This is a genomic window from Faecalibacterium prausnitzii (assembly GCF_003287405.1).
Taxonomy (GTDB): Bacteria; Bacillota; Clostridia; order Oscillospirales; family Ruminococcaceae; genus Faecalibacterium; species Faecalibacterium intestinale.
Window position 1 is genome coordinate 1 of the sequence record NZ_PRLD01000006.1, and the last position, 113046, is coordinate 113046.

The 113046-nt window shown below is 58.6% G+C and carries 113 protein-coding genes and 1 tRNA gene (1 of these 114 only partly in view); 20 read left to right on the forward strand and 94 right to left on the reverse strand.

Annotation, left to right across the window (positions count from 1 at the left end; genetic code table 11):
• Positions 1-1477: 1477 nt before the first annotated feature.
• The 5 genes from C4N24_RS07120 to C4N24_RS07140 are packed head-to-tail and all read right to left on the reverse strand — an operon-like array spanning position 1478 to position 8554.
• Positions 1478-2881 (reverse strand): hypothetical protein, encoded by a 1404-nt coding sequence (locus C4N24_RS07120; protein ID WP_112090877.1) that lies wholly within the window; start codon positions 2879-2881, stop codon positions 1478-1480.
• A gap of 1 nt (position 2882) precedes the next feature.
• Positions 2883-3677 carry a hypothetical protein gene (locus tag C4N24_RS07125; RefSeq protein WP_015565850.1) on the reverse strand — a complete coding sequence of 265 codons (795 nt, stop codon included), beginning with the start codon at positions 3675-3677 and terminating at the stop codon, positions 2883-2885.
• Between the two features lie 11 nt (positions 3678-3688).
• Positions 3689-5485 (reverse strand): heparinase II/III domain-containing protein, encoded by a 1797-nt coding sequence (locus C4N24_RS07130; RefSeq protein ID WP_112090878.1) that lies wholly within the window; start codon positions 5483-5485, stop codon positions 3689-3691.
• 14 nt (positions 5486-5499) lie between these two features.
• A complete protein-coding gene (locus tag C4N24_RS07135) occupies positions 5500-6762 on the reverse strand; it encodes a response regulator transcription factor (protein WP_015565852.1) in 1263 nt (420 codons plus the stop codon).
• Complete coding sequence (locus C4N24_RS07140; protein WP_112090879.1) at positions 6737-8554, reverse strand: sensor histidine kinase; 1818 nt, start codon at positions 8552-8554, stop codon at positions 6737-6739. Before C4N24_RS07140 ends, C4N24_RS07135 begins: the two co-directional genes overlap by 26 nt.
• Before the next feature lie 344 nt (positions 8555-8898).
• Here C4N24_RS07140 and C4N24_RS07150 point away from each other — a divergent pair, with 344 nt between their 5' ends.
• The 8 genes from C4N24_RS07150 to C4N24_RS07185 all read left to right on the forward strand — a co-directional run bounded on the left by C4N24_RS07150 (position 8899) and on the right by C4N24_RS07185 (position 21990).
• Positions 8899-10218, forward strand: a complete 1320-nt coding sequence (locus C4N24_RS07150) for an ABC transporter substrate-binding protein (RefSeq protein ID WP_044959464.1) — start codon at positions 8899-8901, stop codon at positions 10216-10218.
• A gap of 176 nt (positions 10219-10394) precedes the next feature.
• Positions 10395-11321, forward strand: coding sequence for a carbohydrate ABC transporter permease (locus tag C4N24_RS07155; RefSeq protein WP_112090881.1), 927 nt, complete (start codon positions 10395-10397; stop codon positions 11319-11321).
• Positions 11322-11338: 17 nt separating this feature from the next.
• Positions 11339-12199 carry a carbohydrate ABC transporter permease gene (locus tag C4N24_RS07160; protein WP_112090882.1) on the forward strand — a complete coding sequence of 287 codons (861 nt, stop codon included), beginning with the start codon at positions 11339-11341 and terminating at the stop codon, positions 12197-12199.
• A gap of 73 nt (positions 12200-12272) precedes the next feature.
• Positions 12273-14069 (forward strand): beta-glucuronidase, encoded by a 1797-nt coding sequence (gene uidA / locus C4N24_RS07165; protein WP_005943354.1) that lies wholly within the window; start codon positions 12273-12275, stop codon positions 14067-14069.
• Between the two features lie 2 nt (positions 14070-14071).
• The gene (locus C4N24_RS07170; RefSeq protein ID WP_112090883.1) at positions 14072-15235 is read left to right on the forward strand and encodes a glycoside hydrolase family 88 protein; all 1164 of its coding nucleotides are present in this window, start codon (positions 14072-14074) and stop codon (positions 15233-15235) included.
• On the forward strand, positions 15235-16923 hold the full coding sequence (locus C4N24_RS07175; protein ID WP_015538154.1) for a DUF2264 domain-containing protein: 1689 nt from the start codon (positions 15235-15237) through the stop codon (positions 16921-16923). The genes C4N24_RS07170 and C4N24_RS07175 overlap by 1 nt, the downstream gene beginning before the upstream one ends.
• Positions 16924-17018: 95 nt before the next feature.
• Positions 17019-20033 carry a glycoside hydrolase family 2 TIM barrel-domain containing protein gene (locus tag C4N24_RS07180; RefSeq protein ID WP_112090990.1) on the forward strand — a complete coding sequence of 1005 codons (3015 nt, stop codon included), beginning with the start codon at positions 17019-17021 and terminating at the stop codon, positions 20031-20033.
• Between the two features lie 397 nt (positions 20034-20430).
• The gene (locus C4N24_RS07185; RefSeq protein WP_112090884.1) at positions 20431-21990 is read left to right on the forward strand and encodes a recombinase family protein; all 1560 of its coding nucleotides are present in this window, start codon (positions 20431-20433) and stop codon (positions 21988-21990) included.
• Positions 21991-22114: 124 nt separating this feature from the next.
• Here the strand turns inward: C4N24_RS07185 and C4N24_RS07190 are convergent, their stop codons facing one another.
• Positions 22115-22339, reverse strand: a complete 225-nt coding sequence (locus C4N24_RS07190) for a DUF896 domain-containing protein (RefSeq protein ID WP_112090885.1) — start codon at positions 22337-22339, stop codon at positions 22115-22117.
• Positions 22340-22404: 65 nt separating this feature from the next.
• On the opposite strand from C4N24_RS07190, the gene C4N24_RS07195 reads away from it, so the two are divergent.
• Positions 22405-23034, forward strand: coding sequence for an epoxyqueuosine reductase QueH (locus C4N24_RS07195; protein WP_112090886.1), 630 nt, complete (start codon positions 22405-22407; stop codon positions 23032-23034).
• Between the two features lie 49 nt (positions 23035-23083).
• On the opposite strand, the gene C4N24_RS07200 is transcribed toward C4N24_RS07195, so the two are convergent.
• From C4N24_RS07200 to rsxC, 7 genes are all read right to left on the reverse strand, one after another.
• Entirely contained in the window at positions 23084-24223 is a 1140-nt protein-coding gene (locus C4N24_RS07200; protein WP_112090887.1) for an MFS transporter, read from the reverse strand.
• Between the two features lie 424 nt (positions 24224-24647).
• Positions 24648-25547, reverse strand: coding sequence for an RnfABCDGE type electron transport complex subunit B (locus C4N24_RS07205; protein ID WP_112090888.1), 900 nt, complete (start codon positions 25545-25547; stop codon positions 24648-24650).
• 15 nt (positions 25548-25562) lie between these two features.
• The gene (locus tag C4N24_RS07210; protein ID WP_112090889.1) at positions 25563-26195 is read right to left on the reverse strand and encodes an electron transport complex protein RnfA; all 633 of its coding nucleotides are present in this window, start codon (positions 26193-26195) and stop codon (positions 25563-25565) included.
• Between the two features lies 1 nt (position 26196).
• Positions 26197-26862 (reverse strand): electron transport complex subunit RsxE, encoded by a 666-nt coding sequence (gene rsxE, locus C4N24_RS07215; protein ID WP_005923040.1) that lies wholly within the window; start codon positions 26860-26862, stop codon positions 26197-26199.
• Between the two features lie 17 nt (positions 26863-26879).
• Positions 26880-27434, reverse strand: coding sequence for an FMN-binding protein (locus C4N24_RS07220; protein WP_005923037.1), 555 nt, complete (start codon positions 27432-27434; stop codon positions 26880-26882).
• The gene (locus C4N24_RS07225) at positions 27431-28390 is read right to left on the reverse strand and encodes an RnfABCDGE type electron transport complex subunit D (protein WP_097782996.1); all 960 of its coding nucleotides are present in this window, start codon (positions 28388-28390) and stop codon (positions 27431-27433) included. The genes C4N24_RS07220 and C4N24_RS07225 overlap by 4 nt, the downstream gene beginning before the upstream one ends.
• Positions 28390-29724 (reverse strand): electron transport complex subunit RsxC, encoded by a 1335-nt coding sequence (gene rsxC, locus C4N24_RS07230; RefSeq protein ID WP_112090890.1) that lies wholly within the window; start codon positions 29722-29724, stop codon positions 28390-28392. Before rsxC ends, C4N24_RS07225 begins: the two co-directional genes overlap by 1 nt.
• Positions 29725-30026: 302 nt before the next feature.
• Between rsxC and C4N24_RS15770 the strand changes: the two genes are divergently transcribed.
• Complete coding sequence (locus C4N24_RS15770; RefSeq protein ID WP_256466526.1) at positions 30027-30152, forward strand: hypothetical protein; 126 nt, start codon at positions 30027-30029, stop codon at positions 30150-30152.
• Positions 30153-30280: 128 nt separating this feature from the next.
• Here C4N24_RS15770 and C4N24_RS07235 read toward each other — a convergent pair whose 3' ends face one another.
• The 11 genes from C4N24_RS07235 to C4N24_RS07285 form a co-directional block, all read right to left on the reverse strand.
• A complete protein-coding gene (locus tag C4N24_RS07235) occupies positions 30281-30817 on the reverse strand; it encodes a DUF5662 family protein (RefSeq protein ID WP_097782994.1) in 537 nt (178 codons plus the stop codon).
• A gap of 4 nt (positions 30818-30821) precedes the next feature.
• Complete coding sequence (locus C4N24_RS07240; protein ID WP_112090891.1) at positions 30822-32699, reverse strand: glycosyltransferase family 2 protein; 1878 nt, start codon at positions 32697-32699, stop codon at positions 30822-30824.
• Between the two features lies 1 nt (position 32700).
• Positions 32701-33444: an ABC transporter ATP-binding protein gene (locus C4N24_RS07245; protein ID WP_097782992.1), complete on the reverse strand. Its 744-nt coding sequence runs from the start codon at positions 33442-33444 to the stop codon at positions 32701-32703.
• Between the two features lie 12 nt (positions 33445-33456).
• Positions 33457-34266: an ABC transporter permease gene (locus C4N24_RS07250; protein WP_242983212.1), complete on the reverse strand. Its 810-nt coding sequence runs from the start codon at positions 34264-34266 to the stop codon at positions 33457-33459.
• Positions 34267-34272: 6 nt separating this feature from the next.
• Complete coding sequence (gene rfbC / locus C4N24_RS07255) at positions 34273-34839, reverse strand: dTDP-4-dehydrorhamnose 3,5-epimerase (RefSeq protein WP_005923016.1); 567 nt, start codon at positions 34837-34839, stop codon at positions 34273-34275.
• Between the two features lie 67 nt (positions 34840-34906).
• Positions 34907-36238, reverse strand: a complete 1332-nt coding sequence (locus C4N24_RS07260) for a D-alanyl-D-alanine carboxypeptidase family protein (protein WP_112090893.1) — start codon at positions 36236-36238, stop codon at positions 34907-34909.
• 81 nt (positions 36239-36319) lie between these two features.
• On the reverse strand, positions 36320-36913 hold the full coding sequence (locus C4N24_RS07265; protein WP_112090894.1) for a dipicolinate synthase subunit B: 594 nt from the start codon (positions 36911-36913) through the stop codon (positions 36320-36322).
• On the reverse strand, positions 36910-37707 hold the full coding sequence (locus C4N24_RS07270) for an NAD(P)-dependent oxidoreductase (RefSeq protein ID WP_112090895.1): 798 nt from the start codon (positions 37705-37707) through the stop codon (positions 36910-36912). Before C4N24_RS07270 ends, C4N24_RS07265 begins: the two co-directional genes overlap by 4 nt.
• 249 nt (positions 37708-37956) lie before the next feature.
• Positions 37957-38556, reverse strand: coding sequence for an ECF transporter S component (locus tag C4N24_RS07275; protein ID WP_112090896.1), 600 nt, complete (start codon positions 38554-38556; stop codon positions 37957-37959).
• Between the two features lie 142 nt (positions 38557-38698).
• Entirely contained in the window at positions 38699-39682 is a 984-nt protein-coding gene (locus tag C4N24_RS07280) for a Gfo/Idh/MocA family protein (protein WP_112090897.1), read from the reverse strand.
• Between the two features lie 27 nt (positions 39683-39709).
• Positions 39710-40600, reverse strand: a complete 891-nt coding sequence (locus C4N24_RS07285; protein ID WP_112090898.1) for a type III pantothenate kinase — start codon at positions 40598-40600, stop codon at positions 39710-39712.
• A 184-nt stretch (positions 40601-40784) separates the two neighbouring features.
• Here C4N24_RS07285 and coaBC point away from each other — a divergent pair, with 184 nt between their 5' ends.
• Positions 40785-41984, forward strand: a complete 1200-nt coding sequence (gene coaBC, locus C4N24_RS07290; RefSeq protein WP_112090899.1) for a bifunctional phosphopantothenoylcysteine decarboxylase/phosphopantothenate--cysteine ligase CoaBC — start codon at positions 40785-40787, stop codon at positions 41982-41984.
• Positions 41985-42165: 181 nt separating this feature from the next.
• On the forward strand, positions 42166-43551 hold the full coding sequence (murC, locus tag C4N24_RS07295) for a UDP-N-acetylmuramate--L-alanine ligase (protein WP_112090900.1): 1386 nt from the start codon (positions 42166-42168) through the stop codon (positions 43549-43551).
• Between the two features lie 72 nt (positions 43552-43623).
• Here the strand turns inward: murC and C4N24_RS07300 are convergent, their stop codons facing one another.
• From C4N24_RS07300 to C4N24_RS07315, 4 genes are all read right to left on the reverse strand, one after another.
• A complete protein-coding gene (locus C4N24_RS07300) occupies positions 43624-43887 on the reverse strand; it encodes a Txe/YoeB family addiction module toxin (RefSeq protein ID WP_097778442.1) in 264 nt (87 codons plus the stop codon).
• Positions 43887-44144: a type II toxin-antitoxin system RelB/DinJ family antitoxin gene (locus C4N24_RS07305; protein WP_112090901.1), complete on the reverse strand. Its 258-nt coding sequence runs from the start codon at positions 44142-44144 to the stop codon at positions 43887-43889. The genes C4N24_RS07300 and C4N24_RS07305 overlap by 1 nt, the downstream gene beginning before the upstream one ends.
• 187 nt (positions 44145-44331) lie before the next feature.
• A complete protein-coding gene (locus C4N24_RS07310; RefSeq protein WP_112090902.1) occupies positions 44332-46242 on the reverse strand; it encodes a hypothetical protein in 1911 nt (636 codons plus the stop codon).
• 6 nt (positions 46243-46248) lie between these two features.
• Positions 46249-48348, reverse strand: a complete 2100-nt coding sequence (locus C4N24_RS07315; protein ID WP_112090903.1) for an efflux RND transporter permease subunit — start codon at positions 48346-48348, stop codon at positions 46249-46251.
• A 265-nt stretch (positions 48349-48613) separates the two neighbouring features.
• Between C4N24_RS07315 and C4N24_RS07320 the strand changes: the two genes are divergently transcribed.
• From C4N24_RS07320 to C4N24_RS07335, 4 genes are all read left to right on the forward strand, one after another.
• Complete coding sequence (locus C4N24_RS07320; RefSeq protein WP_112090904.1) at positions 48614-49216, forward strand: TetR/AcrR family transcriptional regulator; 603 nt, start codon at positions 48614-48616, stop codon at positions 49214-49216.
• 78 nt (positions 49217-49294) lie between these two features.
• Positions 49295-49370 (forward strand) — tRNA-Val (locus C4N24_RS07325).
• A gap of 443 nt (positions 49371-49813) precedes the next feature.
• On the forward strand, positions 49814-50431 hold the full coding sequence (locus tag C4N24_RS07330) for a Type 1 glutamine amidotransferase-like domain-containing protein (protein ID WP_005930833.1): 618 nt from the start codon (positions 49814-49816) through the stop codon (positions 50429-50431).
• A 263-nt stretch (positions 50432-50694) separates the two neighbouring features.
• Complete coding sequence (locus C4N24_RS07335; protein ID WP_242983213.1) at positions 50695-52287, forward strand: recombinase family protein; 1593 nt, start codon at positions 50695-50697, stop codon at positions 52285-52287.
• Between the two features lie 172 nt (positions 52288-52459).
• On the opposite strand, the gene C4N24_RS07340 is transcribed toward C4N24_RS07335, so the two are convergent.
• Positions 52460-52813 (reverse strand): cupin domain-containing protein, encoded by a 354-nt coding sequence (locus C4N24_RS07340; protein WP_112090905.1) that lies wholly within the window; start codon positions 52811-52813, stop codon positions 52460-52462.
• Between the two features lie 142 nt (positions 52814-52955).
• Between C4N24_RS07340 and C4N24_RS07345 the strand changes: the two genes are divergently transcribed.
• Both C4N24_RS07345 and C4N24_RS07355 read left to right on the forward strand, forming a co-directional pair.
• Positions 52956-53288 (forward strand): winged helix-turn-helix transcriptional regulator, encoded by a 333-nt coding sequence (locus tag C4N24_RS07345; protein WP_005943481.1) that lies wholly within the window; start codon positions 52956-52958, stop codon positions 53286-53288.
• Between the two features lie 342 nt (positions 53289-53630).
• Positions 53631-54974: an MATE family efflux transporter gene (locus C4N24_RS07355; protein WP_112090907.1), complete on the forward strand. Its 1344-nt coding sequence runs from the start codon at positions 53631-53633 to the stop codon at positions 54972-54974.
• A gap of 193 nt (positions 54975-55167) precedes the next feature.
• Here the strand turns inward: C4N24_RS07355 and glpK are convergent, their stop codons facing one another.
• The 5 genes from glpK to C4N24_RS07380 all read right to left on the reverse strand — a co-directional run bounded on the left by glpK (position 55168) and on the right by C4N24_RS07380 (position 60538).
• Positions 55168-56670, reverse strand: a complete 1503-nt coding sequence (glpK, locus tag C4N24_RS07360) for a glycerol kinase GlpK (protein ID WP_112090908.1) — start codon at positions 56668-56670, stop codon at positions 55168-55170.
• A gap of 295 nt (positions 56671-56965) precedes the next feature.
• Positions 56966-58339, reverse strand: a complete 1374-nt coding sequence (locus tag C4N24_RS07365) for a sigma-70 family RNA polymerase sigma factor (protein WP_112090909.1) — start codon at positions 58337-58339, stop codon at positions 56966-56968.
• Positions 58340-58390: 51 nt separating this feature from the next.
• On the reverse strand, positions 58391-59392 hold the full coding sequence (ymfI, locus tag C4N24_RS07370; protein ID WP_242983214.1) for an elongation factor P 5-aminopentanone reductase: 1002 nt from the start codon (positions 59390-59392) through the stop codon (positions 58391-58393).
• Positions 59393-59634: 242 nt separating this feature from the next.
• A complete protein-coding gene (locus C4N24_RS07375) occupies positions 59635-60135 on the reverse strand; it encodes a nucleoside deaminase (protein ID WP_112090910.1) in 501 nt (166 codons plus the stop codon).
• Positions 60136-60148: 13 nt separating this feature from the next.
• On the reverse strand, positions 60149-60538 hold the full coding sequence (locus C4N24_RS07380) for a CPBP family intramembrane glutamic endopeptidase (protein ID WP_112090911.1): 390 nt from the start codon (positions 60536-60538) through the stop codon (positions 60149-60151).
• 200 nt (positions 60539-60738) lie between these two features.
• Here C4N24_RS07380 and C4N24_RS07385 point away from each other — a divergent pair, with 200 nt between their 5' ends.
• Positions 60739-61596 (forward strand): DegV family protein, encoded by an 858-nt coding sequence (locus C4N24_RS07385; protein ID WP_112090912.1) that lies wholly within the window; start codon positions 60739-60741, stop codon positions 61594-61596.
• Between the two features lie 514 nt (positions 61597-62110).
• Here C4N24_RS07385 and C4N24_RS07390 read toward each other — a convergent pair.
• From C4N24_RS07390 to C4N24_RS07425, 8 genes are all read right to left on the reverse strand, one after another.
• On the reverse strand, positions 62111-62884 hold the full coding sequence (locus tag C4N24_RS07390; protein ID WP_112090913.1) for a TSUP family transporter: 774 nt from the start codon (positions 62882-62884) through the stop codon (positions 62111-62113).
• A gap of 159 nt (positions 62885-63043) precedes the next feature.
• Entirely contained in the window at positions 63044-64033 is a 990-nt protein-coding gene (locus tag C4N24_RS07395; protein WP_112090914.1) for a dipeptidase, read from the reverse strand.
• A 15-nt stretch (positions 64034-64048) separates the two neighbouring features.
• Positions 64049-67345 (reverse strand): DEAD/DEAH box helicase, encoded by a 3297-nt coding sequence (locus tag C4N24_RS07400; protein ID WP_112090915.1) that lies wholly within the window; start codon positions 67343-67345, stop codon positions 64049-64051.
• 374 nt (positions 67346-67719) lie between these two features.
• Positions 67720-68898 (reverse strand): GGDEF domain-containing protein, encoded by a 1179-nt coding sequence (locus tag C4N24_RS07405; protein ID WP_112090916.1) that lies wholly within the window; start codon positions 68896-68898, stop codon positions 67720-67722.
• Between the two features lie 185 nt (positions 68899-69083).
• On the reverse strand, positions 69084-69473 hold the full coding sequence (locus tag C4N24_RS07410; protein WP_015537258.1) for a metal-dependent transcriptional regulator: 390 nt from the start codon (positions 69471-69473) through the stop codon (positions 69084-69086).
• 206 nt (positions 69474-69679) lie between these two features.
• Positions 69680-70234, reverse strand: a complete 555-nt coding sequence (locus C4N24_RS07415) for a Fe-S-containing hydro-lyase (RefSeq protein ID WP_112090917.1) — start codon at positions 70232-70234, stop codon at positions 69680-69682.
• A 162-nt stretch (positions 70235-70396) separates the two neighbouring features.
• Positions 70397-71236 (reverse strand): fumarate hydratase, encoded by an 840-nt coding sequence (locus C4N24_RS07420; RefSeq protein ID WP_112090918.1) that lies wholly within the window; start codon positions 71234-71236, stop codon positions 70397-70399.
• Between the two features lie 15 nt (positions 71237-71251).
• Positions 71252-72424, reverse strand: a complete 1173-nt coding sequence (locus tag C4N24_RS07425) for an NAD(P)-dependent malic enzyme (protein ID WP_112090919.1) — start codon at positions 72422-72424, stop codon at positions 71252-71254.
• Between the two features lie 433 nt (positions 72425-72857).
• Between C4N24_RS07425 and C4N24_RS07430 the strand changes: the two genes are divergently transcribed.
• Positions 72858-74021 carry a trigger factor gene (locus C4N24_RS07430; protein ID WP_242983215.1) on the forward strand — a complete coding sequence of 388 codons (1164 nt, stop codon included), beginning with the start codon at positions 72858-72860 and terminating at the stop codon, positions 74019-74021.
• 591 nt (positions 74022-74612) lie between these two features.
• Here C4N24_RS07430 and pgsA read toward each other — a convergent pair.
• The 52 genes from pgsA to C4N24_RS07710 form a co-directional block, all read right to left on the reverse strand.
• Entirely contained in the window at positions 74613-75212 is a 600-nt protein-coding gene (gene pgsA / locus C4N24_RS07440) for a CDP-diacylglycerol--glycerol-3-phosphate 3-phosphatidyltransferase (protein ID WP_112090921.1), read from the reverse strand.
• 20 nt (positions 75213-75232) lie between these two features.
• Complete coding sequence (gene rimO / locus C4N24_RS07445) at positions 75233-76558, reverse strand: 30S ribosomal protein S12 methylthiotransferase RimO (RefSeq protein ID WP_112090922.1); 1326 nt, start codon at positions 76556-76558, stop codon at positions 75233-75235.
• Between the two features lie 382 nt (positions 76559-76940).
• Positions 76941-77090, reverse strand: coding sequence for a hypothetical protein (locus C4N24_RS15345; protein WP_179859740.1), 150 nt, complete (start codon positions 77088-77090; stop codon positions 76941-76943).
• 26 nt (positions 77091-77116) lie between these two features.
• Positions 77117-77626 (reverse strand): regulatory protein RecX, encoded by a 510-nt coding sequence (locus C4N24_RS07455; protein ID WP_112090924.1) that lies wholly within the window; start codon positions 77624-77626, stop codon positions 77117-77119.
• Entirely contained in the window at positions 77627-78805 is a 1179-nt protein-coding gene (gene recA, locus C4N24_RS07460) for a recombinase RecA (RefSeq protein WP_112090925.1), read from the reverse strand. It lies immediately after the preceding gene.
• Between the two features lie 116 nt (positions 78806-78921).
• Entirely contained in the window at positions 78922-79893 is a 972-nt protein-coding gene (locus tag C4N24_RS07465; protein WP_112090926.1) for a N5-glutamine methyltransferase family protein, read from the reverse strand.
• Positions 79887-80834, reverse strand: a complete 948-nt coding sequence (locus C4N24_RS07470) for a DUF1385 domain-containing protein (RefSeq protein ID WP_112090927.1) — start codon at positions 80832-80834, stop codon at positions 79887-79889. Before C4N24_RS07470 ends, C4N24_RS07465 begins: the two co-directional genes overlap by 7 nt.
• A gap of 229 nt (positions 80835-81063) precedes the next feature.
• The gene (locus tag C4N24_RS07475; RefSeq protein ID WP_112090928.1) at positions 81064-82488 is read right to left on the reverse strand and encodes a sensor histidine kinase; all 1425 of its coding nucleotides are present in this window, start codon (positions 82486-82488) and stop codon (positions 81064-81066) included.
• A gap of 222 nt (positions 82489-82710) precedes the next feature.
• Positions 82711-83415, reverse strand: a complete 705-nt coding sequence (locus C4N24_RS07480; protein WP_112090929.1) for a response regulator transcription factor — start codon at positions 83413-83415, stop codon at positions 82711-82713.
• Positions 83416-83432: 17 nt separating this feature from the next.
• Entirely contained in the window at positions 83433-84746 is a 1314-nt protein-coding gene (locus C4N24_RS07485; protein WP_112090930.1) for a hypothetical protein, read from the reverse strand.
• Positions 84747-85572: 826 nt separating this feature from the next.
• The gene (rplQ, locus tag C4N24_RS07495; RefSeq protein WP_005921819.1) at positions 85573-85914 is read right to left on the reverse strand and encodes a 50S ribosomal protein L17; all 342 of its coding nucleotides are present in this window, start codon (positions 85912-85914) and stop codon (positions 85573-85575) included.
• 27 nt (positions 85915-85941) lie between these two features.
• Positions 85942-86898 carry a DNA-directed RNA polymerase subunit alpha gene (locus C4N24_RS07500; protein ID WP_015537248.1) on the reverse strand — a complete coding sequence of 319 codons (957 nt, stop codon included), beginning with the start codon at positions 86896-86898 and terminating at the stop codon, positions 85942-85944.
• Between the two features lie 111 nt (positions 86899-87009).
• Positions 87010-87612 (reverse strand): 30S ribosomal protein S4, encoded by a 603-nt coding sequence (gene rpsD / locus C4N24_RS07505; RefSeq protein WP_005921823.1) that lies wholly within the window; start codon positions 87610-87612, stop codon positions 87010-87012.
• A gap of 20 nt (positions 87613-87632) precedes the next feature.
• A complete protein-coding gene (rpsK, locus tag C4N24_RS07510) occupies positions 87633-88043 on the reverse strand; it encodes a 30S ribosomal protein S11 (protein ID WP_005921825.1) in 411 nt (136 codons plus the stop codon).
• 14 nt (positions 88044-88057) lie between these two features.
• Positions 88058-88429: a 30S ribosomal protein S13 gene (rpsM, locus tag C4N24_RS07515; RefSeq protein ID WP_005921827.1), complete on the reverse strand. Its 372-nt coding sequence runs from the start codon at positions 88427-88429 to the stop codon at positions 88058-88060.
• 82 nt (positions 88430-88511) lie between these two features.
• Positions 88512-88625: a 50S ribosomal protein L36 gene (gene rpmJ / locus C4N24_RS07520; protein WP_005921832.1), complete on the reverse strand. Its 114-nt coding sequence runs from the start codon at positions 88623-88625 to the stop codon at positions 88512-88514.
• A gap of 35 nt (positions 88626-88660) precedes the next feature.
• Entirely contained in the window at positions 88661-88912 is a 252-nt protein-coding gene (gene infA, locus C4N24_RS07525) for a translation initiation factor IF-1 (protein WP_005937979.1), read from the reverse strand.
• A gap of 711 nt (positions 88913-89623) precedes the next feature.
• Positions 89624-90415, reverse strand: coding sequence for a type I methionyl aminopeptidase (gene map, locus C4N24_RS07530; protein ID WP_097782922.1), 792 nt, complete (start codon positions 90413-90415; stop codon positions 89624-89626).
• A gap of 2 nt (positions 90416-90417) precedes the next feature.
• Positions 90418-91050, reverse strand: coding sequence for an adenylate kinase (locus C4N24_RS07535; protein ID WP_005921841.1), 633 nt, complete (start codon positions 91048-91050; stop codon positions 90418-90420).
• A 120-nt stretch (positions 91051-91170) separates the two neighbouring features.
• Positions 91171-92466 (reverse strand): preprotein translocase subunit SecY, encoded by a 1296-nt coding sequence (gene secY / locus C4N24_RS07540; RefSeq protein WP_112090931.1) that lies wholly within the window; start codon positions 92464-92466, stop codon positions 91171-91173.
• A 1-nt stretch (position 92467) separates the two neighbouring features.
• Positions 92468-92908 carry a 50S ribosomal protein L15 gene (gene rplO, locus C4N24_RS07545; protein ID WP_097779113.1) on the reverse strand — a complete coding sequence of 147 codons (441 nt, stop codon included), beginning with the start codon at positions 92906-92908 and terminating at the stop codon, positions 92468-92470.
• 20 nt (positions 92909-92928) lie between these two features.
• Entirely contained in the window at positions 92929-93114 is a 186-nt protein-coding gene (gene rpmD / locus C4N24_RS07550) for a 50S ribosomal protein L30 (protein ID WP_005921851.1), read from the reverse strand.
• Between the two features lie 14 nt (positions 93115-93128).
• Complete coding sequence (rpsE, locus tag C4N24_RS07555; RefSeq protein ID WP_005921854.1) at positions 93129-93629, reverse strand: 30S ribosomal protein S5; 501 nt, start codon at positions 93627-93629, stop codon at positions 93129-93131.
• A gap of 19 nt (positions 93630-93648) precedes the next feature.
• Complete coding sequence (gene rplR / locus C4N24_RS07560) at positions 93649-94008, reverse strand: 50S ribosomal protein L18 (protein WP_005921856.1); 360 nt, start codon at positions 94006-94008, stop codon at positions 93649-93651.
• A gap of 18 nt (positions 94009-94026) precedes the next feature.
• On the reverse strand, positions 94027-94578 hold the full coding sequence (gene rplF, locus C4N24_RS07565; RefSeq protein ID WP_112090932.1) for a 50S ribosomal protein L6: 552 nt from the start codon (positions 94576-94578) through the stop codon (positions 94027-94029).
• A gap of 17 nt (positions 94579-94595) precedes the next feature.
• Entirely contained in the window at positions 94596-94994 is a 399-nt protein-coding gene (gene rpsH, locus C4N24_RS07570) for a 30S ribosomal protein S8 (protein ID WP_005921861.1), read from the reverse strand.
• Positions 94995-95106: 112 nt separating this feature from the next.
• Positions 95107-95292 (reverse strand): type Z 30S ribosomal protein S14, encoded by a 186-nt coding sequence (locus C4N24_RS07575; RefSeq protein WP_005921866.1) that lies wholly within the window; start codon positions 95290-95292, stop codon positions 95107-95109.
• A 17-nt stretch (positions 95293-95309) separates the two neighbouring features.
• On the reverse strand, positions 95310-95855 hold the full coding sequence (gene rplE / locus C4N24_RS07580) for a 50S ribosomal protein L5 (protein ID WP_112090933.1): 546 nt from the start codon (positions 95853-95855) through the stop codon (positions 95310-95312).
• Positions 95856-95872: 17 nt separating this feature from the next.
• Positions 95873-96187, reverse strand: a complete 315-nt coding sequence (gene rplX / locus C4N24_RS07585) for a 50S ribosomal protein L24 (RefSeq protein WP_112090934.1) — start codon at positions 96185-96187, stop codon at positions 95873-95875.
• Between the two features lie 13 nt (positions 96188-96200).
• Entirely contained in the window at positions 96201-96569 is a 369-nt protein-coding gene (gene rplN, locus C4N24_RS07590; RefSeq protein WP_005921875.1) for a 50S ribosomal protein L14, read from the reverse strand.
• 43 nt (positions 96570-96612) lie between these two features.
• Positions 96613-96870 (reverse strand): 30S ribosomal protein S17, encoded by a 258-nt coding sequence (gene rpsQ / locus C4N24_RS07595; protein ID WP_005921877.1) that lies wholly within the window; start codon positions 96868-96870, stop codon positions 96613-96615.
• 12 nt (positions 96871-96882) lie between these two features.
• A complete protein-coding gene (gene rpmC / locus C4N24_RS07600; protein WP_005921879.1) occupies positions 96883-97068 on the reverse strand; it encodes a 50S ribosomal protein L29 in 186 nt (61 codons plus the stop codon).
• On the reverse strand, positions 97058-97498 hold the full coding sequence (gene rplP, locus C4N24_RS07605) for a 50S ribosomal protein L16 (protein ID WP_005921880.1): 441 nt from the start codon (positions 97496-97498) through the stop codon (positions 97058-97060). Before rplP ends, rpmC begins: the two co-directional genes overlap by 11 nt.
• Positions 97498-98202, reverse strand: a complete 705-nt coding sequence (gene rpsC, locus C4N24_RS07610) for a 30S ribosomal protein S3 (protein WP_005921881.1) — start codon at positions 98200-98202, stop codon at positions 97498-97500. The genes rplP and rpsC overlap by 1 nt, the downstream gene beginning before the upstream one ends.
• 12 nt (positions 98203-98214) lie before the next feature.
• Positions 98215-98550: a 50S ribosomal protein L22 gene (gene rplV, locus C4N24_RS07615; RefSeq protein ID WP_005921882.1), complete on the reverse strand. Its 336-nt coding sequence runs from the start codon at positions 98548-98550 to the stop codon at positions 98215-98217.
• 18 nt (positions 98551-98568) lie between these two features.
• Positions 98569-98835, reverse strand: a complete 267-nt coding sequence (gene rpsS / locus C4N24_RS07620) for a 30S ribosomal protein S19 (RefSeq protein ID WP_005921883.1) — start codon at positions 98833-98835, stop codon at positions 98569-98571.
• 17 nt (positions 98836-98852) lie between these two features.
• Entirely contained in the window at positions 98853-99683 is an 831-nt protein-coding gene (gene rplB, locus C4N24_RS07625) for a 50S ribosomal protein L2 (protein ID WP_112090935.1), read from the reverse strand.
• A 77-nt stretch (positions 99684-99760) separates the two neighbouring features.
• On the reverse strand, positions 99761-100057 hold the full coding sequence (rplW, locus tag C4N24_RS07630) for a 50S ribosomal protein L23 (protein WP_112090936.1): 297 nt from the start codon (positions 100055-100057) through the stop codon (positions 99761-99763).
• Complete coding sequence (gene rplD / locus C4N24_RS07635; protein ID WP_005921886.1) at positions 100057-100680, reverse strand: 50S ribosomal protein L4; 624 nt, start codon at positions 100678-100680, stop codon at positions 100057-100059. The genes rplW and rplD overlap by 1 nt, the downstream gene beginning before the upstream one ends.
• Before the next feature lie 14 nt (positions 100681-100694).
• On the reverse strand, positions 100695-101327 hold the full coding sequence (gene rplC / locus C4N24_RS07640) for a 50S ribosomal protein L3 (RefSeq protein ID WP_005921887.1): 633 nt from the start codon (positions 101325-101327) through the stop codon (positions 100695-100697).
• Between the two features lie 97 nt (positions 101328-101424).
• Positions 101425-101736, reverse strand: coding sequence for a 30S ribosomal protein S10 (gene rpsJ, locus C4N24_RS07645; protein ID WP_005921888.1), 312 nt, complete (start codon positions 101734-101736; stop codon positions 101425-101427).
• 1106 nt (positions 101737-102842) lie between these two features.
• Entirely contained in the window at positions 102843-104597 is a 1755-nt protein-coding gene (locus C4N24_RS07655) for an Rqc2 family fibronectin-binding protein (RefSeq protein ID WP_097785325.1), read from the reverse strand.
• A gap of 131 nt (positions 104598-104728) precedes the next feature.
• Entirely contained in the window at positions 104729-105505 is a 777-nt protein-coding gene (locus C4N24_RS07660; protein WP_112090937.1) for a Nif3-like dinuclear metal center hexameric protein, read from the reverse strand.
• Position 105506: 1 nt separating this feature from the next.
• Entirely contained in the window at positions 105507-106166 is a 660-nt protein-coding gene (locus C4N24_RS07665; RefSeq protein WP_112090938.1) for a class I SAM-dependent methyltransferase, read from the reverse strand.
• The gene (locus C4N24_RS07670; RefSeq protein WP_097782918.1) at positions 106167-106421 is read right to left on the reverse strand and encodes a DUF1858 domain-containing protein; all 255 of its coding nucleotides are present in this window, start codon (positions 106419-106421) and stop codon (positions 106167-106169) included.
• A 105-nt stretch (positions 106422-106526) separates the two neighbouring features.
• Positions 106527-107405 (reverse strand): YitT family protein, encoded by an 879-nt coding sequence (locus tag C4N24_RS07675; protein ID WP_207657271.1) that lies wholly within the window; start codon positions 107403-107405, stop codon positions 106527-106529.
• Between the two features lie 112 nt (positions 107406-107517).
• Positions 107518-108198, reverse strand: a complete 681-nt coding sequence (locus tag C4N24_RS07680) for a P-II family nitrogen regulator (RefSeq protein WP_181573064.1) — start codon at positions 108196-108198, stop codon at positions 107518-107520.
• A gap of 30 nt (positions 108199-108228) precedes the next feature.
• On the reverse strand, positions 108229-109779 hold the full coding sequence (locus C4N24_RS07685) for a DUF1538 domain-containing protein (RefSeq protein WP_112090941.1): 1551 nt from the start codon (positions 109777-109779) through the stop codon (positions 108229-108231).
• A 266-nt stretch (positions 109780-110045) separates the two neighbouring features.
• Positions 110046-111536, reverse strand: coding sequence for a lipopolysaccharide biosynthesis protein (locus C4N24_RS07695; protein ID WP_112090943.1), 1491 nt, complete (start codon positions 111534-111536; stop codon positions 110046-110048).
• 28 nt (positions 111537-111564) lie between these two features.
• The gene (locus C4N24_RS07700) at positions 111565-112119 is read right to left on the reverse strand and encodes a M48 family metallopeptidase (protein ID WP_112090944.1); all 555 of its coding nucleotides are present in this window, start codon (positions 112117-112119) and stop codon (positions 111565-111567) included.
• A 1-nt stretch (position 112120) separates the two neighbouring features.
• Entirely contained in the window at positions 112121-113038 is a 918-nt protein-coding gene (locus tag C4N24_RS07705; protein WP_112090945.1) for a DMT family transporter, read from the reverse strand.
• Positions 113035-113046: the final stretch of a hypothetical protein gene (locus tag C4N24_RS07710; protein ID WP_242983216.1), read on the reverse strand. Its footprint extends 531 nt past the window's final position; only the last 12 of its 543 coding nucleotides appear in the window; its start codon lies beyond the right edge, outside the window; it ends in the stop codon at positions 113035-113037. The genes C4N24_RS07705 and C4N24_RS07710 overlap by 4 nt, the downstream gene beginning before the upstream one ends.

A 113046-nucleotide genomic window follows, 5' to 3' on the forward strand; every position in this document is an offset into this window, starting at 1 on the left:
GTATTATCTCGCATGGTTTGACCTCCTTATTACGGTTACTGTAATAAATATATCACTAACCGTAATATTCGTCAAGCGGATTCAGAAAAATTATTTGAGGGATGTGTGAAAGAAGAACGGTCTACTCTATTCTTGTTTTGTTGTTCGGCGTGTCGTGGCGCTGGGAATTGCTAGGGGTCGATTGAACATTCGTTTTGGCCATTGTACCTCCTGTCTGTTCGATAACTCCTCGGTGAAGTTATGTAAAGCACGACACGCCGTTGCTATTCGCACCGTCAGGTGCGAACCATGAGCAGGGTTTGGGGTGGGGCCGCGTTTGCGAAGCGCAGCGGAGCAATGAAAGCCCCAGTGGGGCTTTTAAGCGGCAGCGCGGTCTGCGACAGCAGATGGAGGGGCGTTGCCCCGACAAGCGCTACCCCAACAAGATCACTTCGGAAATGCAGACGCATTGTAGAAGTGAAGTCCCGGATGGACAGGAAATTTTCAAGAATTGAAAATTTGTGGCCACGGGACGGTTCTTGCCCTCTACCGCTGCGCTCAAAACTCATTTTCAACAAATGTTTCCGAATTGTTAAGGCGCAAAAATAAGTAGAAGCTGTGCTGCTCATGTAAGGGGGTCGCCGTTTGCTCCGAACGAAGTTCCTGCCCCTGTTTGCGCAGCGGCGTTGTCCGGCTCGCTCACGGAAGGTGTGAGGTCATGGCACGGTATCACGTTCAGACGGCTTATGCAAGATTCAAGGTACAATATGAAGAAAGCTGAGCGCAGTGCGGACACTACGTTCTGCTTCTTTCAAGCGCAAGAATAACACTTTACAGTTGTACAGTCAACAACAAAAAACAAATTTTGGAAGATTGAACAACTACATAAGATTTTATTTGTGAAAAAGAAAAATACCGCCCATGCAGCGCAGCGATGGATTTTGTCGGGTGAATCGGCGGCAAAATGAATCGGGTGTGTTGCGGGGCGGTAAATTCTTCATGGACTTTTCCTCACGGAAGTGGTGGGTCTCACGGTGATAACCAACCACTTTCTGTGGCTGTGTTCAAAATGAACACGACCACATCTTGTGGATGGTTTCAAACCAATCCACAAAATCAGTGAGATTTGTGACAGAGAATATCATGTTTCGCAAGGTGCGTCAAGATGATTTTGAAAAATTTATGACGGTAAAACATAAGAAGTCTTACTATTTGGCTCAAATTGAAGTCTACTTGACTTTTTTATTGAAGAAATGTCCGTTTTATGCTGCTGCATCTGTAACAGCCTGACGATAAGCACTTGCAGCGTTTTTATTCAACTGGCTGGGGGATAGTCCTCTGCATCGGGCGAAGTATTCCTCAGTACGGTTTCCACCGCGCACAGAGCAATCTTGGCAAGATTCAGCGTGGTATGGGGATTCATGGCGGTATGCCTCCGTCTATTTTTCTGTGTATAGAATACCACATAAACAAAAAGAGAACGGACGGTCGTTTCTGTTTACGAATTGAGCGCCTGCCACAACGCATCTGAAGCATCAAACACTGCCACGCTGTACCCGGCAAAGCGGCTCTGGATATCAACAGTCTGGCTGCCATCGGCGGCAGTGTTGTAGCTGCCCAGTTCCAGCCCGGAAAGGGCGGGCTGGCTGCGCCACGGGATAAGCTTTGTCTGCCATTCCGCGCCCAGCTTTTCGCTCAGTGCCCCATAGGCCTGTTCGAAGCCCTCCGGGTCATCCAAGATCCAGATTTTGCTCTCGCCGTTGGCAAGGTCGGTGTTCATCTGGGTGGCACCGGCCATCTGACCGTTCATGTCGGTCAGGGCGGCATCGGCGCTCCATGTGTAGTTGTTCACCTGCACCACCACAGCCCCGTCGCCGTTGGCGTCCTCCGCATAGTCTGCCAGCGCAGTCTGCAGGCGCTGCACGGCCTCGTCCGGCAGGGCCTCCGCCGTGACTACCGCCACGGTGTAGTCCGGGTCTACGGTAGTCAGCAGGCCGTGCGCCACATACGCTACGCCCACAATGACCATTGCCGCCACCGCCACGATGCCCCAGTTGTAATACCACCAGTTGGCGCGGGAGCGCTTTTTCTGCTCCTGTGCGGTCAGGGGCTTATCCGGCGCTGCCGGGCGCGGGATGCTGCGCACCTCTACGCCGTATTCCTGCCGCAAAACCGGGAACAGGGTCTGCATCGCTGCCAGCCCCGGCAGCCAGAAGCCGAACAGCACCGCCCAGAACACGCTGACCGGGAACAGCAAGATCATGCCGCCGATGCCCGCCAGCATGAGAACGCCTGCCAGGACGCAGCGCGCCGGGGCGACAGCCAGCAGCCTGCCCGCCCGGCGCAGCAAGCTGTCCGGGGCGGGCAGTTGCAGCGGCAGAACGGCAGCGCAAAGCGTAGCCAGAACCGCCAGCACCAGAAAATCCAGCGCCAGAAAAACGAGAATGGCAAGCCCGGGGTAATACCCCTGCTGCGCGGCGGCTTCAAACACAAAGGCCGATACAAAGCACAGCAGCCCCAGCACCAGCGTGCCAATGCAGCCAAAGCCGCAGGCGGCTTTCCAATGGGCGGCTAGGGTCTGCTTTGCCCGGGGCAGCCACTGGGAGGGGTCGTTCTGCAAGCTGCGCAGAGCGCAGTCTGCCAGCAGCACCATGGCAGGGCCGGTCAGCAGACCGGTGACCGCACTGCACACCACCGTCAGCGGCAGGGAGAGCAGGGTCACGCCCAGCGAGACCCCCAGTGCGGCAGGCAGGCAGAGCACGCAGACCATCAGGTTCGTGCCCAGCAGCTGGCCGAGGTCGCGGCCGACCATCTGGCAAAAGCGTGCAAAGCCTTTTTTCTCCGGCTCGTTTGGGCCTACGCCGTGGCCGTCCCGCCCATAAAGGGCATTGTAGATGCTCATTTTACTTCACCTCGGTGCCAAAGGCTTCGATTTGGGTCAGCGCCGGGAAGGGGGAAGTCCCCTCGGCCTGAATCAGATCCTTCAGCACAAGGCTGCGCACCCGCTTGGGCTCAAAGGCCACGCTCTGGGGTTTGGCGCTTTTCACCAGCGGGATGTCCAGCTGGCTGCCATCAGAAAATTCCACCGTGGCCTTTACCCAGTAGTTGTCGTGGGGGAAATCTGCCCGCTCGGTGATGCGCAGCTCATCCAGCAGTACTTCCCGGCCAAAATCCAGCGTCAGGGCTGCGTTCGGGTCGCGGTTGATGCCCCAGCTCTGGTAGGGATACTCGCCGTGGGCGCTGTTCTCAAAAATGCCGTCGATGGCGTTGCGGGCGGCAAACACCGCCTCGCCGCGCGTTTCTACGTTGGCGCTGGCGTGGGGATAAAAACCGGTGTCGCCATGCTCGTCATAGCAGTTGAAGGCCAGATTCCGCCGGGCGGCAATCTCTTCCGGCAGTGCCAGCCGTGCCCGGATAACGTGACGGCTGCCCGCAAAGCTCTTGGGCGAGTAGGTGATGGCCTGCTCCCCGAAGGGAATGTGGAAGTTGATCTCCCGCTTGACCACATACACAAGGGCTTCGGGCATGGTGTCCTCGAACTGGATGACGCAGTACTGCCCGGGATGGTCGATCTCCAGCGCCACCCGGTCGCCGGGCTTGTAGCAGTTGGTGTAAACAAGGGATACGGCGGTGTCAGCGTCACAGGTCATCAGGGTGTGGCCGGCTTCGTCCAGAATTTTCAGCTTGATGGTTTCCATGGCAGTTCTCCTTAGTACAGTTCGAGCTTCAGCATTTTTTTGAAATGCAGGGTGATCTTATAGATCGTTTCCGGCCATGCGGTGCGCAGGCGCGGGTCGGTGATAGGCACCGCCGTAACAGCAGCCGTTGCGGCGTCCGGGTCAAAGCGGATGCCGCCCAGTGTGCCCACCGCAAAGCCGTCCGCAGTGGGGACGGGTTGCTGCTCGGTGAGCAGGGTCAGGTCTACTGTGCCGGGATAGTCTGTTTCGTCCCGCAGGGTGATGCCCTGTTCGCTGACAGATACGCTGCGGCGGTAGGTGGTAAGCCCCGGGATGGGCGGGTACGCGCCCGCCAGTTCGCCGGTGATGCTATTTTCCTCGGTGCACACCTCCCGGGCAGCGTATTCCGCGCCGGGCAGCTGCTGCACGCCGTCAAAGGTGGGCAGGTTGTGCCATGCGCTCTGCATCGTCCAGATCTCATACCGCTGAGGGCTGAAGGTCTTTTTGGTGTAGCTCTCCACTCCGATATCGATGAGAAACGGTCTTCCGTCCTTGTACACGGTAATGCTGCCGGTATCGTTGTGGTTGTGGCTGTCGCCGTTGGAGCCAAACTTTGCACCCAGCACCCAGCTGCCCTGCCATGCGGCATAAATGCCTACACTGGGGTACCATACTGCAGAACGATGCTGGGGAACTGCGGCGTATTCCATCAGTTCCTGCTCGGCAAAGGCGGTGGTCAGCCGGTACCACAGGTTGATGTGGGTGCTGCCGTCCGGGTTCTGCAAATGGTCGGGGTCGGCATCGGCGCGGAAATCTGCCGCCGCAAGGGCCTGCAAAGCATCGCTGCCTACGGCCTGTCCAAAGCGGTATTCCCGTGCACCGCAGCGCCCGGCCAGGGGGCTGCAATCGCCAAAGTTCAGATAGTAAGGTCCTTCCACATGGACATTGCAGATGTACTCCGCGATATTTTTGATCTTTGTTTCTCTGAATAGCGGGCGGAAGGCCTCCGGCGCAACGTTGGATAAAATTTCAAGACAGCCCCACAGGGTCAGTCCGGCGTGGCGATAATACTGCGCACCCTCGTTGCAGCAGCCGTCCGCGCCGTAGTCCTTCAAAAAGCAGTCGAGGCTGTAGGCTGCCTGCTTGACGGCAGCTTTTCGCTGCTGCTGGGTGGTGGGCAGCAGAAAAACGGTGAGCAGCACATTCTGAGTGCACCAGCTCGTCCAGTTACACATAGGCTCTTCGCCGTTGCCCATCCACCAGAAGTGGCTTGTAAAATAAGGCGTCAGGATGCGGGCGTCCAGCTCCCGCTCCATCCTCGCCGTGATGCCCGGCGCGGCAGTATCCAGCTCATCGGGCAGTAAGTACCGGGTCAGCGCCAGAAGCGCGCCGGTCTCGGCGGCAAATAAATCCACGATGGGGCGGGTGGTGTCCGGCAGGGGCAGCTGCGGGGTGTCCCGCACATAACTGTTGTGGGCGGGCAGCTGCCATGCACTTTCCTCGCAGATCGCCCATACGGTATCGGCAATTTCATCCAGAAAGCGCCCTTTGTGCTCCACACACTCGGCACTTACCAGCGCGCACAGCCGCGCCCGGCGGGAAAAGTAAGCCGTCTCCCATGGGGTGCGCCGCCCAGTGTGGGTGAAATCCAGCCAGAGCGAGAGCGGCAGGGGCGCAATGGGCGTTTGCAGCGCGGCTTCCCCCGCCTGCAAAAAGCGCTGCTTTGCCCGCAGGGGCAGCCCCTGCCATGCGGTGTGCTCTTTGACAGGGGGAAAGGGCCGGTAATCGGGAAGAAATTCCGGCAGATGAGCAAGCTGTTCCTGTATCATAAAAGCCTCCGATTTTAAATACTTTGCTGGTATTCCCGCGGGCTGAGCCCCGTGACCTTTTTGAATACCTTGGAAAAATAGAAAGCGCTCTCGTACCCCAGTTTCTCAGCGATCTCGTATACTTTCAAATCGCCCTGTTCCAGCATCTCTTTTGCCGCAGCGATGCGGGTCTCGGTGATGTACTCCACAAAGCCGCTGTCGCCGTATTTGCCGAACAGCTGGCTGAGGTAGTTGGGCGAAAAATTGAATACAGCCGCCACATCGGCCAGCGTCAGTTTTTCCGAAAGATGATTCTTAACATACTCCTGCACCTGTGCCACCACCTGCATCTTCCCGGCGGTGGCGTCGCCCTCGTTGACCTCCACGAACTGGATGGGCTGCTCCACCGTGAGCAGGGGCTGTAGGTGGGCGTTTTCCCGGCAGCGGCGCGCCAGCCCCAGCAGGGAGCCGGTGGGGCGTCCTACCGCCCAGAGCAGCCGTACCGTGAAATAGTTGTATAGAATTTGGCTGGCGCGTTCCAGCAGCGGGCGCAGTACCGTCCGGTATTTTTGGCACTGGGCATCGGTCAGGCAGAAAAGCACATTGCAGCGCATGGCATCCGCCCCGGTCACATAGCAGGGCAGGTAGTTTTGCAGGGTGGTCTCCAGCATCCGCCCGCAGGAAAAACTCAGCTTCAGCTGCTGGGCGGGGGTAAGGGCGGTGTTGGCGATGATCTCGCAGCTGGCTACAAGGTAGGCGTCGCTTGCAAGGTTCAGCTCCATGTGCTGCAAAGGCTGCTCCAATGCGGCTTCGTCCGGGAACAGCCCGGCGTACAACCGCACGAAAAAACGCTCCTGATAGCTGCGCACACTCTCGGCAAGATTTTCCTGTGCTGACAATTCGCCCAGCAAAGCACGCTCCTTTTTTACCTTTTCGGCGGCCTTGGCAAGGGCGGTTTGCAGGTTTTCGGGGGTCAGGTCCAGCTTGACCAGATAATCCACCACTCCGGCACCCATGGCCTGCTTGATGTAATCAAATTCTTCAAAGCTGGTCAGCATGATAAAGGCGGGCAGGGCGTTGCGCTCCCGGCAGGTGCGGGCAAGGGTAAGCCCGTCCATCACCGGCATTTTTACGTCGGCAATGACGATATCCGGCTTCTCCCGCTCAATGAGTTCCAGCGCCAGCTTTCCGTTGCGGGCGGTGCCGCAGACGGTATAGCCCAGCTTTTCCCATTCCAGCATCCCCTGCAGGCCGATGAGCACCAGCGGCTCATCATCCACCAGTAATATCCGCAGCATGGGTGTCTCCTTTCTGTTGATAGGGCAGCCGGATGGTGACCTCGGTGCCCACGTCCTCTTCACTTTCAATGGTCAGGCCGTAACCCTCGCCAAAGGAATACCGGATGCGGCGGTTCACGTTCCACAGGCCGACATGACGGAACTTTTCAGCCTTTTCGGCACCCTCGGCGGGCTCGTCCAGAAGGTGAGCTACCTGCTCCGGCGGCATGCCCACGCCGTCATCGGTAATGCGCAGCAATACGTCCCCGGTATCCGGGTCGGTGGAGATATCCAGCAGCACGCTGCCGTGGCCGCCCTTGGGTTCCAGCCCGTGGAAGATGGCGTTTTCCACTAGCGGCTGCAAGGTGAACCGGGGAATCATGCAGTCCCGGCAAAGGGTCTCGCTTTCAATGCGGGAGACCTCAATCTCCAGGTCGCCGCCGTAGCGGTACTGCTGGATGGTAAAGTAATCGTTGAGCAATGCCAGCTCCTCCTGCAAAGGCACCAGCTTCTGGGTGCCTTTGGAGATGCTTTTGGTCAGCCGTGCAAAGGCGGTGACCATCTCGGCAATGCCGGGCGCGTGCTGGATGGTAGCCATCCAGCGGATGCTGTTGAGGGTGTTGTAGATAAAGTGCGGGTTCACCTCGTTTTGCAGCATCCGGTATTCCAGCTCCTGCTTGCGACGTTCGTCCTCCACCCGGCGGGTCATCAGGCTGTCCACGTTTTCAGCCAGCTGGTTGATGCCCCGGCCGATGTCGCCCAGCTCGTTGTTCCACTCCACCGTGCGGTCGGGGGCAAAGTTGCCGCTGCCCACGGTTTCGATGCGCTTTTGCAGCGCCTCCACCGGGCGGGTGATGACCCGCTCCAGCCAGTACTGCATCAAAAAGCTCAGTCCCCAGATGATGGCAGTGCCAAGGGCGACCAGCCACAGGTACACGCCGTAGTGCAGCAAAAAGGTATTTGCGGGCAAAAGCTGTACCAGTGCCGCGCTGCGGCCGTTCAGTGTTACCTTGACTACATAATACTTCTGGCCGTCCAGCTGCACCTTGCCCTGCCATGCGGTCTGCTCTGTCACGCCGTTATTGCTGCCGGTGCGCAGGGTGTAGTCCACCTCCCGCAGCGGATTTTCAATCTCGGTCAGGCTGCCGTTTTCGATCTGCCACAGGCGGCTGCCCATCTCCCAGTACAACGCGCTGCCGTCGGTCAGGCTGTAACCTGCTGCCGGGTCGGTGATAATGGCGGTATCCAGCGCAAGGTAGGTGCTGCCCCGGTGCAAGGTGCCCTTGCCGCAGCGGACAGGCTGGCTGATGGCGATGCAGCTCGGACTGCCGGGCAGCAGCGGGTCGGTGGCGAACTGCATCCCGTACCCCTTGGTGAGAAACTGCTTTACGCTGGTGCGGTTGAGCGCCGCCGAGGAGTTCAGCGGGCCGAACTGCAAATGCCGGTCGTTCTCATTGGTAACAAAAAAGCGGAGGATATGGCTGTACAGGGTGCTGGAATAGTATTTTTCCTGCATGGCTTCGTAGGCGGCAATGGTCTGGGTGCCGTTGATATTTTCCTGCGAGATGTACCGCCGCACGGTGCTGTCAATGGAAGCCCAGTTCAAAAGAGCATCGGCGCTTTCCAGACTGGTCTCGATGGAGGTAGCCACCAGCCGCAGGTTGAACTCTGCCGCCTGCAGGGAGTTGGCGCGCACATATTGGTTGGAGAGGGTGAACAGCGCCGCGCCCACAGCCAGCGAGGTAAGGATGGTAAAAAAGCGCATCCCCCACACGATCTGCCGCCGCAGCGGGAAACGATGGCTGCTCTTCATAGCGGAGCCTCCTTTCCGGTAATATTTTGCATTCTTTCCTTTATACAGTACTGATTCCGGCGCGGTTTGTCAACGGCTTTTTTCATGGAAATTGTGTACTTTATACGCTTTTTTCTTGTGCCATGGATGTAAACTGTGCAAGAGAACAAGAAAGTGCAGACTCCAGTGTAAGAAAGTGCATCTTTTTTTAAAAGATACAGAAAAACTGCAACTCTTCCCGGAATTTTTCCATTCCGGTTTTTGCGTTTGTGCGGTATCCTAGTGTCAACAAAAGCGAGCGGCTCCCCGGCACGGGGGAGAACGCTGCACGAAATACACACACTGCCCTGAAGGAGGACACACTTATGAAAAAGATCTCTCGTCGTTCGTTCCTTACCGCTGCCGCAGCCTGCGGCGCTGCTGTTGCCCTGAGCGCCTGCGGCGGCTCTTCCGCAAGCTCCACCGCTGCTTCCTCCACTGCCGGCTCCACCGCTGCATCCGCAGCCGCAGGCCCTGTTACCCTGCAGTGGTCGGTGTGGGATAAGGAGTCCACCCCCTACTGGCAGGCCATGGCCGACGGCTACATGGCAAGCCACAAGGACGTGACCATCGAGATGGTGGATCTGGGCTCCAGCGATTACATGACCGTTCTGGCCACCCAGCTGGCTGGCAGCGCCGATCTGGATATCGTGACCATCAAGGATATCCCCGGCTACGCAAACCTGATCAATTTGGACTACCTCAAGCCCCTGAACGAGGTACTGACCCGCGACACTGGCGATTTCAACGGCACCATCGAGCAGCTGACCACCGACGACGGCAACTTCTACGCCGTGCCCTTCCGCAGCGACTTCTGGGTGCTGTACTACAACAAGGATCTGTTCGATAAGGCCGGTGTGGAGTATCCCTCCAATGACCTGACGATGGAAGATTACGATGCTCTGGCACGCAAGATGACCAGCGGCTCCGGCGACACCAAGGTCTATGGCTGCCACTACCACACCTGGCGCTCCGCCGCTTCTCTGTTCTCCATTCTGGACGGCAAGAACACCATCATCGACGGCAAATACGACTTCATGAAGCCCACCTACGATATGGTCATTGCCCAGCAGAAGGACGGCATCTGCATGGACTACGGCTACCTCAAGACCTCTTCTCTGCACTACTCCGCAGCCTTTGAGAACCAGCAGTGCGCAATGGTCAACATGGGCAGCTGGTTCATTTCCACGCTGGAAGCTTACATGAAGGATGCTGAGACCAAGTTCAACTGGGGCATCGTCAAGTATCCGCACCCCGCTGGTGCAGAGGCTGGTTCTACGCTGGGCACTGTGACCAGCCTGGCCATCAACGCCGATTCTCCCAAGGCAGAGGCCGCTGCCGACTTCATCAACTGGTGTGTCTCTGAAGAGGGCGCACAGGCCATTGCCAAGACCGGCACCTTCCCGGCCTGCGGCTCCGCTGCTACCGCCGAGATCATCAAGTCCACCGAAGGCTTCCCCGAGGACAGCAACTCTGTGGATGCACTGACCACCAGCAACGTTTATCTGGAGATGCCCTACACCCAGTACGCATCTGATATCGAGACCATTCTGAACGCCGAGCACGATGCCATTATGACCATGAGCGAGACCGTGGACGAGGGCATCCAGAACATGAACGATCAGGTTCCCGCAGTTCTCGGCTGATAAAGCGTTTTCCGCAATGGTTTGCGGTTCTCCTTCTTCATTGTTTTCAATCCCCATTCATTTTCCGATGACGAGCATCGGAAAAAAGCCCTGTCCGAGCGGGGCGGGTATGCACAGCGCCCGCCCCGCTCATTTTTTGGAAAAACTGTTATACTTCCGGGAAAGGAGGCTCTTTTATGGCGAGTGCTGCTGTCCAGAATAAAACTCCCCGTAAAGTGCTAAAAAAATCGACCCGCGATTCCCTGATCGCGTATTCCTTCATTGCGCCAAACTTCATTGGCTTCTGCGTGTTTACGCTGGTGCCCATGGTGTTTGCCATTGCGCTGGCTTTCTGCGCATGGGACGGCCGCCACGCCATCGAGTTTATCGGTCTGAAGAACTTTGTAAAACTCTTTACCACCGATAAAATTTTTCAGGCGGCGCTGAAAAATACCATCGTCTACGTCATTGGCACGGTGCCGCTGACGCTGGCCTGCTCGCTGGCCATGGCTGTGCTGCTGAACCAGAACGTGAAGCTGCGCAACTTCTTCCGCACCGTGGCGTTCTTCCCTTACGTTGCTTCGCTGGTGGCGGTGGCAGCGGTGTGGAACATGATCTTCAACCCCTCCATGGGCCCCATCAACATGATCCTGAACCAGTTCTTTGGCGTGGCGGTGGAAAACCTGCCCCGCTGGGCTGCCGGTAAGGACACCGCTATGATCACGGTCATCCTGTTCAGCGTGTGGAAGAACATGGGTTACTACATGGTCATCTATCTGGCAGGCTTGCAGGGCTGCAACCCGGACCTGAACGAAGCCGCCGAGCTGGACGGTGCAAATCGCTGGCAGCAGTTCTGGCACATCACCCTGCCGCAGCTGCGCCCCACTACCTTCTTTGTGGTCATCATGCTCACCATCTCCGGCTTCAAGGTCTACGACCAGATGTACATGATCACGCAGGGCGGCCCCGGCACTGCTACCATGACGCTGGTGTACTACATCTATAATGTGGCCTTCGTCAATACTCCGAAATACGGCTACGCAAGTGCCATTGCCATGGTGCTGTTCGTACTGGTGCTGATCGTTACCATCATCCAGTTCCGCGGCTCCAAGGGCGATAACTGAGAAAGGAGGAAGAAACCATGGCAACCGCTGTTATTAAAGACCACGCTTCCCAGAAGCGCCGCAATTTCATCTCCAAGTTCCTGATCTATTTCTTCCTCATCGTCATCACAGCTTGTATGCTGCTGCCCTTTTTGTGGATGCTGTCCTCCTCCTTTAAGCTGAATAAGGACGTGTTCGGCTTCCCCATCCAGTGGATCCCCAAAAATCCCCGCTGGCAGAACTATGTGGACATCTGGACCCAGATCCCGCTGCTGACCTTTGTGAAAAACACGGTCAAGATCACCGTGGTGGTCACCCTGTTGCAGCTGTTCACCTCCTCCTTTGCAGCCTACGCCTTTGCCAAGATGCAGTTCAAGGGCAAAAACGCGCTCTTCCTCGGCTACATTGCCACCATCGCAGTGCCTTGGCAGGCCTACATGGTGCCCCAGTTCATGATGATGAGCTCGTGGCATTTGAACAACACCCATCTGGCCATTATGTGTTTGCAGGCTTTCAGCGCCTTCGGCGTGTTCCTGATGAAGCAGTTCTACGAGGGCGTGCCCACCGAGCTGTGTGAGGCTGCCCGCATTGATGGCCTGAGCGAGTACGGCATCTGGTGGCACATCATGCTGCCCCTCAGCCTGCCCGCCCTGTCCACCCTGACCATCTTCACCTTCGTGAACACATGGAACGACTTCCTTGGCCCCCTGATCTACCTGACCAAGACCGAACTCAAGACCATCCAGATCGGTCTGCGTATGTTCATCACCCAGTATTCTGCAGAGTACGGCCTGATCATGGCGGCCTCTGTGGTGGCACTGATCCCGGTGCTGATCGTGTTCCTCTCCCTGCAAAAGTACTTTGTGCAGGGCGTGGCATCCACCGGCATCAAGGGCTAAACAAATCACCCGTAAGCGGGGCGTGGGCAGTACCCGCGCCCCGCATTTTTTGCAGAAATAGAGGGAAAGCGTTATGTTATATCCTGAACAGAATGAAGCGCGCTTGAAGCTGAGCCTTGACGGCACATGGGCGTTTGCGCTGGGCAGCTGCGCGGAAACCCAGTTCGACCCCGCAAAGCCCCTGCCGGACGCCCAGCCCATCGCGGTACCTGCCAGCTACAACGACCAGAACGACCAGACCACCGCCCTGCGCCGCCACTACGGCTGGGTGTGGTATCAGCGCAAGGTCACCCTGCCCGCCTTCTGCGCCGGGCAGCGGGTGGTGCTGCGGTTCGGCTCGGTGACCCACACGGCCAAGGTCTGGCTGAACGGCCAGCTCATTGCACAGCACAAGGGCGGCTTTACCCCCTTTGAAGCGGACGTCACCGCTCTGCTGCAACCCGGCGAGACCGCACTGCTGACCGTAGCCTGTGACAACCGGGTGAACCACAGCACCCTGCCTGTGGGCAACGAGGACGGGCAGCTGGCCTTCTTTGGCTCGGACAACGCGGGTATCCCCAGTGTGGAGGCTGCCAAGCGTGCCGCCGCACCCCAGAACCGCCCCAACTTTGACTTTTTCAACTATGCGGGCATCCATCGCCCGGTGGTGCTCTACACCACCCCTAAAGAGTACATCGAGGATGTGACCATAGTGCCCGCCGTGGACGGCACGGTGCAGTACGCGGTAAAAACCACCGGCAGCGCGCCTGTCCGTGTCACGGTGCTGGATGCTGACGGCAACGCCGTTGCAAGCGCCGAGAGTGCAGAAGGCACGATCACCATCCCGGAAGTGCATCTCTGGGAGCCCAGACCCGGCACGCCCTACCTGTACACCCTGCATGCCACCTGCGGGGCAGATGTCTACGACCAGACCTTTGGTGTGCGCAGCATTGAGGTGCGGGGCACACAGGTGCTTTTGAACGGCAAGCCGCTCTATTTCAAGGGCTTTTGCAAGCACGAGGACTTTACCGCCCATGGCCGAGGCTTTGACCCGGTGCTGAACGTGAAGGATGTGAACCTGATCCACTGGGCAAACGCCAATGCCGTGCGCACCAGCCACTATCCCTACGCCGAGGAGTTCTACGACCTGTGCGACCGGGAGGGCATTCTGGTCATGGACGAGACCCCGGCGGTGGGCATCGGCGGCGGGGCAGCGGTGAACCCCTATAAGGAATACCCCCTTGCGGAGCATCACCGGCAGGTGCTTGCCGAGATGATCCATCGGGACAAAAACCACCCCTGCGTGGTGCTGTGGAGCCTTGGCAACGAGCCGGATCTGGAGCACTTCCCGCAGGATGCCTACGACTACTGGCACCCGCTGTATGAGCTGGCGCACCAGCTGGACCCGCAGGACCGCCCGGTCACCCTCGTCTGCTGCCAGAACGACTACACCAAGGATATCACCACCCGCACCATGGATATCGTCTGCATCAACCGCTACTACGGCTGGTACAACCTTTCCGGTGACATGGACGCCGCTTGCTACGGCCTGAATCAGGAGCTGGATTTCTGGGCAGAGCAGCACAAGCCCGTGATGATGAGCGAGTACGGTGCGGACACCGTGGCAGGGCTGCACACCGCCGGAGCCGAGATGTTCAGTGAGGAGTTTCAGGTGGAGTTCTACCGCCGTCTGGATGCAGAGTTTGACAAGCGCCCGTGGTTTGTGGGAGAATTTGTCTGGAACTTTGCAGACTACGACACTGTGCAGGGCCCCATGCGGGTGGATGGCAACAAAAAAGGTCTGTTCACCCGGGATCGCCGCCCCAAGCTGGGCATGCACTTTCTGCGCCAGCGGTGGGCAGAGATACCTACGTTTGGATTTAAGGAGTAATCATGATGAAAACCTACCAGAACCACGCTATGACCGACGCCGAGGCACGGCAGGCACTGGCCGATGCCTGCAAACAGGTGGAGACCAATCTGCCCCTGTACACCTACCAGTGCCAGAATCATTCCAGTGTGAACGATATCTACCCCGGCTGCGCCAATAACCAGTGGACCTGCGGCTTTTGGCCCGGTGAGATCTGGCTGGCCTACGAGGCCACCGGGGACGAAAAATTCAAGACAGCCGCCCTCATTCAGGTGGACAGCTTTGCGGACCGCATTGCCCGCAAGGTGGAGGTGGACCACCACGATATGGGCTTTTTGTACAGCCCCACCTGCGTGGCAGCGTGGAAGCTGGTGGGCAGCGAAACCGGCAAAAACGCCGCCATTGCCGCCGCCGACCAGCTGCTGACCCGCTACCAACCCAGCGGCCGCTTCTTGCAGGCATGGGGCACTATGGACGACCCCGGCAACTACCGCTATATCATTGACTGCATGCTCAATGTGCCGCTGCTGTACTGGGCAGCGCAGGTGACCGGTATCGACCACTACCGCGAGATCGCCGCTGCCCACACCGCCACCACGCTGGCAAACTCCTTCCGGCCGGACGGCAGCACCTACCACACCTTCTTTATGAACCCGGACGGCACCCCCAAGGGCGGACGCACCTGTCAGGGCTATAAGGACGACAGCTTCTGGGCACGGGGACAGGCGTGGGGCGTGTACGGCAGCGCCATTGGCTACACCTACACCCACGACGAAAAGTTTTTGGATGTGTTCCGCAAGGCGCTGGAATTTTACCTTTCCCGCCTGCCGGAGGATATGATCCCCTGCTGGGATATGCTCTTTGCCCCGGAAAGCGGCGAACCCCGGGATTCCTCCTCCGCTGCCATCGTGGCTTGTGGATTGCTGGAAGCAGCCAAGTATGTGGATGAAACAGAAGCTGCCCAGTGGCGCACGCTGGCGCGGCAGATGCTGGCCAGCCTTGCCGCAAATTATGCGGTAAAGCCTGGTACCCTCGGCTCCGGCCAGCTGCTGCACGGCACTTACAGCAAAAAAAGCCCCTACAACACCTGCACCCCGGAGGGCGTGGATGAATGCACGAGCTGGGGCGATTATTTTTACATGGAGGCGCTGACCCGCCTGACCAAAGATTGGGAGATGTACTGGTGATGAACTTGCAGACCAAAGCGGATTTTACCGCACTGATGCACAAATTTCTCGACCCGCTCAAGCCTTATTATTCCGCAGGCTGCGCCCGGCTGCATCTGGGCGAGACGGGCGTGACCTACAACCAAAATGCTATTGAGCTGGAAGCCTTCAGCCGCCCGCTGTGGGCGCTGGTGCCCTTCTGGGTGGGCGGCGGCTCTGAGCCGGAATTTGAAACCATCTACCGCAAGGGTCTTGCCGCCGGCGCCGACCCGGAAAACCCCGAATACTGGGGCACCACCGGGGAATACGACCAGTGTTATGTGGAGATGGCTGCCATTGCCTGCGGCATCCTCACCGCACCGGAAAAGTTGTGGACCCCGCTTTCTGACACCGAAAAACAGAACCTTGCTGCATGGCTGGGGCAGATCAACGCCCACACCATCCCGGACTGCAACTGGCAGTTTTTCCGCATCCTTGTAAACCTTGCCCTGAAAAGCGTGGGGATGCCTTTCAGCCCGGAACTGCTGGAGGACGGTCTTTGCAAAATTGACAGCTATTACAGCGGCGACGGCTGGTCCACCGATGGCGCCTCCGTACAAAAGGATTACTACATCCCGTGGGCCATCCAGTATTACGGGCTGCTCTACTCTAAATTTGCCGCCGACACCGACCCCCGGCGTGCTGCACTCTACCGCCAGCGCGCCCAGCTGTTCGCGCAGCAGTTCGTCTACTGGTTCGATGCCAACGGCGCAGCGCTGCCCTTTGGCCGCAGCCTGACCTACCGCTTTGCTCAGAACAGCTTCTGGGCGGCCTGCATCTGGGCAGGGCTGGAGCCGCTGCCCCTGCCGGTGATGAAAGGGCTCATCGTCCGCAACTTCAACTGGTGGCTGGGGCAGAAAATGTTCGACCGGGACGGTATCCTGACCATCGGCTACTGCTACCCGCAGATGTACATGGCCGAGCGGTACAACGCCCCCGGCAGTCCCTACTGGGGCATGAAGAGCTTTTTGCTGCTTGCTTTGCCGGATGACCATCCCTTCTGGTCTGCCGAAGCCGCGCCCATGCCCGCATTGGAGCGGCTCAAGCCAATGCCCTACGCCAATATGCTGGTGCAGCGCCGGGCGGGGCGGGTAACGGCCTATGCTGCCGGTGTCAACGAGGGGCACGGCCACGGACAGTTCCCGGAAAAGTATGCAAAATTTGCCTACGATACCCGCTTTGGCTTCTGCGCCTCCCGCAGCCGGGAGGTGCTCAATCAGGCGGCTCCCGACAGTATGCTGGCCTTTGTCATCGACGATAACGTGTTTGTGCGCAAGGTGAGCAAAACGTGGGAAATTGAAGCCGGGGCTGTGACTGCGCAGTGGTCGCCCTTCCCCGGCATTGAGGTGACCACTACCATCACCCCCACGGCCACCGGCCACTGCCGCCATCACGAGATTGACAGCAGTTTCGACTGCGAAGCCTACGACTGCGGTTTTGCCGTGCCCAATTTTGCACCGGGCTATGCCGAAAGCGTGGAAAATGACACCGCCGAAGCCCATTGCGACACCCTGCGCTGCACCGTGCGCGGCAGGGGAGAAGCAGTGGTCATCGGCTGCGACCCCAACACCAGCCTGTACTTCACTAACGTCCATCTGCCCGCCGTGAAGTACCACATCCCCAAGGGGCACACAGGACTGGACACCGAGGTCTTTGACGAAGCGGACTGATGCCGCTTCTTTCCAGAAAAACAGTCGTTTTGTGCGGCTGTTTTTCTTATATCCTGTGCTATAATAAAAGCAGAAAATGCTGCGAGGTGACATTTATGCCGTTAAATCATCCCATTACCTCGGCGCTTCTGGCCGACCCGGAAATTTTCCAGCAGAACCGTCTGCCCTTCCATGCCCATTTTACCGACCAGACCAGCCTGGAACTGCCCCTGACCGTCAGCTTGGACGGCGAGTGGAACTTCTGCTATGCGGAAAACCTGACTGCACCCTTTACGGACTGGGACACCCTGACCGTGCCGGGCTTCATCCAGATGCAGAGCCTGCAAAAGCCCGGCCAGCCCTACGGCGCGCCCCATTATGTCAACACCCAGTACCCGTGGGATGGCCACGAAAAGCTGCACCCCGGTCAGATTCCGCAGGACTATAACCCCATCGGGGAATACCAGCGCAGTTTCACCCTGCCGGAAAGCTGGGCAAGCTGTTACTTGCGCCTGAACGGTGCCGACAGTGCCGCCGCCGTCTGGTGCAACGGCGTTTACATCGGCTACACCGAGGATACCTTCACTCCCGCTGAATTTGACATGACTGCTGCCGTCCACCCCGGCGAAAATACCCTGACGGTACAGGTGTACCGTTTCTCCTCCGGCAGCTGGCTGGAGGATCAGGATTTCTGGCGCATGAGCGGCTTATTCCGCTCCGTGGAGCTGTTCACAAAGCCGGAAATTCACCTCGAGGATGTCTTTGTGAAGCAGGATTTTGCCCCGGACTTTTCCAGTGCCACCGTCACCTTTGATTGCAAGGTCAGCGGCGCGGGAACGGTGTCGGTGGTGTTTGACGGCGAGGAGCAGTCCGCTGAGGTGGGGGAGCCTGCCGAATACGACAGCGGCGTGGTGTTTGGCAAAGGCGAGTCCGACCCGGATGTGGAGGAGGACGTACAGGACGTTTCCTTCACTTTTACGGTGGAGCATCCCGCCCTGTGGAGCGCCGAGCAGCCGAACCTGTACGAGGCCGAGATTGCTCTGCTGCGCGAGGGCGCTCTCGTGGAGCGCACCGGGTTGAAAGTCGGTCTGCGCAAATTTGAACTGAAAGACCGCCAGATGCTTTTGAACGGCCAGCGCATCGTGTTCAAGGGTGTCAACCGCCACGAGTGGAGCTGCCGGACCGGCCGCACCGTCAGCCGGGAAGAGATGCTGTGGGATGTAAAGAACCTGAAGGCCCACAACGTCAACGCCGTGCGCACTAGCCACTACCCGGACGACCCCTATTTTCTGCAGCTCTGCGATGAATACGGTCTGTATGTCATCGGGGAGACCAATCTGGAGACCCACGGCACATGGCAGAAGCTGGGTGCGGACGGCTCGGACGAGTGGACGCTGCCCGGTGCCCGCCCGGAGTGGCGGGAGAATGTGCTTGCCCGCGCCGAAGCCATGCTGGAACGGGACAAAAACCACCCGGCCATCCTCATTTGGTCTTGCGGCAACGAGAGCCACGGCGGCAAGACCCTGTGGGAGATGAGCGAGTATTTCCGCCGCACCGACCCCAGCCGCCTTGTGCATTACGAGGGCATTTTCTGGAACCGGGAATACCCCGCCACCTCCGATATGGAAAGCCAGATGTACACCCCGGTGGCAGACATTAAAAAGTTTTTGGCAGAGCACCCGGAAAAGCCTTTCATCATGTGCGAATACAGCCACGCTATGGGCAACAGCTGCGGCGGCATCGCAGATTATACCGAGTATGCCTACGAAGAGCCGCTGTATCAGGGCGGGTTTATCTGGGAGTACATGGACCACGGCATTGCAGTGATAAGCCCGGACGGAAAGCCCGGCTTTGCCTACGGCGGCGACTTTGGCGACCGCCCCACCGACCGGGAATTCTGCGTGGACGGCCTTGTGCTGCCCGACCGCCGTAACACCCCCAAAATGGACGCCGTCAAGGCGGCCTACGCACCGCTGAAAATCACCCTGACCGACACCGAAGTCGTGATTGAAAACCGGAACCTCTTTACCGACCTGAGCGCCTACGACCTTGTGTTTGCATCTTCGGTCAACGGCAAGCCGGAACGCCGCGCGGTGCTGCGGGCAGACTGCGCACCCGGCAAGACTGCGCACATCGCGTTCCCGTTCCCTCTGCCGGAGACAGGGCTTGCCTGCATGACCGTTACCGCAGTGCAGCGGGCTGCAAAGCCCGGCATCCCGACGGGCTATGAAGCTGCCTTTGGGCAGGTATGGCACAACTACGCCGCCGCCCGGCTGACCGTTGCCGCGCCGGAATTGGTGGAGATGGACTGCAACATCGGCGTAAAGGGCGATGGCTTCGAGTACATCTTTGGTCGCGGCAAGGGGCTGGTGTCCATCCGCTACAACGGTGTGCAGCTGTTGGACGATACCGTGCGCCCCAACTTCTGGCGTGCGCCCACCAACAACGACGAGGGCTGCGCAGAGCCGTTTGCATTTGCCTTCTGGAAAACCGCCGGTCTCTACGCCCGGTGCGATAACCTGACTGCCGAAGCAAAGGATGAGTTCGTCATCGTCCGCGCAAACTACACCCTACCAGATGGGCAGACGCTGCCCATTGATTTTGCCATCGACGGCGCAGGCCGCTGCGATATCACCATGACATGGCAGGGCGAAAAGACTGAGCTGCCGGAGTTCGGGCTGCTCTTCCCGATGCGCCGGGAGCTGACCAAGGTATCCTATCTGGGTCTTGGCCCCCGGGAGACCACCGCCGACCGCACCGCAGGCGGCAAGATGGGCGCTTGGAGCTACAATGTCCGGCAGGATTTTGCCCAGAACAGCCCGGTCTACCCGCAGGAATGCGGCAGCCGTACCGGCGTGTACAGCGCAGCACTCACCGGCAGCGGATTGAATATAGGCATCGGCTTTGCAGGGGACGGCATGACCTTCTCGGCGCTGCCCTACACGCCCCATGAACTGGAAAACGCCCGCCACCTTTACGAGCTGCCCCGGGACGACAATAAGACGGTCGTCCGCTGCGCTGCTTTCCAGCGCGGCGTGGGCGGCGACAACAGCTGGGGCGCAAAGCCCCATGCAGACGCCTGCTTTGCGGTGGAGAAGGGAACCTCGTTCCGTTTTACGATTCAAAAATAAAAATTTACTTGGCTAAAGTGGTGGGTATCATCGTGATACCCACCACTTTGGTCTTATTGCGAAACCGTAACAAGACAAAAATCAGCGCAATATTCAAATAGTATATTTGCGATATGCAATCCAACGTTGTAGCTGCTGCATTAAAAAGTTGAATTTTTATGGTTTATGGAGAAATAAGGAATTGTGTCAAAATGACACAATTGCTCCGGACACCTTCATAGAACCATGGAATGTGAATATTTTGCTTTCATAGGAGTTCATGTTTTTTTTACTGAATCTCGTGAAAAGCGTATAAAAAGCTTGCAATCATCTGTAAAATGTGGTATATCCATTATACGAAACATTGCTTTAAAAGAACACTCCACCGTTCAATGATGTGTAAAGTGAGGTGCCTGCCATGACCGCTGTGATCTACGCCCGCTATTCCAGTGACAACCAGCGTGAAGAATCCATCGAAGGCCAGATCCGGGAGTGCACGGCCTATGCGGAAAAGAACGGCATCACCATCGTCAAGCACTACATTGACCGTGCCATCTCTGCCAAGACAGACAACCGCCCGGAGTTTCAGCAGATGATAAAAGACAGCGACAAAAAGCTGTTTGATATCGTGCTGGTCTGGAAACTGGACCGCTTTGCCCGAAACCGCTACGACAGTGCCCGGTACAAGACCCAGCTGAAGAAGAACGGTGTCAAGCTCATGTCTGCCACCGAGATCATCTCCGAGGGGCCGGAAGGCATCATTCTGGAGTCGGTGCTGGAAGGTTATGCCGAGTATTATTCCGCTGACCTTGCCGAGAAGGTCGTGCGTGGACAGACCGAGAACATCCTGAAAGGCCGCTGCAACGGTGGTCGTGGAACCTTTGGCTACACGCTGGATTCGGAGCGGAAGTTCCACATCGACCCTCTCACCTCTCCTTTTGTGCTGGAATCGTTCAAGAAGTACAATGAAGGCTCCACTATGAAGGAGATTCGGGACTGGCTGAACGAAAACGGCATCAAGAACCCGGTGGGCGGTGCATTTACTTATAACAGCGTTGAACATATGCTCAAGAACCGGCGGTACATCGGAGAACTGAAATTCCGGGATGTGGTCGTGCCGGATGCTATCCCGCCCATCATTCCACTGGAACTGTTTGAGGATGTGCAGAAGAAAATCGCCAAAAACAAAAAAGCCCCTGCCCGTAGAAAGGCAGAGGATGACTACCTGCTCACCACCAAGCTGTTCTGCGGCTACTGTGGGGCATTGATGTTTGGCGAAAGCGGCACAAGCCGGACGGGTGAAGTCCACCGCTACTATAAATGTGCCACTGCCAAAAAGCACAAGGGCTGCAAGAAAAAGACCGTCCGTAAACAGTGGCTGGAAGATCTGGTGGTCAACCAGACGATGCAGCTTGTCAAAGACGATGCCGCCATGGAATCTATCATCGCCAAGGTGATGGAACTGCAAAACAAGGAGAACACCAACATTCCCCTCTATGAGAAACAGCTTCGGGATGCGGAATCCGGTATCCAGAATATGCTGAACGCGATACAGGCTGGTATTCTGACCAGCTCCACCAAGGAGCGGCTGGAGCAGCTGGAAGAAACCAAGCGTGAGCTTGAAACCCGCATTGCGGAAGAGAAGCTGGCAAAGCCCAAGGTCACGGAGGAGTTCATCCGGTTCTGGCTGCTGCGGTTCCGTAAGCTGGATATGAGCCTGAAAGACCAGCGGCAGGCGCTGGTGGATACCTTCATCAATGCGATTTACCTGTATGATGATAAGGTTTTGATAACCTTCAACTATAAAGAAGGAACACAGACCGTCACCTTTGGAGAAGCGACAGAAGTTGCATCCGAGGGAAATGGTTCGGATTTGGATTGCTTTACTGCACCACAAGAGAGACAGCTTTTGATAGCTGTCTTTTTTGTTTTATACGGCAATTTCTCTTTAACAGCAACAGCGGATAAGAGGACTTGAACAGCAACAACGACCCCTGCTGTGAAAATAGGGTCCAGAAATGCCCGCAGGCGTTCCCGAACCCCGAAATCAAAATAATCTTTCTGCTGAGCATACGCAGAGCGCACTCTAAATCGTCCTGCTTTCAGCTGCGTTCCCCGGTCAGGTCGGTGCGGCGGGTCACCTTATGGATGGTGCCGTCCGGCTCCTGAATGGACGTGCGCTCCAGCTGGCTGCGCAGGCTGGCCTTGATGTCGGCCAAATACTCCTGCCGCAGTGCCTGCTGTTCAGCCTTTTCGGTCTCGGTCAGACCGGTGGTCTTGCTTTTTTTGGCCAGCGCATTGATGCGGGCGATCTTTTCTTCCGTCATAAGGGAACCTCCTGTATTTCATCGTAAAATATGTTATAATGTAGGCAAGACCATTATAGCAAAGGATGATACCAATGGCAACACAACGCAACTATGCCCAGCAGATGGACGCCGTGCTGGCGGGTCTTGGCGATGCCCGCCCGCGCCTTTTGCTCCACGCCTGCTGCGGCCCCTGCTCCAGTGCCGTGCTGGAGCAGCTGTGCCGGTATTTTGAGATCACGGTGCTGTACTACAACCCCAACACATGGCCGGCAGCAGAATACCACCGCCGGGGCGAGGAACTGCAGAAGTTCGTGGCGGCAGCACACCCGCTTGGCGTGACCGTGGTGGAGGATACTTACGACCCGCAGCAGTTCTACACCGCTGTCGCCGGGCTGGAAAATGAGCCGGAGCGCGGCAGCCGCTGCACCGTCTGCTACCGGCTGCGGATGCGCCGTGCAGCGCAGTACGCCCGGGACAACGGCTTTGACTGGTTCACCACTACCCTGTCCATCAGCCCCCACAAGGACGCTGCACGCATCAACGCCATCGGGCAGGAACTGGAGACAGAATTCGGGGTCAAGCATTTGCCCTCGGACTTCAAAAAGCACAACGGCTATCTGCGCAGCCTGCAGCTTTCGGAGCAGTACGGTCTGTACCGGCAGGACTACTGCGGCTGCGAGTTCAGCGCAAAGGCAAGAGGTATCAAGGGATAACGCAAAGAAAGCCCCTCCGCACGGCAAAGTGTGCGGAGGGGCTTTTTGTTTATTCCTCCGGCAGCTTTGCCACCAGAATGGCAAAGACCACCAGCCCCACGCAGGGCACGATGTTGGACGCCATACCGGCGGCAAGGCCGGCGCGCTCGGCCACCATGCCGATGATCCACGGCATCAGGATGGCGCCGCTGGAAGCCACCGGCAGCATGATACCCATGCTAGTCACGCTGGTCATGCGGCCCGCACTGGCCACGGCAGTGGGGTTCAGGCCGGACATCGAGATGGCAAAGGCGAACAGCAGCGCGATGGCTGCGCCCTGCGTGTGCGCCATCACCAGCAGCACATAGAACACAGTGCACAGCACGCTCATACCCACCATGGCCTTGCGGGGCTTTTTAAAGGGGAATACAAAGGCGATGAGCAGCCGTCCCACCAGCGTAGCGCCCCACATCACGGTGACGGTGTAGGCAGCCAGCGTACCCGCAATGATGCCGCTGCCCTTGAAGTAGGTCACCATCCAGCCGTTGACGCTCTGCTCGGCGGCATTCTGGAAGAACAGCAGACCGGTCAGCAGCCAGAAGCGGGCAGACCGTAGAAAGCTCCAGTCGATGGCTTCCTTCTCTGTGCTGCTTTTGCTCTTACCGCCGTGCAGCGGGGTAAAAACGTATACCAGCCAGAGCACAAGACCCATGGCTGCCAGCAGAAACACGGCCAGCTCGGTGCTTACCCGGGCTGCTGCCGCGATAAGGAAGGGGCACAGCAGCGCACCGCAGGCGTAGCAGCTGTGCATCAGATTCATGCCCCGGGTGCGGTCGGCGGAGTTGTCGCTGACCAGAATGGTGCAGGTATTGATCACGCTGCCCTTGGCGATGCCCACCACAAAAAAGGCCACCGCCAGCAGCGCCACTGCGCCGGTCAGCCCCATGACGGCGTAGCCCACCGCGTAGCCGATGGTCAGCAGCAGCACGCTGCGCTTCATGCCCAGCGCACTGGGCAGCATCCCCATCAGCAGACCTGCCAGCAGGTTGCCCACGCTCATCAGGGAGAGCAGCGTACCGGTCATACCGTAGGCAAAGCCGTAGCGCTCCTGCAGCAGACTGACCACCACACCTGCGCTGATAGCGCAGATGCCGCTGAAGAAAAAGGTTGCAAAGCCCGCATTGCGCAGGCGTGTGTTCTGTTGTTCCATGTTGTTCCTCTCTTTGCGGAAATATCCTTTTTCTATTTAACCATATTTTCGCGGCTTTGCAACCGGATTTTCTTACAAAAAGTTGCAAAAAGCCCGCCGGGTTCGGACGATTTAAAATGCCCTCCGCTTGCGCTCTGGGCATAATTTAAGGAAAGAATATTTTATATCTCGACAGAACGGAACGCCTGCGGGCGTTCCGTTCTGCCATTTTCACAAGAAGGGTCGCAGAGACAAAATGCATTTTTCCGTCACAGCCCCTCTCGTGAAAAAAGCGTTTGGAGCGCTCCGCAGAGCGCGACAAACGCGAAATTAAAAATGATTTTTCCGCTGAAGATGCCCAGAGCGCAAGCGGAGGGCATTTCCAATCATTTTCTATACAAAAAGCCCGCCGGGCATTGCTGCACGGCGGGCTTTGGTTTACAGTTTACTCTGCCTTGGTCTCGGGCTTTGCCTCAGCCTTGGCTTCCGGCTTTGCTGCGGGGGCAGCAGCAGGAGCGGCGGGCTTCACCACGGGCTTCGGGGGATTGGGGTCGTCCTTCAGCGGGAACAGGATGATGTGCTTGGGGCACTTCTGGGCGCACATACCGCAGCCCTTGCACTTGTCGTAATCAACGCGTGCCACACCGTCCACAACGTGGATGGCGTCAAACTTACAAGTGCGCTCGCACATACCGCAGGCGATGCAGGAGGTGGTGCACAGCTTGTTTGCCACAGCACCCTTGTCCTTGTTGGAGCACATGACCACCGGCTTGCGGGGGCCGGCAGCATCGATCATGATCACCTGCTTGGGGCAGATGTTGGCGCAGGCACCGCAGCCGGTGCACTTGTCCTTGTCCACCTTGGCCACACCGTCCACGATGTGGATGGCGTCGAACTTACACACCTTGGTGCAGTCGCCCAGACCGATGCAGGCGAAGGAGCAGGTCTTGGGGCCGCCGTACAGAGCTGCCGCAGCAGCACAGGTCTGGATGCCCTTGTAGTCGTAGGCAGGCTTGCAGTGCTCGGAGCTGCCCTGACACTGCACAACAGCCTTCTTCTCTACGGCGCTTGCTTCGCCGCCCATGATCTTGGCAATGGCAGCAGCAGCCTTGGGGCCGCCGGGTGCGCACTTGTCGCAGGGCACGCCGTCCAGAACAACCGCCTTGGCGTAGTCGGCACAGCCGGCGTAGCCGCAGCCGCCGCAGTTTGCGCCGGCCAGACAGGCAGAAACTTCCTCAATGCGGGGGTCTTCCTCCACCGCCATGAACTTTGCGGCAGCCACCAGAACGATAGCACCCACAGCGCCCACGATGGTGCACAGGATAACAGCAGATACAATATTCATAGTCCTGTTCCTCCCTTACAGCGTAACATTGAACAGGTTTTCGACGATGCCGCCGAAGCCCATGAAGGACAGGCTGGTGATTGCAGCTGCGATCAGGGTGATGGGCAGGCCCTTGAAGGGTGCCGGGGGATCGCAGGCTTCCACGCGCTTACGCACGCCGCTGAACATAACCATAGCCAGCATAAAGCCGCAGCCTGCGCCGATAGCACAGATCAGAGCCTCGATGTAGGCGTAGCCGAAGCCGTGTGCAGCCACATCTGCGCCGTAGTCGCCCACGACCAGAATGGTCACAGCCAGCACGCAGCAGTTGGTGGTGATCAGGGGCAGATAAACGCCCAGCGAGTTATACAGTGCAACGATGTACTTCTTGAGGAAGATCTCGATGAACTGCACCAGCACAGCGATGACCAGAATGAACACGATGGTCTGCAGGTAGCTCAACCCAGCCGGGTCCAGAATGAAGATCTGGATGGGGAAGGTAACGGCCGTTGCCATGAACATAACAAAGATGACAGCACCGGACATACCAACAGCGGAATCCAGCTTTTTGGAAACGCCCAGGAACGGGCAGATACCGTAGAACTTCACCAGCACATAGTTGTTGACAAGGATCATGCTGAAGAAGATCGCAGCGAGTTTGACGAGCATCTTATTCCGCCTCCTTCTTCAGATTGTCAAGATCACAGCAGCTCTTGCGCTCGATGCGGGCGTCCAGCTTGCCTTCCAGCCACACACAGCCGGCCATCAACAGGCCGAAGCAGAAGAATGCACCGGGAGCCTGCGTCATGATGGACACCTTGGCAACGCTTTCCGGAATGATCTGGAAGCCCAGCCAGGTGCCGCTGCCCAGGATCTCACGGATGGAGGCCATCAGGGTAGCGGTGAGGGTGTAGCCGAGGCCCATGCCCACGCCGTCCAGTGCGGAATCCACCACATTGTTCTTGCAGGCGAACATCTCGGCACGGCCCAGAATGATACAGTTGACAACGATCAGGGGCAGGAACACGCCCAGAGCGTTGTACAGGCTTTCCATGTAGGCCTGCATGAACATCTGCACGATGGTCACGAAGCCTGCAATGATGACGATGTAGCAGGGCAGATGCACCTTGCCGGGGATGACTTTCCGCAGCAGGGAGATCATGATATTGGAGCACACCAGCACGAAGGTGAAGGCGGCGCCCATGCCCAGTGCGCTGGAAACTGCCGTGGTAACGGCCAGAATGGAGCAGGTGCCCAGAACCAGACGCAGAACAGGGTTTTCTTTGATGATGCCGTTGGTAAGGATGCTTACCTTGGACTTATTTTCTTGTGCCATTTCTTACCAACCTCCTTTTATGCCAGCTCGTTGAAGCAGTTGATACAATCATTGATGGCAGCAAACAGAGCGGTGGACGAAATGGTTGCGCCACTGTACGCATCGAAATCCTGATTCATCACAATGTTCTTGGTGCCGTCCATGCCGTTGAACTGTGCCAGGAAGTCATCGGTGGACACATTGGAGCCGATGCCCTTGGTCTGGGTAGAAGCATCCACCCAGATGCCGGTCTCGGCGCCGTTGGCGTCGAAGCCCATGATGACGGTCAGAATGCCGCCGTCAAAGCCCTTTTCCTCGGCCTTGATGGCAATGCCGCCGTCCGGAGCCTTTACCACGCCGGTAACGTTGGCGGTGGTGTAGTCGGTCACTTCCTCCAGCGTAGCTGCGTCCGAAACAGAGGGCATCACGCTGACATAAGCAGCCAGGGTGGTGCGGCGGGTGTTCTCCTTGATAACGGGAGCGGTCATGCCGTTCACCAGAGCCAGCAGCAGGCTGACGATCAGAGAGATGACGGTCAGCACAACGATCGGCTTACCGGTGGTTTCCCAGCTGGAATTTGCAGTCTTACTCATTTGCCAGCACCCTCCTTCGCTTTCTTTGCAGGCTTCACATAGCCATACGGGGTCTGACGGGTCAGATCATTGATGTACGGGACCCACAGGTTCATGAACAGCAGTGCGAAGGACACGCCCTCGGTGTAGCTGCCCCAGTAGCGGATGGCAAAGGTAACGATGCCAAGGCACACGCCGTACACCAGCTTGCCCTTCAGGGTAAAGGGGCTGGTAACGTAGTCGGTAGCCATGAACACAGCGCCGAACAGCAGGCCGCCGCTCAGCACGGCAACCAGTGCGCTGTGCAGATCCTTGGTAGCGATCAGGTAGAACACGAACACGCTGCCAACGTAGGAAGCCGGAATGGCGATGCTGATGGTCTTGGTAGCCACCAGATAGATCAGACCCAGCACGATAGCCAGTGCGCAGGTCTCGCCCAGCACACCGCCGTGGATGCCCATGAACAGATCCAGCAGGCTCAGCTTGGAAGGATCTGCCACAGCCAGCGGGGTAGCCTTGGACAGCTGGTCCACCGCTGCATCCGGGAACACCCACTTATTCATGGAGCCGGCAAAGCTGATAAACAGCACGATACGGCCCACCAGAGCGGGGTTTGCAAAGTTCATGCCAATGCCGCCGAACAGCTGCTTGACAACGATGATAGCCACCAGATCGCCGATGATCAGCTGACCGATGGGCATCCCCACGGGCACGTTCATGGCCAGAATGATACCGGTGACCACAGCGGACAGGTCGCTGATGGGGTTTGCACGCTTCAGCAGCTTGCAGTACAGCCACTCAAAGGCCACACAGGCTACCACGGAAACGGCGGTGACCAGCAGGGCGCGCACGCCGAAAATGATCGCAGAGGCAACCACGCAGGGGCACAGTGCAACGATCACGTTAGCCATCAGGCTCTGGGTGGTCTCGTCACTGCGGACGTGCGGGGAAGCCGAAACAATAAGCTTCGTATCCATTACTTATTGCCTCCTTTTTTGATTTCGCCAAGATAGAAGGCCTTGGCCAGACTCATCATCTGGGTGACCGGGCGCTTTGCCGGGCAGACGAAGGAGCAGCTGCCGCAGTTGAAGCAGTAGTCAGCGTGCAGCTTGCCCAGCTCCTGCACATCGCGGGCGGCGTAGGCCTGATTGACCTCCACGGGCTCCAGACCCATGGGGCAGTACTCCACGCAGCGGCCGCAGCGGATGCAGGGGTTGACCTGTGCGGGCTGTGCAGCTGCCTTGCTCAGCAGGATCAGACCGGAAGTGGTCTTAGTGGTGGGGTAGGAAAGGTTCTCCACAGCGGGGCCCATCATGGCACCGCCGGCAACCACCTTGCCCAGCTCGCCCTTCACGCCCACATAGTCCAGAATGTCCTGATAGGCGGTGCCCACGGGCACAACAACGTTCTGGGGCTTTGCGCAGGCATCGCCGTCCACGGTGATGGTACGCTGGACCACCGGCATACCGGTAGCCAGATACTTGCCCAGCGTGGAAACGCTGGTCACGTTCATCACGATGGCGCCTGCATCGGCGGGCAGACCGCCGTGGGGCACCTCGCGGCCGAGGCACTTCTCAATGAGGATCAGCTCTGCGCCGGTGCCGTAAACACTGGGCAGGGGCTTTACCTCGATAGCGCTGTCGTCCTTGGTCTTTTTGCACAGCAGGTCGATGCACTCGGGCTTGTTGTTCTCAATACCAATGATGCACTTCGGGATGCCGGTATACTGCAGCACAGCCTTGATGCCGCGGATGATATCATCGCTGCACTCCAGCATCTCCTGCGTGTCGCTGGTCAGCCACACCTCGCACTCGGAGGCGTTGATCAGTAGGGTATCCACCTTCTGCTTGGGCTGCAGCTTCACATCGGTGGGGAAGCCTGCGCCGCCCAGACCGACCAGACCGCACTCGCGCACGGCGGCAAGGAAGCTGGCCTTATCGGTGACTTCCGGTGCCTTGACAGCCGGGTCTACGGTCTGCTTGCCATCGGTCTTGATGACAACAGAATCGCACATACGGCCATTGGACAGACGGAAAGCTTCCACTGCAGCTACCGTACCGGAAACGCTGGAGTGGATGTTTGCGGAGACAAAGCCGCCCGCCTCACCGATCTTGGTGCCGACGAACACTTCATCGCCTTTTTTCACCAGTGCCTTGGCGGGTGCGCCAATGTGCTGGCTCATAAGGATGCGTACCTGCGCGGGCAGAGGCATCGGGACAGGTTTGCTTGCAGCAGTTGCCTTGTCATGCGGCGTATGCGCGCCAAGCGCCGCACGTTTCAGCTTGTTCAACATGGATTTCAAATCCCCCATTCTGCTTGAATTGCCATCCCCTCGCCCATGCAGGCGCACTGGTACAGGGACAGCAGCTGCTTAACACACTTATTGTATCATTTTGGCGCGGGAAGTCAACGACATCACGCCCCAAATGATGAATTTTCCTGAACTTTCTTATTCGTTTTCGCCAATTAGTTTTAACTAACCACCGTATTTTTCTTTTTGTTCTCCCCTCTCTGCCGTTTGCCTTTACTGCGGGAATATGCTATACTATACCTAACATGACAGGCGGAACGTCCCCCGCTCCGCTCCCGAACTTCACAAGGAGGCACCAAACCATGAAAGTTCTCAAAGCTCTGCTCGCCGTCCTCACCACACTGGCTGTCGCCCTGACCGCTATTCTGCTGTTCTGGCAGGATAAAAGCGCTCCGCGCTATATCAAGATCTACGAAAACGAGCAGTAATATTTTTCTTGCAAAAATAACACCCCGGTCAGGCGGTAAAACCGCCCGGCCGGGGTGTTTTTGCGTTGTCCGGCAGACCACACAAAAACGCCGCCGACTTTTCGTCAGCGGCGTTTGCGCAAAAATACTCAGTAATCCGTCTCGCAGCCAAGCAGGAATTTGATGTAGGCAAAGGTGCGCTCCCGCCCGAGGTCCCGCACCATGCGCAGCAGCTTTTCCAGCAGCGCCCGGGTCTCCGGGTGCATCAGGTAGTGATCCTTGCTGCGCTGGTAGTACTCCCACGCGGAGGCATCGGTGTATTTGTCGCCCAGATAGATCTGGCTTGCCGCTACCCGGTCGCACACCATCTCGCAGACGTACCGCAGGGGGATCTTCATGCCGGTCAGGCCGGTCTTGGTGGTGCTGTAATCGATCCAGTATTCCAGATGATGCTTGTTGCGCCCCTTGTGGTGCAGCCACGCCGAGGTGTAGCCCTTGGCTGCGCGCTCGGCCTCGTTGGGGCTGTGGTCGCCCTGATAGTAGATGCACCCGGGGATGAACTCGGTGGGGCTGTACTTGCTCAGGTCGTGAGCAAGCCCCTGTTCATACAGCCCGCATTCAAAGCAGTATTTCATCACCAGCAGCTTGTGCCGGGTGATGGTCTCGAAATGACCCTTGATGTTCATGCTGTTATTCCCTCCACTGCACCGTGATGCGTCCCTCTTTCAGCCCGCGCAGATCATCACTTTCGGAAAAATCCTCCCGGTCCATGGTCAGATTGGGGTTGTAGTAGGGGTCGTGCAGGATGTTTTCCCTGCCGTGCACATCGTACAGGCGCTGCCGCTCGGCGGCAAAGCGCCGTGCCTTTACCGGGTCTTTTTCGTCCCCGCCGCGGCTCTTGCTCTCGTAGTGGGTCAGCTGGGCGTAGGGCGTCCACGCAATGCGATAGCCCGCATCCCGCACCCGCAGACAGAAGTCCACATCGTTGAAGGCCACCGCAAAGGCTTCGTCCAACCCCTTTACCTCGTCCCACACGCTGGTCTTTACCAGCAGGCAGGCACCGGTAACGGCAGAAAAGTCCTGCACCGTGGCGGTGCGGAACAGATACCCGCTGCCGCCGGCCTTTTTGTACTTGTGGCTGTGTCCCGCGTAGCCCCCCAGCCCGGTAATGACGCCCGCGTGCTGGATGGTCTCGTCCGGGTACCAGAGCATGGCACCGCACACTGCCGCCCCGCCGGGGTGGGCGCATTGGCGCAGAAGTTCAGTGAGCCAGTCGCCGCTGCGCACCTCCACATCGTTGTTCAGCAGCAGCAGATACTCGCCGGTGGCGTACTTGCGGCCAAAGTTGTTGATGCCGGAAAAGTTGAAGCCCTTTTTCGGGTAGGTGACCACCCGCAAGCCGTCGTAGCGCTGCTGCGCCTTTTTATAGTAGGCAAAGGTGGCGGGGTCGGTGGAGTTGTTCTCCACTACGATGACCTCAAAGTGCTCCCATTCGGTCTTTGTCCAGATGCTGTGCAGGCACTTTTCCAGATCCTCGGTGTGGTCCTTGTTGGGAATAAGGATGCTTACCTTCGGTTCGCCCACGATGTCCCACTTCACCCGGTAGGTGCTGGGGAACAAGCCGTCCTCCACCGTGCCGGTGCGCCCGGTGCGGGTCAGGTGGTCTGCCAGCGCCTTTTTAGCCGCTGCCGCCACATAGGGCTTGGCATCGGCACCACCGGAGGTAGACCCCGCGTGCACCCGCCAGTAGTAGAGCACCTGCGGCACATGGGCGGCACCGCCGGTCTTTTCCAGCAGACGCAGGAACAGATCATGATCCTGACTGCCGTCGCATTCCGGGCGCTCACCGCCCAGCTGCTCCCACAGTGTCTTTTTAAACACCGCCAGATGGCAGATGTAGTTGCAGCACAGAAGGTAGTCCGGGGCGTAGTCCGGCTTGAAGTGCGCCACCATGGGGCGTCGGATGCTCTTGGTGAACAGTGCTTCGTCGCTGTACAGAAAACCGTCCGGTTCTCCGCACTGCCGCAGCTGCAGGATGGCCTTGCCCATGGTATACAGAGCATGGGGTGCCAGAACGTCGTCGTGGTCTGCCAGCGCCAGATATTCCCCTGTTGCCAGCTGTGCGGCAGCGTTGGTGTTGGCGGCAATGCCCTTATTTTCGATCTTTTTGTATACGATCTGTTGATTTTTTTGCTGATATTCCTTTACGATCCGTTCCACGTCCCCGTGGGCGGCGTCCGAAGCATCGGCAAGGCAGAGCTGCCCGTTGGGCGCAGTCTGCCCCGCAAAGGAATCCAGAAACTCCCGCAGGTATTTTTCAGGGGTATTATACAGCGGGGTCAGCACCGAGATGGTGGGCAGACCGCAGTCTGCCGCCGTTTTGCCTGCCATCTCTGCACGCTGCGCTTCCAGCACCTTTTTGGCGGGCAGGTAGCGTGCGCGTTTGCCAAAGCAGCGGCGCTTGACAAAGCCCGCACCGCGCATGACCATGGTGGACAGACCCTCGTCCTTTGTCAGCTGCACGGCATAGCCGACAAGCTCCTTGGCGCGTTTCAACCGTACGTTCATATCAGACCTCGCCGCGCTGAGTCGCCTTGTAGGCGGCGCAGACTGTTGCGGTGTCCCCGTTCATTTTCAGGTGGCCGTGGCTCAGCCATGCCACCTTGGTGCACATCCGCTCGATCTGCTCGATGGAGTGGGACACCAGAATGACCGTGGTGCCGCCCGCCATCAGCTCCTGCATCCGCTTTTCGCACTTCTGCTGGAACAGGAAATCGCCCACCGACAGCACCTCGTCCGCAATGAGGATATCGGGCTTGGTGATGGTGGCAATGGCAAAACCAATGCGCGCCACCATGCCGGAGGAGTAGTTTTTCAGCGGCACGTCCAGAAAATTTTCCAGCTCGCTGAATTCCACGATCTCGTCAAATTTTTCGTCCAGATACTTGGGCGAAAAGCCCAGCACCGTGCCGTTGAGATAGATGTTCTCGCGGGCGGTCAGGTCCATATCAAAGCCCGCGCCCAGCTCGATGAGCGGGGCGATGGTGCCGTTTACGGTCACCTTGCCCTTGCTGGGCTTGTACACCCCGGCAATGGTCTTGAGCAGGGTGGATTTGCCCGAGCCGTTCAAGCCCACAAGGCCGTAAAAATCGCCGGGCATAATGTCCAGACTGACGTCCTTTAAAGCGTAGAACTCGTCGTACTGCAGCCGTCCCTGCACCATGGCCAGAAAGTACTCCTTCAGGCTCTCATGCTTTTCCTTGGAAAGGTTGAAGCACATGGAAACATTGTCCACTTTGATGATCGGTTCCATTGTTCACCCTCCTTAAATGTGCAGCACAAAGCGGTCCTGCGTTTTGCGGAACACCTGCAGTCCCACCACCATGGACACTACGGCGCAGATGCCGCAGACAAGGAACATATTCCCGTCCAGCGGGATACCCCACATCACCGTGCGGCGGAAGCCCGTGATATACCAGTACATGGGGTTCAGCTTGATGATCTGCTGCATATTGAAGCCGCCGATGGAAAAGGTCATCTGGGTGGGGTCGTAGAAGATGGCGGAGAAATACAGCAGCGCGGTGACGAACACGCTCCAGATGTGCATGATATCCCGGAAGAACACGGTAGCCGCCGCCAGGAACATACTGACCCCGAGACTGAAGAAGAACAAGGTCACCAGCGGGTACAGCGCTTCAAAAATAGTCAGATGGAAGGGCGCGCCGGTAAAGATCATGACCAGCAGCAGCGCCACAAAGCTGAACACGCAGTTCACCATGGCAAAACAGCATTTTTCCAGCGGGAAGATATACTTGGGGATATACACCTTTTTCAGCAGCGGAGCGGCGCTGAGCACGCTGCTCATGCTGGTGGAGGTAGCCTCGTTGAAGAAGTTGAACAGCAGCTGACCGCACATCAGAAAGACGGCAAAGTTGTCGATGCCGCTGCCCCGCATATCCATCAGGCTGCTGAACACCGCCCAGTACACAAGGCACATCAGCAGCGGGTTCAAAACGCTCCACACCACGCCCAGCACGCTGCGGCGGTATTTCAGCTTGAAATCACGGCTTACAAGGTTCCACAGCAGATAGCGGTAGCGCCAGAAGCCGTTCCACATCCCTTTGAGTTTTGCCACGGGCGATCACCACTTTTCAAAATACTCGAACTTCTGGGCGGCAAAGGGCTCGTGCAGCTTGTCCTTTGCGCTGGTCTTGTGCTCGCAGCCGCAGTCCGGCCACTGCACGTTGACGGTGGGGTCGTCGTAGGGGATGCCGCCCTCGCTGGTGGGGTCGTAGACATCGGTGCACTTGTAGCAGAACTCTGCCACATCGCTCAGCACCAGAAAACCATGGGCAAAGCCCTCCGGGATATAGAACATCTTCTTGTTGTCCTCGGAGAGGGTGACGCCCACCCACTTGCCAAAGGTAGCGCTGTGGGGACGGCAGTCCACAGCCACATCATACACCTCACCCTTGGTCACGCGCACCAGTTTGCCCTGGGTATGGTTCTTCTGGAAGTGCAGCCCGCGCAGCACGCCCCGGGTGGAGCGGCTCTGGTTGTCCTGCACGAATTCCTTGTCGATGCCGGCCTCTGCAAACTGGTCCTTCTGGTAGGTCTCCATAAAATAACCGCGGTCATCGCCGAACACCTGCGGCTCAATGACCACCACGCCGGGGATCTCGGTCTGCGTAAAAATAAACTTGCCCATGATATTGTACCTCTCTTTTTTTAAAAGCTTTTTCTTTATCTGGAAAAGTCTGGTTTTGAACAGGCTTTTACGCTTTGTTATGGTGCTTTGCCGTTTTGCGGCGCTTTTTCAGGCGGGCGTGCAGCCGCAGCACCAGCACCGTGACCACGGCTGCGCCTATGGTGCACCCCACCGAGATGCCCGCCAGCAGCCATGCGCTGCTGCCCGGCTCCACGTCCTTGGCAGTATCCAGCTTTTTGCCGGCGCTCTGTTCCAGCAGCTCGGCAAGACCGGTGATCTCGGCCTTCACCCGCACGCTGGTACTCTCCTGCTTTGCGCCGCCGTTCAGGGTATACACCGCATACACGGCGGGTTCTGCGCCCAGCAGATACTGCTCCGGCAGTTCCAAATCCACGGTCACATCCTGCGCGGATAAGCCCTCGGCCAGCAGCAGCTTCACCCCGGGGTCGGCCACCGTGACCGTACCAAGGCTCTGCCCGCCGCCCGCCACTGCCAGCTGTGCGGTAACGCTGCCGCCGGGCAGCTGGGTGTAGTTTTTGTAGGTGGCAAAGGCGTAGTCCAGCAGGGTGCGCACATCATTATATTTATCGGTGCTCAGCTGGCTTTGCATCGTCACACAGATCAGCCGCACCCCGTCCTGCTCCGCCAGACAGACATAGCTGTACCGGGCGGTGTTGGTGTAGCCCAGCTTGGAGCCCAGCACGCTGTCGATGTGGTAGCGACTGGAGCCGATGCGGATCTTATCCTGCTGGGAGAAGTAACGGATCACCGGCTGGATGTTGGTGGACTGCATGGTGTACATCTGGTTGCGGGTGAACACATCCTCAAACCCCGGCTGCTGCAGCGCCCAGCGCAAAATCTGCGCCATATCGTAGCAGCTGGTGTAGTGATCCTCATCGCTGATGCCGTGGGGGTTTGAAAAGTGGGTGTGGGCAAGACCAAGCTCCTCCACCTGTGCATTCATGGCCGCCACGCCGTCCGCGATGGTGCCGCCGCCGAAATACTCTGCCAGCAGGTTGGCACCATCGTTGGCGCTGGCCATCTGGGTAGCGTACAGCGCATCCACCAAGGGGACTTCCTCCCCTTCCCGCAGGGCGATATGGCTGGAATCCGTGCCCGCCAGCGAATAGACATCCTCGTGGCTCACGGTCAGCTTTACGTCATCCCAGTCCCCCTGTGCCTTTTCGCAGGCAAGACCAAGGGTCATCACCTTGGTAATGGAGGCCGGGTGCAGCTCTTCGTCCATATTCTGCTGCGCCAGCACAAGGCCGGTGTCTGCGTCCATAATGCAGTATGCCCGGGTATTGGCCAGCGCCGGGCCGGCTGCTGCCGCGCCGGGCACCAGCACAGTGCCTATCAAAAGCAGCACAGTGCACAGTGCTGCGGTAAATTTTTTCATCTGGTATACTCCGCTTGTCAGTTTTATGCCAGTAAGGCATCATTTGGAGTATACCACATTTTTTCCCCGCTGAAAAGGGATTTACGCATTCCTTTGTCCCAGCAGCACCGGCTGCAGCTGCTCACCCCGCAAAGCAGCGTCCACGGCGGCGGGCAGCAGGGCAAGATCTGCCTTCAGGCTCTGGGGCTTGGCAAAGGGGTCATCCTGCCCGTAGGGCACAAAATAATAGTGCTTGCGCTGGCACAGCCGCGCCATGTTTTCGCCGGAAGCGCCAAGGCCGTCGTTGGTGGAGACTGCCAGCACCACCGGGCTGCCCACCCGCAGCAGGCTTTTGGCAGCAAGGGTCACCGGCGTATCCGAAAGCCCTGCCGCCAGCCGCGCCAGCGTTGCGCCGGTGCAGGGCGCGACCACCAGCGCCTGCGCCAGCCGCCGGGGACCCAGCGGCTCCACCGCCTGCAGGGTGTCCAGCACCGGCTGCCCGGTAACAGCCTGCAGGCGCTGCCGCCAGCTTTCCCCGGTGCCGAACCGGGTATCCTGCTGCGCGGCAAAGCTCATAACGGGCAGCAGCGTCCAGCCCTGTGCCGTCAGTGCCTGCGCCGCACCCAAGGCGTCCTCCAGCGTACAAAAGCTGCCGCACACCGCAAAGGCAAGACAGCCCTTTTTCTCTGTGGTCATATCTTCTTCCCCTCCCGCTCCTGCAAAATGGCTTGCACCGTGCGTGCCAGCGCCTCCCCTGCCGTTTCCGGTGCCCAGACCGTCGGCAGGCTCAGCGCGTGCAGCGCCGTGTGTCCCAGCCGCCGGGCGGCGGCAAAGTCTGTGCCGCCGGGCTTGGAAGCCAGATCTACGATCAGACTTTTCTTTGGCAGCGCTGCCAGCACCTGTGCCGTCAGCACCGGCGCGGGGATGGTGTTGACCACCGTATCAAAGGCGGCAGCTGCTGCGGCAAGCTCTGTCAGCGGCACTGCCCGCAGCCCAAGCTCCTCTGCCATTGCCCGCTGCACCGGGCGGCGTGCCGCCACGGTCACCCGCGCACCCAGCGCCGCCAGACGCACCGCCAGCGCCCGCCCCACCGGGCCAAAACCCAGCACCAGCACCGCCGCGCCCCACAGGGTGCGGCTGCGCCGCTCCAGCAAAATGCCGATGCAGCCCTCGGCGGTGGGGATGGCATTATACACAGTCAGCTCCGGGCGGGCAAAATAATCCACCAGCTCCACCCCCGCCGCCCGGGCGATGGACAACGCACTCTCCGTCACCTTACCGCCCAGCGCCAGCGCACCGGGCTTTGCCGTGCCCAGCAGCTGCGCCAGCGGCAAATCAGCCTGTTCCAGCGGGAGCGGCAGCAGGATGCAGTCTGCCTGCGGCAGCTGCTGCACGCCGCCCACCGTATACCCTGCCCGCGCCAGTGCACGCCCTGCCGCCGCCTGCCGGGCATCGCTGCCCACCACCGCAAACCGCTTTGTCTGTCTCATGCCGTCATCTCCCCTTTTCCGCTGTGCGCCATCCTATGCAGGAAGATGAAAATGCGTGAGGGGGACAATTTTGAATGCGCTCCGCGTTGCGGGGCACCCCTTCCGTCATCGCCTGTGGCGAACGCAGTGAGCCTGAGGGGGTCTTTCTAAGTCTACCAACAAAAAACTCCCCCGGCAGGTTGCCGGAGGAGCATTCATTTTTCTATTCTAAACACGGATGCGCCGCCCTGACATGGTGCGCAGCCGGTCTTACTTCAGGAACTTTGCCACGGCGCGGGCGACGATGCCGCCCAGAATGCCGGACACCAGAAACTCGGCTACGCCCTGCACGCCAACCAGCAGCACAACGAACATGAAGGGGTTGGCAGCGCCCTTGACGGACACCAGATTCTGCACATAGTCGCAGCCGTAGAAAGCCAGCACGATGTAGCCCATGAAGAACAGGGTATTCAGGGCGGGTGCGGTCATGGCGCTGACGATGTAGCTCCAGGTGCGGGACTTGTCCAGCTGCTGCAGGCCCTTAAAGATCAGGCCGCAGCACAGACCCATGAGCACACGCATACCCACGCACAGGATAAAGGTGTTCAGCGGGCTGACCTGAAACAGTGCGCCGGTCATGGCAGATGCGCCGGTGATGGCATCGTAGAAGCTCACAGCGCCGAACACGCCGCCCAGCAGGGCACCCACGGCGGGACCCATGGTGATAGCGCCCACAGCGATGGGAAGGGTGAGGAAGCTCATGTACAGCGGGCCCATGGGCACACTGCCCAGACCGACAAGCTTCATCACCAGTTCAATGGCCACCAGCAGGGCCACACGAGTCAGAGTCTTGGTATTGGTATTCTTCATAATTCAGTTTTCCTCCTGCTGCCGTTCCGCCCTTTTTGTCGGATACGGCGCAAACCTGCCCGCTCTGTGCGGGTTTTAGGTGAATATTCAAATCTCTTGGAAGCGCGTTATTGTGTCAGGGCGTGTTCCAGAGAAAAATGCGTTAGAATCTGTCGCCGGGGAAGCGCACCCCGGCGCTGCGGCGCGCCACCGTGAGCACCCGGCTCACCGCGATGCTGGTGTCCAGCATCCGGGCGCACAGCTCCTGATCTCCGGTGGTCATGGCGCGGTAAAAGGCCTCGAACTCTGCCGCCTGCCGGGGACGGTCCCCGTTCAGGTTGTAGTGCTCCTCCTTGCCCTCGTTGGGGTGGAAGGTCACGCCGCCGCAGTAGTTCGGGGTGGATTTTTGCAGAATGTAGCCCTTTGTGCCCTGAATGATGCAGCGGGCAGGGGCTGCGCAGTCCTTGGCGGCAAGGCTTACCGCCTTGAAGCCGCTGTAATCCATCATCAGCACACCGCTGGTGTCGATGTTGCGCTCCATGTTGGCGGCATACACCGCCTTGTTGGGCTCACCGAACAGACCCACGATGTAGCTGACGTTGTACACGCCCAAATCCATCAGTGCGCCGCCCGCGCACAGCGGGTCGAACACCGGCGGGGTCTGCCCGGCGCAAAAGGCGTCGTACCGGCTGGAATACTGGCTGAAGCTGCACTGCACCATACGCACCGTGCCCACCCGGGGCAGCAGTTCCCGGAGCTTTGCGTAGTTGGGCTGGTACTGGGTGGTCATCGCCTCAAAGAGGAACAGCCGCTTGCGCTGTGCCAGCGCTGCCAGTTCCTCGGTCTCGGCGGCGGTCACCGCCATGGGCTTTTCCACAATGACGTGCTTGCCCGCCTCCAGCGCCACCCGGGCGTAACGGGCGTGCTGCAAATTGGGCACGGCAATGTAGACCGCGTCTACCCATTGCAGCAGCTCAAAATAATTGGTGGTGTGCTGTGGGATCTGATATTGCGCACACAGCTCTGCGGCTTTTGCCGCCGAGCGTGGGGTGCTGCACACCGCCTGCACAGTAAACGGCGTGTGCTCCACAAGCCATGGCAAAAATTCCTGCACGATCTTACCCGTGCCAAGAATGCCCAGTTTCATAATGCTCTCCCTTATCCTCTTGTCCCCTCAGCCTACCAGCGTCTCCGGCTCGCGGCGGGTGCGGCGGTTGGGGTACGGGTGCTTTGCCCGGGGGCGTCCCTGCTGACCGTAGTGTCTGCCGCCGCCATGGCTGCGGCCGTGCTCCTGCGGGGCGTTCAGCTGGTACAGCAATGCCAGCCCCTTCATCAGCAGCTCCGGGTCATAGGCCAGGGGGTGGCGGCACAGCGGGGTGACGTATTTTGCCAGCCCGCCGGTGACCACCAGCGTAGCCGGGCTGCCCAGCTCCTCCTCAATGCGCTGCACCATGCCGTCAATGAGCACGGCGGTGCCCAGCACCGAGCCGGACAGCATACAGCTTTCGGTATTGGTGCCGATGGCTTTTTTCGGGGAGCCCAGATGCACCTGCGGCAGCTGGGCGCAACGCTCGCCCAGTGCGCGCAGCCCGGTGGAAAGGCCGGGGCAGATCACGCCACCCCGGAATACCCGGTCTTTGTCCACCACATTAAAGGTGGTGGCGGTGCCAAGGTCTACCGTGATGACCGGCAGCGGAAAGTTTGCCGCCGCGTAGGCGGCATCCACCAGCCGGTCCTTGCCCACGGCGCGGGGCTCGTCCACCCCCATGGTCAGCCCGGTGCGGATGTCCGGCGAAACGATGACCGGCTTTTTGCCGGTGTAGTGACGGGCGCATTCGGCCAGTGCCCCGGTGATCTGGGGCACTACGCTGGTAAGCACCGCACCCTCAAAGCGCATGGGGCGCTCCGGGTGGCGGCGGTGCGCAAAAATTTTATCCATTTCGGCACGATATTCCGCAGCCGTGCGGGTGCGCACCGTGTCCATGCGCGCCACAAAGCATACACGTCCGTCCCGGATGCCCCCAAGGGCGACGGTGGTGTTGCCTATATCAATGGCTAAGATCATAATTCTGTTTTCCTTTTCAAAGTAAAAGAAAAGAACCGGTTTGCTCTTTGTCAAGCGTATTTTACCGCATTTTTGCTCAGGATACAAGTTCCCGGCAAAGATTTTGTTGTGCTGGTGGAAGTTTTGCATTATACTAAGGTAAGATATGTGGAAAAGAACTGTTTTTCCGGGAGGTAAACGAACCATGGATCTGAACGGCAAGTGCGTCCTGCTGGGCGTGAGCGGCGGTATTGCCGCCTATAAGATGGCCAATGTGGCCAGTGCACTGCGCAAGCTGGGTGCGGATGTGGAGGTCATCATGACCCGGAACGCCACCCAGTTCATCACCCCTCTCACCTTTGAGACCCTGACCGGCCACAAGTGCATGGTGGACACCTTTGACCGGGATTTCAAGTTTGAGGTCACCCACATCTCGCTGGCAAAAAAGGCAGATGTGATCTTAGTCGCCCCCGCCACCGCCAACGTCATTGCCAAAATGGCGCACGGCATTGCGGACGATATGCTTACCACCGTGGTGCTGGCTGCCAAGTGTCCAAAGCTTGTGTCCCCCGCCATGAACACCGGAATGCTGGAAAACCCCATCACGCAGGATAACCTTGCCACGCTGGAGCGGTACGGCTTTACCGTCATCCCCTCAGAAAGCGGCGTGCTGGCCTGCAAGGATGTGGGCAGCGGACGCCTGCCCAAGGAGGAGGTACTGCTGGAGCACATCCTGCACACCATCGCCCGCCCGAAGGATCTGGCAGGGCTGCGCATTGCGGTGACCGCCGGCCCCACGCAGGAGGCGCTGGACCCGGTGCGCTACCTGACCAACCACTCCACCGGCAAGATGGGCTACGCCCTTGCCCGCGCCGCCGCCATGCGGGGCGCGGAGGTGACCCTGATCCACGGGCAGACCGCGCTGCCGCCGGTCAAATTCACCACCGATGTGCCGGTGACAAGTGCCCGGCAGATGTACGAGGCGGTGACCAGCCGCTTTGACGCCACCGATGTGCTCATCATGGCAGCTGCCGTGGCGGACTACCGCCCCGCTACCGTGGCAGACGACAAGATCAAAAAGAAGGAGGGCGACCTCTCTATCCCGGTGGAGCGCACCGAGGATATCCTTGGCACCATCGGCCCCCGCAAGACCCACCAGTTCCTGTGCGGGTTTTCCATGGAGACCCGGGACCTTGTGGAAAACTCCTCCGCAAAGCTTGCCAAGAAAAATCTGGACATGGTGGTAGCCAACAACCTTAAGGTGGCCGGTGCAGGCTTTGGCGTAGACACCAACGTGGTCACCTTCATCACCCCGGACGGCACCCGGGAGCTGCCTTTGATGAGCAAGGCAGACGTAGCCGATGCCATTCTGGACGAGATCCTGCAGCGGCGGGCAAAAAAGTAATACTGCCGGGATTTTGTTGTACACATATCACAAAATCCACAAAAGATTTATGGTTCTTTCCGAAAATTCGGCCTTACCTGTTTATTTTATGCTGCAAAAATTATATAATAAGGGTGTGTCCCCATATTTGGAAGGAATCGGTCTGCGCTGCAGCCGTTAATATTTGGAGGAGAGCCTTACTATGTTCATGTACTCGGATTATAGCCAGCATCTGCTGGACAATGTAAAGAAGATCCATTTTATCGGCTGCGGCGGCAGCGGAATGTACCCGCTGATCCAGATCTTGGCCGCCAAAGGCTACGAGCTGTCCGGCAGCGATGTGCTGGACGGCAGCATCATCCGCTACGAGCGGGAGATGGGCGTAAAGGTCAGCCTTGGCCACAATGCGGATAACGTTGTTGGTGCGGACATGGTGGTGTACTCTGCCGCTATCTCCAAGGATAACGTGGAGCTGAACGCAGCCGCCTCCTACGGCATCCCCACCGTGGAGCGCAGCGTGCTGCTGGGCTATGTGAGCCGCCTGTACAAGCAGAGCATCTGCGTGTCCGGCACCCACGGCAAGACCACTACCACCTCCATGATCACCACTGCGCTGGAACTGGCAGGGCGCGACCCCTCTGCCGTCATCGGCGGTAAGCTGCCCCTCATCAACGGCTACGGCAAGGCCGGCAAGGGCGATGATGTCGTTATCGAGGCCTGCGAGTTTGCCGAAACCTTCCTGAAGCTGACCCCCTACCTGTCCGTGGTGCTGAACATCGACAACGACCATCTGGACTACTACGGCAGCATGGGTGAGCTGAAGTTCGCCTTCAAGCGCTTTGCCCTGATGACCCAGTTCATGATCTTTGCCAACGCCGACGATAAGAACACCATGGACGTGATGTACACACTGGACCGCCGGGTGCGCACCTTTGCCATCGACAACCACGCCGACTACCGCGCTGTCAACGTCAACGAGTATAAGCCCGGCTTCTTTGAGTTCGACCTGAAGGAGTGGAATACGACCGACACCACCCGCATCCGCCTGTCCGTGCCCGGCCGCCACAATATTTATAATGCACTGGCCATGTGCGCCGTGTGCCGCTTTGTGGGCCTGAGCGCAGAGCAGTGCGCCGAGGCTGCCCTGAACTTCAAGGGCGCAGGCCGCCGCTTTGAGGTGTACGGCGAGTGCAACGGTGCGCTGGTCATCGACGACTACGCCCACCACCCCACCGAGCTGCGCGCCACCCTGAACACCGCCAAGGAGATGGGCTACAAGCGCCTGATCGCCGTCCACCAGCCGTTTACATACAGCCGCACCAAGATGCTGTTCAACGACTTTGTGGATGTGCTCAAGATCCCGGACATCACGGTGCTGACCCCCATCATGGGCAGCCGCGAGCCCAACGACCCCACCATTACCAGCGCAAAGCTGGCAGCACAGATCCCCGGCTCCGTGCTGGTGAACAGCCTGCAGGAAGCCGCCGACTGGGTAAAGCAGAACGCCCAGCCCGGCGATCTGGTCATCACCCTCGGCTGCGGCGATATCTATAAAGCCAGCAAGATGATGGTGGAAAAGGACCAGTAATTTTATTTAAAAAAGGACACCGGACAGCCCGCAGGCTATCCGGTGTCCTTTTTTTAGATGCAGCGGCTGCTGTCAGGTGTCATCGTAATGTCCGCGGCAGGAAACGATAAACACAATGCCGTTTTCTTCGTAGTAAACGATGCGGTTCACATCGTCGATACGGCGGCTCCACCAGCCGCTGAGCGTACCGCGCAGCGGTTCCGGCTTGCCGATGCCGTCAAAGGCGTTGCGGGCGATATCTTTGATCAGCGCGTTGATGCGTTTCAATGTCTTTTTGTCCTGCATCTGCCAATAAAGATAATCCTCCCATGCGCGATCTTCCCACAGCAGCCGCATCAGGCTTCCTCGATGAGGTCATGCGGGGCAAAATGCGCCTTGCCGCTGCGCACATCCCGCATGATGCCTTCCAGATAACGCTGATTGGCAGAGGAATAAAAGGGGTCTGCGGTCAGCTCGAACGGAATGCGCTTTTCCCGGGCGCAGGCCTTGAGAAAGATCGTTATAGCCGTGTTCATGCTCAGGCCGATCTCGTCAAAGGTTTGTTCTGCTTCATGCTTCACGGCATCATCCACGCGTACACTGATCTGTGCCATATCCAGCACCTCCTTCTTTCTTTGATTTTACCACAAGAGAAAGCAAAATGCAATCAAGATGCTTTCTTTTTATTGTATGCCTTTCATCCTGAAATATTCCCGCAGAGACAGGGAGCGCCCCGCAGCCATTCGGCTGCGGGGCGCTCCTTGTGCATCTATATACGATTCTGGAAGGATGTTGGCATTATCAGAACTTGAACAGGTCCACAATGCGCTGCCACAGGCGGGTGAAGATGTTGCCCTCCTTCACCGTCTCGGTCTCCGCCACAACGTTGTCGGCAGCGGCCACGGTCTCGGCGGTCTTGTAGACGAACTTCACGCTGCTCTCGGCGTCCTCGGGTGCACCGGCAAAGCTGGTGTAGCCTTCCAGCCGGTCGCTCATCTCGTCCAGCACGGTCTTAAGGCCGTGCAGCTGATCCTGATCCAGTGCGCCGGTCAGCTTGGAGATGCCCTCCTCGTTGAACTGGTTCAGGCCGTCGTTCAGCTGGTGGGTGCCGTCGTTCAGCTGGCTTGCACCCTCGTTCAGGGTGTTCACACCGTCATACAGGGTCTTGGTACCGGCGGCAAGCTGTGCGCTGCCGTCCTTGGCAGAATGGGCACCGTCTGCGGCGGTCTGCACACCGGCAGTGTACTGCCCCACGCTGGAAACGAAGTACTGAATCTTGGAAAGACTGTCCTTCAGGGCACGCACATCGGCGATATCCTGACTGTTCTCCACCTGATACTTCAGCTCTGCCTTGGCGGTGTCCTTAGCCTCCTGACTGGTCAGCAGCTGCACCAGTCCGCACAGCACGGAGGGGTCGTAGTTCTGCATCAGGTGCAGAGCAGCCTCCAGATCATGGTTCGTCTTAGTAGCGGAAAGGTACAGTGCCAGATCCAGCTGGCTGTCCTTGAAGCTGGGAGCCTGTTCCCAGATGGTACGCACCATCTTGCGGCGGCCGGCAGCCAGCGTCTTGTCATTGATGGTCAGGATGTTGTCGATGACGGCGGCGTAGTTATCCCAGGTCATGTCGGTGTCGATCAGACCGCCCTCTTTCAGGGTCTTGTTGGCAGAAGCCAGTACGCCGTCCGCCACCTGCTGTGCGCCGCTGTTCAGGGCGCTGTTGTTGGCGCTCAGGGTGTCCAGACCGTTGGTCAGCTGCCCCAGACCCTCGTCCAGTGCGGCTGCACCATTGTTCAGGGTGTTGGCACCGTCCAGCAGTGCCAGCACACCGCTGGCCAGCTGGGTGGTACCATCTTCCAGCTGAGAAGCGCCGTCCAGCAGCTGGCTCATGGCATCGTTCAGCTGGTTGATGCCATCGGTCAGGTCGTTGATGCTGCTCAGGTCAAACACATTGTCGGTGCCCAGAGCCGCAGCGCTGGTGGCGCAGGCCATCATCACCTGCGGGCAGGTCAGCCCGGTAACATCTGCTTCCACCGTGATGGTGTCCTGCAGATAGTCCTCGATGGTGTCCAGCTCGTCCGGCAGCAGACCGGACAGGGAGTCCTTTACGCCCGGCAGGGTGACAAAGGCGGCCACATTGCTCTTGGCAGCGCTTTCCACCAGACCGTGGGCAGCCACCACGTTGGTGGCATCCTGCCCGAAGATCACGCCCACAGCGGTGACCAGCGGGGTAACGATGGTGCGGTCAGTACCGTTCACGTTCACGGTGTCGGTCTCGTTGTTCTTCAGGGCAATGGTCATGGTCAGATGACCGCTCTTGCCGATCAGATCTTCCAGTGCGGCTTCCTGACCGTCCAGTGCGTAGGTGACGGTAGCCTGAATGGGCAGGGCGCGGTCGGTGTCACCTTTATAATACACATCGGTATCGTCGGTGTTCCACACCAGCTTTTCGCCGTCCTGTGTGAACTCGGCGCTGCTCTCGGTGTTCTGGATATTGGTCAGGGTGCTCTGGTCGGTCACATTGGACAGACCGGAGGCGCTGTAAACGTGCTCGCTGACGGTGGTGCTCTGGATGGAGCCATCGGCGTTCATCACAGCGTACACGGTCTCAGACTTGGTAAAGCTGCTGCCGCCTGCGGCAAAAGCCGGGGCTGCACAGCTGGCGGCAAGGGCAACTGCCAGCGCCGCACTGGCGAAACGAAGCGATTTTTTCATAACGCATTACTCCTTTTCAGACTTCTTGGCGTTGGCAGATTCAGGTACCATCCATTTCAGGGTGGTGTGGCGGATGAGCCAGTCACACAGCATCAGGGCGGCGGGCAGCACCACCAGAATGACCAGCATACTGATCAGAGCGCCGCGGGAGATCAGCAGGCAGATGCTCCGCAGCAGCTCCATCTTACTGATGGCTGCCACGCCGACCGTAGCGGCGAAGAAGGTCAGACCACTGGTCAGGATGGACTGGCTGCAATGTTCCAGCGACTGCTGGGCAGCTTCCTTGGGGGTGCGGCCAAAGGCGCGCTCCTCGTGATAACGGGTGGTCATCAGGATGGAGTAGTCCACGGTAGCGCCCAGCTGGATAGTGCCGATGACGATGCTGGCGATGAAGGGCAGCTGCGTACCGGTAAAGTACGGGATGCCCATATTGATGGCGATAGCGGCTTCGATGCTGGCAACCAGCAGCACCGGGATGGAAATGCTCTTGAAGGAGATGGCGATGATGACCAAAACTGCCATGATCGACCAAACGTTGACGTTCTTGAAGTCCACGTCTGCCACCTCGATCAGGTCTTTGGTCATAGCGCCTTCACCGGTGATGACGCCCTCGGGATCTACATTTTTGATCAGGCCGATCATCTTGTCCAACTGGCTGTTGATGGCGTCCGTGCCGGTCTTGTAGGAGCTGTTGGCAAGGATCAGCTTGTAGCCGCCGGACTGCAGGATCTCCATCACGCTGTCGGGCAGCAGCTCGGTGTCAAAGCCGGGGCCGGTAATGGAATCCAGACTTACCACCTGCGTGATACCGTCTACGTCCTTCAGCTCATCGCACAGGTCGGACACCTGCGTAGCGGTCAGGTCGTCATGCACCAGAATAAAGTGGCTGGTGGTCATGCCGAAGTCCTCGCCCAGCTTGTTGGTACCCACGATGCCGGTCAGGTCCTGAGGCAGAGAGTCGAACAGGGTGTAGTACACGCTGGTCTTGTTCTGCGCAATGGCAAAGGGGATGAGGATGAGGATAAACACGACCACGATGGGCGCTGCGTGCTTGGAAACAAAGTAACTCAGCTTGGTCAGCCGGGGGATAACGGTGCGATGCTTGTATTTTTCCACCCACTTATCAAAGGTAAGGATCAGGGAGGGCAGAATGACCACGGTGCAGATAACGCCCAGTGCCACGCCCTTTGCCATGACAAGGCCGATATCGCGGCCCAGCGTCAGACGCATGGCGCACAGTGCAAGGAAGCCTGCAATGGTGGTCAGGCTGGAAGCGGAGATGGAGGTCATGGTCTTGCAGATAGCGCTGGTCATGGCCTCCTCATTGGTGGAGCGCAGCTCCTTTTCTTCCTGATAGCGGTGCAGTAGGAAGATAGAAAAGTCCATCGTAACGCCCAGCTGCAGCACAGTGGCAAGCGCCTCGGTGATGTAGCTGATCTGCCCCAAAAAGATGTTGGTGCCGAAGTTGTACGCGATGGGGAACAGCAGACCCAGCATGAACAGCAGCGGGGTGAGGGTGCTTTCCAGCGAGAGGAACAGCACCAGCAGGCTGGCACCCACGGCGATCAGGATGTACAGGGGCATTTCCTGATTGACCAGCGCTTTGGTGTCCTGCAGAATGACGCTCATACCGCCGAAGAAGCAGTCCTTGCGCAGCAGCTTTTCGATCTGCTTGACGGCTTCCATCGTCTCGTCGCTGGCGCTGGGGGCGTCAAAACGGACGATCAGCATGGTGGAATCGTTTTTGCCGAACATGAACTGCTGTACATCGGCAGGCAGCATGGCGGTGGGGATATTGGGGTCGATCACATCGCTGAGCCAGAAGGTCTGGGTGACGCCGGGCACGTCTTCGATCTCCTTTTTCATGGCGATGAGTTCATTGGTTGGCAGGCCCTCTACCGTGATCATACCGGTGGAGGCCAGATGGAAATCGTCCTCAAGGGCTACCTCGCCGATCATGGAGTCCAGATCCTGCGGCAGGTAGGTGAGGATGTCATAATTGATGCGGGTGGCAATGGCGCCGATCGCGGAAGGGATCAACAGCAGCACGGCCACTGTTAAGATCAGCTTGCGCAGACGCACGATGCCTTGTGCGATCTTTTTCATGAGAACCCTCCAGAATAGAAAGTTGATTGGGAAAGCCCGCGAAACTGACCGCCGGTCATCTTCCGGGCAAACACTATTATATCCACCCCGGGCAGAGTGTCAAGCGGGAAAAGTGACTGAAAGTCAGTTTTTTTATCACCTGCAAAAAATTGTATAACAAACCGGGCTTGCACAAACGGCAAAGGACTGCTAAACTAAGTAGCACAGGCCGGACGCAGCACATACCTGCGTTTAAATTCAGAGAAAAGAGGAATCTACCCATAGCATGAGCACCGTGGAAGGTAAGAAACAGGAAAAGCGCCGCGCCCTGCTGGATGCAGCCTACGAGCTGTTTCTGGAGCGGGGCACCGCCAAGACCAGCGTGGAGGATATCACCAGCCGGGCAAAGGTGGGCAAAGGCACGTTTTATCTGTATTTTCAGGATAAGGGCGCGGTGATGCAGGCGCTGCTGGGGCGGGTGAGCTACCAGCTGCTGAGCGATGCCTGCCTTGCGGTCGAGCAGCACCCCGAGCTGCCCGACTTTACCGCGCAGGTAGTGTTCGTCATCGACCATATCATCGAGGCTTTGCGGCAGGATGCGCTGGTGCTGCGGTTTCTGGAGCGCAACTTCGTCTGGCCCGGGCTGGACCAAATCGAAGCCAGCAGGGAAGCCGAGCCCCTGATGCGCAAGCTGCTGGCCGTTGTGCTTTCCAGCCCGGAGATGGCCGGACGTAGTGAGCGGGAGGTCTACCAGCGCATCACCGCCTTGGGCAGTATGTGTATGTCGGTGTGCTATTCCAGCATTCTGGAGGGCAAGCCGGACAACATCGACGCCATGAAGCCGGTGCTGTACGATATCATCCGCCGGGCACTCTCGCCGGAAAAGTAAAAAAGAACGCATAAAAAAGCACAAAAGGTCTTGCTTTTTGCAAAAAGCTGTGGTAAACTATCCAAGTCGATATGACATGGACGGTTAGCTCAGCTGGTAGAGCATCTGCTTGACGTGCAGGAGGTCACAGGTTCGAGTCCTGTACCGTCCACCATACAGTTCGTACTCGAACCCGATTCTTTACGAAAAAGGGTTCGGGTACGTTTTTTGTTTACAGGAGGTTCTGCGAAAGGACTACTCGGAACAGTAAACGAGCAAAGGCAGGGTATCACCATGACGGTGGTATCCTGCCTTTTTGCTTTGCGGAATCAAGTTCGCTTTGTGCGAACTTGGTCGTCCCCCTATATGGCGCGTTTGGGAGTAGTCGCTGCGTACGTGCGTACCGGGAGCCTGTACACCTCTGACAAGGTGTAACACACTAGACTTTGTGCCAAAGTCTGTGTGCCAAGGGGTCAAGCCCCTTAGAATCCCTGCGGAGCGTGTACGCACGTACGCAGAAAAATGGCAAAATTTCACTATATCGGGGTGTTCTTTCATGGTGGAGTGTGGTATACTCGGCTTAGCCCAGTAAATCGGAGTTTGACGAGGTAAAAGAATATGAATGGAAAACATCTATTTCTTACATCTGCAGGGTTGACCGATAAGATGAAAGAGAAATTCTTTGATATTATTGGAAAGTGTCCGAAGGATGTGAAAGTGCTTTATATTCCAACAGCTGGCATTGAAACAGATGGTGCAAGAGAGTCGCTTGCAATATGTTTTCATGAACTCTTTCTAATGGGAATTCAGTACGAAAATATATTAGTGTACAATCTGGAATTAATTCTTTCAAAAGACTATCAAAGAACCTATTCTTCGTATGTTACAACCCCGTTTATGCTTACAAGGCTATTAACTTTTGAAGAATTAAACCAATTTGATGCTGTTTTTGTCAGTGGTGGTGATGTATCTGTGCTTTGTCGTGAAATGTCTAGAACTGGTTTTGATAGAATACTTAATAATGCAATTAAAAACGGACTTATATATGTCGGAATCAGTGCAGGAAGTATGTATGCGGCGGGAAATTTAACAGATGGATTACATATTATTGACAATCCTATTATCCCCCATTGGAATGGTTCTGAAACAACAGTATTACCGAACGGCAAAGATGAGATTAAGCTTGCTGATGGAAAAGCTGTTTATGTAGAGGATAATTACATGAGTGTAATATGATGCACATGTAGGATTAGTCAAATTCCAGTTTGCCGTACTCGTTCCAGCAGGGTTTGGGGCAGGCACGCCCCAACAAGAAGCTGTCCCAAAGTGGCAAGAATTTTCAAGAATTGAAAATTTGTGGCCACGGGACGATTCTTGCTCTCAGCTTTTTCGCTGCGTTTCGCAATTTTCACATTTCAATCTGCTCGCAGATTGTTGACAAGCTGCGCTTGACCCGATACTATAAAGGCAAGTCGAATACGCGCCAAGGAGGTGCAACCATGACCGCCGTGATCTACGCCCGCTATTCTTCCGACAGCCAGCGCGAAGCGTCCATTGAAGGGCAGCTGCGCGACTGCAAGGACTACGCCGAGAAGAACGGTATCACCGTGGTCGGCACCTACATCGACCGTGCCTACTCCGCCAAGACGGATGACCGCCCGGACTTCCAGAGGATGATTAAGGACAGCGCAAAGAAAATCTTCGATGTAGTTCTGGTCTGGAAGCTCGACCGCTTTGCCCGGAATCGGTTCGATGCCGTGAACTACAAGTACCAGCTGGAAAAGAACGGCGTCCATCTGGTGTCTGCCATGGAACCCATTTCGCAGGGGCCTGAAGGCATTATGGTGGAGAGTATGCTTATCGGCATGGCGGAATACTATTCCGCCGAACTTGCCCTGAAAGTAGCGCGCGGTGAGCGCGAAAATGCCCTCCAGTGCAAGTACAACGGCGGTATCGTTCCGCTGGGCTTCACCATTGGCAAGGAGGACAGACTGTACCATATCGACCCGGAGACGGCTCCCATTGTGCAGGAGATTTTTACCCGGTACGCCAACGGCGAGCCTGCCGAGAAAATCGCAGCATCCCTGAACGAGCGAGGGCTGCGCACCCGTACCGGCAAGCCTTTTGTCAAGAACAGCTTCTTCCAGATTTTCCGGAACCGCCGTTACATAGGTGAATACCGATATAAGGACATCGTGACACCGGGCGGCATTCCGGCCATCGTGGACGAGGACTTGTTCGACCGGGTGCAGCAGCGTTTCGAGCAAAATAGGATTGCCCATGGTCGACCCGCAAAAGAGGATGTGAGCTATCTGCTGACCACCAAGCTGTTCTGCGGCAAGTGCGGCACCCTGATGGGCGGCGAGAGCGGCACCAGCCACATGGGAAACACCTACTATTACTACAAGTGCGGCAACGCCAAACGCCACGGCAAGGCGCATTGCGACCTGAAAGCCATCCGCAAGGAGCCGCTGGAACGGTTCGTGGTGGACACTGCCATTAAGGTGATTTTCAGCGATGAAATCATCGAACGGCTGATAGATTTGGTCATGGAAGCCCAGCAGCAGGAGAACACCCGGCTGCCTGTTCTGAAAGAGCAACTCCGGGATACGGAGAAGCGGCTGGCAAACCTTCTGGAAGCCATTGAACAGGGCATCCTGACCCCGACCACCAAGCAGCGGTTGGACGAGCTGGAAGCCCGGAAAGAAGCCCTGAACACCAGCATTTTGGAAGAAGAGCTGAAAAAGCCCGTCCTGACCCGTGAGTGGATTCGGTTCTGGCTTGAAAAATTCCGCAAGGGTGACGTGGGCAGCACGGAACACCAGCGGCAGATCATTGATACCTTTGTCAACTCGATCTACGTCTTTGATGACCGGGTCGTGCTCAATTTCAACTTCACGGACGATTCCAAAACCATCTCCCGTGAAGAGGTGTTGGGTTCGAGTGCTGTGGAGAATGCTCCACCAAAACAAGAGTCCCTGACTTCGGTCAGGGGCTTTTTTGTTGCGTCATCCACTAACCCACGTCAAAGCAGGTCGGTACAGGACTCGAACAGCACGTGCCGAGCGCAGCGAAGGCAATCAAAGCCCTAGCAGGGCTTTGATTAGTGCGCGGTTTCCAACGCGTAGGAATGTCTACCAAGAAAGATGCCGCTAGACCATTCGGTCTGGGGATTTTTTGTTGTGACAGGACGAGAATAAAAATAAGCAAAGGCAGAGTATCACTATGGTAGTGGTATCCTGCCTTTTGTTTTGATATGTTTTATCAGTAGATCACAGCATCCGTTGCAGTATAGCCTTCGAGAGAATTCTCCTTGACCTGAATACAAATATAAGTGATCTCAGAATTGCTTGCAGCAAAGAACTGACGTTTTGCCACGGGAGAAATCCTCAGCCAGTCGCCTGCTGTAAGGCTGATTTCTTCGCCATCGATAACGACCTTGCCTTTGCCGGAAAGAACACCGTAGATTTCCTCATTTGCCTTGTGGGAGTGGACAAACGGAACATTTGCTCCCGCAGGAAGCGTATTCAGGCTGATCTCCGCACCAGTCAGGGCGAGCTTTTCATGAAGCTCCGTCCGATTTTCTTTTCCAACTGTCATTTTTGTGTAGCTTGCCATTGTAAGCACCTCCATTTTGATTCGCAATCTTTCATTGCCTGCGCTAAGTATAGAAGCTCGCACATTCAAAAACAAGTACGCACCTTTTTGTAACTGTACACTCAAAAATAAATGTGCTATACTATACACAGAGGTGACTGATATGCGTACAAAAGAAGAACTGCCGGAATGTCCGGTTGCAACAGCAGTATCCCTGATTGGCGGAAAATGGAAACTCTTGCTTCTGCGCAATCTGAAAGAGCGCCCATGGAGATTCAATGAGTTGCAAAGAAGCATCGATGGAATCTCGCAGAAAGTTTTGACCGAGAGCTTAAGACAGATGATTGATGATGGGCTTGCCTACCGCCGTGATTATCACGAGAACCCTCCCAAAGTAGAATATGGGTTGACCGATCTCGGAACGGAAATGTTACCAATCGTCAATGCACTTGCAGACTTTGGCAATTACTATAAATCAGTCGTTGATCGGTCATGATCGATATTATGAAGCAGGGCTTGGGGCTTCGCACGCCCCAACAAGAAAGCTGTCCCAAGGGGCTGGAAATTTTCAAGAATTGAAAATTTGTGACCACGGGACGGTTCTTGCTCTCACGTTTTCCCTCAACTTTTGCAATTATTGTTGAAGAAGTTTTAGGTTCGACTGCTGTTGACAATGCTCCACCACATCCCCAGACCATTCGGTCTGGGGATTTTTTGTGGTTGGCAGTAGCAGGACGTCTGCCTGTCAATTCCGGCATCTTGGGGTGTATTTTTTTGACGGGTGTGGTATACTTGGATTTGACTCAGAAGAGCAATAAATTTCAGAAGGAATGGAATCATGTCAAAGGATGAATATCTGATCACCGATGCGCCCCTGAAAGCGCTGACGGTTTTTGCAATGCCGATGATCCTCGGCAGCTTTTTCCAGCAGGTCTACAACATGGCCGACTCCATCATCGTCGGTCAGTTTGTTGGTTCCTCCGCGCTTGCGGCTGTCGGTGCCTGTGCTGCGCTGACCAACGTTTTTATTTGTGTGGCGCTTGGTGCCGGTGTGGGTGCAGGCGTGCTTGTAAGCCGCTATTTTGGTGCCAAAGACTATGGCAAAATGAAGACCATCGTGTCAACATCCCTGCTCAGCTTTTTGATCCTGAGCATCGTCCTTGGCGTTTTTGGCTTTTGCTTTTCCCATTCGATGATGAGCGGCTTGCAGACCCCTGTCGACATTCTGGAAGATGCAGTGCTGTACCTGCGGGTCTATTTTGCAGGCTTCCCGTTCCTGTTCATGTACAACATCCTTTCCACCATGTTCACCTCTATCGGGGAATCCAAGATCCCGCTGGGGCTGCTGATCTTCTCGTCTATCCTGAATATCTTTATGGATCTGTGGATGGTAGCCGGTCTTGATCTCGGCGTGTTCGGCGCAGCCCTTGCGACCCTGATCGCACAGGGCATTTCTGCTGTGTTCTCGCTTTTGATCTTCTTTGCGCGGATGCGGCGGTACAAAAGCCCCTTTCACTGGTTCGACGGGCAGGAGCTGCAGTCCATGCTTCGCCTTGCCGTCCCGTCGATTTTACAGCAGTCCACCGTGTCCATCGGTATGATGATCGTGCAGGCTGTGGTAAATCCCTTTGGCACACAGGCACTTGCAGGGTATTCGGCAACGATGCGGGTAGAGAATGTTTTCTCCCTCATCTTTGTATCCATCGGCAATGCCGTTTCACCCTACGTTTCCCAGAATCTCGGCGCAAAGAAAACCGATCGTCTCAAAAAAGGCTACCACGCCGCACTGATTCTGGATCTCTGCTTTGCCGTTCTTGCATTCGTGGTCATCGAGACCCTGCACACCCAGATCTCCTCGCTGTTCTTGGGCAAGGACGGAACCGCGTTGGCTTATCAGGTGTCCGGTGATTACATGAGATGGCTCGGCTATTTCTTCATCTTCATGGGCATCAAGATGGCGACCGATGGCGTCCTGCGCGGGCTTGGCGTCATGCGCCCGTTTCTTATTGCCAACATGGTAAACCTTGCGATCCGTCTGTCCGTTGCCCTGATCTGCGCACCGCGTTTCGGCATCGCCTTTGTCTGGCTTGCCGTCCCGGCGGGCTGGCTGGCAAACTTCCTTGTCTCCTATGCGGCGCTCAGAAGATCGTGGCCCGCAGACAATGCGGCTTCCACCCGATAACCTCTGTTTCTGGCAAAGTTTGGAACTTCGCACCCCTTGATCAAAGCCTCTGACCTCGGTCAGGGGCTTTTTTGCTGCGTCATCCACCCGTCCATGCTGGAGCGGAACGGCACAAAATACCCCCGGCAGGCTATCGCTCTTGCGGCGGCAGCCTGCCGGGGGTATCGCGTTATCCTGTCAGAAGTTTTCTGCCTTACACCTCGTGCTCCGCCCAGTCCTGACTGCGGCCCACGGCCTTGTGCCAGCCCTTGACCAGTTTTTCCCGCTGGGCAGCGTCCATTTTGGGCTCAAACAGCTGGTTGCAGCTCCACAGGTGGCTGATCTCCTCCCGGCTCTTCCACACGCCGGTGGCAAGACCTGCCAGATACGCCGCGCCAAGGGCGGTGGTCTCCCGGATGGCGGGGCGCAGCACCTCCTTGTTCAGGATATCGGACTGGAACTGCATCAGGAAGTGGTCGCGGCTGGCGCCGCCGTCCACCTTCAGGGTGCTGATGGTGATATCGGTGTCCTTTTCCATCGCCCACATCAGGTCGGCGCTCTGGTAAGCGATGGATTCCTCTGCCGCGCGGATGATGTGGTTCTGGGTGGTGCCGCGGGTAATGCCCAGAATGGCACCCCGGGCATACATATCCCAGTAGGGCGCGCCCAGACCGGTAAAGGCTGGCACGATGTACACGCCGCCGTTGTCCGGCACCTTCTGGGCGTAATACTCGGAATCGCAGCTGTCTTGAATGAGGTGCATCCCGTCCCGGATCCACTGGATGACCGCACCGCCCACAAAGACAGAGCCTTCCAGCGCATACTCCACCTCGCCGTCAAGGCTGATGGCGATGGTGGTGACCAGACCGTTCTTGCTCTGGTAGATCTTATTGCCGGTGTTCATCAGCAGGAAGCAGCCGGTGCCGTAGGTGTTTTTCACGTCGCCGGGCTTAAAGCAGCCCTGCCCGAACAGCGCAGCCTGCTGGTCGCCCGCAATACCGGCTACCGGCACATCCACGCCCTGAATGTTGGTGTAGCCGTATACCTCGCTGGAGTCTTTCACACTGGGCAGGATGCAGCGGGGGATGTCCAGCGCCTTGAGCAGGGTGTCGTCCCAATCCAGCGTGCGGATGTTGTACAGCATGGTGCGGCTGGCGTTGGTGCGGTCGGTAACGTGCACCTTGCCGCCGGTCAGCTTCCAGACCAGCCAAGTGTCCACCGTGCCGAACAAAAGCTCCCCTGCTTCGGCCTTTTCCCGTGCACCGGGGACGTTCTCTAAGATCCACTTGATCTTGGTGGCGGAGAAATAGGCGTCCGGCACAAGGCCGGTGTTTTCCCGGATGTAGTCCGCCATGCCGGGGGTCCGGAGCAGCTCGTCCACAAGGGGTGCGGTGCGGCGGCACTGCCAGACGATGGCGTTATACACCGGGCGTCCGGTGTTCTTGTCCCACAGGATGGTAGTCTCGCGCTGGTTGGTGATACCGATGCCCGCAATGTCCCTGGGGTCTACGCCGCTTTGGGCAATGACCTCGTTCATCACGCCGTACTGGCTGGACCAGATCTCCATAGGGTTGTGCTCCACCCAGCCCTGATGGGGGTAGATCTGCTCAAATTCCCGCTGCTGCACGCAGACAATGTTCTGCTCGTTGTCAAACAGGATTGCCCGGCTGCTGGTAGTGCCCTGATCCAACGAGAGGATATATTTGGTCTGGCTCATAATGCTCTCTCCTTGCTCTGAAGCTTGAGCGCAAAACAAAAAAGAGCGCACCAAACAAAGCCATCTGCTCTGTCTGTCGCTCTCCTGCTCTGCGCAAACATATTCTGTGCTTATTGTACACGCTCCGCAAGCAAAATACAAGCATCCGCGCAATTTTTGGATATTCCGTACAACACCGCCGCCCCGCCGTTGAACACTCTGCCGAAAGACATTTAAAATGCGCTCCTCCTCTCCCCTCCTCTTATAAAAAAGGATAGCGGAACACCACCGGTGTTCCGCTATCCCAAAATTCATATCACTCGATCAGGCCGTTGAGCAGGGTCAGGCACTTGCGGCTGTGCAGCTTGCGGATGGCCTTGGCCTCGATCTGGCGCACACGCTCGCGGGTGACGCCGAAGTCGCGGCCGACCTCTTCCAGCGTGCGGGGACGGCCGTCGTCCAGACCAAAGCGCAGACGGATGACCTTTTCCTCGCGGGGGGTCAGGCTCTTGAGCGCCAGATTGATCTGCTGTGCCACCATGGCGCGGTCGGCTGCCTTGCCGGGTGCTTCGGCGTTTTCGTCAGCAACGAAATCGCCCAGAGAGGAATCCTCTTCCTCGCCCACGGGGCTTTCCAAGCTGGCGGGCTCCTGTGCCATGCGCTGGATCTCGCGCACGCGCTCCACGCTCATGTCCATGGCCTTTGCCAGCTCTTCCGGGGTGGGCTCGTGACCGTTCTGGTACACCAGCTGGTTGGTGGCCTGACGCATCCGGTTGATGGTCTCCACCATGTGCACCGGAATGCGGATGGTACGGGCCTGATCCGCGATGGCGCGGGTAATGGCCTGACGGATCCACCATGTAGCGTAGGTGGAGAAGCGGAAGCCGCGGTCGCAGTCGAACTTTTCCGCAGCCTTGATCAGGCCGATGTTGCCCTCCTGAATGAGATCAAGGAAGGCCAGATTATGGCCGACGTGCTTCTTGGCGATGGACACCACCAGACGCAGGTTTGCTTCGCTCAGGCTGCGGCGGGCGTTCAGGCCATCGCGGCGGGTCTTGAGCAGCTCCTGACGGCGCTCCTCGCTCAGAGGGCCGTTTTCCACGGCTTCCATGGCCTTTTCCTCGTCTGCCTTTTCCTCAGCATCCTCGGCGGACTTTTCGCTGTCCTCGTCCAGATCCTCGTTGTAGCTGCGGCTGTTCTCGTCCTCTTCAAAAGAGAAACGGGCGCTGTTCTTCTTGATGTACTCCGGTGCGTCGTACTTCTGGCGGTCTGCCTGCAGAATGTGCGCAGCCTCGGCACCGGCATGGATGCGGCGGCTCAGCTCCACCTCCTGCTCGGCGCTCAGCAGCGGGATCTGACCGATCTGCTTGAGGTAGTTCTTCACCGGGTCATCCAGCAGCTCGTCCATGGCAGCCTTCAGGTCTGCCGGGTTCTCCTCGGCATCCTCTTCGTTTTCATCGGCAAGGCCCATGTCATCGTTGTTGTTCTCGGCGTTCTCCACCTCAGCAATGATGCTGTCCACGTCCAGACTCGGCTCGTTCTCTTCCTCCAGGATCTTGATGCCGCGCTCTTCCAGCAGGGTGTAGAGGGTGTCTACATCCATGCGGCATTGTGCCGCCAGCGCCTTGGCCTCCTGTGCAGAGAGGGTGCCCTCGCCCTTAGTCAACAGTTCCTTCAAAGTCATGCCCATTTTTTCTCTCCTTCCCGCTCCGGGGAAAATCGTGTAATATTGCCCTGTGCATCAGATCACAAGGCCGCCGTTCACCCCGAACACCTGTCCGGTGATGTATCCGGCATCCTCGCCGGCCAGAAAGACCAGCAGCTTTGCAACTTCTTCCGGGGTGCCCAGCCGCCCCACAGGGGTCTCCTCGGCCAGCGCCGCCTTGTCCTCGGCGGTAAAAGCCGCCATCATGTCCGTCTCAATGACCCCCGGCGCTACGCAGTTCACCGTGATGCCGCTGGGGCCTTCCTCCTTCGCCAGTGCCTTGGTCAGGCCGATGAGCCCGGCTTTCGCGGCGGAATAGTGCACCTCGCAGCTGCCGCCGGTCTGGCCCCACATACTGCTCACGGTCAGAATGCGGCCCTGCTTGCGGCGGATCATGCCGGGCAGCGCCAGCTGGCACAGGTGGAACGCGCCGCTCAGGTTCACGTCCAGCATCCGCTGCCACTCCTCCGGGGTGATGTCGGTAAACAGCTTCTGCTGCGCGATGCCGGCGTTGCACACCAGCACATCCACCCTGCCCATGGCCTGCTCCACCGCGTGGAACGCCAGCTCACAGCTGGCGCGGCTGGCTACATCGCACTGGATGGCGATGCACCCGGGCAGCTGCTGTTCCAGCGCAGCGGCAGCGGCGGCATTCTGGTGGTAGAGCACCGCCACCTGATACCCTGCTGCCGCAAAGGCGCGGGCAGCGGCAGCGCCGATGCCCCGGTCACCGCCGGAGATCAGCACCCGGCGCGCCGCAGCGGGCGCGGCAGGGGCAGGCCGTTCTTTTACGGGCTGCGGCGCTGGCTCTTCGGGCTGCGGCGGCGCAGGCGGCTCTGCGGGTTTTTCCAGCGTGATCACCCGGGTGGGTTCGTCCACCACAGGCGCTGCCGGTTTTTCCAGCGTCATGATGCGGGTGGGCTCGTCCGCGACCGGCTCCACCGGCGCAGCCGGCTTTGCAGCCGGTGCGGCAAGGGGCTCCGGTGCGCTCTCTTCCTCCGGCACCTGAAAGGTCAGTTCAAACTCGTCCTCGTACAAGAGTGTATCCCTCCTGTTCGGTATTCTCGGCTCGGCGTAAGTGCGCCCAGCCGGAAAAACCCTGTGCCCATCCCCAGACAGTGCAGCGTTCCGTTCGTATGTCCGGCAAAGGTCCGGTGCTTTGGCGTGCCTGCCTGTGCTTATGATGGGTTTCGACAAGATTCCATTGAATAATATACCACAATCCAGCCCAAAAAGAAAGTGGGAACCGCAATTTTTTACGCAGTTCCCACTATTTTTCCTTATTTTTCCCTGTTTTCGGGCACCGGGGGCTTCCAGCGGGGTCTGCCCGCCCGCTTTTCCCGCAGGGAAACAAAAAACGCCTGCAAAAGCTGCTGCGCTTCGGCCTCCCGCAGCCCCTTTTCCACCACCGGATGGTGGTTGAAGGGCAGCGCGAACAGGTCGGTCACCGAGCCGCAGCACCCGGCTTTGGTGTCGGCAGCGCCGTACACCACCCGGCGCAGACGGCTGTTGATGATGCCGCCCGCGCACATGGGGCAGGGCTCTAAGGTAACGAACAGCTCGCACTCCCACAGCCGCCAGCCGCCCAGCGCCTTGCAGGCGGCATCAATGGCCAGTAGTTCCGCGTGGTGCAAGGCGTTTTTCTCGGTTTCCCGGGTGTTGTGCGCCGTGGCTACCACCTCGCCGTGCCGCGCCACCACCGCGCCCACCGGTACTTCGCCCAAGGCGGCGGCTTTGGCGGCTTCTTCCAGTGCAAGACCCATCAGTTCAAAATCGGTCATGTATCCCATCCTCTCATCCCATCGCCAGCACCAGCAGGTTGTTTGCGCTGTGCAGCAGCATTCCCGGCCAGAGATGCCCGGTGCGGTCGGCAAGCCACCCAAGCCCCAGCCCGCACACCAGCGCATAGACCATGGCGGCGGCGCTGCCGTGCTGCAAGGCAAACAGCACCGCCTGCAAAAGAATGGCCTGTCCCCTGCCCAGCGGCTGCGCCCGGCGCTGCACCGCGCCCCGGAACACCCCTTCCTCCACCAGCGGAGCCAGCAGACAGACCCGGAAAAACCGCGCCGCGCCGCCCGGTGCAGCGGGCAGCAGCACCGCCAGCGCCTTGCCCGCCAGCAGATACCCCACCGCCCAGCCAAAGGCCGAAAGCAGTGCGGCGGTGCGGGGGTTCAGCTTGTGCATGGTCGGTCTCCTCCTGCTATGGTTCGTTCCCGGTTATAGTACCATATCTGCCGCCGGGTGCGCAAGGTTTCGGCGTTCTGTCGTGGCAAATTTATGCAAATTATTGACATATCGCCCTAAATGGTGGTATAATAATTTCCAACCTTTTTAATAAAAACGTTGCTTATACTGTAATTTACCGGTAGACCGGAGGTATTATTATGATCCGTATCCTCACCGATTCCGCGTGCGACATCCTGCCCGCCGAGGCGCAGCAGCTGGGCGTGACCGTGATTCCCCTGAACGTGACACTGGAGGACGGCACCGTCCTGCGGGACGGCATCGACATGACCCCCAGCGAATACTATGCCCATCTGGCAGCCTGCCGCAAGCTGCCCACCACCAGCCAGCCCAGCCCGGAGCAGTTCGAGCAGCTGTATCTGGACGCTGCTGCCGCCGGGGACGAGGTGCTGGGCATCTTCTTGTCCGATGCCCTGTCCGGCACCGGTCAGTGCGCAAGGCTTGCCGCCGACCTTGCCAACGTGGACAATGTGGTGTTCGTGAACACCGAGAACGTCTGTCTGGGGCAGTCTTTGCTGGTGCGGCTGGCTGTGCAGCTGCGGGACGCCGGCAAGACGATCCACCAGATCGCCGCCGATCTGGAAAAGGCCAAGCAGCACCTGCATCTGGTAGCTGCCGTGGACGATCTGAAGTACCTGCGCAAGGGCGGCAGACTGTCTGCCGCCGCCGCTGTGGCGGGCGGTATGCTGGGCATCAAGCCCATCCTCGCCGTCATAGAGGGCAAGGTGGCGCTGGCCGGTAAGGCGCGCGGTCTGCCCGGCGTGTATGTGGCGCTGTTCAAGAAGATCGACGAGATGGGCGGCATCCACCCGGGCTACACGCCGCTGCTGGGCTACACCGTCAACCACCGGGAGCTGCAGCCGCTGCTGACCTACCTGCAGGACAACCTGCATCTGGACGCACCGCTGGTGCGCCAGATCGGCTGCGTCATCGGCACCCACACCGGCCCCGGTGCCTTCGGCATCGCATTCTTTGATAAAGAACTGGTGCTGGAATAAAACCTATATAAAGCAAGAACAAGACGGGCAGCCCGTGGGCTGCCCGACTTGTTTTTTGTGGGGGAATGGGAAGTAATAGCGCTGTTTTGGGATGTGCACCCTTGTTGGCAACACCCTCGCCCTCTCAGGCGCTAACGCGCCAGATTCCCCCTTTTGTCGCTGCGCGACATCTTCCCCCGGCGCGGGGGAAGTCTTTCCTCAAAGGGAGAGCCCTTGGCATAGCGGCAAAGTTTCCAGTCGAACCGCAAGGCTTGCGGTTTCGCCAGAGCCTCTCCCTTTGGGAGAGGTGGATGCGAACGTAGTGAGCAGACGGAGAGGGCGAGGTTGCTTCCCGCAGCACCGCGCTTTCGCAGAAAGCGGCGCTGCAACTGCCGCTTTTCTCTACGACCCCTCTCTGTGAAAAAGTAGTTCCGAAACGCCCGCAGGCGTTTCGGAACTACAAATAAAAATATTCTTTCCGCTACTGATGCGCAAAGCGAACGCGGAGCGCATTCTGAATCGTCCCGCCCTGCCCTTACAGCACCGCGTCCGAGATGAGCTTGCCCAGCAGCAGCACCAGCACCACCAGCATCATGGGGCGGATGAAGCGGGCACCCTTTTTCAGGGCAAAATGGGAGCCAAGCAGGTTGCCCAGAATGTTGCTGACGGCGCAGGGGATGCCGATGTGGAACACCACCAGACCGTTCATCAGGTAGGTGAACAGGCTGGCGTAGTTGCTGGCCAGATTGAGCACCTTACCGTTGCCGTTGGCGGTGCGCAGGTCAAAGCCCATCAGGGTGGTAAAGGCAATGATGGCAAAGGTGCCGGTGCCCGGGCCCATGACGCCGTCGTACAGGCCGATGCCAAAGCCGATGGCCAGCGCCAGTAAGATCTTTTTCAGGTCCAGCGTGCCGTCGTCCCGGTTCTCATCCGGCAGGTTGCGCTGCCACAGGATGATGACCGCCGCCACCGGCAGGATGATGAACATCATGGTGCGCAGCATCTCGTCACTGAGCAGCAGCACGATGTGCGCGCCCAGCGCACTGCCCGCAAAGCTGCCGATGGCTGCAAGGACGCCCACCTTCACGTTTATGGCACCGCTTTTGAAAAAGTTTGCCGTGGCAAAGGTGGTGCCGCAGGCGGCGCTGAACTTGTTGGTGGCATAGGTGTAGTGGGGCGGCAGCCCGGCGAACAGATAGGCCGGCAGACTGATCAGCCCACCGCCGCCGGCTGCCGAATCCACAAAGCCTGCAAAGCCGGTCATCAGCATGAGAAACGCCATCATCCACGGCGAAATCGTGATACCCATTGTTATAATTCCTCTTATCTTTCCAAGTCGTTTGTTCTTTTTCAGGAGACGCGCGCCTTAGACCATATAAAACCTCCCCTCGCAGGGCAATACACAGCCCGGGATATCCGCGCAGCGCAGGGGTATCCCGGGCACATTTTGCAATTTTAAGACGTTTTATTACAGATTGTTTTTAAAGAAGCGGTATGCGTTGCGCCAGTAGATGGCTTCCACCTCGTCCTCGGTAAAGCCCTCGCGGCGCAGTGCCTCGGCCAGCAGCGGCATATCTGCTGCCGTTTCCAGCTCGTGCTGGCCGCCGATGCCGTCAAAGTCGCTGCCAAGGCTGATGACCTCAATGCCGCCCACCTGCTTGAAGTGTGCCGCGTGCTTTGCCAGCCGCTCCACCGTGCTGCGGCAAAGCTTCGGATGTGCCGAGTCTGCGTCCACAAAGGAAGCGCAGTAGTTCAGCCCCGCAATGCCGCCTTTTTCTGCCAGTGCGCGGATCATCTCGTCGGTCAGGTTGCGGTTGTGGGGCGACAGCGCACGGCAGTTGGAATGGCTTGCCGCAAAGGGGCGGGTGCTGTGATTTACGATGTCCCAGAAGCCCTTATCGGAAAGGTGGCTCACGTCTGCGGTGATGTGCAGCTTTTCCATCTCCTCCAAAAAGGCAAAGCCTTGCTCGGTCAGGCCGGTCTCGGTATTGGCCACCAGCGGCCCGCCGGGGTTTGCGTTGGGGGCTGCCAACTCGTTGGGGTAGTTCCACGTCAGAGTCATCATGCGCACGCCCAGTTCCTGCAGCCGCCGCAGCACGCCCAGACTGCCCTTGCAGCAGCCGCCCTCTTCCACCGTCAGCATGGCGCTAAGCTTGCCCTCGGCGCGGTTGCGCTCAAGGTCGGCGGCGGTGTACACCGGGGCGATCTTTTCCGGGTAAGCCGCCATGAGCCGCTTGAAGATGTCGATCTCCTCCAGCACGCTTACCAGCGGGTCGGCCCCGGGTGCGGGGTCGGCCAGATCCACATAGGCCGCAAAGCATTGCAGCAGATAATCCCCCTGCTGCAATTTTTCAAGGTCGATATGCAGATCGTTGTGCAAAAAGCTTTTGGGTGCGCCCGCCTTTTCGGCGCGGCGCAGTTCGTACAGGGTATCGCAATGCAGATCCCAAACCTTCATGATGGATGCACTCCTTTATGCTTCTTCTCCCAGCAGCTGCAGCAGCTGTTCGGGGTTCATAGACAAAATCGCGCCGTCTGCCCCACCGGTAACGGTGTCGGCCAGCGACTGCTTGGCCTGCTGCAGTTCCACGATCTTTTCCTCAATGGTATCCTGCGCGATCAGCCGGTACACCTGCACCGGGTTGCGCTGGCCGATGCGGTAGGCGCGGTCGGTGGCCTGATTCTGCGCGGCAAGGTTCCACCACGGGTCGTAGTGGATGACGATATCGGCGGCGGTCAGGTTCAGACCCGTGCCGCCCGCCCGCAGCGAGATGAGAAAGACATCCGCCTCGCCCTGATTGAACCGGCGCACCTGCTCGGCGCGCACCGGCTTCGGGGTAGAGCCCTGCAGGGTAAAGTGGCTTACCCCGGCTTCGTCCAGCCGTTTTGCCAGCAGTTCCAGCATGGAGGTGAACTGGCTGAACAGCAGAATGCGGTGCCCGCCCGCCACTGCCTCGGTGACAAGTTCCAGACAGGCGTCCAGCTTGGCACTGCTGCCCGTCCAGTTGTCTGCCACAAGGCGCGGGTCGCAGCAGATCTCCCGCAGCCGCATCAGCACGGCAAACACGGTCATCTTGTCCTCCGGCTTTGCCGCCCGCAGCTTTTCCCGGGCGTCCACCACCGCTGCCAGGTACAGCTTGCGCTGCTCGGTTTCCAGCTCAACGCGGCGCACATTCTCGGTTTTGGGCGGCAGCTCCCGCAGCACCTCCGACTTCATGCGCCGCAGGATGAAGGGGCCGGTGAACTGGTTCAGCCGCCGCACGGCGTTGGCATCTTCGTCCTGCACGATGGGCTTTTCAAACCGGGCGCAGAAGGTCTTGTAAGGGGGCAGATACCCGGGCATCAAAAAGGAGAAGATGCTCCACAGCTCGCCCAAGCGGTTCTCCACCGGGGTACCGGTCAGGGCAAAGCGCACCCGGCTGTTCACCCGGCACACCGCCTTGTATTTCTGGGTGGTGTGGTTCTTGATGGCCTGCGCTTCGTCCAGAATGCAGGCGTAGAAGCTTTGCCCGGCATACAGTTTTTCGTCCCGGCGCAGCAAATCGTAGCTGGTGATGACAAGATCCGCCTGTGCCCACCCATCGACTAACGCGGCACGATGGGCGGCATCGCCGTCCATGGCAACGCTTTGCAGCTGCGGGGTGAACTTCTGGCATTCCTCCTGCCAGTTCAGCACCAGCGACGCCGGGCAGACGATGAGGCTGGGCAGCTGCTGCCCGCCCTCCTTCATCGCCAGCAGGTAGCTGAGCACCTGCACCGTCTTGCCCAGACCCATATCATCGGCCAGAATGCCGCCCATGCCGTAGCCATCCAGTGTGCGCAGCCAGCGGTAGCCGTCCCGCTGGTATTTGCGCAGGGTCTTTTGCAGCGAGAGCGGCGGGGTATATTCGCTGTCCCGCACGGCGTGGAAGCTGCGGCTGATGCGCCGGAAAGCATCGTCCCGGTCGAACCGCAGGCCGTTCTGCCCCGAAAGCGCCCAGTCCAGCGTGGGCGCGCGGTAGAGCGGCAGAGCGGCGTGGCCGTCCTTCAGCTTTGCGCCGGAAAGCTCCAGCGTGTCGTTCAGCTCGTCCAGCCCTTCCAGACTGTCGTCCAGCCGCAGCAGACTGCCGTCCCGCAGGCGGTGGTAGCGCTTTTTCTGGTGCAGGGACTGCAAAAGCTCCCGCAGCTCCTCCACCGGGAACGCGCCGGTGTCCACTTCCAAATCCAGCACGCTGCCGTGCACCGAAACCCCTACCGAGATCTTAGGCGGGGCGGCCTGTAAGTTGCGGAAGGCATCGGTCTGGTACACCTCGCCCATGGCCAGCAGGGCGGGAATGCCCTCTTCCAGCAGCTGGAAAAGCGCCTCCTCCCCGGAAATGCTGTAATGCCCGGGCTTGCCGCTCTCGGGTTCCAGATAGGTTTCCAGCAGCCGCTTTGCCCGGTTCTCGGTGCGGGCATCCCGCAAAAGATCCGGCGGCACCGGCTCGCCGGGGGCTACCCTGTCCTCGCCGTACAGAAAGACCGGGTACGCCGTAACGGTAAGCCCCCGGTCGGCATCCAGATAAAACTGCACCACCGGTTCCAGTGGGATCTGGTTCAGCAGCAGCCGGTCGGGGTCCACGATGTTGACCCGGTTGCCCAGCTCCGGCAGCACATAGCTGCAAAAGGCGGCGGCATCCGCGCTGGTAAAGAACAAACTGCGCCCGCCAAAAGTCTCCAGCACCGGCAGCACCCGGCGGCATTCCTCCCGCTGCATCCGCCAGAGGGTGGTCTCGCCCAGCAGATAAGCATAGTCCAGCCCCTGCACCCCGCTGAGCGCCGGGGTACAGCTCAGCTGCACGCCGCCCTTGCGGCGCTCCACCTTCAGGCTGATGACCGGCAGACCCTCTTTAAGGGTATAGCCGCCCACAACGCCCTCGGCGGCGTAAAGCTCCACAAGGGCATCCAGCCCCTCGCCGGTCAGCGGCAGACCGCCCGCCGGGCCTTTCTCCCAGCCGGAGCGCACCGTACCCTCGGCTTCAAACGCCTGCCGGGCGCTCACCTGACGGCGCAGCAGCCGCAGCAATTGCTGCGCATCCGGGGCAAAGGCGTCCCACCGGTGCACAAACGCCAGCGACTTGCCGTAGCTGACGCTTTCGCCCTGCTCGACCGCATCCAGAAACTGCGGGATGCTTTTTACCAGATACTGCCGCCTGCCGATGCCGTCCGAGACCCGCAGCCGCAGCCAGATACGGCCATTGTGCGGCGTAAGTTCCGGCTCCAGCAGGGCAAAGCCGGTGCGCTGGGCAGCGGGCTGGGGCTGCTGCTGCGCATCCTCCCGCTGGTAGCGTTTCAGCAGAAGCTGGGCTTCATAGTCGGTCTCCGGCTCCTCACCCCGCCACTTGCGGCCGAACAGCATATCCAGCCCGGCGCTGTAGCTATCCTTGCGGGGTTCGGTGCTCAAGCCTGCAACGCCCCGCTGCACCCCGGGGATGCTCTCCGGCTTTTTTTCCGGGGCAGGCGGGTTCTTTTCTGCGTCCTGCAGCAGCAGCGCGCCGATATGCTTGCAGTAGGTGCCGTCGCCGTTTTGGTTATAAGGGCAGTCGCAGGAGGCGCTGACAAAGCTGCCGTTTTCCCGCAGCCAGACCTGCGTATAATAGCAGTCCGGCCCGCTGCCCTGCACCAGCGCTGTCAGGTGCCGCACCCCGTCCTCATTGGTGGTGCAGCTGCTTTGCAGGATGCGCTTGCGGTACTTCTGTGCCCGCTCAAAGATGCTTTTGCCCAGCAATGCGCGGATCTCCTGTGCGTCCATGTGGTCTCCCTCCCCTGTGCTGTCGCGGTTCCGGTCTATTCTATAAGAATACCGCGTTCCACCCCGGGATGCAAGGGCAGAAGGGTAAAAAACGTTTATTGCAATTCAACTTTTTAATGCAACAGCAACAACGTTGAATTGCATATCGCAAATATGCCGTTTGAATGCTGCACTAATTTCTTGACTTGCGATAGAAAGCGCGGGGCGGGACGATTTTGAATGGCTTCCGCTACGCTCTAGCCATTTTCAGCGGAAAAATTATTTTTATATAGAGCAATACCGGAGCGTCTGCGGACGCTCCGGTATTGCATTTTTCACGGGAAAGGCCGTAAAGGCAAACGGCATTTATTGTGTTATAGTAAGTTCACAACTGTTCAGCCCTGTTTTTCTGCGGGGGCTGTGCCGTGCTTGCGGGTCTTGAGGTGGTACATCTCCTGATCCGCCTTGTCGATCAGGTCGTGCACGGTGGCAATGTCCGGCTCAAGGCGGGCGCAGCCGATGCTGATCTCGATCTGATAGGGCTTGCCGGAAGCGGCGTTGGCGGCGTCCAGCTCTCGCTGGATGGAAGCGATCAGGGTGCGCACCTCCACGCTGTTGCAGCCGCAGGCGATGCAGAATTCATCGCCGCCGTAGCGCGCCAGCACGCCGTTATAGTTGGCGCACACCTTTTTCAAAATGCCCGCCAGCAGCACCAGTGCGGCATCGCCCTCCAAGTGGCCGTATTGGTCGTTGATGTGCTTGAAGTGATCCATGTCCATCATGAGGAAGTGCAGCGAGCGGTTGGGGTGGCGGCGGTAATAGGGCAGTTCGCTTTCCAGATAGCGCAGCGCCACGATGCGGTTGCTGACGCCGGTCAGGGTGTCCACCGTGAACTTGGTCTGCAGCACCAGCACATACACGCACACCAGCCCCAGCGTAATGCCGCAGCACAGCAGCCCGCGCCCGGGCAGCCAGCCTTGCAGCAGAAAGCCTGCCGCCGGCGCAAGCGCGAGCAGCAGCAGAGTTTTCAGTTCCTCTTTGGGTGTTTCCTGCTTCCAGTGGCTCAGCGTCCAGCTGCAGCGGAGAAAGGCAGCTGCCAGATAGGCAAGCCCCACCAGCTTCGGCCCCCAGAACAGGGTGCTGCCCCGCAGCCCCTCTGCGTCCAGATAGTAGAAGCCGTTTTCGTCCCGCGCTGTCAGCAGCACCAGCAAAAGCAGTGTCACCGGTGCGGCGCTGAGTGCCAGCCTGCGGCCGTCCTCCATCCATGTACGCCCCAGCTCTGCCTCCACATACAAAAACACCAGCAGGCAGCAACACGCCGCCAGCAGATAAAACAAAATACTGCCCCCGGCGTTCAGCCGGTAGGTCAGGGGGATGCCCAGCTCCTCCCACGCGCCCAGCTGCGCCAGCGCACTGCCATAATCTACGATCGTCAGCGCCCCGGCAAACCACAGCAGCGCCGTAAACTGCCGCCCGGGCAGACTTTTATCCCGCATTTTCTGCTGCGCCCGCAGCAAAACCACCAGTGTGACCAGACAGAGCCCACTGACCTGAGTATGCGCAATCGCATCCATGCCGCAACGCTCTCCTTTACCCTAGGGCGGCTTTGCGCCGTCCGACCCTTTTCCGCTCTTCCAACGTTCCTTTTTCGCACAAACCCATTGTACCAAATCCATAACAAATATGCAACACAAACCGAAAAATTCATACAAAAAAAGACACCGGAACGTCTTTCGGCGTTCCGGTGTCTCTTGAAAAATTACTTTGCCTGCGGATGGGCGGCATCGTTGCGCAGGGCGCTTTCGCGGATCTTTTCCAGCGTCTGCTCGCTGAGGATATGCTCTGCCTTGCAGGCGTCCTCGGCGGCGGTCTGCTCGTCCACGCCCAGCTGCACAAAGAAGTGGGTCAGCAGCTGGTGGCGGCTGTAAATGCGCTGGGCGATCTCCAGCCCGGGCTCCAGCAGGGTCAGGTTGCCTTCGCCGTCCACCGCGATATAGCCGTTCTCCCGCAGCTTTTTCATGGCGATGCTCACGCTGGCTTTGGTAAAGCCCAGCTCATTGACAACGTCAATGGAGCGCACTTTGCCCATACGCTGGCTCAGCATCAGGATCGTTTCAAGATAATCTTCCGCGGACTGGTGGATCTGCATGGTTTGTCCGGCCTCCTGCCTTATTCCCTCTGGGGGATTTTTCCGACAGGGTATGTGTACCCTCTGTCGTATGTTAAAGGATATCACATTTTTGCGGTTGATGCAAGCAATTCGCAGCAAGTTTGGTTAAACTAACCATATTTCTCTGCACAGAACTGCTGTTTTGTCGGTTTTGCACCGCTCCTGTTTTGTGCAAAGGGTGCAATTTACCGCGCAGCCAGATAGGCGGCTGGGCCTTCCTCGTACAGATCGCCGCCATGGGCGTCCAGCACAACGGTCAGAGGCATATCCTGCACAGTCAGGCGGCGCACCGCTTCACAGCCCAAGTCCGGCCATGCGATCACTTCCAGCGTCTGCACGCTTTTTGCCATCAGCGCACCGGCACCGCCCAGCGCAGCCAGATACACCGCACCGTTGCGCACCACAGCGTCTTTGACGGCGGCGTCCCGCTTGCCCTTGCCGATCATGATCTTGTTGCCAAGGTCCAGCAGCCGGGGGCTCATGGCATCCATGCGTCCGCTGGTGGTAGGCCCTGCCGAGCCGATGACCTCGCCCGGGCGCTCCGGGGTGGGGCCTACATAATAGATAGCGCTGCCTTCCAGCGCAAAGGGCAAAGTCTCGCCCTTGTCCAGTGCTTCCATCATCCGCTTGTGTGCCTGATCCCGGGCGGTGTACACCACACCGGAAAGCAGCACGGTATCCCCCGCTTTCAGCGGGGCCAGATTCTGCGCGGTGCAGGGGGTGGTAATTTTATATTCCACAGCAATACTCCTTTGGCATCCTCGCCCTCTCCGTCATCGCTCACGCGATGCCACCTCCCCCAAAGTGGGAGGCCTTGGCAGTCCACACAAACTTTACCTCTTTGCCAAGGGCTCTCCCTTTGGGAGAGCTGGACGCGAAGCGGCCTGAGAGGGCGGAGTCTCTTACAGCTCCGCGCTGGCGCGGCGGGTCACATGACAGGAAACATTCACAGCCACCGGCAGACCCGCCACATGGGTGGGCATCTGCTCAATGGCAAGGCCAAGGCAGGTGGTCTTGCCGCCAAAGCCCTGCGGGCCAATGCCCAGTGCATTGATGGCGGCAAGCAGCTCCTGCTCCAGCTGCGCGTAGTAGGGGTCGGGGTTGGGGATGTCCAACGGGCGCAGCAGCGCCTTTTTGGCAAGATACGCCACCTTGTCAAAGCTGCCGCCCACGCCGATGCCCAGCACGATGGGCGGGCAGGGGTTGGAGCCCGCCAGCTTTACGGTATCCACCACGAACTTTTTAAAGCCCTCCACGCCGTCGGCGGGCTTGAGCATCTGGATGCGGCTCATGTTCTCGCTGCCAAAGCCCTTGGGTGCCACCGTGATGCGGCAGCCCTCGCCGTCCACCAGATGCACCGTGATAGCCGCCGGGGTGTTATCGCCGGTGTTGCCCCGGCGCAGCGGGTCGGCCACGATGCTCTTGCGCAGGTAGCCGTCCGTATAGCCCCGTCGCACGCCCTCGTGGATGGCGGCTTCAAAGCTGCCGTCAATGTGCACATCCGTGCCCAGTTCCACGAACACGCAGGCCATGCCGGTGTCCTGACAGATGGGCAGGTCTTTTTCCTTTGCGGCGCTAAGGTTCGACCACAGCAGGTCTAACGTGTTCTTTGCCAGCGGCCACGGCTCTTCCTCCCGGGCTTTTTCCAGCGCGGCCTGCACGTCCTGCGGCAGCTGGGTGTTGGCCTTGATGCAGAGCCGCGCCACCGTATCCGTAATGCTCTGTGCGGAGATCGTTCTCATGCCTGTGTCCTCCGCTTACAGCCGTGCCACGCCGGTCTCGCGGGCAGCTTTTGCCACGGCATTTGCCACAGCTTCGGCCACGCGGGGGTCGAACGCGCCGGGGATGATGTTCTCCTCGCTGCGGTCTGCATCGGTGATAAGGTCTGCAATGGCGTAGGCAGCGGCCAGCTTCATCTCATTGTTGATATCCCGGGCGCGGACGCTGAGCGCGCCCTTGAACAGGCCGGGGAAGCACAGCACGTTGTTGACCTGATTGGGGAAGTCGCTGCGGCCGGTGGCCATCACCCGCACGCCGCCGGCCTTGGCTTCATCCGGCATGATCTCCGGGGTGGGGTTTGCCATGGCAAAGACGATGGCGTCCTTGTTCATGGTCTTGCACAGCTCAGTGGTCAGGATGCCGGGGCGGGACACACCGATGAACACGTCTGCACCCTCCAGCGCTTCCTTCAGGCCGCCCTTGATCTGGCGGGGGTTGGTCACCTCGCCCAGCCAGTTCTTGTGGGCTTCGGCGCTGTTGCAGCCCTTGTACAGAGTGCCGAACTGATCCACCGCCACGATGTCCTTGGCACCGGCGGTCATGAGCATCTTGATGATGGCGGTACCGGCTGCGCCGGGGCCGTTCAGGACGATGTGCACGTCCTCCATCTTCTTATTCACCACGCGCAGGGCGTTGATGAGAGCAGCGGTGACCACGATAGCCGTGCCGTGCTGGTCGTCGTGGAACACGGGGATGTCCAGCTCCCGCTCCAGGGTCTCCTCGATCTCGAAGCACTCCGGGCTCTTGATATCCTCCAGATTGATGCCGCCAAAGGTGGGCGCGATGGCCTTGCAGGCAGCAATGACGCTGGCAGCGTCGTGGGCGTCGATGCAGATGGGGAAGGCGTCCACGCCGCCGAACTCCTTGAACAGCACAGCCTTGCCCTCCATGACCGGCAGACCGGCTTCCGGGCCGATATCGCCCAGACCCAGCACGGCAGTGCCGTTGGAGACAACGGCCACCATGTTGCCCTTGAAGGTGTACTTATACACATCGTCGGGGTTTTCCTTGATCTTGCGGCAGGGCTCGGCCACACCGGGGGTGTAGGCGGTGGACAGGTCGTCGCGGGTGGCGACTTCCACCTTGCTCACGATGCCCACCTTTCCCTTGTGGGTCTCGTGCATTTCCAGAGCTGCTTTATTGTAATCCATTTAATTTTCCTCCGTTACGGTTCGCATCCTCGCCCTCTCCGTCTGCTCACTGCGTTCGCATCCACCTCCCCCAAAGTGGGAGGCCTTGGCAGTCCACGCAAACTTTCTGGTTTTGCCAAGGGCTCTCCCTTTGAGGAAAGACTTCCCCCGCTCCGGGGGAAGATGTCGCGCAGCGACAAAAGGGGGGATCTGTCACCGCAGGTGACTGAGAGGGCGCACTCATACAGTTTTATTGTAACAGAACCGCCCGGGTATTTCCACCGGTTTTGCGGCATTTCCCGTCCCAAAGCGGGCAAAAGTGATACCTGTGCCGGGCGGCATTTGTGGAATTTTAGCAAAAATCTTTTCTTTTCGCATTTTTCCGTTATAATAGTAAGGTATGATATTTGCATTCTCCGTGAAAACGGTCTGCTATTTTTAGGAGGTATCTCTTTTGAAACGCATTACCAAGATCCTGTTGTGTGTGCTGTGCGCGGTGGCTGCTGTGCTGTGCGTAGCTGCGGCCTGCTTTATGCTGCTCAAAAAGCAGGGCAGCACCACGGCATCCTCTGCCGCATCCGGCGCAAGCGTGTCCATCTACGGCAAGGTGTCGGATTTCGATTATTCCAGCTTCGATTACTCCGAGGGACTGGACGATAACGGCCACTGGACCGGCATCCGCGCACTGGACTATGTGACCTTGCCGGATGATGTATCCGCGCTGCCGCTTTCTAAGGCAGACATCGAGCCCACCGAGACCGAGATCCAGACTCAGATCGACACTTTGCTGAACCAGTACGCCACCACCCAGAACATCACCGGCCGGGCAGCCCAGAGCGGCGACACTGTGAACATCGACTATTCCGGCGCGGTGGATGGCGTAGCCTTTACCGGCGGCACCGCCACCGGCTATGACCTGACGCTGGGCAGCCACACCTTCATTGACGGCTTCGAGGATCAGATCATCGGCCACAATATCGGTGACACCTTTGATGTGACTGTTACCTTCCCGGAGGGCTACGGCGACTCCACCGACGCCGAGGGCAACACCATCACCCTCAGCGGCAAGGAAGCCGTGTTCAGCGTGACACTGAACGCCATCACCCAGAGCGTTGTGCCCACCCTGACCGACGAGTGGGTGGAGACGAACTTTGCCGCCAGCGACGATCTGCACACCGCAGACGCCCTGCGCCAGTACTTTGACAGCGCCCTGTACGCCAACAATCTGGACAACGCCGTGATGGACTATCTGCTCACGAACTCCACCTTTAAAGAAGTCCCCACCCAGATCACCAGCTACTACATCCGTATGTTCCTGAACTATCACTCTCAGCTTGCTACCCAGTACGGCATGGAGCTGGACGCCTACGCACAGGCCAAGGGCTACGCCGATGCCAACGCGATGCTGGCAGATTCTGACGCCTACTTTGAGCATCTGGCCAAGCAGGATCTGGTCTTTCAGGCCATTGCGGAACAGCTGGATATCACCCCCACGCAGGAACAGATCGACAGTGCCAACAGCTCCTACGCCGACACCTACGGCGCACAGCGCAGTATGCTGAACGCTTTGCAGCTGGCGGTGCTGGACAAGGTTGAGGAAAGCGCAGTGCTTTCCTGACAATGCACCTGCCGGGGCGTGAACGATTTTAATGCGCTCCGCTTCGCTCTGCGCATAGATAGCGGAAAAATTATTTTTAATAGAGCAATGCCGGAGCGTCTGCGGACGCTCCGGCATTGCATTTTCACGGGAGGGGTCGTGGAGGAAAACGGCAGCTGCCGCGCCGCTTTCTGCGAAAGCGCGGCGCAGCGGGGGATAAAACTCCCCCAGTCGCCTACGGCGACAGCCCCCTCTGAGATGGGGCCCTTGGCAAAACCGGAGACTTTCCCGCCATGCCAAAGGCTCCCTCCCAGAGGGAGCTGGCAAAACCGTCAGGTTTTGACTGAGGGAGTTCAGCCGTCCCCTTGGGGAAGGTGGCTTGACGCGAAGCGGCAAGACGGAAGGGGTATCTCGGCATCTGCCGTTCCCCTTCACGACCCCATTCGTGAAAATGGGGTTCAGAAACGTCCGCAGGCGTTTCTGAACCCCGAAATTTAAAAAAATCTTTCCACTGATTATGCCCAGAGCAACGCGGAGCGCATTCTAAATCGTCCAACACAACCAAAAAGGCCGCTGCACGGTGAGGTGCAGCGGCCTTTGTTTTCCACATTTTTATTTTGCAGTGTTGATAAAGCTGCGGTTATCCCACAGGTACTTGATGCCGGAGATGGCGGTCACAGCAGCCACCAGCCAGCACAGGGCGATGGAGATCACCACCACGATGGAAACGCTTTCCACCGTGCCGCGGTAGCTCAGGGCAGTGCCGAAGAAATAGAAGATGATGCTCAGCATCTGCAGCACGGTCTTTACCTTGCCCCACATATTGGCGGCGATGACCTTGCCGTCCTTGGCACCGGCGGCCACCATGCGCAGACCGGACACCGCAAACTCACGTGCCAGAATGATGCACAGCACCACGGGGCTGCACACACCATCCCGCAACATATAGATGAAGGCCACGGTGGTCAACAGCTTGTCAGCCAGCGGGTCGGCAAACTTGCCGAAATCGGTGACCATGTGCCACTTGCGTGCCAGATGGCCGTCCAGAAAGTCGGTGAAGCTGGCAGCGGCAAACACGATGCCTGCCAGCAGGTAGAAGGCGGCGTTGAATGTACCGTCCACGATGCCGTCCAGACCAGTCAGAGACACAAAGATCATGAACACCGGCACCAGAATGATGCGGGTCAGGGTAAGCTTATTGGGCAGATTCATAGGTTTTATCCTCCAATTCGTTATTTTACGACTGTACCATACAGATCGTAAAGGTCGCTGTCCTCTACCAGCACATCATAGAACTGGCCGGGGTACAGCGGTTCCTCGCTGGAAACGCAGACGCAGCCGTCCACCTCCGGCGCATCGCCGGTGGTGCGGCAGAGGTACAGGCCGTTTTCCTCGTCGATGCCGTCACACAGAACGTGCACGGTCTGACCTACCTTTTCAGCCTGCTTCTGCGCCATGATGCCGGTCTGGATCTGCATCACCAGCTCGGCACGCTTGTCCTTGACCTCCTGCTCGATCTGGCCGTCCATCCGTGCCGCCACGGTGTTTTCCTCGGCGGAGTAGGCAAAGCAGCCCAGACGGTCGAACTGCACCTCCTTGACAAAGTTGCACAGATCCTCGAACTGCTCCGCGGTCTCGCCGGGGAAGCCCGCGATCAGGGTGGTGCGCAGGGTGATGCCGGGGATCTCACGGCGCAGCTTGCCGATGACCTCCAGCAGTTCCGCACGGGTGGAGCGGCGGTTCATGTTCTTCAGGATGGTATCGTTGCAGTGCTGGATGGGCAGGTCGAGGTAGGGCACCACCTTCTCGTTGCGCTTCATGGCGGCAATAAATTCATCGGTGATGCGCTCCGGGTAGGCGTACATGATGCGGATCCATTCCAGCCCCGGCACCTTGTTCAGCTTGTCCAGAAGCTCACAGATGCTGCCGGGCTTGCCCCAGTCCTCGCCGTAGGCGGTGGGGTCCTGCGCCACAACAATAAGCTCCTTCACGCCCTCACCGGCCAGCCAGCGGGCTTCGGCTACGCAGTCGGCCATATCGCGGCTGTGCAGCGGGCCACGGATGCCCGGGATAGCGCAGTAATGGCAGCGGTTGTTGCAGCCCTCAGCGATCTTTAAGTACGCATAGTGGGCGGGCGTGCCGATGACGCGCTTGCCGCCCAGCGGGAAGTCCTTTTTGGCACCGTAGCTTTCCAGATGGTTCTCCCCATGGAACAGCCGCTCCACGATGGTGTCAATGGCCTTGTTGGAGGCACAGCCTACAACGGCGTCCACCTCGGGGATCTCTTCCTCGATCTGGCTTCGGTAGCGCTCGGCCAAGCACCCGGTAACGATGACCTTCAGGTTCGGGTTCTGCTGCTTGTAGGCGCAGGCTTCCAGAATGTTTTCAATGGCTTCGGTCTTGGCGCTCTCGATAAAGCCGCAGGTGTTCACAAGGATGACATCTGCTTCGGCCAGATCGGCCACGGTCTCGTGCCCGGCAGACAGCAGGATGTGCACCATCACATCCAGATCCACCTGATTTTTCGGACAGCCAAGGGAAATACACGCAATTTTCATAAGGGATGATACTCTCTTTCTCTTTTGAGGGATGCTTTTGAATTTGACGATTTAAGGATTTAAAATGCGCTCCGCGTTCGCTTTGCGCATATTCAGCGGAAGAACTATTTTAAATTTTGGGGTTCAGAAACGCCTGCGGGCGTTTCTGAACCCCATTTTCACGGATGGGGTCGTAACGGAAAACGGCATTTGCAACGCCGCTTTCTACGAAAGCGCGGCGCTGCGGTTGGCGTCCTCGCCCTCTCAGTCACCTTTGGTGACAACTCTCCCAAAGGGAGAGCCCTTGGCTTGACGGGAAAGTTTCCGGGCGTGCCCGCTCCCCCGGGGGGAGCTGTCGCGCAGCGACTGAGGGGCTATAAATCGGCGGAGCCGGAAAAAACGGTTAAAAGATCTTCACGCCGAACAGGCGTGAATCTTCAGTTTTTTCCGGTGTAGCCCACTTCTTTGGGGTTAAAAGGGGCGAGCAGCCCCTTTTTCGTGGCTCCAGCGCGTCGAAATCGCTGGCACTTTTCTGGTTCTCTTTTGGTGTCAAAAGAGAACATCTCCCGTCTACTGCCTCTACCCTTCCTCCTCCACCCTGCGGATGGCTTCTTTGATGACGGGGTAGGCAAAGCCGCGGCGCTGCAGCGCCGCCACCACAAGGTCGCGACGGCCGATGGCCAGCTTTTTGCGGTAGCGGCTGTCCACCAGCGCGGCGGCGGCTTCCAGCTCCGGGTCGTCGCCGCCGTCCTCCGGGGCGTAGACCGCTTCCAGCGCACCTGCCACCTCGGCGGGGGCAAGCCCCTTCTGGCGCAGGCTCTGGGCGGCGGCGCGGCGGCTTTTGCGGGCAGCCAGCAGACTGTGCGCCCGTGCTTCGGCGTAGCGGGCATCGTTCACATAGTCCAGCTGCACCATCTCCGCCACAGCGGCGGCAGCGGCCTGCTCGGTATAGCGGCGGCAAAGCCGCTCATACAACATATTGGCAGAGACCTCCTGCCCGGCCAGCGTTTCCAGCGCACTCGCCCGCGCCTTGGCGGGGTCTGCACACTTTTCCGCATCCGGGCGGGGTCGGCGGCGGTAGAAGGCCATTTAGTCCTCCACCATGATATCCAGCTCGCTCTCGCTGCTGCGGGCGGGTGCCTTGACCACCGGCTCTTTTGCGGCGGCAGGGTCGGCGGGCTTTTCCGCTGCGGCGGCTGCGGCGCGGCCGGCCGGACGGCGGGTGGCGTACAGCTTATCGGCGTTGGCGCGGATCTGACCCTCGATGTCATTGGCGATCTCGGGGTTATCCTTCAGGAACTGCTTGGCGTTGTCGCGGCCCTGACCCAGACGGATATCGCCGTAGTTGAACCATGCGCCGCTCTTCTGCACGATGCCCAGCTTGACGCCCACGTCAATGAGCTCGCTCATTTTGGAGATGCCCTCACCGAACATGATGTCGAACTCGGCTTCACGGAACGGCGGAGCCACCTTGTTCTTGACGATCTTGGCACGGGTGTGGTTGCCGATGAACTGACCGGAGGAGTCCTTCAGACCCTCCACGCGGCGGATGTCGATACGCACCGAGGCGTAGTACTTCAGGGCGCGGCCGCCGGTGGTCACCTCCGGGTTGCCGTACATGACGCCCACCTTCTCACGCAGCTGGTTGATGAACACGCAGACCGTGTTGGTCTTGCCGATGACGCTGGTCAGCTTGCGCATGGCCTGACTCATCAGACGTGCCTGCAGACCCACATGGCTGTCGCCCATCTCGCCCTCGATCTCGGCGCGGGGCACCATGGCGGCTACCGAGTCCACTACGATGGCGTCGATGGCGCCGGAGCGCACCAGCGCTTCGCAGATCTCCATGGCCTGCTCGCCGGTGTCCGGCTGGCTGACCAGCAGGTTGTTGATATCCACGCCCAGCGCCTCGGCATAGGTGGGGTCCAGTGCGTGCTCAACGTCGATAAAGGCCACCTCGCCGCCCTTCTTCTGGGCTTCGGCAAGGATGTGCAGTGCCAGCGTGGTCTTACCGCTGGATTCCGGGCCGTACACCTCGATGATGCGGCCGCGCGGCACACCGCCCACGCCCAGCGCCAGATCCAGCCCCAGACTGCCGGTGGAAATGGCATCCACCTGCATGGAGGCGTTGTCGCCCAGCTTCATGACGGCACCCTTGCCGAACTGCTTTTCGATCTGCGCCAGCGCCGTAGCCAGCGCGTCCTTCTTGGCTTCCGGCTCGGTCTTTTGGGTGGCCGGTGCAACGTTGTTGTTCTGATTTTTTGCCATAGCCTGCTGCTCCTTTTATCCTTTGGGCCCGCAGAGGGCGGGCTGTCCTTCGCTTTCCTTCTTAGTATAACACAAAATCAAAATATTACAACAAGAAGTTGTTTGTTTTTTCCAATTTATTTTGCGCGATGGGCGATCACACAGCGGTCGTTGCCGCCAAAGTCCTGTATGCAGCGGATGTCTGCCCAGCCGTTCTCTGCCAGCAGGGCGCTTACAGCTTCCCGCTGCTGCCAGCCGATCTCCAACACCAGCGCCCCGCCGGGGCACAGCGCATTTTGGTAGTGCTGCGCCAGCGCCCGGTAGAATACAAGGCCGTCCTCCCCGGCTTCCAGCGCCATAGCAGGCTCCTGCGCCACCTCGGGCTGCAGCTGCTCCATCTCGGCGGCGGTCAGGTAGGGCGGGTTCGAGACGATGAGTTCCAGCTGCCCCTCCGGCAGGGTTTCCCAGTAGGTGAACAGGTCTGCCTGCACCGGCTGCACCGCGTAGGCAGGCTTTTTGCCTGCCCGCAGCGCGTTCAGCGCCGGGCCCCAGTCCAAGGCCGGGGCATCTGCCTGTTCAAGCGCAGAGGGTTCCAGCACGTTCTCGGTCTGTCTGCCCTGTCCGCTCAACGCGCAGCGGGCGTTCTTTTCCAGATAGACAAAGGCCGCAGGGCTTTTTTCCACGCAGGTCACCTGCGCGGCGGGGCAGAAGCGCTTGACCCCCAACCCCAGACAGCCTGTCCCGGCGCAGAGATCCAGCACCCGGGGCGATTCGATGCCCGCAAGGGTCTCGGCGGCGGCCTGCGCCACCACCTCGGTATCTGCCCGGGGGCAGAGCACCCCGGGGCCTACCGCCAACTCAAAGTCTAAAAAGCTCCAGCTGCCGCAGAGGTATTGCAGCGGCTCCCGCGCGGCGCGGCGGGTGCAGAGGGCTTCCAGCGCCGCCGCCTGCTCTGCGGTCAGCGAACGGTCGGAAAGGCGCACGTCCCGCCCGGTCGCCAGCCGGAACAGCTCCCGCGCGTCAAAATCCGCGTCCGGGCAGCCTGCGGCGGTCAGCCGCTGTTCCACCTCCCGCACCGCTGTGCGGGGGAGCATTGCTTCGTTTACCATTTGCCTTCCTCCGGGTTTTCGGGCAGCACGGGGGTGATGGCGGCAATGGCTACCTCGATCATGCTGTCGTCCGGCTCAAAGACGGTAAGATGCTGCACCCAGATGCCCGGCTGACGGATGATGCGGGTAGCAATGTTATCCGACCGGCCGCACCACTTGAGCAGCTCGTAGCTGATGCCCATGACCAGCGGCAGCAGCAGCAGCTTGCACACCACCCGCAGACCGATGCTGCCCCACGGCAGCACGCTGTACAAGAACACGCTGACGATGACCACCAGAATGAGGAAGCTGGTGCCGCAGCGGGGGTGGAAGCGGGTGTACTTGCGCACGTTCTCCACGGTCAGCGGGTCGCCCGCCTCGTAGCAGGCAATGGTCTTGTGCTCTGCGCCGTGGTATTCAAACACCCGGTGGATCTCCTTCATTTTAGAGATGCCCACCATATAGGTCAGGAAGATGGCCACCTTCAACACCGCTTCCAGCACCACCTTGCCCCAGCGCCCCAGCGGCAGCAGACGGTTCACCCCGCCCACAAGGAAGGTGGGCAGCACGGTGAACAGCAAAATCGCCAGCAGACCGCCCAGCACCGCAGCAACGGTCAGCAACGCGTTCTCGGCTTTCTCGCCCAGATGCTCTCCCACCCATTTTTCAAAGGCGGTCTCCTCCTCGGCGGGGTCGTAGTCATCCCCCATGCTTACCTGTGCCGAGTACATCATATAGCGGTAGCCCACGATCATGCTTTCGATCATGGCAATGGCACCGCACACCAGCGGGATCTTCGTCCACACCCCATGGGTGGGGGTGGGGTCGAGCTTGGTCTCAATGGTGCCGTCCGGCTTGCGCACGGCACAGCACATCTGCTTGGGGCCGCGCATCATGATGCCCTCCATCAGTGCCTGCCCGCCTACGCTGGTCTTAAAGCGTTCCTTTTTAGGTTGATTCATTGGCTTCTCCCGATATCCGTCCCTGCCGCTTGCGGCATAGGACGGTCTTTTTTGTATTTTATCCGGGGCATATCCCCGCGCAAAGCTCATTCTAGCACACAAATGTGACAAAATCTGTAGTCCGTGGCACTGCTGTACGAAAATCAAATGATACCACTTGACCTGAGATAAAAGCCTTCCCCCGTCCGGGGGAAGCCTTCATCCAGAAAATTGCTTTTTATGGCGCTGCTCACGCCTTATGGTACAGCGGCAGACCCAGCGTGACCACCGTGCCGCGCCCGAGGGTGCTCTTGATATCCAGCGTGCCGTCCAGCGCGGTCATGATGGAATCCACCAGCGCCAGACCGATGCCGCTGCCGCGCACCGAGTTGCTGCCCTTGTAGAACTTGGTCTTTACGTTTTCCAGATCCTCCGGCGGAATGCCGCGTCCCTGATCGATGATCTCCACAAAGGCTTTGTACTCCCCTGCCCACAGCTTGACCGTAATGCGCCCGCCGGGGGCGGAGTATTTGATGGCGTTATCCAGAATATTGATGAACACCTGCCGCAGACGGTCCGGGTCGGCGTAGACGGGGATCATCTCCTCCGGCTCGGTGTAGTGGAGCAGCAGTCCCTCCTGCCGGATGCGTGCCTCGCAGAAGAGCACCGCATCGGTCAGCTCTGCCACCAAGTCCAGCGGGCGGCACTCCATGCGGATGCGTCCGTTCTGCAGGCGGCTGAAATCCAGCAGTTCCTCCACCATATTGTTCAGCCGCCCGGTCTCGTTGTTGATGATCTCCAGCCCCTTGCGATAGTTCTCGTCGGTGGGGTCGTCCAAGGTCATCAGGGTCTCCACCCAGCCCCGGATGGAGGTAAGCGGGGTGCGCAGCTCGTGGGACACCGAACTGATGAACTCGTTCTTCATCTTCTCGGTCTCTTCCAGACCCTCAGCCATCTGGTTGATAGTGCCGCGCAGCCGGTCCACCTCGTCGTGGGGGTCGCCGGTCAGGGGCAGACGCACATCCAGTTCGCCCCGGGCGATGCCGGCGGCGGTGCGCTCCACCTGCCCCAGCGGCACCACGATGCCCCGCACAAAGTACAGTCCGGACATGACCGTGAACAGCAGGATTGCCACCGCAAGGAACACACTGACGATGACGGCGTTTTTGACCTGCCGCTCCACCAGCGCCAGACTGGTGACCAGCCGCAGAGCCGCCACGTCCTCGGCGTCGTAGGGCACCAGCGAGCAGGCCGCCATGACCATCTCGCCGGACTGGGTGCGGTACACCGCCACGCCCAGACCATCCGGCGCACCGAGCGCCTGTTCAAAGTCCCTGCTGCTGACGATGCCCTCCGCGTCCGTACCGCTGGAGGAGGCGATCACGCTGCCGTAGCTGTCCAGCAGCATGAACTCGTATTTATCCTTATCGGCAAACTGTTCCACCATGCGCCGCAGCGCCAGACTGCGGCTGACCGCCGCGCTCTGGGCGGTATCGCCGGTATACATTTTCAGCTGACCGGTCACCGAGGAGAACCGCCGGTACATGATCTGCTGCACACTGCCGTAGTAGCTGCGGGTATAGCTGTACAGAAACATTGCTTCGGCCAGCAGCACCACCAGTACGGTGATGAGCAGATTGCCCCGCAGCCAGCGGCGGGTGATACCGCTTCGCATAACAGTGTCCTCCTTTCGGTGAGATTTAGAACGAACTCCCTCAGTCAAAACCTGACGGTTTTGCCAGCTCCCTCGGAGAGGGAGCCTCTGGCGCAGCCGGAAGGTTTACGTTTTGACCGGAAAGCTTTCCGCCATGCCAAAGGCCCCATCCCAGAGGGGGCTGGCATCGCGCAGCGATGACTGGGGGAGTTTTTATAGCAAGCGCGCCTGAGGGGGCAGGTTTTATTCTTCCCACCGGTAGCCATAGCCCCACACGGTCATGATGTGGGCGGGGTGGCTGGGCTCGTCCTCCACCTTCATGCGCAGGCGGCGGATGTTCACATCCACGATCTTTACGTCGCCGAAGTAGTTCTCGCCCCAGACGCCTTTCAGGATCTTTTCACGCACCAACGCGGTGCCCGGATTGCGGAAAAACAGCTCCATGATCTGGAACTCCACCTGCGTCAGCTCAATGGGCTGACCGGCTTTCAGCAGCACGCGGCGGTTCTCGTCCAACACAAACTCGCCGCTGGTCAAAGTGCCCAGCGGGGTATTCTCCCGGTTCTCCCCTTCCTTGGTGCGGATGACCCGGCGGCACAGCGCTTCCACCCGCGCCAGCAGCTCGCTGACGCTGAAAGGCTTGGTCATGTAATCGTCTGCGCCGATGGACAGCCCGCGGATCTTATCCTGCTCCTGCCCCTTGGCGCTGAGGATGATGATGCCGATCTGCTGGTCGGTGCGGCGGATGGTCTCGCACAGCGAGAATCCGTTCATGCCCGGCAGCATCACGTCCAGAATGGCGGCATCGCAGCCGGGTTTCTGCGCCAGCAGCGGCAGGGCGGCTTCGGCGCTTTCAGCCTCCACCACCTCCATCCCCGCATGGCGCAGGTTCAGGGCGATCATATCGCGGATATTGGTTTCATCTTCTACAACAAGCACTCGTACCATGCAGCATCCTCCATTCCTTAATTCAGCAGATACAACGCCTTGGAAAGGCGATAGTTTGTGTCGGCAAGCAAAACGTCCGGGCCCATTCTGGCCTGCAGCTGACGGGACGCCACCACGCCGAGCCTTGTCCAGCCGGTGGAGTTTGCCGAGGTCCTTGCCAGCCGTACCGTCAGCACCAGCTCATCCTCGTCTACGGTGCGCAGCTCCACTGCACCGTCATATTCCTCGCTGTCGGTCAGTTTCAGGTTGCCCTCCCACTCGGCGGGCAGCTCGATATAACAGTTGGTCTCCTCGTCCAGCAGGCCAAAGCTTTTTTCCGGGTGGCTGCTGGTGTAGTCCATCCAGACGATAAAATCCATGCGACGGCTCTGGCTCAGGTTCAGCAGACCCGCCTCGTCCGGCTGGGTGGGGATCTCCACGATGCCGTCTCCGTCCAGATCCCGGCTGACCAGCGTGGGCACGTTGCGCAGAGAAGCATTATACAGCCGCTGGCTGCTGATCCTTGTGGCGGGCACCATTTGCTGGCTGTTCTCATCGTAGCACAACAGCACCGAAGCCAGATTGTTGCCGGAAATGCCGGTCCAGCCGTCCAGCACCAGATAATGCCGCCCGTCTGCGCCTGCACCCGCCGCCACCGAAGCGCAGCCGGAAAACTTATCTGCGGAAAGGCCGTTGACCGCCACCTGCCGGAAGCTGCCCTCCCGGTCTGCGGTCAGCAGCTCGATCTGCACACTGCCGTCCTCCTGCGTGGACATCAGGATCAGATCCTGACTGCTGCCGCCGGTGATATTTTCCACCAGATACTGCTCGTACTGCTGCTCGAGAATGGTGGACAGAGTGCCGTCCTGATAAGAGTACACCGCCAGATAGTGGTCATTCTGGGCAGCGGTATAGCCCACCACCAGCTGGCAGCTGTCTGTATCCTGCAGCTGAGCAAGGCTGACGTTCTCCACCGTTTCGGCAAGGCCTTCCACGCTCTGGCGCACCTGCCAGCTTCCGGCATCATCCCGCTGCAAAATGGCTATGCAGACGTTGGCTGTCTGGGCGGTGGTATACAGCACCGCCGCATCCTGCTGGCCGTCGCCATCCAGATCCTGCAGCACAAAGGGAGAAAGCAGCTCGCCCTGAATGGGATATTTCAGCTGGGCGCTCTCACCCAGCCAGTCGTTCAGGGCAGTTTGCAGCGCACCGTAATCGCCGGAAAGCTTCGGGGCACGCAGCAGTTCCTCTACCTGTGCCTTTTCGTTGGCCGGCAGCACTGTCTGGCAGCTGCACAGCACAAAGCACAGCAGCGTGCACAGCACCAGCCGCAGCCTGCGGGTTCTGTTCATACCGGTCAACCTCCTTCCGAGCATAAAAAGCTATTTTCAGTATACCACACTTTGCGGACACAAAAAAGGGGGTGGGCATATCTGGCGCTTACGCGTGGGACGATTTTAAATGCGCGCCGCGTTGCTCTGCGCATAGTCAGCGGAAAGATTATTTTTATTTGTAGTTTCGAAACGCCTGCGGGCGTTTCGAAACTACTTTTTCACGGGAGGGGTCGTAAAGGAAAATGGCATTTGCAGCGCCGCTTTCTGCGAAAGCGCGGCGCTGCGGGGAAATTTGCGGCAGGCTCTCAACAGGCTGAACTCCCTCAGTCAAAACCTGACGGTTTTGCCAGCTCCCTCGGAGAGGGAGCCTTTGGCATGGCGGTACAGTTTCCGGCTAAAACGCAAAGCTTGCGGGCGTGCCTGCTCCCCCTTGGGGGAGCTGTCGCGCAGCGACTGAGGGGCTTTAAATCGGCGGAGCCGGAAAAAACGGTTAAAAGATCTTCACGCCGAACAGGCGTGAATCTTCAGTTTTTTCCGGTGTAGCCCACTTCTTTAGGATCGTCAAGGGCGTGCAGCCCTTGACCCGTTGCGGGGTGGGTGGAGTCCAGAGGTAGGGAGGGGGGAGTCGGAACACCCCTCCCTACCTCTGGCCCAGCGGAGCGTCTTTGCACGCTGAAAACAAGCAGAAAGTCACCCCGCGGAGCGCAATGCACTTTTCCGGTTCTCTTTTGGTGTCAAAAGAGAACGTCCCACGCACTTTTGCAATAAGTTGCAAAAAAAGAAACCACTGCACAAAGCTGTGCAATGGTTTCTCTTGTTACTGTATCAAACAGTCAGAGCAGGATCAGACGAGCTCCAGAACTGCCATCTCAGCTGCATCGCCGCGGCGAGCGCCGATCTTGATGATGCGGGTGTAGCCGCCGTTGCGGTCAGCGTACTTGGGGCTGATCTCGTCAAACAGCTTCTTTGCAACATCTTCCTTGGTGATGTAGGCGTAGACCTGACGCTTGGTGTGCAGGTCGCTGGCCTTGCCAAGGCTGATCATCTTCTCGGCCATGGAACGAACGTCCTTAGCGCGAGTGACAGTGGTCTCAATCTTGCCATTCTCTAACAGGTAGGTAACCATAGCGCGCATCATAGCGTTGCGGCTGTCGCTGGTTCTACCGAGCTTTCTGGTACCGGGCATCCCGTTTCACTCCTTAAATTATTTTAGTTATTCGTCATCCGTGTTCAGCTTGAAACCGAGGGAGTCCAGCTTTGCCATGACTTCCTCCAGGCTCTTGCGACCGAGGTTGCGGACCTTCATCATCTCGTCCTCGCTCTTGCTGACCAGATCTTCCACCGTGTTGATGCCTGCGCGCTTCAGGCAGTTGAAGGAACGCACGCTCAGATCCAGCTCTTCGATGGTCATCTCCAGAGCCTTCTCCTTGTCGTCGTTGGTCTTTTCTACCATGATCTCAGCGCCGGCGGCCTCGTCCGACAGGTTGACGAACAGGTTCAGGTGCTCGGTCAGCACACGGGCAGCCAGAGAAACGGCCTCCTGTGCGTTGATCGTGCCATCGGTCCAAACCTCAATGGTCAGCTTGTCGTAATCAATGGCCTGTCCAACACGGGTGCTCTCGACGTTATAATTCACCTTGAGCACAGGGGTGTAAATGCTGTCAACGGGAAGGGTGTTGATATCGTTCTTCTCGATGATAGCCTGTTTGTTGCGCTCTGCGGGCACATAGCCGCGACCCTTGTCGAAAGTCAGCTCCATAACGAGCTTGGCACCCTCGCCCAGAGTTGCAATGTGCCACTCAGGGTTCAGAATTTCGATGTCGTCGCCCTGCTTGATGTTGTCAGCAGTGACCTCACAGGGACCAACTGCCTCAACACGCACTGTCTTCGGACCATCGGTGTACAGCTTTGCAGCAATACCCTTCAGGTTCAGGACAATTTCGGTAACGTCTTCCTTGACGCCCTCAATGGTGGAGAACTCGTGGACCACACCGTCAATCTTGACGCTGGTCACGGCGACACCGGGCAGAGAGGAAAGAAGCACACGACGCAGGCTATTGCCCAGTGTGATGCCAAAGCCACGCTCCAGAGGTTCTGCCACGAATTTACCGTAGCGGCCGTCCGGGGACAGGCTTGCCGTTTCGATCTTGGGACGTTCAATCTCCATCATATCTATGCCCTCCTTGTCAAACCGGTGTTTCCACCGGCCCATTATTGAATTCTTTCAAAAAAGAATGCGAAAGCGTACCATCCAAAAGGAAGGCACCGCCTTCTTAATGGATTACTTGGAGTACAGCTCGACGATGAGGTGCTCTGCGACTTCGTAGTCGATATCGCTGCGCTCGGGCAGCTTAGCGACAACGCCCTTCAGAGAACCGGTCTCGCGGTTCAGCCATGCGGGCAGAGCCACGACGGGAGCCTCGGCACCGGTCAGCTTTGCAAACTTTGCAGAGCTGCGGCTGGACTCGCGCACTTCGATCACATCGCCGGCCTTCACCTGGTAAGAGGGGATGTTGACCTTCTTGCCGTTGACGGTGAAGTGAGCGTGAGACACCAGCTGACGAGCATCGCGGCGGGTCTGAGCAAAGCCCAGACGGAACACGACGTTGTCCAGACGGCACTCCATGATCTGCAGCAGGTTCTCACCGGTCTTGCCGGGGCGAGACTCTGCCTTCAGGTAAGCGTTGTGGAACTGCTTCTCCAGAACGCCGTAGATGAACTTGACCTTCTGCTTCTCCTTCAGCTGAGATGCGTACTCAGACTGCTTCTTGCGGACGTTGCCGTTGGAGTTGCGGGTGGTATTCTTCTTTGCATAGCCCATGACCGCAGGAGAAATGCCCAGGGCCTTGCAACGCTTTGCGATAGGCTGCGTATTCTTTGCCATAATTCAATTTCCTCCTTCGATCAGACACGACGGCGCTTCGGGGGACGGCAGCCGTTGTGGGGGATGGGAGTCACGTCCTTGATCAGGGTGACTTCCAGACCGGTAGCCTGCAGCGCACGGATAGCGGACTCGCGGCCAGCGCCGGGGCCCTTGACGTAAACTTCAACAGTCTTCATGCCGTGCTCGATCGCAGTCTTGGCTGCGGTCTCGGCAGCGGACTGAGCTGCGAACGGGGTGCTCTTGCGGCTGCCGCGGAAATTCAGGGAGCCGGAGGAGCACCAAGACACTGCATTACCCTGCAGGTCGGTGATAGTAACGACAGTATTGTTGAAGGTAGACTGGATGTGAGCCTGACCAGCAGCAATGTTCTTGCGCTCTTTCCGCTTCATGCGGACATTTGCGCCCTTCTTGGCGTTATTTGCACTTGCCATTTCTCAAATCCTCCTTACTTCTTCTTGTTTGCGACAGTGCGCTTGGGACCCTTGCAGGTACGAGCATTGGTCTTGGTGCGCTGGCCGCGGCAGGGCAGATTCTTGCGATGGCGGGTGCCACGGAAGGACTGGATCTCGACCAGACGCTTGATGTCCAGAGCCACGTTGCGGCGCAGGTCGCCTTCAACGAGGATGTTTGCCTGATCGATGTAGTCACGGATCTTAGCCTCTTCGTCCAGAGTCAGATCCTTGACGCGGGTATCGGGGTTGATGCCAGTTGCTTCCAGGATCTTGTTAGCAGTGGTCTGGCCGATACCATAAACGTAGGTGAGACCCACCTGAACGCGCTTCTCGCGGGGCAGGTCAACGCCGGCAATACGTGCCATAGTAGTTTCCTCCAAAAATCATCCCATGTCAGTGTCGGGGTCTGCGCCGGGACTCTACGCACTTGACCCCCAGGCGCCCGAATTAGCCCTGGCGCTGCTTGTGCTTGGGGTTCTGGCAGATGACCATCACGCGGCCTTTGCGGCGGATGACCTTGCACTTTTCGCAGATGGGTTTCACGGAAGGCTTGACCTTCATGATGTTGAACCTCCTTTTGGTTGATGCCCTGACGCTTATTTGGAGCGCCAGGTGATGCGGCCCTTAGAAAGATCATAGGGCGACATTTCCACGGTTACCTTGTCCCCGGGCAGGATACGGATGAAATTGGTCCGCAGCTTGCCGGAGATGTGCGCTAAGAGGATGTGACCGCTGGGAGTGAGCTTCCCGGTGTTCTTATCCTCGCTCAACATTTCCACCTTAAAGATGGCGTTGGGCATGGCTTCACGCACAATGCCTTCGATCTCGATGACGTCTTCTTTAGACAAGCTATTTGCCTCCTCATTGGATCTGCTCAGTTTGTCATAATTGAGCACCGGTGCTCCCGCCCCTAAAAACAGAAAGCACTGCATTCTTCCGTGCCTGCGCCCGTTTTTGTGCAGTTTGCCGCTTCTCTTTCGGGGAGCTTTCACGCCGATCCCCAGACGGACAGGTGGCGATGAGCGCCACATACTTCATCTCCTGCGGCACAAAATCCGCAAAACGGGCAGACTAAGCCTGTCCGTCGAGGAAGTATCTGGCTTCCACAGCCATTTATAGATTATACACCTTTTGTTGTCAATTTGCAAGAGGTTTTTTCCGTATTTCCGATAAAAAATTATTCTGTGTAAAAGCTCTTTTCCGTCCCGTCCTCCTTTCGCGGTTCTCCACCGTGAAGGTGAAACTTTTTCACGAAAAGTTGTCACAATTGCACAAATTGCAGGAGGGAGGAGAGAAAAACGGATCTCGCGCAAGGACAGTGGGCTCGCCCTCTCCGTCTTTGCTACGCAAATCCACCTCTCCCAAAGGGAGAGGCCTTGGCAAAGAGATGCAGTCTGCGTGAACTGCCAAGGGCTCCCACTTTGGGGGAGCTGGCAAAGCCGACAGGCTTTGACTGAGAGGGCGAGCCCGCTAACCAAAAAGCAACTGCGACAAGAATGCTCCATACGCAAAAGAAGCCGCCGCACATCGTCTGTGCAGCGGCTCCTTTTAATGGTTGCTTACTTCAGGCTGAAGGTGGCCGGGTCAAAATCCGGGTCATCCCAGCTGCGGGTCATGATCTCGGTGCGGTCCTTCAGGATGGCGATGGAGTGCTCAAAGTGAGCAGCCAGCCCGCCGTCCTTGGTCTTGACAGTCCAGCCGTCGCTGAGCTGCTTGATCTTGTAGTCGCCCTGGCAGATCATCGGCTCGATGGCGATGGTCATGCCGGGCACCAGACGGGGCCCGCGGCCCTGATGGCCGTAGTTGGGCACCTCGGGGTCCTCGTGCAGCTCCTTGCCGGTGCCGTGACCCACAAAGTCACGCACCACAGAGAAGCCCGCGTCCTCGCAGTAGCTCTGCACGGCGTAGCCGATATCACCGATGCGGTTGCCCGCCACGGCCTGCTCAATACCCTTGTACAGAGAAGCTTTGGTCACTTCCAGCAGGCGCTGGGCTTCCAAGTCCACCTTGCCCACCGCGTAGGTGCAGGCGTTGTCGCCGTTGAAGCCGTCCACCTTGGCACCGGTGTCGATGCTCACGATGTCACCCGGGCGGATGACGATATCGTGAGAGGGGATGCCGTGGATGACGGTATCGTTCAGGCTGATGCAGGCTGTACCGGGAAAACCGTACAGACCCTTGAAGTTGGGGATGCCGCCGTGCTTCACGATGAAGTCGTAGATCAGCTTGTCCAGCTCCCAAGTGGTCATGCCTGCTTCGATGTGCTCTCCGCCGTACTTCAGGGCAGCTGCGCTCAGGGCGTTTGCCCGGCGCATACCGTCCAGCTCTTTTGCATTTTTGATCTGGATCACGCTTATGCCTCCAAAGCCTTCATGACTTCAGCCGTAGTCTCCTCGATGGAGGGGCAGAACTTGATCTCTGCCAGCTTGCCGCGGGTGCGGTAGAACTCCACCAGCGGCTCGGTCTGCTCATGGTAGGCTTTCAAACGATCCAGCACGGTTGCGGGCTGGTCGTCCTTGCGGATGACGGTCTTGCCGCCGCACAGGTCGCAGACGCCCTCCACCTTGCTCTTCTTGTTCAGGATGTGGTAGCTTGCGCCGCACTTCTCGCAGACGCGGCGGCCGCTCATGCGCTCCACGATCACGCTGTCCTCAACCTGCAGTTCCAGCACCTTGTCGATGCGGATGCCCATGGTCTCGATGGCCTCTGCCTGCGCAATGGTGCGGGGCACGCCGTCCAGAATGAAGCCGTTGGCGCAGTCAGCCTGTGCCAGACGCTCCTTCAGGATGCCGATGATGACTTCATCGGGTACCAGAGCACCGGCGTCCATAAAGCTCTTGGCCTTCAGACCCATCTCGGTGCCCTCCTTGACAGCAGCGCGCAGGATGTTGCCGGTGCTGATGGAAGGGATGTTCAGCTTTGCGCAGATGATCTCGGCCTGCGTGCCTTTGCCTGCGCCGGGTGCGCCCAACAGGATCAGATTCATAGGATCGCTTCCTTTCTTATATGCCACATGATAGAAACATACGTACAAAAGCAAAAAAGCACTGAAAAGTATGAGCGTACTCTCCTTTCCAGTGCTTTCTTACATCTTTATTGCTTCAGATCAGCCAAGGAAACCCTTGTGGTTGCGCATGGTCATAAAGCTATCGAGGCTGCGGGTGGTATCCAGTGCCACACCAACCACGATCAGCAAGCTGGTACCGCCCAGCTGAATGCTCATACCGGTCAGGTTGCCCAGAATGATCGGCAGTACAGCCACCGCAGCCAGGAAGATGGCACCGATGAGGGTGATCTTGTTCAGGGTGCGGGTGATGAAATCGCTGGTCGGCTTACCGGGACGGAAGCCGGGGATCGAGCCGTTGTTGCGGCGCAGATTGTTGGCGATCTCAACAGGGTTGTACTGGATGGCCACATAGAAGTAGTTGAATGCCAAAATCAGCAGCAGGTAGATCACAACGTACAGCCAAGAGGTGTAGTTGAAGGTATGGAAGAACGCATACCAGACCGGGTGAGCGGTCTGATCGATCTGCAAAAAGCTGCCGATAGTGCCCGGGATGGACACCAGAGCCGAAGCGAAGATGATGGGCATGACGCCGCTCATGTTCAGCTTCAGGGGCAGGTAGCTGTTCTGGCCGCCCATCTGCTTCCGGCCCACCACACGCTTGGCGTACTGGATGGTGATGCGGCGCTCTGCGTTGGTCATGACCACCACAAAGACCACAGCGACCAGTGCCAGAATTACCAGAACGGGCAGCAGGATATAGAACTGAGGCTCGCCAGCCGCTGCGCGGGTCATCAGACCCGTCACAGAGGTGTACAGCGAGGACCAGTTGGAAACGATGGAAGCGAAGATCAGAAGGGAAACACCGTTGCCGATACCCTTGTCATCGATCTGCTCGCCCGCCCAGGTGATCAGCTGAGCACCTGCAACGAAGGTAGCGATGATGACCACAGCGGCGAACACGCCGACTGCGCCGGAAACATACTTCAGTGCACCCATATTGCGGATCACGAAGTAGTAGCCAATGCTCATGATCAGTGCGACCACGGCACCGGCGTACCGGTTGATCTGCTGCAGCTTCTGCTGGCCGTCCGCTTCCTTTGCCAGATTTTCCAGCGAAGGAATGGCTACAGTCAGCAGCTGCACAATAATAGAGGCGTTGATATAGGGTGTCACACCTAACGCGAAGAGCGTGCATCTTGCCAGTGCGCCGCCGCTCATCATATTGAGGTACGAGAGCATATCGCCGTTTGCAAACATCTGCGTCAGAGCAGAGCCGGAAACGAACGGCACGGGGATGGCACAGCCAAGACGGTAAACCACGAGGATCGCCAGCGTGAACAGAAGACGATTTTTAAGCTCGGGGATCTTCCATGCGTTACGGAATGTCTGGAACACCTTACATCACCTCAGCCTTTCCGCCTGCCTTCTCGATTTTCTCTTTGGCAGAAGCGGAATAGGCTGCGGCCTTCACGGTCAGAGCCTTGGTCAGCTCGCCGTTGCCCAGAACCTTAACGCCGTCCAGGGTCTTCTTGACCAGACCCTTAGCCTTCAGAGCCTCGGTATCGACGACATCGCCGGCATTGAAAGCAGCCTCCAGGTCAGCCACGTTGACGATGGCGTACTGGGTAGCAAAGATGTTGTTAAAGCCAACCTTGGGCAGGCGGCGTGCCAGAGGCATCTGACCGCCCTCGAAACCAGCGTGCTTCACGCCGGAACGGGCCTTCTGGCCCTTGCTGCCGAAGCCGGCAGTCTTGCCATTGCCGGAGCCAATGCCGCGGCCCTTGCGGGTTGCAGCCTTATTGGCGCCCTTGCTGGCGTGCAATTCATGAAGCTTCATTGTGCGTATACCCCCTGCTATTAGGCTTCGGTGACGCTGAGCAGGAAGCCGATCTTTGCGATCTTGCCCTGCGTAGCGGCGTTGTCAGGCTGAACGGTAACGTCGCCCGGCTTCTTCAGGCCCAGAGCCTCAGCGGTAGCGATCTGCTTAGCGCCGCGGCCGATCAGGCTCTTCTTCAGCTCGATCTTGAGCATCTTATCTGCCATGGTTAGTTACCTCCTTAACCCAGAATTTCTTTCACGGTCTTGCCGCGCTTCTCAGCGACAGACTCGGCGCTGACCAGACCGCACAGACCTGCAAAGGTAGCAGCAACAACGTTGATGGGGTTGTTGGAACGCATAGACTTCGCACGAACGTCCTTGATGCCAGCAGCCTCAATGACGGCACGCACGGGGCCGCCGGCGATCATACCGGTACCGGGTGCAGCCGGCTTGAGCAGAACAGCGCCTGCGCCGTACTTGCCGACGATCTCGTGGGGGATGGTGGTGCCCTTCAGGGCAACCTTGTGCATATTCTTCTTGGCAGCGGCCTCACCCTTGCGGATAGCCTCGGGAACTTCACCGGACTTGCCGATGCCGTAGCCGATGGTGCCCTTGCCGTCGCCAACGACAACCAGAGCAGCAAACTTCATGATGCGGCCGCCCTTGACAGTCTTGGAAACGCGGTTGATAGACACAACCTTGGTGATCATGCCGTCGTCTTCACGGTTTCTCATAGCCATAATGTGTTTCCTCCTCTCATTACAGCTTCAGGCCGCCCTCACGGGCGCCATCAGCCAGGGCCTTAACACGGCCATGATAAACGTAGCCACCACGGTCGAACACGACCTCGGTGATGCCCTTTTCCAGAGCCTTTGCTGCAACCTTCTTGCCGATCTCAGCAGCGGCCTCGACGTTGCCGCCGTTGCCGTTGAAGTCCTTGTCCATAGTGGACGCCGACACCAGAGTAACGCCCTGCTCATCATCGATGATCTGAGCGTAGATGTGCTTGGCGGAGCGGAAAACATCCAGGCGAGGACGTGCTGCGGTGCCGCTGATCTTGTTGCGAACGCGGCGATGACGACGAAGACGAGCTTCGTTCTTGTCGATCTGCTTAACCATTGTCTTTCACTCCTTACCTTATTTCTTGCCCTTACCGGCCTTGCCTTCTTTGTGCTTGACGACCTCGCCAGCGTAGCGGATGCCCTTGCCCTTGTACGGCTCAGGCGGCTTCTTGGCGCGGATCTCTGCAGCATACTGGCCGACCTTCTGCTTGTCGATACCGGTAACAGAGAAGTGGTTGGGATCCTGCCACACAATGGTGCAGTCCTCGGTATCGGGGACGTTCACCTGATGAGAGAAGCCCAGGTTCATGACCAGGTTGGAGCCCTGCTTCTGGCAGCGCATACCAACGCCAACGATCTCCAGCTTCTTCTCGTAGCCGTTCACAACACCGTTCACCATGTTGGCGATGTTGGTACGGGTCAGGCCGTGCAGGCTGCGGGCCTTGGGTTCGTCATTGGGGCGGGTAACCAAAACCTCATTGCCCTCGACCTTAACGGTCATCAGGGGATGATAGTTGGAATTCAGGCTGCCCTTGGGGCCCTTGACGGTGACAGCGTGTGCTGCCTCATCGACAGTGACAGTGACACCGGCAGGAATGACGATGGGTTTTCTTCCAATTCTCGACATTGTCTTTTACCCCTTTCTTACCACACGTAGGCCAGGACTTCGCCGCCGACGTGCTCAGCACGTGCAGCCTTGTCAGTCATGATGCCCTTGGAGGTGGAAATGATCGCGGTGCCCAGGCCCTTCATGACCTTGGGCATATCCTCGCAGTTGGTGTAGATGCGCAGGCCGGGCTTGGACACACGGCGCAGGCCGGCAATAACGGGCTCGCCGTTTGCCTGATACTTCAGGGTGACAACGATGGTGCCCTGAACAGTGTCGTTCTTGACCTGCATACCCTTGATGTAGCCCTCGTCAACCAGAATCTGGCAGATAGCCTTCTTCATGTTGGAAGCGGGGATCTCCACAGAAGGGTGTTTGGCAGTGCTAGCGTTGCGGATGCGAGTCAGCAGGTCCGCGATAGGATCAGTAATCTGCATTTGCCACTAACCTCCTTAGATTAGCTCTCATTTGTTTTATAATGATACCGCCCCGAAACAAGTTGTTTGCCCCGGGGCGGATATCCGACATTCTATCCAGCCCTCTGGTAAATTACCAGGAAGCCTTCTTCACGCCCGGGATCTCGCCCTTGTAGGCCAGCTCACGGAAGCACACACGGCACACGCCGTACTTGCGCAGCACGGAGTGGGGACGGCCGCAGATGCGGCAGCGGGTGTATGCACGGGTAGAGAACTTAGCAGGACGAGACTGCTTCAGCTTCATAGACAGTTTAGCCATTTTACAAATCTCCTCCCTTAGTTGTTCTCTGCGAACGGAGCGCCCAGAGCCTTCAGCAGCTCCTTGCCCTCCTCGTCAGTCTTTGCGGTGGTGACGAAGCAGACATCCATGCCGCGGACTGCATCGACCTTCTCGAAGTCGATCTCGGGGAAGATGATCTGCTCCTTGATGCCGCAGGCAAAGTTGCCGCGGCCGTCAAAGCCGTTGCCGTTGATGCCGCGGAAGTCGCGCACACGGGGCAGAGCCACGTTGAAGAAGCGATCCACGAACTCGTACATACGCTCACCACGCAGGGTGACCTTGCAGCCGATGGGGGTGCCCTGACGCAGCTTGAAGTTAGCAACGCTCTTCTTGGCACGGCAGACGACTGCCTTCTGGCCAGTAATCTGGCCCAGATCCTTCATAACTGCTTCCAGGATCTTCTCGTTTTCCTTGGCTTCGCCGCAGGCAACGTTGATGACGACCTTGTCCAGCTTGGGGATCTGCATAACGCTCTTGTAACCGAACTTGGAGTTCAGAGCAGGAGCAATTTCATTGACATACTGTTCTTTCAAACGAGCCATTGTTCCTTACTCCTTTCTTACAGCTCAGCGCCGCACTTCTTGCAGACGCGAACCATCTTGCCGTCCTTCTCAACGTGGCCCACACGCACGGCCTTGCCGCACTTGGGGCAGACGGTCATGACCTTGGAAGCGTAGATAGCGCCCTCGGCCTTAACGATGCCGCCCTGCTCGCCCTGACGGCGGGGCTTGACGTGCTTGGTAACCATGTTCTGGCCTTCAACGATGACCTTGCCTTCAGCGGGGCTGACCTGCAGGACCTTACCAGTGTGGCCCTTGTCCTTGCCGCTGATGATCATCACGTTGTCGCCGGTTTTAACATGAAGATTATTCATTTTTAAAACCTCCTTACAGCGATTCCGGAGCCAGGCTCAGGATCTTGGTGTAGCCGGCATCACGCAGCTCGCGAGCAACAGGTCCAAAGATACGGGTACCCTTGGGGTTCTTGTCGGCCATAACGATAACGGCGGCGTTCTCATCAAAACGGATGTAGGAACCGTCGTCGCGGCGCACGCCATGCTTGCTGCGCACGATGACAGCCTTGACGACGTCGCCCTTCTTAACGGAGCCGCCGGGGGCTGCCTTCTTGACAGAGCAGACCACGACGTCACCAATGTTTGCGTATCTCTTGCGGGTGCCGCCCAGCACACGGAAGCACATCAGCTCCTTGGCACCGGTGTTGTCGGCAACTTTGAGATAAGTTTGCATCTGAACCATATCAGATATCTCCTTTCAAACTGTTCAAAGCAGCGGGCAAAGATTACTTTGCCTTCTCAACGATACGGACCAGGCGCCAGCGCACATCCTTGCTCAGGGGGCGGCACTCCATGATCTCAACACGGTCACCGATACCGCACTCGTTCTGCTCGTCACGAGCCTTGAACTTCACGGTACGCTTCAGGATCTTCTTGTACAGGGGGTGCTGCACGCTATCCTTAACGGCAACCACGATGGTCTTATCCATCTTGTCGGACACGACGACGCCGACGCGGGTCTTTCTCAGATTACGTTCTTCCATCGTTTAACCTCCTTACTGCTTCTCAGCCAGAACGGTCATCACGCGGGCGATGTCCTTCTTGACTGCTTCGATGCGGCCGGGGTTCTCCAGCTGGTTGATGGCATGCTGGAAGCGCAGGTTAAACAGCTCAGCCTTCAGATCTGCCAGCTTGCTGGTCAGCTCTGCGGTCTGCATTTCGCGGAGTTCATTAGCCTTCATTGGTGCCATCCTCCTTCACGGAGTCCTCACGGACAACAAATTTGCACTTGATGGGCAGCTTGTGCATAGCCAGACGCAGAGCCTCGCGAGCAGTTGCCTCATCGACATCTGCCAGCTCGAACATCACGCGGCCGGGCTTCACGACTGCAACCCAGTATTCGGGAGAGCCCTTACCGGAGCCCATGCGGGTCTCAGCGGGCTTTTCAGTCACGGGCTTATCGGGGAAGATCTTGATCCAAACCTTGCCGCCACGCTTGATGTAACGAGTCATGGCAACACGGGCAGCCTCGATCTGCTTGGAGGAGATCCATGCCGGCTCCAGAGCAACAAGGCCGTACTGACCCTGGCACACCACGTTGCCGCGGGTAGCCTTGCCGGTCATGCGGCCGCGCTGAACGCGGCGGTACTTAACACGCTTAGGCAGTAACATTACTTGTTGCCTCCTTCCTTCTTAGGAGCGGTCTTTGCGCTCTTGAGGACCTCGCCCTTGTAGATCCACACCTTAACGCCGATGCGGCCGTAGGTGGTAGCAGCCTCTGCAAAGCCGTAATCGATGTCGGCGCGCAGGGTCTGCAGGGGGATGGTGCCCTCGTGGTAGCTCTCGGTGCGGGCGATATCAGCACCGCCCAGACGGCCGGAGCACATTGCCTTGATGCCCTTTGCGGGAACGGTTGCGCGATCGCGGGGGCTCATGGCATTGCGCATGCACTGCTTCATAGCACGACGGAAGGTGACGCGGTTCTCCAGCTGACGAGCGATGTCCTCAGCAACCAGCTGTGCGTTGGTGGAGGGGCTCTTCACCTCGATGACATTGACGATAACGGTCTTGCCATACTCCTTGGTCAGCTTGTTCTGCAGGGCGATGCGCTCTTCGCCGCCCTTGCCGATGACCATACCGGGCTTAGCGCAGTAGATGTTAACATTAACGCGAGGAGCGGAAGTGGAAGGATCCACAGTGCGCTCGATCTCGATCTTGGGGACGCCAGCGTCCTTCAGCTGAGCCTTCAGCTCAGTGCGGATCTTGTGATCCTCGACGAGGTTATCGCTGAAATCCTTCTTGGAGGCAAACCAGCGGCTGTCCCAGTCTTTAATAACGCCGACACGAATGCCGTGCGGATTTACTTTCTGGCCCATTGTTTTCCCTCCTTACTCTTTCTCTTTCAGAACAACGGTCATGTGGCTGGTGCGCTTCAGGATGCGGTAGCCGCGGCCCTGTGCACGAGGCATCATGCGCTTCAGCGTCGGGCCGGGGCAAACGTAGCACTCGGCGACGTAGAGGTTGTTCTTGTCCATATTGAAGTTGTTTTCCGCATTAGCGGCTGCAGACTTCACCAGCTTCAGAAGGGGCTCACAAGCTGCCTTCGGGGTGTACTGCAGGATTGCCAGCGCTTCGTCCAGGGGCTTGTTACGGATCAGGTCCATAACGATAGACACCTTACGAGGACTAATGCGGGCATAACGAAGAATTGCCCGAGCTTCCATGTTGTGTTCCTCCCTCTATTACTTAGAATTACCAGTGTGGCCCTTGAAGGTACGGGTGGGAACGAACTCACCCAGCTTGTGGCCAACCATGTCCTCAGTCACATACACAGGCACATGCTTGCGGCCGTCGTGGACGGCAAAGGTGTGACCAACGAATTCGGGGAAGATCGTGGAGGCGCGGCTCCAGGTCTTGATGACCTGCTTCTTGCCGGAAGCGTTCATCGCTTCAACGTGCTTCATAAGAGCAGCCTGGACGAAAGGTCCTTTTTTAATGCTTCTACCCATTGTCTTAAACTCCTCTCTTACTTACCTGCACGCTTCACGATCAGCTTATCGGAGCGCTTATGATGCTTGCGAGTCTTGAGACCCAGAGCGGGCTTGCCCCAGGGAGTCATAGGACCGGAGTGACCAACAGGTGCGCGGCCCTCGCCACCACCGTGGGGATGGTCGCAGGGGTTCATAACGGTACCACGGCTGCCGGGACGCACGCCCATGTGGCGCTTGCGGCCTGCCTTGCCCAGGTTGACGTTCTCGTGGTCGATGTTGGAAACCTGACCGATGACTGCGGTGCAGTTCACGGGCACGTTGCGCATCTCACCGGAGGGCAGACGAACCAGAGCGTAGCCATTCTCCTTAGCCATCAGCTGAGCCATGTTGCCAGCGGAACGAACCAGCTGAGCGCCGCGGCCGGGATACAGCTCGATGTTGTGGATGATGGTACCGACAGGGATGTTCTCGAAGGGCAGGCAGTTGCCGGGCTTGATATCGGCAGACTTGCTGCTGACGACCACGTCGCCCACCTTCAGGCCATCGGGAGCAATGATGTAGCTCTTGACGCCATCGGTGTACTCGACCAGAGCGATGAATGCGCTGCGGTTCGGATCGTACTCGAGAGTCTTGACGGTAGCGGGGATATCGGTCTTCTGACGCTTGAAGTCGATGACACGATACTTGGTGCGGTTGCCGCCGCCCTGATGGCGGACGGTGATACGACCGGTGTTGTTGCGGCCGCTGTGCTTCTTCATGGGCTCCAGCAGGCTGCGCTCAGGAGCGACCTTGCTCAGGACGCTGTAATCCGTGACGGTCATGCCGCGGCGGCCCGGAGTAGTGGGGCCATACTTTTTGATAGCCATTGTGCTATTCTCCTTTGTTTATCTTATGAATTATTATCGGGGTCATATCCCCATAGAGGAACCCTCGGCGGGTTCTATCAGACCATGCTGTTGAAGAACTCGATCTCCTTGGAGTCCTTGGTCAGGGTCACGATAGCCTTCTTGGATGCAGCGGTGTAACCAGCGTGCATACCCTGACGGCGGAAGCGGCCACGGACGGAGACGGTGTTCACCTTAGCGACCTTGACGCCGGGGAACAGAACTTCAACTGCCTGAGCGATCTCGACCTTGGTAGCATCGGTAGCGACCTTGAAGGTGTACTTCTTGTCAGCGATGCCAGCCATGGAGTTCTCGGTAATGACCGGCTTCAGGATGATATCATGTGCGGTTTTCATTAGCCAAGCACCTCCTCGAGCTTCTTAGCTGCGTCGACGCTGATGATCAGCTTGTCGGCGTTCAGCACATCGTAGGTGTTCACGCTGCCTGCGAAGGTGGTCTTGACACCGGCGATATTGCCAGCGCTCTTGACGAACTTTGCATCGACAGTCTCGTTGACCAGCAGGTTCTTCTTGCCGGCGCCCACAGCGTTCAGCATAGCAACCACAGCCTTGGTCTTGTACTCGTCGCAAGCGAACTTGTCAACGACGACCATGTTGCCATTGGCAGCCTTGTCGGACAACACGCTCAGCAGAGCCAGACGCTTGACCTTGTTGTTGATGTGGTAGTTGTAGCTGCGGGGCTTGGGGCCCAGAGCAACGCCGCCGTGGGTCCACTGCGGAGCACGGATGGAGCCCTGACGAGCGTGGCCGGTGCCCTTCTGACGCCAAGGCTTCTTGCCGCCGCCGGAAACTTCCATGCGGATCTTGGTGTTCTGGGTGCCCTGACGCTGGTTGGCCAGGAAGTTCACCACAGCAATGTGGACAGCCTTCTCATTCGGGGTGATACCGAACACGGCGTCGGAAAGCTCGATCTCGCTAACGTGCTGACCGTTCATATCGACTACATTAAACTTTGCCATTGTAGCTTTCCTCCTTACGCCTTGACGCTGTTGGCCAGGGTGATGATGGTGCCCTTGGAACCGGGGACCGCACCCTTGACAGCGATCAGATTGTTCTCGGTGTCAACCTTGACAACGGTCAGGTTCTGCACGGTAACGCGCACGCAGCCCATGTGGCCGGGCAGGCGCTTGCCGGGGAACACGCGAGAGGGGTTGGAAATAGCGCCCATAGAACCTGCATGACGTGCCACCGGGCCAGTGCCGTGGCTCTCACGCAGACGGTGCTGGCCAAAGCGCTTGATAACGCCCTGGTAGCCCTTGCCCTTGGAAACGCCTGCAACGTCAACCTTGTCGCCTGCTGCAAAGACGTCAGCCTTCAGGATGTCGCCAACGTTCATTGCGGAAACGTCGTCCAGACGGAACTCACGCAGGGTCTTCTTGGGGGCAACGTTTGCCTTCTTGAAGTGACCTGCAGCTGCCTTGTTGACCTTCTTGGCGGAAACCTCGCCGAAGCCCAGCTGAACAGCCTGATAGCCATCGCTCTCGACAGTCTTCTTCTGCACGACGGTGCAGGGGCCTGCCTCGATGACGGTGACGGGGATAACCTTGCCGCTCTCATCGAACAGCTGGGTCATACCGACTTTCTTGCCGATAATGCCTTTAACCATTTTCTTTTCCTCCTGTAAAGGTTATTGGTTGGCAGCGCACGTCACTGCCAACATGACCCCTCGGGAAACGAGGGCATCGAATTTGATCGTGTGTGGTTTACAGCTTGATCTCGATGTCCACGCCAGCGGGGAGCTGGAGGCTCATCAGAGCCTCGACCGTCTTGTTGGACGGCTTCAGAATGTCGATCAGACGCTTATGAGTGCGGCTCTCGAACTGCTCGCGGCTATCCTTGTACTTGTGGGTAGCGCGCAGAACGGTAACGACCTCACGATCGGTGGGCAGGGGGATGGGGCCGGACACGCGTGCGCCGGTGCGCTTTGCGGTCTCCACGATCTTCTCTGCTGCGGCATCGATCAGCTGAGCATCATAGCTCTGCAGACGGATTCTGATTTTCTCTTTGACTGCCATTGCTTACGCCTCCTGAAAAATTGTTTTTGCCCTAGGCGAGCCGATAAATTGCTCTACACAGTTCCGGGTGTTCCTCGATTTGGCACTATAAAAACCGGTGAACCGCATGGCAGTTCTCCCGGAAACATATTAGCAAATCAAATCCGAACATTGGTTCCGCCCGTTTCGCAGAGGAGTAACTTCTCTGCCGAGGGAACGTATTCCATCGCTGTCAGTAATTTTTTCGCCCGGTTCTAAGATCGGACATACTCCGCGGAAATAACCCATCGCAGCTATCGCCGGATGACAACCTCCCGCATCAACGCATATCGCTGGCCTGCACGACTTGTATCGCACAAGCCTTTTGCAGCCGAGAGATATTTTATCACATCTTCGTCTATTTGGCAAGTGTTTTTTGCAGAAAATTACGATTTTTCTTTTTTATTTTCTCTGTTTTGTCAATGGCCGCATTTTCTGTGCAAGATGCACAATCTCAGCGCTTTTTGCCGGTGGAAAACTCCCCCGCTCCCCTTTGCAGCATCAGTATGGGCGGTAGACGCGGGGGTTATACCTATTATATAAGAGAACTCCCTCAGTCAAAGCCTGTCGGCTTTGCCAGCTCCCTCGGGGAGGGAGCCTTTGGCATGACGGGAAAGTTCCCAGCTGAAGTGTAAAGCTTCTGGGCGTGCCAGCTCCCCCTCGGGGGAGCTGTCGCGCAGCGACTGAGGGGTTTTTAATGGAGAAGCGAAAAAAGCGTTAAAGCGATAGCGCCGACTGGCGCAGCGCTAGCTTTTTTGTGCTTCGACTTCTTCTTTAGGTTTGTCAAGGGCGTGCAGCCCTTGACCCGTTGCGGGGTGGGTGGAGTCCAGAGGTAGGGAGGGGGGAGTCGGAACACCCCTCCCTGCCTCTGGCCCAGCGGAGCGTCCCTGCACGCTTGCGACAAGCAGAAGCTTTCCCCGCAGCGCCGCTGCTTCCGCAGGAAGCAGCGGCGCTGCAAATGCCGTTTTCCTCCACGACCCTACCCGTGAAAAAGCCAATCGGGAAAATCCGCAGATTTTCCCGATTGGCAAATTTAAAATAATTCTTCCTTGAACCATGCGCAAAGCAAACGCGGCGCGCAGTTCAAATCATTTCTTCTTCAGCTGCTCTTCCAGCCCCTCCCGCGGGGTGATGTAGACGGTGGTGTACACCTCGTACAGCACCATGCCGGGCTTGGCACCGTTTGCTTTCCAGATATTCTTCACCTCGGTGGTGTCCACTGCCACCTTGGCACCGGTGCCCGCCTTGTAGGCGCTGGAATGGATGACCGCCAGCTCCGCCGCTTCCTGCTTGGTGGTGTCCGGGATGTCCTCGCCCCGGCTCATGACCACAACATGGCTGCCGGGTGCTTTCTGCACATGGAACCATAAGTCCTTGCCCCGGGCGGTGTGCAGGGTGAGCTTGTCGTTCTGGGCGTTGTTGCGGCCCACCAAGATCTCAAAGCCATCGCTGGAGGTATAGCGCAGAAAGTCCGCAGGCTTCTGCTTTTTGTCCCGCTGCTTGTAGTATTTCAGGTAGCCCTGATTTTTCAGCTCCATGCGGATCTCGTTCAGGGCAGCTTCACCGGAGGCGCTTTCCACCTCGTAGAGCACCGTTTCCAGATAGGCGATCTCCTTTTCGCCCTCTGCCAGCAGGTCCACCAGCATCCGGGCGGCGGTCTGCTTCTTTTTGTAGTTCTTAAAGAAGTTCTGGGCATTCTGGCTGGGGCTGAACCGCAGATCCAGCGGGATGGTCACCTCTTTGCCTTCGTCGTACCAGTTGGGCACGGTCAGACTCTTCATGCCCTTTTGCGCCAGATAGAGGTTTGCGGACAGCAGCTCACCGTACAGGCGCAGCTTTTCGCTTTTGCCGCTGGCGGCAAGCTCTTCCTGCCGCGCTGCCTGCTTGCGCAGAGCGCGGTCATACATATTGTGCACCGCCTTGTGCAGCTCCTTGCTCTTGGTGCGCAGCCGCTCGGCGCGGTCCTTCTCGGCATAGTAGCCCTCCAGCATCGCGTTGAAGGACGGCCACTCCCGGATGGTGTACTGCTCGCCGTACTGCTGCGGGCGGAAGAAGGTATACTCCACCGGCTTACCGTCCGGCGCGGTGACGCTGCAGGGACAGCCGCCCTGCGCGTGCAGCTCCTTCAGCTCGTCGATTGCCGCCATCAGGCTGCGCTTCTGGGCATCGGTCAGCTCATTGGCGGGCAGATGTTCTCCGTCAAAGGCGCGCCATGCGGCTTCGCGGCAGACCACCGGCCCTACGCCGGCCACCGTCTTGTTCAACGCGTCCGCCACCGGCAGCTCCCGCTGACAGGCCGCTGCCACAATGGACGCACTGCTCACCAGCAGAAAATCCGGGCGGGCGGGCTTGGGGGGCGTAGTGTAGGGCAAGCCCGGCAGCAGCTGCCGGACGTCGCTGTCCTCAAAATCCACCCGCTTGAGGGCATCGATGATCTTGCCGCTCTGCACCAGCACAAGGTTGGAGTAGCGCCCCATCAGCTCAGCGCACAGGGTATTGCGCACAAGGTCGCCCATCTCGTTGGTGCACTGAAAATCAAAGTAGACGATACGGTCGCCCGGCTCCATGTGCACATCCAGCAGTCTGCCGCCGGTCAGGTGCTTGCGCATGAGCATACAGAAGGAGGGCGGCGTCTCGGGGTTTTCAAAGGTCTCCTCGGTCAGGCACACCCGTGCAGAGCCGCTGCGGGCAGACAGCAGCAGGGCGTAGGTATCGGTGCGGGTGCGCAGGGTGATGACCAGCTCATCCCGGGTCGGTTCAAAAATTTTTGCGATCTTGGCATCGGTCAGGGTAGCTTTCAGCTCCGCTGCCGTCAGCGCCAGTGTCGCGGCATCCAGTGCCATAAATGTTACCTCGTTTTATCTATAACCCTCTCAGTCGCCTGCGGCGTTGCCAGTTTTTCGGTTTATGCTGAAAGACCTCCCCCTTTCGGGGGAGGTGGCATTGCGCAGCAATGACGGAGAGGGTTCTCTCTTTATAAATAAGTATAAGGGTCGCGGTTCTCGGCGCTTATCAGCACCTCCAGCTCCGGCAGGGCGGCGCGCAGGGCAGCTGCCACAGCAGCAGTCACCGGGAACTCGGTGGCGTAATGTCCCGCCGCAATGAGGGAAAGCCCCAGCCGCTTGGCGTCCAGCGCATGGTGGTGGTTGGCTTCGCCGGTCAGCAGACAGTCCGCGCCCTCGGCGATGGCTTCGGCAAACAGACTGCCGCCCGCGCCGCTGATGACCGCCAGCCGGTGCACCGGCTTTCCGGTGTCGGCAAACTTCACCTGTACTGCCGTGCCGGTGTCCGGCGCGTTGCACAGCGCTGCCAGCTTGTGCTGCGCCAACGCGGCCAGTTCCGGCACGGTGATGGGGTCAATCTCCCCCACCCGGCCGCAGCCGTCTGCAAAGGCGGTGCGCTGCCGGATGCCGAAAAGATCCGCCAGCACATCGTTCACCCCGCCCTCGGCGGCATCCAGATTGGTGTGCATACAGATGGCGGAAATGCCCGCCCGCACCAGCTGATAGGGCACATCGGCGGGGCACAGCCGCTTGAGCGGGTCAAAGATGACCGGATGGTGCGCCACGATGACCGTGCACTGCTTTGCCGCAGCTTCCTCCACCACCTCCGGGGTGATGTCCAGCGTCACCAGCACCCGGCGCACCTCACCGCCGCAGTCCACCAGCAGGCCGGGGTTATCCCAGTGCTCTGCCAGCTCCGGCGGGGCAAGCCGCTGCATTACTTCGTATACCTGCTGTACCGTGGTCATTTCAGTTTCCCTCTTTCAGAATGGCATCCATCTCTGCGGCAAGCGCACTGCCGTCCGGCACGCCCAGCCGCATCCGGGGCAGCTTTGCCCGCTGCCATGCGGCATAGCCCGCACCCTCCGGCCAGCGGCCGGTATCCCCCAGCAGACACTGGGTAAAGGTGGGCTCGGTCACCTCGCCGGTGTACTCCGCCGCCATCACCGCATACCAGCGGCCAGCGGCCAGCACCGGGCGGTCTGCCACAAGAGCAAAGCCGTGCTGCCACAGCCAGCGGCGCAGCTCACTGTGGCGGGTGGCGGGCACCATGACAAGGCGCGGCCCGCCCACAGCGGACACCCACGGCGCTTTTTCGATGATCTCCCAAGTGGTCTGCGCCGACACGCCCGCCAGCACGATGCTGCCCACCTCCCCGGCAGACAACACAGAAAGACCGTCGCCGAGCCGAAGCTCAGCGCGGTCCAGACAACCTGCATTTTCCAGCGTCTGTTTTGCCTTTGCCAGCGGGCCGGGGCGCAGGTCTGCCCCGATGACCTTCGGGTACTTACCCGAAGCCGCCAGCACCGCCGTCAGCTTGCCGTGGTCACAGCCGATGTCCGCCACCGGCTGTCCCGGGCGCACCAGCTGGGCCGCTGCGGTCAGACGCGCATCCAGTGTGGGCAGCACTCAGGCCTTCTTGGCTGCCAGATGGGTGTTCAGCTTCTCCAGCAGCTCATCGCAGTTCACGCCGTGCACTTCGCAGGCTTCCTCGATGGTCTCGCCGCGGGAAGCCGGGCAGCCCAGACAGTGCATCCCGATCTCCATAAAGTAGGGTGCGGTGGTCTGGTCCATATCCAGAATATCGCCGATGATGGTATCGCGGGTCACCTGCTTGGGTGCGGTGTGTTCCTCTTTTTTGAGCATATTGAAAATATCAAACATGATAGCTTTTCCTTTCTGTTTTGGGTGAGATACAGTATAACCTACTGTTCCTCTATACTATACCCCAAACCGGGGCAGTTTTGCAAGAGCCTTGGGGAAATCCGCTTACCCCTCCGCCTGATAGTCCTTTTCCAGCGAGAAGCCGCGCCCGCTTACCTCGGTAACGTGGCTCACGATCATAAAGCAGGTGGGGTCGATGGCGTGCGCCAGCTTTTCCAGCCTTGGCAGCTGCCGGTTGGAGACCACGCTCAGCAGCACCGATTCCGGCTCCCGCAGGTAGCCGCCCTCGCCGTGCAGAATGGTCACGCCGCGGTCCAGCTGCGCAAAAATAGCGGCGCAGATCTCATCGGACTTGGCGCTGATGATCTTTACCTCGGTGCGGGTGGTGCCCAGCATGAGCACCTTGTCCAGCACGACCGTGTAGATAATGGCCATCACCACGCCGTACAGGGACTGCCGCACCGGGCTGAACGCCGCCTGCGCCGCCAGAATGATAAAGTCGAAAACCATCATGGTGCTGGACACCGGCAGGTGGAACCACTTGTTCAGCACCAGCGGGGGGATATCCATGCCGCCGGTGGAAGCACCGGCGCGGATGGTGATGCCCAGCGAGATGCCGATGCCAAAGCCCGCGAATACGGTGTTCAGCACCAGATCATCGGTCAGCACAAGATTGCCCAGCAGCCGCTCCCACAGCGCCATAAAAAAGGGACTGAGCACCGTGCTTGCCATGGTGTTCAGGGCAAAGCGGCGTCCCAGCACCCACCAGCCCAGCAGCAGCATGGCCACGTTGACCACGAACAGCACTGCAGACACCGGCAGGCCGGTGACCTTGTTGAAAGCCAGTGCGATACCGGTGGCACCGCCGGTGATCAGGCCGGAGGGCATCAGAAATAATACCACAGTCAGCGCATACATCGCATTGCCCACCACGATGGACAGTGCGTTGAAGAGCTGCTGCTGCTTGCGTGTTAATTGCGTCATCTTCATCTTCCTTTGTTTATAGTTGAAGGTTCTTCTACTATGATAACGAAAATATCCGCATTTATCAAGCCTTCGGCGATAAATGCGGATATCGGGATCAATTTTTAAGGGGTCACAGGGCAGCTTCCGGCTGGGCTTCGTCCTCTTCCATCAGCCGCAGACCGGCGGTATCGGTAACCGGCAGCGAGAACACGATGGCGCCCGCCTTGGGGTTTGCCCCCTCCATAATGGCTTTCATGATGGTGTTTTTCTGGCTGGTGCGGCTGACGATGAGCACCAGCTCCTTTTCGTTCACCAGCTCCACGCCCAGAAAGGCGGCTGCACCCTCCATGCCGGTGCCCTTTGCGTGGATCACCGTGCCGCCGCCTGCACCGGCGGTGCGGGCAGCGTCCATAATGGAGCCGGTGTAGCCCTGATTTGCCACCACCAGCAGCAGTTCGTAGCGGGTATCCTTCAAGGTGCTCTCCTCCTTCCATGTAAGGGACTGGTGCTCGGTGAGGAACATCAGCGCCCGTTTGCCGCCAATGCTGCTCAGCGGCACAATGAACGCAATGCCGGTGCCCGGCACATCGATCTGCATTTTGCGGCGCAGATCCTTCTGGATCTTCTGCCAGCTCTCTGCCGTTACCACAGCCAGCAGCACCGCCTTTTCGGTCTTTTCCAGCCCAAGGGTGGAAAGCGTCTCCTGCACCGCCGTGCCGGAGCCTACGGTGCGCATACTTACCGTTACGCCGTGGCTTTTGTACAGCTGCAAAAAGCCATCGGTAGAGCGGCGGTCGGTGATGGTGATCATCAAAAACAAACTGCTCACGTTCTGCCTCCTTTACAGCTCGATAATGGCGTCATCCGGCAGGTCTGCAAACACGGTGGCAAGCACCGCAGCGGGCTGCGCCACATGCGCCTTGCGGGTGCGCAGCTGCGCCACCAGACCCATCATCTGCACGGTGATGAGCGGAGTCATGGCGACCATCGCCACCACGCCGAAAGCATCGGTGACGATGTTGCCGCCCACCGCCACGCAGGCACCCTGTGCCAGCGGCAGCAGGAAGGTTGCGGTCATAGGGCCGGAAGCCACACCGCCCGCGTCAAATGCGATGGCGGTAAACAGCTTGGGCACCACAAAGGAGATGCTGATGGCGAACACATAGCCCGGCACAAGGAACCACAGGATGGAGATGCCGGTCAGCACCCGCACCATGGCAAGACCCACCGAGATGGACACGCCTGCGGAAAGTGCCAGACCCATGGCCTGCGCCGAGATGGCACCGTCGGTCACCTCTTCCACCTGCTTGTTCAGCACATAGACCGCAGGCTCGGCCTTGACGATGAAGTAGCCGATGAGCATTCCGATGGGAATGATCACCCAGCGCATCCCACTGCCTGCCAGCACCTGTCCCAGATAGTTACCGGCGGGCATAAAGCCCACGTTTGCGCCGGTCAAAAAGAGCACAAGGCCGATATAGGTATACGCAAGGCCCACGCCGATGCGCCCCAGCGTGCGGCGGTCCAGCCGCAGGGCAATGAGCTGAAATGCCCCGAACATCAGCACAATGGGCAGCAGCGAGCGGGCGATCTCGGCAAGATAGGTGGGCAGGCCTTCCCGGAACAGCCGCCACAATTCCACCGAGTCTGCCACCTCCGGCAGAACAGGCGGGATGTAGGTGCTGTCCGCTGCGCGGAAGGCGATGCCCAGCGTCAGCACCGCCAGAATGGGGCCGATGGAGCACATGGCCACCAGACCAAAGCTGTCGTCCGCCGCGTGGCGGTCGCTGCGGATGGCGGAAACACCCACGCCCAGCGCCATGATAAAGGGCACAGTCATGGGGCCGGTGGTCACGCCGCCGGAGTCAAACGCCACGGCGAGAAACTCCTTGGGCACAAAGGCCGCCAGCAGAAAGATGAGCCCATAGAACAGCACCAGCAGCTTTGGCAGCGCAACGCCGATGAGCATACGCAGGAAGGCAAAGACCAGAAACAGGCCCACGCCCGCCGCCACCGAAAGGATCAGCGTACCGCTGGGGATGGAGGGCACCTGATCTGCCAGCACCTGCAAGTCCGGCTCAGAGATAGTGATAAGGAAGCCCAGCAAAAAGCCGAGCACGAGGATGAGGGGCAGCTTGCGGCTGCGGGTGATGACTGCACCCACCCGCTCGCCCATGGGGGTCATGCTCATCTCTGCACCCAGAGTAAAGAACATGATGCCCACCACGATCATGGCAGCGCCCAGCAAAAAGCACAGCAGGATGCTGGGCGACACCGGTGCTACCGTAAAGCAGAGCACCAGCACAATGGCCACAATGGGCAGCACCGCCTGCAGCGCCTCCAAAAGCTTTTCCCGCAGCTTGGGGAGCGATCGTCTGAGAATGATGTCCACCGCCTTTCGTCTGTATCCTGTTTGTACACTTTTGTACAAGATATATTTATAGTATACGGATTCAGGGGGATACCGTCAACCGGCAGAAGGAAAAAACTTGAGCAAGTTCCATAAATTGTAAAAATATATTACTCACCTTTATGTCCTTCCCCGTGAAAATGGAATACCGGAGCGTCCGCAGACGCTCCGGTATTCCGAACTTATAAATAATTTTTCCGCTGAATATGGCCAAAGCGCACGCGGCGGCCATTCAAAATCGTCCTGCTTTACGCCTTTTTCGGCTTCAGCCAGCCGTCCACGGCGGCTACCAGCGCCTTGCCCCGGCGGCCCAGCAGACGGGGCAGCAACACACGCGCCATGGCCCATACGCCCGCAAAGTTGTACAGGATGATAACCAGCGTGATCAGCCCCGTCCACAGCCCGTACAGCGGCGGCTCTGCCAGCAGCACAAAGGCTTCAAATACCAGCGCGGCGGCATTTACCAGCACCCGCGCCGGGTGGACGTGCATCCCGATCATGCGGCGGGCATCCACGGCGCGCAGGGTGAACACCAGTGCAAGGCCAAGGAAGGACGCATAGGTCGCGCCCACAGGTCCCCACCACTTGATAAAGAAGTAGTTCATGATGCAGTTGCTGATAGCGCCCGCCATCATGGTGACCATGCTGCGCTGCGACTTTTTAGTCACCACATAGACGCTGTTCATGAACTGGTTAAAGCAGCTGCAGGTGGAAGCCAGCACGAGGAACGGTACAAAGTGCCATGCGTAATAGTAGTTGGACTTCATGACGTGCATCACCGGGCGGCACAGCCAGATAATGCCCGCCGCACAGCAGAACAGCACGCTGGAATAGGTGCGGAAGATCTGGGTAAAGAACCGCGCACGCCCTTCCTCCTCGGTGACAGCGGAAAGCTGCCACGCGTCGTAGAAGATCAGACCCAGCGTGGTCAGGATGGTGGGCAGGAAGTAGCCGGTGGAAAGCAGGCCGCTCCATGCGTTGCCGGTGCGCCCGTCCAGTCCCTCGCACATCTCGCGCACAAAGAACAGGTCAGACGCGTTGATGATCCAGAAACTGATCTGCGCCGGGATCATGGGCAGCGAGAAGTTGAGCATCTGCCGCCACAGCTTTTTGTTGATGCCCTTCAGCTCCACATAGTTCCACAGCTTGCCGGTAAACAGCAAGAACAGCACGCTGGTCAGGTCGCCGCTGATGATGGCCAGCAGGTAGCCGTTGGCGCCCCACTTGAAGCCCACCAGGTACAGCACATAAAACGCCATGGTAGCCACGGTGCACAGCACGCCGTCCACCGCCACCAGCTTGTTCCACTGGCGGCTGCGCACAAACTGGGTGCACAGGGTGCGCAGGCAGCTCATGAGCACATAAATGTAGATCAGCAGGCCGTACTGCGCCATATCCGGCAAAAACTGGGTGACCGGCCAGCACAGCACCAGAATGCCAAAGCCGCCCAGAATGGTGAGCAGGCCGTTGGTGAACACCTGCTTTTCGCTGTTGCCCTTGTCCAGACCAAAGCGGATGATGGCGTTGGACATTCCCATAGACACAAAGGGGATGAGCAGGTTTGCATACTGGCTCAGGATCTTGGACAGACCCAGATCCGAGATCTCCGCCATGGCGTAGGTCAGAAAGGGCTGTACGATCAGGGTGAGCAGCTTGGATGAAAAGCTGGAGATTGCAAAGATCAGGGTATTGCCGGCAAGTTTGGAATATTTATCGCCGGTCTTTTTTTCGTTTTCCAAGGGAATTTCCCTCCGTTTTTACGATAGATTATTTTTTCAGCAGTTCCCGCCGGGCCTTCCAGTCCGGCAGCAGCTTTTCCACTTCTGCCCAGAAGGCCGGGCTGTGGTTCAACTGCAAAAAGTGGCAGTACTCGTGTACTACCACATAGATCTGCGCCGCAGGGGGCTGGTTATACAGCTGCAAAGCAAGGGTGATCTGCCGCTTGCCCGGGCAGCACACGCCCCAGCGGCTGGTCATGCTGCGCACTTTCAGGACAGGCTTCTGCCCGCCCAGCACCCCGGCAAAGGCCGGGTAGACCTTATCGCTCATGGCGGTAAAGTAGGCCAGCGCCGTGGCCTTGTCCGGCAGGTCAGCGTTATCCTTGTTCCGCTTGGTGATGTTCTTCACCCGGGTGTCCCGGATCCACTGGGCGTTTTGCAGCACAAAACGGTCAGCCTGTTCCAGACTGGCCGTCAGGGGGATGCTTACCATCACGGTGCCGTTGTCCCGCACCCGCAGATGCAGCTGCTTTACCTTTTTGCGCACCAGCTCGTACTGGATGCCCTCCACGCTGCGCAGCTGGGCGCACAGCTTTGCCGCCACCTCAGGCCTTGCTCCGCATCAGGCGGCCAAGGGGCAGCTGTGCCAGCACCACGGCGGCAAACAGCAGCACGCAGCCGAAAGATTCCCGGAAGGAAAGGTTCTGGTGCAGCAGCAGCCAGCCGCCCAGGGCGCTGAATACGCTTTCCAGACACATGATAAGGCTTGCCACCGCGGGGTTCAGGTCCCGCTGACCCAGGATCTGCAGGGTGTAGGCCACGCCGCTGGACATGATGCCGCAGTACAGGATGGGCCCGGCGAAGGTGATAAACTCTGCCATGGCAGGCTGCTCGAACAAAAACGCCGCCACGGTGCTTTCCACCGACACCACAAAAAACTCCACAAGGCTCAGGCGCACGCCGTCCATCTGCGGGGAAAAATGATCCACCGCCATGATCTGGAAGCTGAACAGCACCGCGCACAAAAGCAGCAGCCAGTCGCTGCTCTGGATGCTGCCAAAGCCGTCCTTCATGCACAGCAGGTACAGCCCCACCACGGCAATGGCCATGCTCACCCACAGCTGTGCACTGCCCTTGCGGCCCAGAAACAGGCCGAACACCGGCACCAGCACCACATACATGGCGGTCAGAAAGCCCGCCTTTGCGGTGGAGGGGTCCAGCGTGATGCCCAGCTGCTGCGCTGCGCTGGCCAAAAACAGCAGCGTGCCGCACATAAGCCCGGCTTTCAGCAGCAGCTTGCGCTCGGCAGCGGTCTTGGGCTTGCCGTCCGGTTTGCCCTGCCGGTGGTGCAAGGCGTCAAACGCCTTGACCGTGGGCAGCAGCACCAGAACCGCCATCCAGCTGCGCCCCGCCAGAAAGGAGAACGCGCCCATGCCAGAGCCGGCGCTCTGCGCCACAAAGGCTGTGCCCCAGATCAGGGCGCACAGCATCAGCAGCATTGAATTTTTCGTCTGGTTCGTCATCCGGCAAT

Excerpts from the sequence above, each read along its gene's own strand:
- C4N24_RS07655 (WP_097785325.1), bottom strand. The coding sequence starts at position 104,597 with ATGGCACTGGATGCCGCGACACTGGCGCTGACGGCAGCGGAGCTGAAA.
- rpmD (WP_005921851.1), bottom strand. The coding sequence starts at position 93,114 with ATGGCAGATAAGATGCTCAAGATCGAGCTGAAGAAGAGCCTGATCGGC.
- C4N24_RS07365 (WP_112090909.1), bottom strand. The coding sequence starts at position 58,339 with ATGGGCATGACTTTGAAGGAACTGTTGACTAAGGGCGAGGGCACCCTC.
- rplO (WP_097779113.1), bottom strand. The coding sequence starts at position 92,908 with ATGAAGCTTCATGAATTGCACGCCAGCAAGGGCGCCAATAAGGCTGCA.
- C4N24_RS07390 (WP_112090913.1), bottom strand. The coding sequence starts at position 62,884 with ATGGGTATCACGATTTCGCCGTGGATGATGGCGTTTCTCATGCTGATG.
- C4N24_RS07265 (WP_112090894.1), bottom strand. The coding sequence starts at position 36,913 with ATGACCACAGAGAAAAAGGGCTGTCTTGCCTTTGCGGTGTGCGGCAGC.
- rpsC (WP_005921881.1), bottom strand. The coding sequence starts at position 98,202 with ATGGGCCAGAAAGTAAATCCGCACGGCATTCGTGTCGGCGTTATTAAA.
- C4N24_RS07400 (WP_112090915.1), bottom strand. The coding sequence starts at position 67,345 with ATGGACGCACAGGAGATCCGCGCATTGCTGGGCAAAAGCATCTTTGAG.
- rsxC (WP_112090890.1), bottom strand. The coding sequence starts at position 29,724 with ATGGGGGATTTGAAATCCATGTTGAACAAGCTGAAACGTGCGGCGCTT.
- C4N24_RS07675 (WP_207657271.1), bottom strand. The coding sequence starts at position 107,405 with ATGACGCAATTAACACGCAAGCAGCAGCAGCTCTTCAACGCACTGTCC.
- C4N24_RS07180 (WP_112090990.1), top strand. The coding sequence starts at position 17,019 with ATGCCGTTAAATCATCCCATTACCTCGGCGCTTCTGGCCGACCCGGAA.
- rpmC (WP_005921879.1), bottom strand. The coding sequence starts at position 97,068 with ATGAAGGCTAATGAACTCCGCGAAATGCAGACCGCAGAGCTGACCAGC.
- C4N24_RS07500 (WP_015537248.1), bottom strand. The coding sequence starts at position 86,898 with ATGATGGAGATTGAACGTCCCAAGATCGAAACGGCAAGCCTGTCCCCG.
- rplD (WP_005921886.1), bottom strand. The coding sequence starts at position 100,680 with ATGGCAAAGTTTAATGTAGTCGATATGAACGGTCAGCACGTTAGCGAG.
- rplB (WP_112090935.1), bottom strand. The coding sequence starts at position 99,683 with ATGGCTATCAAAAAGTATGGCCCCACTACTCCGGGCCGCCGCGGCATG.
- C4N24_RS07185 (WP_112090884.1), top strand. The coding sequence starts at position 20,431 with ATGACCGCTGTGATCTACGCCCGCTATTCCAGTGACAACCAGCGTGAA.
- C4N24_RS07330 (WP_005930833.1), top strand. The coding sequence starts at position 49,814 with ATGAATGGAAAACATCTATTTCTTACATCTGCAGGGTTGACCGATAAG.
- C4N24_RS07235 (WP_097782994.1), bottom strand. The coding sequence starts at position 30,817 with ATGAACATCAAGGGTCATTTCGAGACCATCACCCGGCACAAGCTGCTG.
- rplP (WP_005921880.1), bottom strand. The coding sequence starts at position 97,498 with ATGTTACTGCCTAAGCGTGTTAAGTACCGCCGCGTTCAGCGCGGCCGC.
- rpsE (WP_005921854.1), bottom strand. The coding sequence starts at position 93,629 with ATGGCTATGAGAAACCGTGAAGACGACGGCATGATCACCAAGGTTGTG.
- rpsJ (WP_005921888.1), bottom strand. The coding sequence starts at position 101,736 with ATGGCAGTCAAAGAGAAAATCAGAATCCGTCTGCAGAGCTATGATGCT.
- glpK (WP_112090908.1), bottom strand. The coding sequence starts at position 56,670 with ATGAGCCAGACCAAATATATCCTCTCGTTGGATCAGGGCACTACCAGC.
- C4N24_RS07125 (WP_015565850.1), bottom strand. The coding sequence starts at position 3,677 with ATGGAAACCATCAAGCTGAAAATTCTGGACGAAGCCGGCCACACCCTG.
- rplX (WP_112090934.1), bottom strand. The coding sequence starts at position 96,187 with ATGAATAATCTTCATGTTAAAACCGGCGACAACGTGATGATCATCAGC.
- C4N24_RS07120 (WP_112090877.1), bottom strand. The coding sequence starts at position 2,881 with ATGAGCATCTACAATGCCCTTTATGGGCGGGACGGCCACGGCGTAGGC.
- C4N24_RS07195 (WP_112090886.1), top strand. The coding sequence starts at position 22,405 with ATGATACCAATGGCAACACAACGCAACTATGCCCAGCAGATGGACGCC.
- C4N24_RS07345 (WP_005943481.1), top strand. The coding sequence starts at position 52,956 with ATGCGTACAAAAGAAGAACTGCCGGAATGTCCGGTTGCAACAGCAGTA.
- C4N24_RS07170 (WP_112090883.1), top strand. The coding sequence starts at position 14,072 with ATGATGAAAACCTACCAGAACCACGCTATGACCGACGCCGAGGCACGG.
- C4N24_RS07670 (WP_097782918.1), bottom strand. The coding sequence starts at position 106,421 with ATGTTTGATATTTTCAATATGCTCAAAAAAGAGGAACACACCGCACCC.
- rpmJ (WP_005921832.1), bottom strand. The coding sequence starts at position 88,625 with ATGAAGGTCAAGCCTTCCGTGAAACCCATCTGCGAAAAGTGCAAGGTC.
- C4N24_RS07410 (WP_015537258.1), bottom strand. The coding sequence starts at position 69,473 with ATGCAGATCCACCAGTCCGCGGAAGATTATCTTGAAACGATCCTGATG.
- C4N24_RS07130 (WP_112090878.1), bottom strand. The coding sequence starts at position 5,485 with ATGATACAGGAACAGCTTGCTCATCTGCCGGAATTTCTTCCCGATTAC.
- C4N24_RS07375 (WP_112090910.1), bottom strand. The coding sequence starts at position 60,135 with ATGACCGATTTTGAACTGATGGGTCTTGCACTGGAAGAAGCCGCCAAA.
- C4N24_RS07395 (WP_112090914.1), bottom strand. The coding sequence starts at position 64,033 with ATGAAGGTTTGGGATCTGCATTGCGATACCCTGTACGAACTGCGCCGC.
- C4N24_RS07225 (WP_097782996.1), bottom strand. The coding sequence starts at position 28,390 with ATGGATACGAAGCTTATTGTTTCGGCTTCCCCGCACGTCCGCAGTGAC.
- C4N24_RS07475 (WP_112090928.1), bottom strand. The coding sequence starts at position 82,488 with ATGCGAAGCGGTATCACCCGCCGCTGGCTGCGGGGCAATCTGCTCATC.
- C4N24_RS07355 (WP_112090907.1), top strand. The coding sequence starts at position 53,631 with ATGTCAAAGGATGAATATCTGATCACCGATGCGCCCCTGAAAGCGCTG.
- C4N24_RS07280 (WP_112090897.1), bottom strand. The coding sequence starts at position 39,682 with ATGAAACTGGGCATTCTTGGCACGGGTAAGATCGTGCAGGAATTTTTG.
- C4N24_RS07310 (WP_112090902.1), bottom strand. The coding sequence starts at position 46,242 with ATGAAAAAATCGCTTCGTTTCGCCAGTGCGGCGCTGGCAGTTGCCCTT.
- C4N24_RS07575 (WP_005921866.1), bottom strand. The coding sequence starts at position 95,292 with ATGGCTAAACTGTCTATGAAGCTGAAGCAGTCTCGTCCTGCTAAGTTC.
- C4N24_RS07480 (WP_112090929.1), bottom strand. The coding sequence starts at position 83,415 with ATGGTACGAGTGCTTGTTGTAGAAGATGAAACCAATATCCGCGATATG.
- C4N24_RS07245 (WP_097782992.1), bottom strand. The coding sequence starts at position 33,444 with ATGGAACCGATCATCAAAGTGGACAATGTTTCCATGTGCTTCAACCTT.
- rpsH (WP_005921861.1), bottom strand. The coding sequence starts at position 94,994 with ATGCAGATTACTGATCCTATCGCGGACCTGCTGACTCGCATCCGCAAC.
- C4N24_RS07155 (WP_112090881.1), top strand. The coding sequence starts at position 10,395 with ATGGCGAGTGCTGCTGTCCAGAATAAAACTCCCCGTAAAGTGCTAAAA.
- C4N24_RS07470 (WP_112090927.1), bottom strand. The coding sequence starts at position 80,834 with ATGAATCAACCTAAAAAGGAACGCTTTAAGACCAGCGTAGGCGGGCAG.
- rpsM (WP_005921827.1), bottom strand. The coding sequence starts at position 88,429 with ATGGCACGTATTGCCGGCGTTGACCTGCCCCGCGAGAAGCGCGTTCAG.
- rpsQ (WP_005921877.1), bottom strand. The coding sequence starts at position 96,870 with ATGGAAGAACGTAATCTGAGAAAGACCCGCGTCGGCGTCGTCGTGTCC.
- rplQ (WP_005921819.1), bottom strand. The coding sequence starts at position 85,914 with ATGCCCGGTACCAGAAAGCTCGGTAGAACCAGCGACAGCCGCAACGCT.
- C4N24_RS07705 (WP_112090945.1), bottom strand. The coding sequence starts at position 113,038 with ATGACGAACCAGACGAAAAATTCAATGCTGCTGATGCTGTGCGCCCTG.
- rpsS (WP_005921883.1), bottom strand. The coding sequence starts at position 98,835 with ATGGGTAGAAGCATTAAAAAAGGACCTTTCGTCCAGGCTGCTCTTATG.
- C4N24_RS15770 (WP_256466526.1), top strand. The coding sequence starts at position 30,027 with ATGAAAGTTCTCAAAGCTCTGCTCGCCGTCCTCACCACACTGGCTGTC.
- rplN (WP_005921875.1), bottom strand. The coding sequence starts at position 96,569 with ATGGTTCAGATGCAAACTTATCTCAAAGTTGCCGACAACACCGGTGCC.
- C4N24_RS07380 (WP_112090911.1), bottom strand. The coding sequence starts at position 60,538 with ATGCACAAGCTGAACCCCCGCACCGCCGCACTGCTTTCGGCCTTTGGC.
- rplW (WP_112090936.1), bottom strand. The coding sequence starts at position 100,057 with ATGAAAACCGCACATGATATCATCCTGAAGCCGGTCATTACCGAGAAC.
- C4N24_RS07465 (WP_112090926.1), bottom strand. The coding sequence starts at position 79,893 with ATGGTAAACGAAGCAATGCTCCCCCGCACAGCGGTGCGGGAGGTGGAA.
- C4N24_RS07150 (WP_044959464.1), top strand. The coding sequence starts at position 8,899 with ATGAAAAAGATCTCTCGTCGTTCGTTCCTTACCGCTGCCGCAGCCTGC.
- C4N24_RS07240 (WP_112090891.1), bottom strand. The coding sequence starts at position 32,699 with ATGAACGTACGGTTGAAACGCGCCAAGGAGCTTGTCGGCTATGCCGTG.
- C4N24_RS07455 (WP_112090924.1), bottom strand. The coding sequence starts at position 77,626 with ATGGCCTTCTACCGCCGCCGACCCCGCCCGGATGCGGAAAAGTGTGCA.
- C4N24_RS07300 (WP_097778442.1), bottom strand. The coding sequence starts at position 43,887 with ATGCGGCTGCTGTGGGAAGATCGCGCATGGGAGGATTATCTTTATTGG.
- C4N24_RS07680 (WP_181573064.1), bottom strand. The coding sequence starts at position 108,198 with ATGATCACCATCACCGACCGCCGCTCTACCGATGGCTTTTTGCAGCTG.
- C4N24_RS07535 (WP_005921841.1), bottom strand. The coding sequence starts at position 91,050 with ATGAATCTGATCCTGTTGGGCGCACCCGGCGCAGGCAAAGGCACGCAG.
- C4N24_RS07420 (WP_112090918.1), bottom strand. The coding sequence starts at position 71,236 with ATGAGAACGATCTCCGCACAGAGCATTACGGATACGGTGGCGCGGCTC.
- rpsD (WP_005921823.1), bottom strand. The coding sequence starts at position 87,612 with ATGGCAAAGAATACGCAGCCTATCGCAAAGCGTTGCAAGGCCCTGGGC.
- C4N24_RS07210 (WP_112090889.1), bottom strand. The coding sequence starts at position 26,195 with ATGCTCGTCAAACTCGCTGCGATCTTCTTCAGCATGATCCTTGTCAAC.
- C4N24_RS07285 (WP_112090898.1), bottom strand. The coding sequence starts at position 40,600 with ATGATCTTAGCCATTGATATAGGCAACACCACCGTCGCCCTTGGGGGC.
- C4N24_RS07140 (WP_112090879.1), bottom strand. The coding sequence starts at position 8,554 with ATGAAGAGCAGCCATCGTTTCCCGCTGCGGCGGCAGATCGTGTGGGGG.
- C4N24_RS07200 (WP_112090887.1), bottom strand. The coding sequence starts at position 24,223 with ATGGAACAACAGAACACACGCCTGCGCAATGCGGGCTTTGCAACCTTT.
- C4N24_RS07190 (WP_112090885.1), bottom strand. The coding sequence starts at position 22,339 with ATGACGGAAGAAAAGATCGCCCGCATCAATGCGCTGGCCAAAAAAAGC.
- C4N24_RS07260 (WP_112090893.1), bottom strand. The coding sequence starts at position 36,238 with ATGAAAAAATTTACCGCAGCACTGTGCACTGTGCTGCTTTTGATAGGC.
- rplR (WP_005921856.1), bottom strand. The coding sequence starts at position 94,008 with ATGGTTAAGCAGATCGACAAGAACGAAGCTCGTCTTCGTCGTCATCGC.
- murC (WP_112090900.1), top strand. The coding sequence starts at position 42,166 with ATGTTCATGTACTCGGATTATAGCCAGCATCTGCTGGACAATGTAAAG.
- C4N24_RS07275 (WP_112090896.1), bottom strand. The coding sequence starts at position 38,556 with ATGAAGAATACCAATACCAAGACTCTGACTCGTGTGGCCCTGCTGGTG.
- C4N24_RS07385 (WP_112090912.1), top strand. The coding sequence starts at position 60,739 with ATGATCCGTATCCTCACCGATTCCGCGTGCGACATCCTGCCCGCCGAG.
- C4N24_RS07220 (WP_005923037.1), bottom strand. The coding sequence starts at position 27,434 with ATGAGTAAGACTGCAAATTCCAGCTGGGAAACCACCGGTAAGCCGATC.
- pgsA (WP_112090921.1), bottom strand. The coding sequence starts at position 75,212 with ATGAATCTGCCCAATAAGCTTACCCTGACCCGCATCATTCTGGTGCCG.
- recA (WP_112090925.1), bottom strand. The coding sequence starts at position 78,805 with ATGGCAAAAAATCAGAACAACAACGTTGCACCGGCCACCCAAAAGACC.
- rplC (WP_005921887.1), bottom strand. The coding sequence starts at position 101,327 with ATGGTTAAAGGCATTATCGGCAAGAAAGTCGGTATGACCCAGCTGTTC.
- C4N24_RS07305 (WP_112090901.1), bottom strand. The coding sequence starts at position 44,144 with ATGGCACAGATCAGTGTACGCGTGGATGATGCCGTGAAGCATGAAGCA.
- coaBC (WP_112090899.1), top strand. The coding sequence starts at position 40,785 with ATGGATCTGAACGGCAAGTGCGTCCTGCTGGGCGTGAGCGGCGGTATT.
- rplV (WP_005921882.1), bottom strand. The coding sequence starts at position 98,550 with ATGGAAGCTCGGGCAATTCTTCGTTATGCCCGCATTAGTCCTCGTAAG.
- C4N24_RS07270 (WP_112090895.1), bottom strand. The coding sequence starts at position 37,707 with ATGAGACAGACAAAGCGGTTTGCGGTGGTGGGCAGCGATGCCCGGCAG.
- rsxE (WP_005923040.1), bottom strand. The coding sequence starts at position 26,862 with ATGGCACAAGAAAATAAGTCCAAGGTAAGCATCCTTACCAACGGCATC.
- uidA (WP_005943354.1), top strand. The coding sequence starts at position 12,273 with ATGTTATATCCTGAACAGAATGAAGCGCGCTTGAAGCTGAGCCTTGAC.
- C4N24_RS07320 (WP_112090904.1), top strand. The coding sequence starts at position 48,614 with ATGAGCACCGTGGAAGGTAAGAAACAGGAAAAGCGCCGCGCCCTGCTG.
- C4N24_RS07205 (WP_112090888.1), bottom strand. The coding sequence starts at position 25,547 with ATGAATATTGTATCTGCTGTTATCCTGTGCACCATCGTGGGCGCTGTG.
- rfbC (WP_005923016.1), bottom strand. The coding sequence starts at position 34,839 with ATGGGCAAGTTTATTTTTACGCAGACCGAGATCCCCGGCGTGGTGGTC.
- C4N24_RS07175 (WP_015538154.1), top strand. The coding sequence starts at position 15,235 with ATGAACTTGCAGACCAAAGCGGATTTTACCGCACTGATGCACAAATTT.
- rimO (WP_112090922.1), bottom strand. The coding sequence starts at position 76,558 with ATGAAAATTGCGTGTATTTCCCTTGGCTGTCCGAAAAATCAGGTGGAT.
- C4N24_RS07485 (WP_112090930.1), bottom strand. The coding sequence starts at position 84,746 with ATGAACAGAACCCGCAGGCTGCGGCTGGTGCTGTGCACGCTGCTGTGC.
- C4N24_RS07660 (WP_112090937.1), bottom strand. The coding sequence starts at position 105,505 with ATGACCACGGTACAGCAGGTATACGAAGTAATGCAGCGGCTTGCCCCG.
- rplF (WP_112090932.1), bottom strand. The coding sequence starts at position 94,578 with ATGTCGAGAATTGGAAGAAAACCCATCGTCATTCCTGCCGGTGTCACT.
- C4N24_RS07335 (WP_242983213.1), top strand. The coding sequence starts at position 50,695 with ATGACCGCCGTGATCTACGCCCGCTATTCTTCCGACAGCCAGCGCGAA.
- rpsK (WP_005921825.1), bottom strand. The coding sequence starts at position 88,043 with ATGGCAAGTGCAAATAACGCCAAGAAGGGCGCAAATGTCCGCATGAAG.
- C4N24_RS07135 (WP_015565852.1), bottom strand. The coding sequence starts at position 6,762 with ATGCTGCGGATATTACTGGTGGATGATGAGCCGCTGGTGCTCATCGGC.
- C4N24_RS07425 (WP_112090919.1), bottom strand. The coding sequence starts at position 72,424 with ATGGATTACAATAAAGCAGCTCTGGAAATGCACGAGACCCACAAGGGA.
- C4N24_RS07405 (WP_112090916.1), bottom strand. The coding sequence starts at position 68,898 with ATGGATGCGATTGCGCATACTCAGGTCAGTGGGCTCTGTCTGGTCACA.
- C4N24_RS07340 (WP_112090905.1), bottom strand. The coding sequence starts at position 52,813 with ATGGCAAGCTACACAAAAATGACAGTTGGAAAAGAAAATCGGACGGAG.
- C4N24_RS07315 (WP_112090903.1), bottom strand. The coding sequence starts at position 48,348 with ATGAAAAAGATCGCACAAGGCATCGTGCGTCTGCGCAAGCTGATCTTA.
- C4N24_RS07160 (WP_112090882.1), top strand. The coding sequence starts at position 11,339 with ATGGCAACCGCTGTTATTAAAGACCACGCTTCCCAGAAGCGCCGCAAT.
- rplE (WP_112090933.1), bottom strand. The coding sequence starts at position 95,855 with ATGGCTCGTTTGAAAGAACAGTATGTCAATGAAATTGCTCCTGCTCTG.